At 32.4% G+C, this 115,343-nt stretch carries 100 protein-coding genes and 2 pseudogenes (2 of these 102 only partly in view); 53 read left to right on the forward strand and 49 right to left on the reverse strand.

Annotated elements, in window-relative coordinates:
* From MHM83_RS03815 to MHM83_RS03845, 7 genes are all read right to left on the reverse strand, one after another.
* Positions 1-880: the 5' portion of a BatD family protein gene (locus tag MHM83_RS03815; protein WP_073182500.1), read on the reverse strand. 884 nt of this gene lie to the left of the window's left edge; only the first 880 of its 1,764 coding nucleotides appear in the window; it begins with the start codon at positions 878-880; its stop codon lies beyond the left edge, outside the window.
* A gap of 51 nt (positions 881-931) precedes the next feature.
* Entirely contained in the window at positions 932-1,756 is an 825-nt protein-coding gene (locus MHM83_RS03820) for a tetratricopeptide repeat protein (RefSeq protein WP_239178449.1), read from the reverse strand.
* 8 nt (positions 1,757-1,764) lie between these two features.
* Entirely contained in the window at positions 1,765-2,802 is a 1,038-nt protein-coding gene (locus MHM83_RS03825; RefSeq protein ID WP_239178451.1) for a VWA domain-containing protein, read from the reverse strand.
* Positions 2,803-2,807: 5 nt separating this feature from the next.
* Complete coding sequence (locus tag MHM83_RS03830; RefSeq protein ID WP_239178801.1) at positions 2,808-3,815, reverse strand: vWA domain-containing protein; 1,008 nt, start codon at positions 3,813-3,815, stop codon at positions 2,808-2,810.
* Complete coding sequence (locus MHM83_RS03835) at positions 3,802-4,719, reverse strand: hypothetical protein (protein ID WP_239178452.1); 918 nt, start codon at positions 4,717-4,719, stop codon at positions 3,802-3,804. The genes MHM83_RS03830 and MHM83_RS03835 overlap by 14 nt, the downstream gene beginning before the upstream one ends.
* A gap of 9 nt (positions 4,720-4,728) precedes the next feature.
* Entirely contained in the window at positions 4,729-5,595 is an 867-nt protein-coding gene (locus MHM83_RS03840; protein WP_159509327.1) for a DUF58 domain-containing protein, read from the reverse strand.
* A gap of 75 nt (positions 5,596-5,670) precedes the next feature.
* Complete coding sequence (locus tag MHM83_RS03845) at positions 5,671-6,660, reverse strand: AAA family ATPase (RefSeq protein ID WP_047788275.1); 990 nt, start codon at positions 6,658-6,660, stop codon at positions 5,671-5,673.
* A 227-nt stretch (positions 6,661-6,887) separates the two neighbouring features.
* On the opposite strand from MHM83_RS03845, the gene MHM83_RS03850 reads away from it, so the two are divergent.
* The 3 genes from MHM83_RS03850 to MHM83_RS03860 all read left to right on the forward strand — a co-directional run bounded on the left by MHM83_RS03850 (position 6,888) and on the right by MHM83_RS03860 (position 14,516).
* A complete protein-coding gene (locus MHM83_RS03850; protein WP_239178453.1) occupies positions 6,888-9,851 on the forward strand; it encodes a SusC/RagA family TonB-linked outer membrane protein in 2,964 nt (987 codons plus the stop codon).
* 19 nt (positions 9,852-9,870) lie between these two features.
* Positions 9,871-11,220, forward strand: coding sequence for a RagB/SusD family nutrient uptake outer membrane protein (locus MHM83_RS03855; protein WP_159610837.1), 1,350 nt, complete (start codon positions 9,871-9,873; stop codon positions 11,218-11,220).
* A 431-nt stretch (positions 11,221-11,651) separates the two neighbouring features.
* Entirely contained in the window at positions 11,652-14,516 is a 2,865-nt protein-coding gene (locus MHM83_RS03860) for a TonB-dependent receptor (protein ID WP_239178454.1), read from the forward strand.
* Positions 14,517-14,560: 44 nt separating this feature from the next.
* On the opposite strand, the gene MHM83_RS03865 is transcribed toward MHM83_RS03860, so the two are convergent.
* The gene (locus MHM83_RS03865; protein ID WP_239178455.1) at positions 14,561-15,328 is read right to left on the reverse strand and encodes a UDP-2,3-diacylglucosamine diphosphatase; all 768 of its coding nucleotides are present in this window, start codon (positions 15,326-15,328) and stop codon (positions 14,561-14,563) included.
* 94 nt (positions 15,329-15,422) lie between these two features.
* Between MHM83_RS03865 and MHM83_RS03870 the strand changes: the two genes are divergently transcribed.
* On the forward strand, positions 15,423-15,869 hold the full coding sequence (locus tag MHM83_RS03870; RefSeq protein ID WP_125344123.1) for a nucleoside deaminase: 447 nt from the start codon (positions 15,423-15,425) through the stop codon (positions 15,867-15,869).
* A gap of 68 nt (positions 15,870-15,937) precedes the next feature.
* On the opposite strand, the gene MHM83_RS03875 is transcribed toward MHM83_RS03870, so the two are convergent.
* Positions 15,938-16,432 (reverse strand): methylated-DNA--[protein]-cysteine S-methyltransferase, encoded by a 495-nt coding sequence (locus tag MHM83_RS03875; RefSeq protein ID WP_239178456.1) that lies wholly within the window; start codon positions 16,430-16,432, stop codon positions 15,938-15,940.
* Positions 16,425-17,189 (reverse strand): TatD family hydrolase, encoded by a 765-nt coding sequence (locus tag MHM83_RS03880; protein WP_073182507.1) that lies wholly within the window; start codon positions 17,187-17,189, stop codon positions 16,425-16,427. The genes MHM83_RS03875 and MHM83_RS03880 overlap by 8 nt, the downstream gene beginning before the upstream one ends.
* Before the next feature lie 36 nt (positions 17,190-17,225).
* Between MHM83_RS03880 and MHM83_RS03885 the strand changes: the two genes are divergently transcribed.
* On the forward strand, positions 17,226-17,705 hold the full coding sequence (locus MHM83_RS03885; RefSeq protein ID WP_073182508.1) for a retropepsin-like aspartic protease: 480 nt from the start codon (positions 17,226-17,228) through the stop codon (positions 17,703-17,705).
* A 392-nt stretch (positions 17,706-18,097) separates the two neighbouring features.
* On the opposite strand, the gene MHM83_RS03890 is transcribed toward MHM83_RS03885, so the two are convergent.
* Both MHM83_RS03890 and MHM83_RS03895 read right to left on the reverse strand, forming a co-directional pair.
* Positions 18,098-19,285, reverse strand: a complete 1,188-nt coding sequence (locus tag MHM83_RS03890; RefSeq protein WP_239178457.1) for a pyridoxal phosphate-dependent aminotransferase — start codon at positions 19,283-19,285, stop codon at positions 18,098-18,100.
* A 24-nt stretch (positions 19,286-19,309) separates the two neighbouring features.
* Positions 19,310-20,401 (reverse strand): fatty acid desaturase family protein, encoded by a 1,092-nt coding sequence (locus MHM83_RS03895; RefSeq protein WP_047788307.1) that lies wholly within the window; start codon positions 20,399-20,401, stop codon positions 19,310-19,312.
* A gap of 299 nt (positions 20,402-20,700) precedes the next feature.
* Between MHM83_RS03895 and rsmG the strand changes: the two genes are divergently transcribed.
* Positions 20,701-21,330: a 16S rRNA (guanine(527)-N(7))-methyltransferase RsmG gene (rsmG, locus tag MHM83_RS03900; RefSeq protein WP_239178458.1), complete on the forward strand. Its 630-nt coding sequence runs from the start codon at positions 20,701-20,703 to the stop codon at positions 21,328-21,330.
* On the opposite strand, the gene MHM83_RS03905 is transcribed toward rsmG, so the two are convergent.
* From MHM83_RS03905 to pruA, 7 genes are all read right to left on the reverse strand, one after another.
* Positions 21,327-21,953 (reverse strand): protein-tyrosine-phosphatase, encoded by a 627-nt coding sequence (locus tag MHM83_RS03905; RefSeq protein ID WP_255724790.1) that lies wholly within the window; start codon positions 21,951-21,953, stop codon positions 21,327-21,329. The genes rsmG and MHM83_RS03905 overlap by 4 nt on opposite strands.
* A gap of 1 nt (position 21,954) precedes the next feature.
* Positions 21,955-22,425, reverse strand: a complete 471-nt coding sequence (locus tag MHM83_RS03910; RefSeq protein ID WP_047788310.1) for a DUF6428 family protein — start codon at positions 22,423-22,425, stop codon at positions 21,955-21,957.
* A 50-nt stretch (positions 22,426-22,475) separates the two neighbouring features.
* A complete protein-coding gene (locus MHM83_RS03915; protein ID WP_047788311.1) occupies positions 22,476-22,805 on the reverse strand; it encodes an ArsR/SmtB family transcription factor in 330 nt (109 codons plus the stop codon).
* Between the two features lie 80 nt (positions 22,806-22,885).
* Positions 22,886-24,118, reverse strand: a complete 1,233-nt coding sequence (locus MHM83_RS03920) for a DEAD/DEAH box helicase (protein ID WP_239178461.1) — start codon at positions 24,116-24,118, stop codon at positions 22,886-22,888.
* A 195-nt stretch (positions 24,119-24,313) separates the two neighbouring features.
* Positions 24,314-24,883, reverse strand: a complete 570-nt coding sequence (locus tag MHM83_RS03925) for a hypothetical protein (protein WP_239178463.1) — start codon at positions 24,881-24,883, stop codon at positions 24,314-24,316.
* 58 nt (positions 24,884-24,941) lie between these two features.
* A complete protein-coding gene (locus MHM83_RS03930; RefSeq protein ID WP_167712478.1) occupies positions 24,942-25,853 on the reverse strand; it encodes a glutaminase in 912 nt (303 codons plus the stop codon).
* Positions 25,854-25,973: 120 nt separating this feature from the next.
* Positions 25,974-27,599, reverse strand: a complete 1,626-nt coding sequence (gene pruA, locus MHM83_RS03935; RefSeq protein ID WP_159509044.1) for an L-glutamate gamma-semialdehyde dehydrogenase — start codon at positions 27,597-27,599, stop codon at positions 25,974-25,976.
* A 139-nt stretch (positions 27,600-27,738) separates the two neighbouring features.
* On the opposite strand from pruA, the gene MHM83_RS03940 reads away from it, so the two are divergent.
* Genes MHM83_RS03940 through MHM83_RS03955 form a run of 4 tightly spaced genes read left to right on the forward strand, consistent with a single transcriptional unit; the run spans position 27,739 to position 32,286 of the window.
* The gene (locus tag MHM83_RS03940; protein WP_047788316.1) at positions 27,739-28,455 is read left to right on the forward strand and encodes an NRDE family protein; all 717 of its coding nucleotides are present in this window, start codon (positions 27,739-27,741) and stop codon (positions 28,453-28,455) included.
* A 36-nt stretch (positions 28,456-28,491) separates the two neighbouring features.
* Complete coding sequence (locus MHM83_RS03945; RefSeq protein WP_239178465.1) at positions 28,492-29,163, forward strand: hypothetical protein; 672 nt, start codon at positions 28,492-28,494, stop codon at positions 29,161-29,163.
* Between the two features lie 7 nt (positions 29,164-29,170).
* A complete protein-coding gene (locus tag MHM83_RS03950; protein ID WP_239178467.1) occupies positions 29,171-30,952 on the forward strand; it encodes a hypothetical protein in 1,782 nt (593 codons plus the stop codon).
* Between the two features lie 5 nt (positions 30,953-30,957).
* Positions 30,958-32,286 carry a hypothetical protein gene (locus MHM83_RS03955; RefSeq protein ID WP_239178469.1) on the forward strand — a complete coding sequence of 443 codons (1,329 nt, stop codon included), beginning with the start codon at positions 30,958-30,960 and terminating at the stop codon, positions 32,284-32,286.
* Here MHM83_RS03955 and MHM83_RS03960 read toward each other — a convergent pair.
* The 3 genes from MHM83_RS03960 to MHM83_RS03970 are packed head-to-tail and all read right to left on the reverse strand — an operon-like array spanning position 32,283 to position 35,050.
* Positions 32,283-33,377: a DUF3667 domain-containing protein gene (locus tag MHM83_RS03960; protein ID WP_047788320.1), complete on the reverse strand. Its 1,095-nt coding sequence runs from the start codon at positions 33,375-33,377 to the stop codon at positions 32,283-32,285. The two genes, MHM83_RS03955 and MHM83_RS03960, sit on opposite strands and share 4 nt — an antisense overlap.
* Complete coding sequence (apaG, locus tag MHM83_RS03965; protein WP_047788321.1) at positions 33,377-33,763, reverse strand: Co2+/Mg2+ efflux protein ApaG; 387 nt, start codon at positions 33,761-33,763, stop codon at positions 33,377-33,379. Before apaG ends, MHM83_RS03960 begins: the two co-directional genes overlap by 1 nt.
* 51 nt (positions 33,764-33,814) lie before the next feature.
* Positions 33,815-35,050, reverse strand: a complete 1,236-nt coding sequence (locus MHM83_RS03970; protein ID WP_239178471.1) for a DUF5103 domain-containing protein — start codon at positions 35,048-35,050, stop codon at positions 33,815-33,817.
* Between the two features lie 137 nt (positions 35,051-35,187).
* On the opposite strand from MHM83_RS03970, the gene MHM83_RS03975 reads away from it, so the two are divergent.
* The 10 genes from MHM83_RS03975 to nqrF all read left to right on the forward strand — a co-directional run bounded on the left by MHM83_RS03975 (position 35,188) and on the right by nqrF (position 48,067).
* Positions 35,188-37,926 carry a TonB-dependent receptor plug domain-containing protein gene (locus tag MHM83_RS03975; RefSeq protein ID WP_239178473.1) on the forward strand — a complete coding sequence of 913 codons (2,739 nt, stop codon included), beginning with the start codon at positions 35,188-35,190 and terminating at the stop codon, positions 37,924-37,926.
* 18 nt (positions 37,927-37,944) lie between these two features.
* Positions 37,945-39,144, forward strand: coding sequence for a DUF4876 domain-containing protein (locus MHM83_RS03980; protein WP_239178475.1), 1,200 nt, complete (start codon positions 37,945-37,947; stop codon positions 39,142-39,144).
* A gap of 36 nt (positions 39,145-39,180) precedes the next feature.
* Complete coding sequence (locus MHM83_RS03985) at positions 39,181-40,689, forward strand: DUF6850 family outer membrane beta-barrel protein (protein ID WP_239178477.1); 1,509 nt, start codon at positions 39,181-39,183, stop codon at positions 40,687-40,689.
* Between the two features lie 31 nt (positions 40,690-40,720).
* Positions 40,721-41,851: a cytochrome-c peroxidase gene (locus tag MHM83_RS03990; protein ID WP_073182543.1), complete on the forward strand. Its 1,131-nt coding sequence runs from the start codon at positions 40,721-40,723 to the stop codon at positions 41,849-41,851.
* A 158-nt stretch (positions 41,852-42,009) separates the two neighbouring features.
* Complete coding sequence (locus MHM83_RS03995; protein WP_239178479.1) at positions 42,010-43,362, forward strand: Na(+)-translocating NADH-quinone reductase subunit A; 1,353 nt, start codon at positions 42,010-42,012, stop codon at positions 43,360-43,362.
* 3 nt (positions 43,363-43,365) lie between these two features.
* Positions 43,366-44,571: an NADH:ubiquinone reductase (Na(+)-transporting) subunit B gene (locus tag MHM83_RS04000; RefSeq protein ID WP_047788327.1), complete on the forward strand. Its 1,206-nt coding sequence runs from the start codon at positions 43,366-43,368 to the stop codon at positions 44,569-44,571.
* Between the two features lie 2 nt (positions 44,572-44,573).
* On the forward strand, positions 44,574-45,314 hold the full coding sequence (locus MHM83_RS04005; RefSeq protein WP_239178481.1) for a Na(+)-translocating NADH-quinone reductase subunit C: 741 nt from the start codon (positions 44,574-44,576) through the stop codon (positions 45,312-45,314).
* A 2-nt stretch (positions 45,315-45,316) separates the two neighbouring features.
* Positions 45,317-45,961, forward strand: a complete 645-nt coding sequence (locus tag MHM83_RS04010) for an NADH:ubiquinone reductase (Na(+)-transporting) subunit D (protein WP_047788329.1) — start codon at positions 45,317-45,319, stop codon at positions 45,959-45,961.
* A gap of 31 nt (positions 45,962-45,992) precedes the next feature.
* Positions 45,993-46,751, forward strand: a complete 759-nt coding sequence (gene nqrE / locus MHM83_RS04015) for an NADH:ubiquinone reductase (Na(+)-transporting) subunit E (RefSeq protein ID WP_239178484.1) — start codon at positions 45,993-45,995, stop codon at positions 46,749-46,751.
* Positions 46,751-48,067 (forward strand): NADH:ubiquinone reductase (Na(+)-transporting) subunit F, encoded by a 1,317-nt coding sequence (nqrF, locus tag MHM83_RS04020; RefSeq protein WP_047788331.1) that lies wholly within the window; start codon positions 46,751-46,753, stop codon positions 48,065-48,067. Before nqrE ends, nqrF begins: the two co-directional genes overlap by 1 nt.
* Before the next feature lie 137 nt (positions 48,068-48,204).
* Here the strand turns inward: nqrF and MHM83_RS04025 are convergent, their stop codons facing one another.
* Entirely contained in the window at positions 48,205-48,666 is a 462-nt protein-coding gene (locus tag MHM83_RS04025; protein WP_047788284.1) for a hypothetical protein, read from the reverse strand.
* 68 nt (positions 48,667-48,734) lie between these two features.
* Between MHM83_RS04025 and MHM83_RS04030 the strand changes: the two genes are divergently transcribed.
* The 7 genes from MHM83_RS04030 to MHM83_RS04060 all read left to right on the forward strand — a co-directional run bounded on the left by MHM83_RS04030 (position 48,735) and on the right by MHM83_RS04060 (position 57,310).
* Positions 48,735-50,093 (forward strand): DEAD/DEAH box helicase, encoded by a 1,359-nt coding sequence (locus MHM83_RS04030; protein WP_159610867.1) that lies wholly within the window; start codon positions 48,735-48,737, stop codon positions 50,091-50,093.
* The gene (locus MHM83_RS04035; RefSeq protein WP_239178486.1) at positions 50,093-50,455 is read left to right on the forward strand and encodes a Na(+)-translocating NADH-quinone reductase subunit F; all 363 of its coding nucleotides are present in this window, start codon (positions 50,093-50,095) and stop codon (positions 50,453-50,455) included. Before MHM83_RS04030 ends, MHM83_RS04035 begins: the two co-directional genes overlap by 1 nt.
* A gap of 338 nt (positions 50,456-50,793) precedes the next feature.
* Positions 50,794-51,357 (forward strand): uracil-DNA glycosylase family protein, encoded by a 564-nt coding sequence (locus tag MHM83_RS04040; RefSeq protein ID WP_370641887.1) that lies wholly within the window; start codon positions 50,794-50,796, stop codon positions 51,355-51,357.
* 61 nt (positions 51,358-51,418) lie between these two features.
* Entirely contained in the window at positions 51,419-52,618 is a 1,200-nt protein-coding gene (gene hflX / locus MHM83_RS04045) for a GTPase HflX (RefSeq protein WP_047788288.1), read from the forward strand.
* Between the two features lie 356 nt (positions 52,619-52,974).
* Complete coding sequence (locus MHM83_RS04050) at positions 52,975-53,682, forward strand: energy transducer TonB (protein WP_159610871.1); 708 nt, start codon at positions 52,975-52,977, stop codon at positions 53,680-53,682.
* Between the two features lie 109 nt (positions 53,683-53,791).
* On the forward strand, positions 53,792-54,526 hold the full coding sequence (locus tag MHM83_RS04055) for an energy transducer TonB (RefSeq protein ID WP_053056633.1): 735 nt from the start codon (positions 53,792-53,794) through the stop codon (positions 54,524-54,526).
* Positions 54,527-54,565: 39 nt separating this feature from the next.
* A complete protein-coding gene (locus MHM83_RS04060; RefSeq protein WP_239178488.1) occupies positions 54,566-57,310 on the forward strand; it encodes a TonB-dependent receptor in 2,745 nt (914 codons plus the stop codon).
* Positions 57,311-57,386: 76 nt separating this feature from the next.
* Here MHM83_RS04060 and MHM83_RS04065 read toward each other — a convergent pair whose 3' ends face one another.
* The 6 genes from MHM83_RS04065 to MHM83_RS04090 all read right to left on the reverse strand — a co-directional run bounded on the left by MHM83_RS04065 (position 57,387) and on the right by MHM83_RS04090 (position 61,745).
* A complete protein-coding gene (locus MHM83_RS04065) occupies positions 57,387-58,460 on the reverse strand; it encodes a CNNM domain-containing protein (RefSeq protein WP_159610875.1) in 1,074 nt (357 codons plus the stop codon).
* Positions 58,461-58,543: 83 nt separating this feature from the next.
* The gene (locus MHM83_RS04070) at positions 58,544-59,383 is read right to left on the reverse strand and encodes a DUF3078 domain-containing protein (protein ID WP_159610877.1); all 840 of its coding nucleotides are present in this window, start codon (positions 59,381-59,383) and stop codon (positions 58,544-58,546) included.
* A gap of 69 nt (positions 59,384-59,452) precedes the next feature.
* On the reverse strand, positions 59,453-60,403 hold the full coding sequence (locus tag MHM83_RS04075) for a DUF3078 domain-containing protein (RefSeq protein WP_082118601.1): 951 nt from the start codon (positions 60,401-60,403) through the stop codon (positions 59,453-59,455).
* A gap of 29 nt (positions 60,404-60,432) precedes the next feature.
* The gene (locus tag MHM83_RS04080; RefSeq protein WP_239178490.1) at positions 60,433-60,945 is read right to left on the reverse strand and encodes a DUF2480 family protein; all 513 of its coding nucleotides are present in this window, start codon (positions 60,943-60,945) and stop codon (positions 60,433-60,435) included.
* 38 nt (positions 60,946-60,983) lie between these two features.
* Positions 60,984-61,304 (reverse strand): DUF59 domain-containing protein, encoded by a 321-nt coding sequence (locus tag MHM83_RS04085; protein ID WP_047788293.1) that lies wholly within the window; start codon positions 61,302-61,304, stop codon positions 60,984-60,986.
* Positions 61,305-61,319: 15 nt separating this feature from the next.
* A complete protein-coding gene (locus MHM83_RS04090; protein ID WP_047788294.1) occupies positions 61,320-61,745 on the reverse strand; it encodes a SufE family protein in 426 nt (141 codons plus the stop codon).
* A 192-nt stretch (positions 61,746-61,937) separates the two neighbouring features.
* Between MHM83_RS04090 and MHM83_RS04095 the strand changes: the two genes are divergently transcribed.
* Together MHM83_RS04095 and MHM83_RS04100 are read left to right on the forward strand one after the other, a co-directional pair.
* The gene (locus MHM83_RS04095; protein ID WP_159610881.1) at positions 61,938-62,864 is read left to right on the forward strand and encodes a PfkB family carbohydrate kinase; all 927 of its coding nucleotides are present in this window, start codon (positions 61,938-61,940) and stop codon (positions 62,862-62,864) included.
* A 79-nt stretch (positions 62,865-62,943) separates the two neighbouring features.
* Entirely contained in the window at positions 62,944-64,842 is a 1,899-nt protein-coding gene (locus MHM83_RS04100) for an amidophosphoribosyltransferase (protein ID WP_239178492.1), read from the forward strand.
* 77 nt (positions 64,843-64,919) lie between these two features.
* On the opposite strand, the gene MHM83_RS04105 is transcribed toward MHM83_RS04100, so the two are convergent.
* Positions 64,920-65,282: an SPOR domain-containing protein gene (locus tag MHM83_RS04105; RefSeq protein ID WP_073182519.1), complete on the reverse strand. Its 363-nt coding sequence runs from the start codon at positions 65,280-65,282 to the stop codon at positions 64,920-64,922.
* 217 nt (positions 65,283-65,499) lie between these two features.
* Here MHM83_RS04105 and MHM83_RS04110 point away from each other — a divergent pair, with 217 nt between their 5' ends.
* The 12 genes from MHM83_RS04110 (at position 65,500) to MHM83_RS04165 (ending at position 81,658) form a co-directional block, all read left to right on the forward strand.
* On the forward strand, positions 65,500-66,795 hold the full coding sequence (locus MHM83_RS04110) for a c-type cytochrome (protein ID WP_239178494.1): 1,296 nt from the start codon (positions 65,500-65,502) through the stop codon (positions 66,793-66,795).
* 32 nt (positions 66,796-66,827) lie between these two features.
* Positions 66,828-69,974, forward strand: a complete 3,147-nt coding sequence (locus MHM83_RS04115) for a TAT-variant-translocated molybdopterin oxidoreductase (RefSeq protein WP_239178496.1) — start codon at positions 66,828-66,830, stop codon at positions 69,972-69,974.
* A gap of 27 nt (positions 69,975-70,001) precedes the next feature.
* Positions 70,002-71,402 (forward strand): NrfD/PsrC family molybdoenzyme membrane anchor subunit, encoded by a 1,401-nt coding sequence (nrfD, locus tag MHM83_RS04120; protein WP_028891351.1) that lies wholly within the window; start codon positions 70,002-70,004, stop codon positions 71,400-71,402.
* A complete protein-coding gene (locus MHM83_RS04125) occupies positions 71,392-71,919 on the forward strand; it encodes a DUF3341 domain-containing protein (protein ID WP_047788300.1) in 528 nt (175 codons plus the stop codon). Before nrfD ends, MHM83_RS04125 begins: the two co-directional genes overlap by 11 nt.
* Positions 71,920-71,928: 9 nt before the next feature.
* Positions 71,929-72,477, forward strand: a complete 549-nt coding sequence (locus MHM83_RS04130) for a c-type cytochrome (protein WP_172644827.1) — start codon at positions 71,929-71,931, stop codon at positions 72,475-72,477.
* 22 nt (positions 72,478-72,499) lie between these two features.
* Positions 72,500-74,104, forward strand: a complete 1,605-nt coding sequence (locus tag MHM83_RS04135) for a quinol:cytochrome C oxidoreductase (RefSeq protein ID WP_239178498.1) — start codon at positions 72,500-72,502, stop codon at positions 74,102-74,104.
* Positions 74,105-74,138: 34 nt separating this feature from the next.
* Positions 74,139-75,146, forward strand: a complete 1,008-nt coding sequence (locus MHM83_RS04140) for a cytochrome c oxidase subunit II (RefSeq protein ID WP_073182523.1) — start codon at positions 74,139-74,141, stop codon at positions 75,144-75,146.
* A 27-nt stretch (positions 75,147-75,173) separates the two neighbouring features.
* A complete protein-coding gene (locus tag MHM83_RS04145) occupies positions 75,174-76,943 on the forward strand; it encodes a cytochrome c oxidase subunit I (RefSeq protein WP_073182524.1) in 1,770 nt (589 codons plus the stop codon).
* 150 nt (positions 76,944-77,093) lie between these two features.
* Positions 77,094-78,116, forward strand: a complete 1,023-nt coding sequence (gene ruvB / locus MHM83_RS04150; RefSeq protein WP_239178500.1) for a Holliday junction branch migration DNA helicase RuvB — start codon at positions 77,094-77,096, stop codon at positions 78,114-78,116.
* Between the two features lie 4 nt (positions 78,117-78,120).
* Positions 78,121-79,851 carry a SulP family inorganic anion transporter gene (locus tag MHM83_RS04155; RefSeq protein WP_239178502.1) on the forward strand — a complete coding sequence of 577 codons (1,731 nt, stop codon included), beginning with the start codon at positions 78,121-78,123 and terminating at the stop codon, positions 79,849-79,851.
* Positions 79,852-79,862: 11 nt separating this feature from the next.
* Positions 79,863-81,272, forward strand: a complete 1,410-nt coding sequence (locus MHM83_RS04160) for an MBL fold metallo-hydrolase (protein WP_239178504.1) — start codon at positions 79,863-79,865, stop codon at positions 81,270-81,272.
* Between the two features lie 5 nt (positions 81,273-81,277).
* Complete coding sequence (locus tag MHM83_RS04165) at positions 81,278-81,658, forward strand: rhodanese-like domain-containing protein (RefSeq protein ID WP_159610895.1); 381 nt, start codon at positions 81,278-81,280, stop codon at positions 81,656-81,658.
* A 107-nt stretch (positions 81,659-81,765) separates the two neighbouring features.
* Here MHM83_RS04165 and MHM83_RS04170 read toward each other — a convergent pair whose 3' ends face one another.
* Positions 81,766-82,218, reverse strand: coding sequence for a hypothetical protein (locus MHM83_RS04170; RefSeq protein ID WP_239178506.1), 453 nt, complete (start codon positions 82,216-82,218; stop codon positions 81,766-81,768).
* Between the two features lie 104 nt (positions 82,219-82,322).
* Positions 82,323-84,665 carry a TonB-dependent receptor gene (locus MHM83_RS04175; RefSeq protein ID WP_239178507.1) on the reverse strand — a complete coding sequence of 781 codons (2,343 nt, stop codon included), beginning with the start codon at positions 84,663-84,665 and terminating at the stop codon, positions 82,323-82,325.
* Between the two features lie 478 nt (positions 84,666-85,143).
* Between MHM83_RS04175 and MHM83_RS04180 the strand changes: the two genes are divergently transcribed.
* From MHM83_RS04180 to MHM83_RS04205, 6 genes are all read left to right on the forward strand, one after another.
* Positions 85,144-85,629 (forward strand): acetyl-CoA carboxylase biotin carboxyl carrier protein subunit, encoded by a 486-nt coding sequence (locus tag MHM83_RS04180; RefSeq protein WP_173359330.1) that lies wholly within the window; start codon positions 85,144-85,146, stop codon positions 85,627-85,629.
* Between the two features lies 1 nt (position 85,630).
* Positions 85,631-87,067: an acetyl-CoA carboxylase biotin carboxylase subunit gene (accC, locus tag MHM83_RS04185; RefSeq protein WP_239178508.1), complete on the forward strand. Its 1,437-nt coding sequence runs from the start codon at positions 85,631-85,633 to the stop codon at positions 87,065-87,067.
* Positions 87,068-87,199: 132 nt separating this feature from the next.
* Positions 87,200-88,741 (forward strand): acyl-CoA carboxylase subunit beta, encoded by a 1,542-nt coding sequence (locus MHM83_RS04190; RefSeq protein WP_239178509.1) that lies wholly within the window; start codon positions 87,200-87,202, stop codon positions 88,739-88,741.
* 206 nt (positions 88,742-88,947) lie between these two features.
* Positions 88,948-89,343 carry a hypothetical protein gene (locus MHM83_RS04195; protein WP_239178510.1) on the forward strand — a complete coding sequence of 132 codons (396 nt, stop codon included), beginning with the start codon at positions 88,948-88,950 and terminating at the stop codon, positions 89,341-89,343.
* Between the two features lie 600 nt (positions 89,344-89,943).
* On the forward strand, positions 89,944-90,609 hold the full coding sequence (locus MHM83_RS04200) for a hypothetical protein (RefSeq protein WP_239178511.1): 666 nt from the start codon (positions 89,944-89,946) through the stop codon (positions 90,607-90,609).
* 144 nt (positions 90,610-90,753) lie between these two features.
* Positions 90,754-91,260: a hypothetical protein gene (locus MHM83_RS04205; protein ID WP_239178512.1), complete on the forward strand. Its 507-nt coding sequence runs from the start codon at positions 90,754-90,756 to the stop codon at positions 91,258-91,260.
* Positions 91,261-91,386: 126 nt separating this feature from the next.
* Here MHM83_RS04205 and MHM83_RS04210 read toward each other — a convergent pair whose 3' ends face one another.
* Positions 91,387-92,358: a hypothetical protein gene (locus MHM83_RS04210; protein WP_239178513.1), complete on the reverse strand. Its 972-nt coding sequence runs from the start codon at positions 92,356-92,358 to the stop codon at positions 91,387-91,389.
* Between the two features lie 1,352 nt (positions 92,359-93,710).
* Between MHM83_RS04210 and MHM83_RS04215 the strand changes: the two genes are divergently transcribed.
* Positions 93,711-95,621 carry an AAA family ATPase gene (locus tag MHM83_RS04215; RefSeq protein ID WP_239178515.1) on the forward strand — a complete coding sequence of 637 codons (1,911 nt, stop codon included), beginning with the start codon at positions 93,711-93,713 and terminating at the stop codon, positions 95,619-95,621.
* Between the two features lie 38 nt (positions 95,622-95,659).
* Here the strand turns inward: MHM83_RS04215 and arfB are convergent, their stop codons facing one another.
* The 5 genes from arfB to MHM83_RS04240 form a co-directional block, all read right to left on the reverse strand.
* Positions 95,660-96,061, reverse strand: a complete 402-nt coding sequence (gene arfB, locus MHM83_RS04220; RefSeq protein WP_239178517.1) for an alternative ribosome rescue aminoacyl-tRNA hydrolase ArfB — start codon at positions 96,059-96,061, stop codon at positions 95,660-95,662.
* A gap of 979 nt (positions 96,062-97,040) precedes the next feature.
* Positions 97,041-97,694, reverse strand: coding sequence for an AAA family ATPase (locus MHM83_RS04225; RefSeq protein WP_167712454.1), 654 nt, complete (start codon positions 97,692-97,694; stop codon positions 97,041-97,043).
* Positions 97,655-98,287 carry a nicotinamide riboside transporter PnuC gene (gene pnuC, locus MHM83_RS04230; protein ID WP_239178520.1) on the reverse strand — a complete coding sequence of 211 codons (633 nt, stop codon included), beginning with the start codon at positions 98,285-98,287 and terminating at the stop codon, positions 97,655-97,657. Before pnuC ends, MHM83_RS04225 begins: the two co-directional genes overlap by 40 nt.
* A complete protein-coding gene (locus MHM83_RS04235) occupies positions 98,271-98,531 on the reverse strand; it encodes a hypothetical protein (RefSeq protein WP_125345427.1) in 261 nt (86 codons plus the stop codon). The genes pnuC and MHM83_RS04235 overlap by 17 nt, the downstream gene beginning before the upstream one ends.
* Positions 98,532-98,707: 176 nt before the next feature.
* Positions 98,708-99,334: a 4'-phosphopantetheinyl transferase family protein gene (locus tag MHM83_RS04240; protein WP_239178522.1), complete on the reverse strand. Its 627-nt coding sequence runs from the start codon at positions 99,332-99,334 to the stop codon at positions 98,708-98,710.
* Positions 99,335-99,396: 62 nt separating this feature from the next.
* On the opposite strand from MHM83_RS04240, the gene ahcY reads away from it, so the two are divergent.
* Complete coding sequence (gene ahcY, locus MHM83_RS04245; RefSeq protein ID WP_159616960.1) at positions 99,397-100,713, forward strand: adenosylhomocysteinase; 1,317 nt, start codon at positions 99,397-99,399, stop codon at positions 100,711-100,713.
* 112 nt (positions 100,714-100,825) lie between these two features.
* On the opposite strand, the gene MHM83_RS04250 is transcribed toward ahcY, so the two are convergent.
* The 4 genes and pseudogenes from MHM83_RS04250 to MHM83_RS04265 form a co-directional block, all read right to left on the reverse strand.
* Positions 100,826-101,332 carry a ferritin gene (locus tag MHM83_RS04250; RefSeq protein WP_073182560.1) on the reverse strand — a complete coding sequence of 169 codons (507 nt, stop codon included), beginning with the start codon at positions 101,330-101,332 and terminating at the stop codon, positions 100,826-100,828.
* Positions 101,333-101,414: 82 nt separating this feature from the next.
* A complete protein-coding gene (locus MHM83_RS04255; RefSeq protein WP_073182561.1) occupies positions 101,415-101,708 on the reverse strand; it encodes a hypothetical protein in 294 nt (97 codons plus the stop codon).
* Between the two features lie 102 nt (positions 101,709-101,810).
* Positions 101,811-102,818, reverse strand: a complete 1,008-nt coding sequence (locus MHM83_RS04260; RefSeq protein ID WP_047790334.1) for a TlpA family protein disulfide reductase — start codon at positions 102,816-102,818, stop codon at positions 101,811-101,813.
* 136 nt (positions 102,819-102,954) lie between these two features.
* Positions 102,955-103,638, reverse strand: a pseudogene (locus MHM83_RS04265) (YifB family Mg chelatase-like AAA ATPase); the annotation flags it as partial.
* Positions 103,639-103,656: 18 nt separating this feature from the next.
* On the opposite strand from MHM83_RS04265, the gene MHM83_RS04270 reads away from it, so the two are divergent.
* Genes MHM83_RS04270 through MHM83_RS04285 form a run of 4 tightly spaced genes read left to right on the forward strand, consistent with a single transcriptional unit; the run spans position 103,657 to position 108,071 of the window.
* Positions 103,657-104,409: a TnsA endonuclease N-terminal domain-containing protein gene (locus MHM83_RS04270; RefSeq protein ID WP_239178524.1), complete on the forward strand. Its 753-nt coding sequence runs from the start codon at positions 103,657-103,659 to the stop codon at positions 104,407-104,409.
* 2 nt (positions 104,410-104,411) lie between these two features.
* Positions 104,412-106,232, forward strand: coding sequence for a Mu transposase C-terminal domain-containing protein (locus tag MHM83_RS04275; RefSeq protein ID WP_239178526.1), 1,821 nt, complete (start codon positions 104,412-104,414; stop codon positions 106,230-106,232).
* Between the two features lie 8 nt (positions 106,233-106,240).
* Positions 106,241-107,086, forward strand: a complete 846-nt coding sequence (locus MHM83_RS04280; RefSeq protein WP_239178528.1) for a TniB family NTP-binding protein — start codon at positions 106,241-106,243, stop codon at positions 107,084-107,086.
* Positions 107,087-107,090: 4 nt separating this feature from the next.
* The gene (locus tag MHM83_RS04285) at positions 107,091-108,071 is read left to right on the forward strand and encodes a TniQ family protein (protein ID WP_255724769.1); all 981 of its coding nucleotides are present in this window, start codon (positions 107,091-107,093) and stop codon (positions 108,069-108,071) included.
* Here the strand turns inward: MHM83_RS04285 and MHM83_RS04290 are convergent.
* The 7 genes and pseudogenes from MHM83_RS04290 to MHM83_RS04320 form a co-directional block, all read right to left on the reverse strand.
* A complete protein-coding gene (locus tag MHM83_RS04290; protein ID WP_239178532.1) occupies positions 108,054-109,775 on the reverse strand; it encodes a hypothetical protein in 1,722 nt (573 codons plus the stop codon). The genes MHM83_RS04285 and MHM83_RS04290 overlap by 18 nt on opposite strands.
* A gap of 76 nt (positions 109,776-109,851) precedes the next feature.
* Positions 109,852-112,158, reverse strand: coding sequence for a S8 family peptidase (locus tag MHM83_RS04295; RefSeq protein ID WP_239178534.1), 2,307 nt, complete (start codon positions 112,156-112,158; stop codon positions 109,852-109,854).
* Positions 112,159-112,222: 64 nt separating this feature from the next.
* A complete protein-coding gene (locus tag MHM83_RS04300; RefSeq protein ID WP_239178536.1) occupies positions 112,223-113,311 on the reverse strand; it encodes an AAA family ATPase in 1,089 nt (362 codons plus the stop codon).
* A gap of 174 nt (positions 113,312-113,485) precedes the next feature.
* On the reverse strand, positions 113,486-113,830 hold the full coding sequence (locus tag MHM83_RS04305) for a hypothetical protein (RefSeq protein WP_239178538.1): 345 nt from the start codon (positions 113,828-113,830) through the stop codon (positions 113,486-113,488).
* Positions 113,831-113,922: 92 nt separating this feature from the next.
* Positions 113,923-114,549 (reverse strand): annotated as a pseudogene (locus MHM83_RS04310) (magnesium chelatase domain-containing protein); the annotation flags it as partial.
* 39 nt (positions 114,550-114,588) lie between these two features.
* Positions 114,589-114,951 (reverse strand): hypothetical protein, encoded by a 363-nt coding sequence (locus MHM83_RS04315; RefSeq protein ID WP_239178540.1) that lies wholly within the window; start codon positions 114,949-114,951, stop codon positions 114,589-114,591.
* Between the two features lie 32 nt (positions 114,952-114,983).
* A protein-coding gene (locus MHM83_RS04320; RefSeq protein ID WP_239178542.1) for a DUF4126 domain-containing protein crosses the window boundary here: on the reverse strand, positions 114,984-115,343 show its 3' portion. Its footprint extends 213 nt past the window's final position; 360 of the gene's 573 nt are visible here — the last part of the coding sequence; its start codon lies off the right edge, out of view — the gene reads right to left on this strand; its stop codon occupies positions 114,984-114,986.

The following is a 115,343-nucleotide window of genomic DNA, read 5'->3' on the forward strand; positions in this document are numbered from 1 at the left end:
AAACATCGAATGAAAACTGACCAACAGCACCAGTAAAGTCTTTTGGTTTGTTATTCATAGGTAAGGCCTGAGCATTAACTATTTTCTTCGCAGAAGAGAATTCTTTACGGACTTGACGTGTAATTACGTTTCCAAAAAAGTCAGCTCTTCCAGTAGGAACTGCTACAACAATATCCATCTTCATAGGGTCTATTGTTAGCTTACCAGATGTTGTTGGAATTAATAAAGCTTTGTGTAATACAGCATAACGATATTGCTCTCCATTGTATGTTCCAGTTTTAACAGGCATTCCGTTACGTTTAATTTCTTGGTTCCAGAAACCATTGTATTGTGGAGCTTCTGTTATGGCATTATCGTAAATTCCAACATTATCGCTAAAATATAATCGATATTCTACATAAATACCTTCACCAACATAAGGTTGAGATTTGGAAACTTCAGCAACTAAATGAATGTTCTGTTCTGCAATGTAATTAGGATCGTTCGGGTTTTTAGGGATGTCTACAGCATCTAGAACGATAACTTTTATAGGGTTAGAGGTGAGTGTCTTTCCATCAATTTCAATACTCGCAGAAGGAATGTTAAATTCTCCTTTTCTCTTAGGTTGTAAAATGTAAGTGTATGATTGATTAAAGGAAACCTTACCGTTAATCCAAGATTGACTTACTGATTGACTAGGACCACCAACTATTTTAAAGTTTGTGAAGCTTGGTGCTTTGAAATTATCGGCTCCTTGTTTGTTTATTGAAAACTCAATACGTAATCGTTGGTTTACACCTAACTTATTTTTACTAACGGTGGCCGTTAATGCAGCATCTTGTGCATGAATGGTAAATGTTATAAAACTAACTAATAACGATATGTATATTTTTAACTTCATGTTAATTTTCAAAATTGTCTAAAAATAAATAAGATTTTAAAAACTGTAAAATTACCAGTCTTTTTCTTGTTTTACTTTTCTTCCTTTTGATTTTTTCGCATTCATTTTTTTCTGCGTCTTGTTTTCCTCATTGTTTAAACTCTCTAACAATTGTTTCATTTGTTCAGGAGTCATCTTACCTTGTTGAGGTTTAGGTTTTTGATTTTGTTTGTCTTTTTGGTCTTGATTAGGTTTTTGTTGATCTTTTTGATCGTCATTTTTCTGATCTTTTTGATCATCTTTTTTATCCTTATCGTCTCCTTTTTGATCTTTATTTTTATCGTTTTGTTTGTCTTTGTCGTTTTTTTTCTGCTGATCTTTCTGATCTTTATTTTTTTCGTCTTTATTTTTATCCTTGTTATCCTTTTGATTTTGTTGTTGCTTTTTAGCTTCTTTTTGAGCAACAGCTAAATTATAACGTGTTTCATCGTCATTTGGGTTTCTACGTAAGGAATTTTTAAAAGCTTCAACTGCTTGTTCATACTGTTTTTGCTCCATCATTGCGTTACCAATGTTATGATATGCTTCAGCCTGAGCCATCTTGTCTTTTGAAGTTTCAGTGGTTACTTTAAACTGTTCTACAGCTTCTTTGTATTTCTTTTCTTGGTATAAAGTATTACCAAAATTATAACTTGCTTTTTCATACTTACTATTCTTACCTAAAGCTTTTCGGTAGGCAATAGCAGCATCACTATATTTTTCTTTGTTATATAATTTGTTGCCTTCTCTTAATAAAGCACGTGCTTCACGTTGTAATTTCAACGTGTCTTGTTGTGCGTTTACCACTGCGGAAGTGATAAAAGCTAGAATAAATATAAATTGCTGTAAACTTTTCATACTACATATTAAGATTCTTCGTTAAATAAATCTACTTTCTTCAACCATTTGGTTTTCTTATCAAACAAAAACATATCTAGAATCAAAAACAATAGTCCAATACCTACAAACCATTGAAATTGGTCTTTATAATCAGAAAACTGTTTTGTTTCAAATTCATTTTTTTGTGCGTTTCCAATAATCTTTTCAATGGCTTCTACTGGATTTTCAGTTTTATTACCATCAAAATATTGTCCATCAGAAGCATCAGCAATTCCTTGTAAAACATCAGGTTTTCTTTGGGTAATTACTGTTTCTCCCATTCTGTCTTTTTTATAACCAATAAGCGCGCCATTTAATTTAATAGGAATTGGACCTCCTTTTTCGGTTCCTACACCTACGGTATATACTTTAACACCTTCGTTAGCGATGTTTTGGGCAACTTGTTTAGTTTCATCTTGATGATCTTCACCATCTGAAATAATTATTAAAAAACGATTTGTTTGTTCGTCGTTATCATAATAAGTATTTGCCAAATTTAAAGCTTCATTAATGGCTGTACCTTGACTCGAAACCATGTCTGGGTTTGCGTTTTGCAAAAACATTTTTGCAGCAGCATGGTCGGTAGTAATAGGAAGTAGAGGGTAAGCATTACCGGCATAGATAATAATACCAACTCTATCACTGCCTAACTTATCAATAGTTTTAGATATAATTTGTTTTGCTTTTTCTAATCTATTAGGTGCAATATCTTCTGCTAACATACTCTTAGAAACGTCTAAAGCAAACACCACATCAACACCTTCTCTTTTCACAGTTTTTAGTTTTGTTCCCATTTTAGGATTAACTAATGATAGAATTAAAAATGATAATCCTACCAAAAAGAAAACAAGTTTTAGTACCGATTTAAAGGTTGATGTATTTGGTGCTATTTTAGATAAAAGCAACGGGTTAGCAAACTTTTTTTGAGTTCGTTTTTTCCACCATAAAACTAATAGGAAAACCACAATTATTACAGGAATAATTGCAAAAAGATAAAAATATATTGGTTCTTCTAGTTTGTACATCTTGCTTAAATAAAACTTTTAAATAACGTGTTTTTTAGGGTGAATTCTAAGAGTAAAAATATCCCTGCTAAGAAAACTAAAAAACGATATTTTTCAGAGTAATTATAATACTTGAACTCTTCGATTTTAGTTTTTTCTAACTTGTCAATCTCGTCATAAATTTCTTTTAACTTAGTGTTATTAGTTGCTCTAAAATATTTACCACTAGTTTCGCTGGCAATGTGCTTTAGCAAATCTTCGTCAATTTCAACAGGTTGATTTTTAAATGAAATTTTTCCTGTTCTTGGGTCTTTAGCCCATGGAAAAGGAGCCATCCCGTTAGTTCCAATTCCGATAGTATAAACCTTAATTCCGTTTCCTTTTGCTAAATCAGTAGCTGTTTTAGGATCAACAAAACCAGCATTGTTTACACCGTCTGTCAATAAGATAATAACTTTACTTTTGGCTTTACTATCTTTTAGTCTATTAACAGCAGAACCTAAGCCCATTCCAATAGCAGTTCCACCCTCTAACTGTCCCCATTTAATTTCTGAAATGGTTCTTTTTACAATAGATTTATCACTGGTAATTGGAGTTTGTGTAAAACTTTCTCCTGCATATACTACGATACCAATACGATCATTAGGGCGTCGGTTTATAAAATCGGTAGCTACTCTTTTTAAGGCCTCTAATCGGTTTGGTTTAAGGTCTTTTGCTAGCATACTAGCCGAAACATCAACAGCCATTACGATATCAATACCTCTATTTGTTTTTGTTTTCTTACTAACAGCTACATTTCTAGGGCGTGCTAAAGCAACTATTAAGCAGGTTAATGCCAGTAGTCTTAAGAGTGGCAGTATGGGTTTGAGTTTGGGTAAAATAGAGCCTTGTATTTTAAAACCTTTAGTACTTGGCATTTTAAGTTGAGCACCATTTTTTTTTCGAGTATAAAAACTCCAAAAAGCTAATAAAGGAATTAATACTAGCAACCATAAAAACTCGGGACTATGAAACTCGAAATTATTCCACTTCATCATCTTCTTCTTGTTTTTTAGGTTTTAAATTATCTATAATAAGCTTTGCGTCTTTTCGGTCTTCCTCTATTTCGTGAGATAAAGGTTTTGATTTCGCAAATTTTACTAAGTCAGATTCTTGTAAAAGACCTTTTAATTTATCAATAATTTCTCTCGAAGTTTCTATTGACTTTGTGTCATTGAAGTCTTTTAAAACGTCAATTAATTCATCAGTAGTGCTTTCTAGGGCTGGAATATGTAGCTCTCGTTCAATATAACCTCTTACAATGTCTGTTAATTCACTATAATATTTTTTAATCTGATTATTTTGCCATAATAGTTTTTTGTCCAGTTCCTCCAGTTTTTGCATAGCTTCTTCATAAGGAGGTAATAAAGGGATAATAACTTTTTCTTCTTGTTCTTTTTTCTTTTTGAAAACAAAGAAATAAAGTAATAACACTATGACAAGAATAGCTATTATGATCCACCAAATGTATTGTTTGAAATCATCAAGCTGATAAGGTTCTCCTTTAATTCCCTTAATTGGAAATTTTTTAACCTTTGTAGTGTCGATAGGAACAGTAGCTACATTAACCAATAAACTATCGGTTAAATAAGCTTGATTTCTAATAAATATTTGTTGTTGAGGAATGTAAAATGCACCACTATCAAACCCTGTTAAAATGTATTTTCGAATGAGCTTGTTTTCAATAGTGTCAATTTTTAATGTATCAATAACTTCCAATCCTTTTAAGTTTTCTAGTTTTGGAATGATAACATTCTCAGTTTCGTCAACAGATATTTTATATTGAAACTGCTCACCAATTCTAATATTTGTGGTGTCAATTTCTGCTTTTACCTGAGGTTGTTGTGCAAAGGCAAAAGAAGTTAAAAACAAGCATATGTAAAGTAGTTTGTGTTTCATTGTTTGTTCTTATCCTTTTCGTTTAAAATAACCTAATAGCTTTCGTACATAACTTTCGTCAACTCTAGTGTTGATAGTTCCTGCACCACTCTTGGTAAAAGTGGTTTCAAAATAATTAGACAAACGTAAAGCATTTGCCTTGTAATGAGTTCTAACAGATTTAGAACTAGTGTTAACTAGCTGTGTTTTTCCTGTTTCAGCATCTATCATAGGAACCATTCCTAAATTAGGAATTTCTTCATCATGTTTGTCATATACACGAATACCAGTAACATCATGTTTATTACCAACAATTTTTAGTGTACGCTCGTAATTATCATCCATAAAGTCAGAAAGCATAAAAACAATTGCTTTCTTTTTCATGATGTTGGATAAAAATTTGAGAGCTTCACTAATATTGGTTTGTCTACTTTTTGGTTGAAATTCAATAAGCTCACGAATAATTCGTAATACGTGACTTTTTCCTTTTTTAGGAGGAATGTATAGTTCAACTTGATCAGAGAACAGGATTAAACCAACTTTATCGTTGTTTTGAATTGCAGAAAAGGCTAGTGTTGCGGCAATTTCTGTTACGGTATCTTTTTTAAATTGTTCAGAAGTACCAAAAAATTCAGAGCCAGAAATATCGACTACCAACATCATGGTAAGCTCACGCTCTTCCTCAAAAACTTTTACATAGGGTTCGTTATAGCGAGCAGTTACATTCCAGTCAATTGCTCTAATATCATCTCCGTATTGATATTGACGTACTTCAGAGAAAGTCATACCTCTACCTTTAAAGGTTGAGTGGTATTCTCCTCCAAAAATATGATTAGACAACCTACGTGTCTTTATTTCTATTTTTCGAACTTTTTTTAGTAACTCTTTTGTATCCATGTTTTCAATTGTCAGTTAACAGTTATCAATAATCAGTAAAGTATTTTTGGCTGATAATTGCTCATTGATAATTGATTAAGGCACTTGTACTTCGTTAATAATAGAGTTAATAATATCTATTGAAGTAATATTTTCAGCTTCAGCTTCGTAAGTAATACCAATTCTATGACGTAACACATCGTTTACGACTGCTCGAACATCTTCAGGAATCACATATCCTCTTCGTTTAATAAAGGCGTAGCATTTTGCAGCTTTAGCCAATGCAATACTACCACGTGGAGAAGATCCAAAGCTAATAAGAGGTTTTAATTTTTCTAAATTATATTTTTCAGGGTAACGAGTTGCGAAAATAATATCCAAGATGTATTTTTCTATTTTTTCATCCATATAAACTTCGTTAACTACATTACGAGCTTTAATGATTTGTTCTATTGAAATTACAGGATTTACTTTTTGAAAGCCACCGTTTAAGTTTTGACGCATAATAAGTTGTTCGTCTTGTAATTTTGGATAATCAATTACAGTTTTTAGCATAAAACGGTCTACTTGTGCCTCAGGAAGTGGGTATGTTCCTTCTTGTTCTACCGGGTTTTGAGTAGCCATTACCAAGAATGGTTCATCCAATTTAAAAGTTTCATCTCCAATGGTAATTTGACGCTCTTGCATAGCTTCTAGTAAGGCAGACTGTACTTTAGCAGGAGCACGGTTAATCTCATCGGCTAGTACAAAATTGGCAAAAATTGGTCCTTTTTTAATAGAAAAATCGTTTTCTTTTACATTGTATATCATAGTACCTACTACATCGGCAGGTAATAAATCTGGAGTAAATTGAACGCGACTAAAACTTCCGTCAACAGCTTTAGAAAGTGTGTTAATAGCTAAGGTTTTTGCTAAACCAGGTACACCTTCTAATAAAATATGTCCATTTCCTAAAAGACCGATGAGTAATCGTTCAATCATGTATTTCTGACCTACAATTACTTTGTTCATTTCTGTAGTTAACAAGTCTACAAAAGCACTTTCTCTTTCTATTTTTTCATTGATGGCTCTTACGTCTATATCCATAGTAATTGAAATAAATTAGAATTTTTATGAAACAAAGCTACAATAATAGTGTTTTTTTAGTTGTTAAAAGTTGGTTAAACCTTGTATTTACAAGCTAAAAGGTGTGGTTCTTTAAAGTTAAGTTTTTGACTATGTGTTTTATGTGTTTGAAAATAAGTTGTTTATAATTTGTTTTTATGAATAAAAAAAATGAAATTTAACTTCTACTAACTTTAAACTTAAATTTTATGAAGAAAATGTCTTTTAGCAAAACGTTGCTAATTAACGCACTTATTTTTCTGTTTTCTGGTTTTGTTTACGGGCAAACAATAAAAGGAAAAATTGTGGATGTAAATGGAGAAAGTATTCCTTTTGCAAATATTATAGAGAAAGGAACAACAAATGGTACCACTTCTAATGAGAATGGTGAATTTAGTTTAAATATAAAAAAACTACCAGCAGTAGTAACAATATCTTCCTTAGGGTTTGTTACAGTAGAAAGAAATATTGCAGATACGAATACTTTTTTACAGGTAACACTACGAGAAGATTCTGATGTTTTAGAAGAAGTAGTGATTTCGGGGTTAGCAACTACAACGAAAAGATCTAATTTAGCGAACACAGTTTCGACAATTTCAGCTGCTGAATTAACACAAGTCACATCACAATCGGGTTTTGATAGTGCATTATCAGGAAAGTTCACTGGAGCAGAGATAAAAGCGAATTCAGGGGCTCCAGGGGGAGGAATTTCTATGAGATTAAGAGGTGTTACTTCTATTTTTGGAGATCAACAACCGTTATTTGTGGTAGATGGTGTGTATGTTGATAACTCATCAATTTCTTCTGGAAATAACATTGTAAGTGAAGCTGCTGGAGGTGGTAATCCTTCATCAAATCAGGATGACGCTTCTAATAGGATTGCAGATATTGACCCTGAAGATATAGAGACTGTAGAAATACTGAAAGGTGCCTCAGCGGCAGCTCTCTACGGATCAAGAGCGGCAGGAGGTGTTGTTATTATTACAACAAAAAGAGGTAAAGAAGGTAAACCTAGAGTATCCTTTTCACAAACTGTAGGTTTGAGAAGTCCAACAAGGTTATTAGGTTTAAGAGACTGGGATGATTCAGAGATTGTTGCTTTAGGAGGGCCAGCGAATGCAAAACTAAGAGACTATGAAGCAGAGCTATTTGATCATACTAGAATTTCTACAACAACAAGGTTTACAACATCAGGAGGTTCAGAAAGAAGCGATTACTTTTTTGGAGTAACTTATAAAGATGAACCTGGATTAGTTGAAAATACAGGCTATGAAAAAGCAGCGGCTCGTTTAAATATAGGTCAAAAATTTACAGATTGGTTAGATTTATATGTCACGTCAAATTATATAAGCTCTCAAGCAGATAGAGGTTTTTTTAATAACGGTAATGCCAATAGAACTATAGGGTACGCCCTAGCTTTTACTTATCCATGGGAAAACTTATCTCCTACAGATGGAGTCTATCCTTTTGGAGGTGCTGGTTCAAATGTATTAGAAACAATAGCACTAACTACTAATAGAGAAAACGTAAATAGGTTTATTGGTAGTGCTAAGTCTAATATCAAAATTCTTAACGGAGAAAAAAATAGACTTAAGTTGGTGCTTGAAGCGGGGTTTGATCAATACACACTTCGTACAACAAGTATTTTCCCTAGAGAGTTAACTTATTTTAGAGATAGATCTACTTTAAAAGGAGCTTCAATATCTGGAACGACGAGAAATACTAATTATAACCTGTCTGCCTTTTTAGTTCATAATTTAAGTTTAGATAATGGGTTACAGTTCACAACTCAAACAGGAACCTTTTTTCAAGATTTTGACCGTAACACTGTTATTAGTGTAGGAACAGGTTTCAATACCTCATTAACAAGTTTATCGTTGGCAGAAAATTTATCGTCTCAGCAAGTTGTTAGGCTTCAGAGAGATACAGGTTTTTTTGTGCAGGAAGAAATAAATTATGACGATAAAATAATTGGTACTATTGGTATTAGAGGAGATAAGTCAACCAATAATGGTATTTCAGATAAGATGTATTATTACCCTAAAGCAAACTTAGCAATTAATTTACATAAGTTTAGTTTTTGGAATATAAAAGAAATTACTAGCTTAAAACCTAGGATTGCCTATGGAGAAGCTGGAAGATTCCCTAACTTTAATGATCAATTTACTTTGGCTGCACCACAATTTATAGGAGGTGTCTCTGGTTTTGCTCCTGGAACTTTTAAAGGAGACCCTACCATAGGGCCAGAACGTCAAAAAGAATTAGAATATGGATTAGATTTAGGTTTGTTTGATAATAGGTTTACATTAGAAGCTACGGTATACAACAAAAAAATAAGCGATCTACTTATTCAGGAAAATTTTCCAACATCATCTGGTTTTACTAGAAAAATTAAAAATGGAGGAGAGCTTGAGAATACAGGTATAGAATTAGGTTTAAATGCGAACTTTATTGAAAAAGAAGATTTTTCTTGGAATGCAAACTTTAAATGGTGGAAAAACAAATCTAAAATTAATAAGTTAGACGTTCCTGCCTTTACAGAAGGAGGTTTTGCAGCTTTCTTAGGAACTTTTTTAATACAAGAGGGTAAGAGTGCTACGCAAATTGTAGGGACTTATCCTAGCGGACTTACTCCAGAAGAAATAGCTGTAATTGATCCTGATGGAGATGGATTTGCTGTTTATGGTAATGCAGAACCAGATTTTCAAATGTCATGGCAAAACAACATACGTTATAAAAACTTCGATTTATCATTTTTATGGCACTGGAAAAAAGGAGGAGACGGTATTAATTTAACAACTTTTTTATATGATAATGCTGGAACTACATGGGATTTTGATGATACTGATTTAGACCCAACAGGTACGCTTACCAATGGGCCTTATAGACTGGGGCAGATAGGAATAGGAAATACAGCACCATTAGTAGAAGATGCGGGTTATCTTCGGTTAAGAGAAGTAGGTCTTTTTTATACATTTGATGAAGGAGTGTTTAAAGGAGTAGAAAAAGTTAAAGTAGGGATATCTGGTAGAAACTTAATCAATATTTTTGATTATAATAGTTATGATCCTGAAGCATCGAACTTTGGAAATAATGTATTAGCTAATAATGTTGAGGTTACTCCATATCCTGCATCTAAATTTGTTAATTTTCATCTAAAAGTTAACTTTTAATCTCCTAAAATAAATTATCATGAAAAATATATTCTATAAATTAATATTAATCGTTTTTATTCCTTTTATTCAAAGTTGTGAATTAGAGGAGTTGCCTAATCAAAATGCTCCTACATTAGACTCTTATGTAGATGGAGCATCTGCGGCCGATGTAGAAGCTTTGGCTGTAGGTTTGGAAGCTGTAATGAGAAATGATTTAGACTTTCATTATGAAACGGTAGCTTATTTAGCAAGAGAGTACTATGATTTGTCTAAAGCAGACCCAAGATATACAGGAGAGATTTTAAAAGGACCTTTAGATAATAACGGATTTTTAACAACCCGTTCTTTTGCGGCTTGGTATAGAATTGTTAAAGCAGCAAATGTTTTAATTACCGCTGTAGAAAACTCAAATGCAGGGTTTTCTGAGGAAGAAAAAAACTCTTATTATGGATATGCTAAGACAATAAAGGCATACGCTCTTTTAATGGTAGCAAACAGGCAATATACAAATGGAATTAGATTAGATGTAGAAGATCCAGATAACCTAGGCCCTTTTGTAGGTTATGATGAAGCTTTAGTTGCAATAAAAAATTTATTAAATGAAGCTAAAAGCGATTTAGAAGCGTCATCTAGTAATTTTCTATTTCTTTTTAGCTCAGGGTATAATGATTTAAAGCCTATGGATCCATCAGATTCAAGTAAGAAGCTACCTCTCTTACCAAGCGGTTTTTTAAAGTTTAATAGGGCAATTGCTGCACGAGTTGCACTGTATCAAAATAATATGTCAGAAGTATTATCAATGTTGAATGATTCTTTTTTAGATTTAAATGGCACTATGTCATTTGGGGTATCTCATATTTTTGGATTGACAGGCAATGATATTAAGAATGACTTATTTTATGTATTACAAACAGGGAATAATTTTGTAATTCATAATTCGTGGATTACAGATGCAGAATCTGGAGATAATCGTGTTTCTAGTAAGTCTATACAGTTAAGTGAACCTGCCTCTTTTGATGGGCTTACAGGGACGCATCAAATCTCTGTGTATAAAAGCAATACAGATCCTGTGTATCTTGTCAGGAATGAAGAACTGATTTTGATGTATGCTGAAGCTAATATAGGTACAAACAATGCAGAGGCTATTACTGCTATCAATATTGTTAGAAATGCTGCTGGTTTGCTAGATTACTCTGGAGGTACTTCAGATAGCGAGTTAGTAGAAGAAGTTTTAAAACAAAGAAGATACTCTTTACTAGGGGAGGGACATCGATGGATTGATTTAAGGCGTTTAAATAGATTGAATTCGACCTATATCCCACTAGATAGATCAGGAGATAATATTATTGATGCCTTTCCAACACCATTTAGTGAGAATGCTAATTAACAATATAGTTTGTTTTTAATTGTGATATTTGATAATGAAAAGGCACCTTATTAAGGTGTCTTTTTTTATGAGCTATTTCTTCATTTATAAAAAATAATAAATAGGATGTAAATTCAATTACCAAAAAAGTTATGTGTTTATATCCAACTATTTTATAAAAAGTGTTCGTGTGATGGATTAAAATAGTAGTAAAAGATAACAAATGTTTTTAAAAGAAATTAGGGTGAAGAAATTCTAAATATATGATAGTTTTAAGAAGGTTGAATTTTTATTGAAATACATAGGTTTCTTATTGGTTTTAATGAATATTCTTTTTTTCTTAATGTGTTGTGAATGATTTATTTATATATATTCTTGTTACGAGTTGTAAATATTAGTATGTTTATAGTAAATTAACTTTTTTAACATAAAAAAATAAAATAAATACAGTTATGAAGCAAAAAATAAAACTACTTGTTTGTGTTTTATTGATGTCGGTTACATCAATAATTGGTCAAACGATAAAAGGAAAAATTACAGATACTAATGGAATAGGTTTGCCTTTTGTAAACGTAATAGAAAAAGGAACTACTAATGGTATAACTACTGATGATAATGGAGAATATTTTTTAAAAGTAAGTAAATTACCTGCTACTGTTATAGTTTCTTCAGTGGGCTTTAGAACGAAAGAATTAATAGTTACAGATGATTCTTATCTTACAATTGTAATTGAAGAATCAAGTGAGTCTTTAGAAGAGGTAGTAATTGTAGGTTCTCGTAATAAAGGAAGGGTCGCAATAGATTCTCCCGTGGCTATTGATGTGTTAGATGTTTCCAAACTAACAGAGTCAGCACCACAAGTTACAGTGACAGAAATTTTAAATTATGCAGCTCCCTCTTTTAACTCTAATCCTCAATCAATTTCAGATGGTACAGATCATATTGCGCCAGCAGCATTAAGAGGATTAGGTCCAGATCAAGTGTTAGTGTTAATTAATGGGAAGAGGCGTCACAAAACAGCTTTAGTAAATGTAAATGGTACTTTTGGTAGAGGTTCAGTGGGTACAGATATGACAACAATTCCTTCAATGGCTATTGAAAGAATAGAAATTCTTAGAGATGGTGCTGCCGCTCAATACGGTTCTGATGCTATTGCAGGAATCATAAATATTGTCCTAAAAAAATCTACAAATAAGTTAGAAGTTAACCTAACAACAGGTGCTAATTTTACAAGTGAAAGTAGTCCAGAAAGAGAGGTAGACGGAGAAAAATTAAACTTGGGATTAAATTATGGGGTGCCAATTGGTAAAGATGGTGGGTTTATAAATTTTACTGGAAACTTTGATTTTAGAGGATGGACTAATAGAATGCAAGAATGGGAAGGTTCAATATTTAATGCATATAACTCTATTGAAAGAGTTGCAGCTGCAGATGGGTATAATGTTTCAAATCTATTAGATGATGATTTAGATGATATTTTTAATTATGCTGGTGATGCGGGTATTACATTAAGTGGTACTGAAACAAAAGAAGAGTTGCGAACAATTCTAGGAGCTGATGTTACTGAAGCAGAATTGTTAGCTCGTGGCTTAAAAAGAAGTGATTTTAATATGAGAGTTGGGCAATCTAAGGTAAGAGGAGCGCAATTTTTTGCGAACATGGAAATCCCGTTAGGAAATGAAACGTTTATTTATGGTAATGCTGGCTTAAGTTATAAAAATGGTAATGCGGCAGGTTTTTATAGGTTGCCAAATCAATCTAGAGCATACACTCCAGCATATATGAATGGATTCTTACCAGAAATAAATTCTAACATTCAAGACAAATCGTATGCGGTTGGAATAAAAGGAAAGTTAGGTGATTGGAATGTAGATTTTTCAAATACATTTGGTAGAAATGAATTTAGCTATTTGATAAGCAATTCAAGTAATGCATCTTTAGGTAATTCAACGCCTTTTGAAGCGAATTCAGGTGGGTTTTATTCAAGTGAAAACACAACAAATATTGATCTTAGTAAGTTTTACGAAGACGTAATGTCTGGTTTAAATATAGCTTTTGGTGCTGAATATCGTTTAGAAAATTATGGTATCGTAGCAGGAGAGGAAGCATCCTACGCGCAATACAATACATTAGGTAATGTACATGATCCGACAGACCCTAACTCAATGGTTCCTGAAGATTTTTTTGGTAACTCAAGACCAGGGGGTATTCAAGTGTTTCCCGGATTTAAACCAGAAAATGAAGTAAACTCATTTAGAAATTCTATAGCTGGTTACATAGATGTAGAAGCAGATGTTACAGAGTCTTTTTTATTAAGTGGAGCTGTACGTTATGAGAATTTCTCAGATTTTGGAGGTACTTTAAATGTAAAAGTAGCATCTAGGGTAAAAGCTTCTAAAAACTTTAATTTAAGAGCTAGTTTACAAACAGGGTTTAGAGCACCATCATTACATCAAATATCTTACAGTTCAACCAGTACCTTGTTTGTAGATGGTATACCAAATGAAGTTGGGGTGTTTTCAAACACTTCGAGAGTTGCAAGGATTTTAGGAATAGGTAAATTAAAAGAAGAAACTTCTTTTGGGTTTTCGGCAGGATTTACAGCAAAAGTGCCAAGTGCAAACTTAAAGTTTACAGTTGATGGATATATAATAAATATTGATGACAGAGTAATATTAACAGGAAGTTTTGATGATAATGGAGACGCTGAGTTAGAAAGATTGTTCCAACAAGCAAATGCTACACAAGCAGCATTTTTTGCAAATGCTGTAGATACTCAAACAAAAGGAGTAGATATTGTTGTAGATCACAAAGCAGATCTTTCTGATAATATGAAGTTAACTAATACTTTAGCATTTACATTTTCGAAAACGAATGTAGAAGGAGTGAATATTCCAACTGCTATAGAAAACGCTGGATTGTCTGATGTTTATTTTGACCCAACAAGTAGAATTTATTTAGAGTCCGCAGTTCCTACAACAAAAGGGAATTTATCACATAATTTAAGTGTTAATGATAAATGGAATATCTTTTTAAGAAACAGTTATTTTGGAGAAGTTGAAGAAGCAACTAATAATGACAGTCCTAATGTAGATACAACATTTGGAGGAAAAGTATTAACAGACCTTTCTTTTGGGTATAATTTTAATAAGACTCTAAGTTTAACATTAGGAGCAAATAATTTATTTGATGTTTATCCAGATGAGAACGATCCTGCTTTTAGGTCTAGTGGACGTTTTATCTACTCAAGACGTTCTGTACAGTTCGGAACTAATGGTAGGCATTTGTTTGCTAGATTACGTTTTGTATTAGATTAATACTAGGATAAACCATAAAAAAAGCACCTTTTCGAGGTGTTTTTTTATGAGTTATATTTTTTTAAAACTAACTTATCATTCTCAAAAACAGCATAGGTATAATACTGAATCCAATCACCAGTGTTAAGGTAAACACTGTTGTCTTTAAGTTGAATTTCTAGAGGAAGATGCCTATGTCCAAAAACAAAATAATCGTGGTGTTTAGTTTCTAGTTTGCGCTTACAATACTGTACTAACCACTCATTATCTTCACCTAAAAATTTAGCATCTTCATCACCAGAAATCAGTTTGTTTTTTACGGACATATATTGTCCTAATTGCACACCTAAATCTGGATGCAACCAACGAAACATCCATTGAAATAGCGGAAATGTAAACACTTTTTTCATGCGTTTATATCCTTTATCCCCAGGTCCTAATCCATCACCATGACCAATTAAAAACAATTTATCGTTGATTTTAAATTCTTGAGGAGAATGATACACAGGAATATTTAATTCTTTTTCAAAATAATCACGCATCCATAAGTCGTGGTTCCCAACAAAAAAGTAAATCGGGATACCACTATCTTTTAGTTCAGCAAGTTTACCTAAAACGCGAACAAAGCCTTTAGGAACGACAGTTTTATATTCAAACCAAAAATCGAATAAATCACCTAAAATAAAGATAGCCTCAGCATCTTTTTTAACTTCGTTTAACCATGCAACAAATTTTTGTTCACGAGGAAAACTAGCCTCAGAAGTTGGAGCTCCTAAATGTTGATCGGAAGCAAAATAGACTTTTTTATTCTCAGAAGTGTTGATTGAAATCAAATCGTAAATTTTGGTAAAAATAAGTATTTTACTTAGAGTTAGCACAAACAAATTTTGGCTACATTTGTTTAAGAACTTACATGAATCCACGTATATGAATCCGTTTGATGATACTTACTTTATGAAAAAAGCCTTACAAGAAGCAGAGTTAGCTTTTGATAAAGGAGAAGTTCCTGTAGGTGCAGTAATCGTTTTTAATAATCAAATTATTGCTAGAGCGCATAATTTAACTGAGCTGTTAAACGATGTTACAGCGCATGCCGAAATGCAAGCTTTTACTGCAGCAGCAGATTTTTTAGGTGGGAAATATTTAAAAGATTGCACGTTGTATGTTACGTTAGAACCTTGCCAGATGTGTGCTGGAGCGAGTTACTGGACGCAAATAGGCAAAATAGTATACGGAGCAAGTGAACCAAAACTTGGTTTTAGTGTATTGAAAACAAAACTACATCCAAAAACAAAGGTAATATCAGGGGTTTTAGAAGAGGAATGCGGTTTTTTGTTGAAGAAGTTTTTTATTGAAAAACGGAACTTAAATTGACGATAATCATTCCGAACTTGTTTCGGAATTTCATTATGAGAAGTTGAAATTAAGTTTAACTAAAGAACTTAAAATAATGTTTGTTGTTTTGCTCCGCTTTCGTGCTCCAATAGCCATTTTTTACGCCAAACACCGCCTGCATACCCTGTTAACGAGCCATCAGAACCTACAACTCTGTGACACGGAATAACGATCCAAATAGGGTTTTTACCGTTAGCAGAAGCTACAGCACGAATTGCTTTTACATCACCTAATTGTTTGGTTTGTTCTAAGTAGGTTCTAGTTCTTCCAAAAGGAATGTTTAATAATTCATTCCAAACCGATTGTTGAAAGCTTGTTCCTTGTGGATTCAATTGTAGATCAAAATCTGTTCTTTTTCCAGCAAAATACTCATCCAATTGCATAACACAATTTTGTAAACATGATGGAGTCTTTTTATGAAAGCTAATTGTAGGCAAAGCATTTTCATCCAATACTGAAATCGACTGGACTCCGTTTTCATTACCTTCAATTTTGGCGATCCCGATAGGAGTTTTATAATATGTGGTTTGTAAGTTAGACACCAAAAACGTCTTTAGAGTTCTGTGTGGTAATTTCCGAAATTTCATCGAAAGTCAATCCATAAATATCTACTAACTTATCCACAACATTAGTAATGTAGCTGCTTTCATTACGTTTTCCTCGGTATGGAGTAGGTGCTAAGTATGGCGAATCGGTTTCTAAGACAATGTGTTTAATGTCTATTTGGTTTAAAAACTTGTCAATTTTTCCATTTTTAAATGTCGCTACACCACCAATTCCTAATTTCATATTGTAGGAAATTGCTTTTTCAGCTTGCTCTAAAGTTCCTGTAAAACAGTGAAAAATTCCATATAAATCATCTCCTTTTTCAGTTTCTAGTACTTCAAAAATCTCATCAAAAGCATCACGACAATGGATAACAATCGGTAGTTTTTTCTCTTTTGCCCACTGAATTTGAGTACGAAAAGCTTCTTGTTGTTGTGGTAAAAATGATTTATCCCAATACAAATCGATACCAATTTCACCAATCGCATAAAAATCACGTTGGTCTAACCATTCTTTTACATGAACTAATTCTTCTTGATAGTTTTCTTTTACTGAAGTTGGATGTAACCCCATCATTAAAAACACATCTTTCGGATAGTTTTTTTCCAAGTCAAACATACGTTCAGTATAAGAACTATCAATCGCAGGAATAAAGAAACGAGAAACTCCAGCTTCTTTAGCACGTTGTATCATTTCATTTCTGTCTTCGTCAAACTGACTTGAATATAAGTGGGTATGTGTATCTGTAATCATTTATTGCTGTATCTTTACGAGACAAAAGTACAAGAAATGGCAAGTTTGAAAAAAGTATTACGAAAAAAGAAATACATTAAAATAAAACTCAAAAAAATGATTACAAATCATTTAGAGTTAGATGCGGAGATAAATGGTGTTAAAGGAAGGTTTATTTTAGATACAGGCGCTTCTAATTCGTGTGTTGGATTAGATTTAATAGAGCGTTTCAAGCTTATTTCTGAAGAAAGTGAAGTAAAAGCTGCAGGAGCAGGAGCGACGGATATGGAAACACATAAGTCAGGAAATAATTCTCTTAAAATAGGAAAGTGGAAAGCGAATGAGTGTGATTTAGTATTGTTTGACTTAACACATGTAAATACAGCTTTAAAACAACACGATGCTGATGAGGTAGACGGAATTATAGGGGCAGATATTTTAGAGGAAGGAAAAGCCTTTATTGATTATAACAAGAAGGCATTGTATTTAAAGAAGCTTAAAAAGAAAAAAGTAAGGAAATTAAAAGTTCCTTTCTAATATTGTGGCTCTATGTATAAATTTTTATAATGTAAATAGATTCAATACTAGAATGAAAACTATAAAGATATTTTGAATATTTTTATAATAAAATACTGTGATAGCTATGAAAAGAAATAAATTGTTTTTTAACTATTTTGTTTTAGTTTGGGTAATATTTGGTTTGCTTATTTATGTGTGGGAGCTTTCTTCCCTTATCTATAATAAGCAGTATGATGAGTTTTTTACTTATCAGAGATTAAAAACAACATTTTTGCCTTTGTCAATTATTGTTTTATATATTTTTACTTTCTTTAAAAAAAATAAAAACGAAGAATCTAATTAAAAAATAACATAAAAAAATCCGTAAGAAACATCTTACGGATTTTTTTATGTTTAATTGTTTAAATTAATTAGCTTAAAACTTCTTTTATTCTTTTAATTGCTTCACGTAATTGTAATTCAGAAGCAGCATATGATAAACGAACACAGTTTGGTGCACCAAAAGCTTCACCAGTTACAGTAGCTACATTTGCTTTTTCTAATAATAGCATAGAAAAATCATTTGCATTTTTAATTTCTTTTCCTTGGATAGTTTTTCCGAAGAAATAAGAAATGTCTGGAAATACGTAAAAAGCACCTTCAGGTACGTTTAATTTAAATCCATCAATTTCTCCTAATAACTGTAACACTAAATCTCTACGATTTTTAAACTCATCTACCATGTACTGTACTTTTTCTGGCGATGCTTTTACAGCTGTAATTGCAGCACGTTGAGCGATACAGTTGGTTCCTGAAGTAATTTGACCTTGCATTTTAGTACAAGCCTTAGCAATCCACTCAGGAGCACCAATGTAACCAATTCTCCATCCTGTCATTGCAAAAGCTTTCGCTAAACCGTTCACGGTAATGGTACGATCGTACATACTTTCAATAGCAGCAAAACTAAAAGGTTTTGTTCCGTAGTTAATGTGCTCATATATTTCGTCAGATAAAATATAAATATCCGGATGCTTTTCTAATACTTTAGCCAATGCTCTGTATTCTTCCTCGCTATAAATTGTTCCACTTGGGTTGTTTGGCGAGTTAAAGAAAATCATTTTTGTTTTTGGTGAAATAGCGGCTTCTAATTGTTCTGGAGTGATTTTGAAATCGTTTTCAATAGAAGAAGGAATTTCGGTAAACTTAGCCTCACACAAAGTTGCAATTGCAGAATAACTTACCCAATATGGAGCTGGTAATAATACTTCATCACCAGGGTTTAACAATACCTGAGCTACGTTGGCAATAGATTGTTTTGCTCCTGTAGAAACAACTACTTGGTTTGGAGCATAAGTTAAGTTATTATCACGTTTAAACTTCTTGCAAATAGCTTCTTTTAACTCTACATATCCGTCAACTGGAGTGTATGAGTTGTAGTCTTGATTAATAGCTTCAATTGCAGCATCTTTAATAAAATCAGGAGTGTTAAAATCTGGTTCTCCTAAACTTAAACTAATGATGTCTTTACCTTCAGCTTTTAATTCTCTCGCTTTAGCAGCCATTGCTAAAGTTTGCGATACTGGTAAACTTTGAATTCTGTTTGATAATGCGTTTGACATTGTGTTGTTATGTTGTATGTTGATTTATGCTAATTGCGGTTTTTTTCCTAATTCAGCTAAGTGTCTAAAATGCTCTATAACTGCTTTACGTGTAGTTTTATACTCATTATAAGGAAGGTTAAATTCCTTAGCAGTTTCTTTTACAATTTGAGCTAACTTATTATAGTGAATATGAGAAATATTTGGGAAAATGTGATGCTCTACTTGATGATTTAATCCACCTGTATAAAAGTTAATAAACCAATTTTTAGGAGCAAAATTTGCTGTAGTATATAATTGGTGAATAGCCCAAGTGTTTTTCATATTACCATCTTCATCTGGTAAAGGAGTTTCTGTTTTAGGAACAATGTGTGCTAATTGGAAAACCACACTTAAAATGATTCCTGCAGTGTAGTGCATTACAAAAAATCCGATTAATACTTTCCACCAAGCAACATTCATTACTGCAATTGGTAATACAATCCAAAGTGAATAATAAATAACTTTAGAAACTACTAGTTTGGTCCATTCCTTAGCTGGATTTGGAAATTCTCCATACGATAACTTTCGCTTTAAGTAACTGTGCATTTGTTTAAAATCAGTAGTAATTGCCCAGTTAATCGTTAACAATCCGTATAAAAAGATTGAATAATATTTTTGGAATTTATGAATCCATAACCATTGTGTGTGTTTTGAAAAACGGATAATTCTACCAGCATCCATATCTTCATCATGATCTTGAATGTTAGTATAAGTATGGTGTAATACATTGTGTTGTACTTTCCAGTTATACACGTTACCTGCTAAAATATAAATACTGCTTCCAAAAAGCTTATTTACCCATTTTTTACTAGAAAAAGATTCGTGATTGGCATCGTGCATCACATTCATTCCTACCCCAGCCATTCCAACGCCCATTACAATAGCAAGAGCTAATTTTATCCATTGCGACATATCAACAGTTAAAATTAATATGAATGGAACGATAAAAGTAGCTAACATAATGATAGCTTTTGAATATAGTTTCCAGTTACCTGTACGCTTAATGTTGTTTTCTTTAAAGTAAGTGTTAACTCTTTTATTCAGAGTTCTAAAAAACTTGGCTTTGTCTATTCTTGAGAAGTTTACTGTCTTCATTTATTGTTTGTTTGTACCGCAAAAATAAACGTTTTTGGTTCACGGTTATTGCTAAAGCTTAACTTTTTAACTAGATTAATATCTTTTGCAGAAAAATTAACAATACCAATTAGTTTTTTATTTTTGCAACGGAAAAAATCACTTCATGGAATCCTCCTATAGAGGAATTATTGAATAGACAGAGTCTGTTGTAATACCCAAAGAGAAGAAATTTTATAGTAGGTAGTATTTTGTACTGATTAATATGTCCTAATAGGTTACCTAAAAAAAGTAAGTGCTTAATTTAAATACACATTGGTTTGAAACTTGTAAAAAAATACTTTGACAATTTATCGGAAACACAATTAGAGCAATTTTCTAAGTTGCAAGAATTGTATGAAGACTGGAACTTAAAAATTAATGTAGTTTCTCGTAAAGATATTGATGAGTTGTATTTACGTCACGTATTACATTCGTTAGGAATTGCAAAGGTGATGGAGTTTAAAGCTGGAGCCAAAGTGATGGATGTAGGTACAGGAGGGGGGTTTCCAGGAATTCCGTTAGCTATTTTATTTCCTGAAACCCAATTTCATTTGGTAGATTCTATCGGAAAGAAAATTAAAGTAGTAAATGAAGTTGCTGAAGGTTTAGGTTTACAGAATGTAAAAACGACTCACGGACGTGTTGAAGAAGTTGATGATACGTACGATTTTATTGTAAGTAGAGCGGTAGCGCAAATGGAAACATTTCACCGTTGGGTGAAAAATAAAGTGCATAAAAAACAAAATCATGCACTTAAAAACGGAATTTTATATTTAAAAGGTGGTGACCTTACGGAAGAACTTGCGAACTTTCCTAAAGTCACCATTTATGATTTACCAGACTTTTTTGAAGAAGATTTCTTCGAAACTAAAAAAGTGGTGCATTTACCTATGAAATATAAAGGTTAAGCTTTTACAGAAGAAAAAACATAGTGCATTTCAGCAGCAATTTGTAGGCTACGCTCTAAGTATTTCTCTTTTTCTAAAGGTGTACCATCATATAGTTTAGGGTCTTCATAAGTAACAGGTACTCTTTTATCAGCACCAGCAATGAATGGACAACCTTCATCGGCTTGTGAACAAGTCATGATAGCGCAAAAAGCTGAACTTGGATTAAAGTCATTATCATACTTTTTAGAAAAACCTATAATAGGAGAGGTGTTATTAGTATACTTTACCGCGTATATAGGATTTGTTCCATCAGATAATTGTTGAATTTGAAATCCGTTATCAACCAAAGTGCTTACTACTATTTTGTTCATCTCTGTAGCTTCTGTACCGCCAGAATATGCGTTTACATTTGGTATTTGATAATAAAAAGTCATCGTTTGTGCCCATACTTGTGACAAATGACTTCTTCTTGAATTATGAGTACAAATAAAATTCAGGTTTATAAGTCCTTTATTATCCAGTTTTTCTTGAATGTAACTTATAAGCGGTTGTAAAACTTGTTTTCGCTCTTCCGAAACAGTTGGTAAACTTGAAAGAATTTGTTGTATTTCAGTAAATAGTGTTGAGGTTTGTGTTTTCATATTAGCAGCATCCAGAGTTAGGTTCACAAGTAGTTTGTTTTTGTAAGTCAGATAGTTTTACTCTTGGTTTTTCTTGTGGAATTCCGCAGTTATCTTTCGCCAAACAATCTGTTTGTTTTGTAGTAAGTAAGAAGTTAGTTCCGTCAAAATCCAATCCGTATTTACCAATCGTACTTCCTTGATATTCCACTTCAATTTCTAAGTTAGGTGAAATGTTTAATGTCTTTTCAGATAATTCTATAATAGATATTAGTTTCTCAGGGTGTAATCGATGATCATAATCATTTGCGTTCCAAAGCTGAAAGTTAACCACTTCTTCATTTCTTACCACTCCACCACAATCGATAAAGTTTTTAGTAACTCTACCAACTTCCGTTACATGAAAATGGTTAGGGACCAAACTACCATCAGGAAGTTGAAAGGCAATAGTTTTTAAGTTTTCTAGATGTTTTTTTATTTCAGATAAATTCATTTTAATATATTTTTATATTGCAATATTACGATTAATAAGTTTAAATTTTTTTAGCAGCACGACATGTCTTTTATGTCAAGATTTAAAAAAGAAGATAATAAAGTTTTTGTCTCTTGCCATTTAGCTGGATTTATGCAATAACAAACACTTGTGCCTTCAATAGTTCCTTTAATAATTCCTATTTTTTTTAATTCTTTTAAATGTTGCGAAATAGTAGGTTGCGCTAAACCTATTTCATTTACTAAATCACCACAAACACAAGAATTTAGTTTGAATAAATGTTGTAAAATGGCAATACGAGCAGGGTGTCCTAATACTTTCGCAATAGAGGCCAATTGGTTTTGCTCTTCAGAAAAAATTTCAGATTTAGTTAATCCCATTTATTAAATATTTAATTGCAATATTACGATTAAGTAATGGTTTTTACAAAACTTTAAAAGTTAAATTTTTTATAAAAAGTTTAATACCAGCGTTTTTTCTTCTTTTTAGAAGCTTCTGATTTTCTTCCTTTTTTATGTTTGCTAATGGTATTGGGTTGTTTTTTCTTCTTTGGTTTAGCTAGAGGGAATGGATGGTCTTCTATAATTTTTATAGTTCTATCCATAAACTTTTGAATAGCTTTAATGTACGAAGTTTCATCGGCACTACATAGCGAAAAGGCGATTCCAGATTTACCTGCTCTACCAGTTCTACCAATTCGGTGTACGTAGGTTTCAGGAATGTTAGGTAAGTCAACATTAATAACCGCATCTACTTTACTAACGTCAATTCCACGAGCAGCAACATCGGTAGCAATTAAAATGTTGGCTTTGTTGTTTTTGAAATCCTCAATAGCTTGGTTTCGTAAGTTTTGTGACTTATCACCATGTACACTGGTAGCTTTGTATCCGTTTTTTTGAAGAGTTTTCTCCAATTTGTCAACTCCAAATTTGGTACGACGAAATATAATAATACGACCTTTTATGGTATTGCGTAATAAGTGCAAACACAAATCGACCTTATGCTTTTTAGGGGTGTAATATAGTAACTGACCAATATTTGTTGAAGTGGTTTCTGCAGGTGAAATGTCTATCTTCTCTGGCTTGTATAACATTGATTGAGCCAAGTCACTTACTTTGTCAGGCATTGTTGCAGAAAATAGTAAGGTTTGTTTTTTACGTGGACATAATTCTTCAATCTTTCTTACATCGTCGATAAAGCCCATATCTAACATTAAATCAGCTTCATCTAAAACAAAAGTTTTCAGTTGGCGAACATCAATACTACCTTGTTTATGCAAGTCGATAAAACGACCTGGTGTAGCGATTAAAATATCTACCCCTTTTTCTAACACATCTTTTTGAGGTTGTGTAGAAATACCACCGTATATAACAGTACTTCTTAAGTTGGTGTACTTACTATATGCTTTAAAATTTTCTTCAATTTGAATAGCTAGTTCTCGAGTAGGACTTACAATTAAAGCTTTGATTTTTTTTGCTCTTTTTTCAACATCACCTTCCTTAGAAAGCTCATGAATGATAGGTAACGCAAAAGCAGCAGTTTTACCAGTACCTGTTTGTGCAGCTACAATCACATCTTTTTTATTGAGTACTAACGGAATTACTTTTTGTTGTACTAAAGTTGGTTTGTGATGCCTTTCTTCCGTAAGAGCTTTTAAGATAGATTTATTGAGTTGTAAGTCTGTAAACTGCATTCAAATATTTTTTTGCAAAGGTAGGCTAAAACAGAGAATGAAAAATTTATTTTATACTGTTGTGTGTTTTGGTAAGTTTTGTCAATGGATTAGTTAAACTTAGATTGATTATTATAAATTGGTAAACGGACAATCATCAAACGTTCCAACAAAATGGATGTACTTAAATATGAAAATTGAGTTGAGTTAGTTAGATTAAAGAGTTGCGTTCAAATTGTTGGTTGTAGCTCTTTCTCTTTTTAACTCTTCTATTTTCATATTGTTAACTAATTCTTCTGTTTTTTCTTGTGTTAGACCCATTTTTTTCGTGTATTTTGAGTAATAAAAATTTAATTCAGAATCGATTTTTTGTGCTTCGTCTATGAAGTTTCCAAAATATTCTAGCATTTCTTTTCTTCCTAAATCAGAATAACACTTTTGAATCTCTAATTTAAAATATTTATGAACTAAGTAATTTCGTTTCTCAAGAATTGATTTTAAGTCTCTAGTTATATCTTCAGTTAAAGTATAAGTTTGTTTAACTTCATTTATGAAAACCCCCATAGTTTTTCTTGAGTTTTCAATGGTATCTATAATATCATTTACTTCTTTGTTGGTTTTAGCTTTATCTTTGAAAATTCTATTAGTCCACAACATTATAGAAAATGTTTCTTCTAAAACTTGACTGAAATAAATAGCAAGTCCGAAATAAGTATAAATCAAACGATATTTTCCGTCATTATCTTCATTTCTGTACTCTTCTAAAGCGCCTTGATATGTACTCATTTAAGTTCATTAATATTTAACGTCAACCAAGTTAGTTTAAATCTGATAAAAATCAAAACTAAAAAATAGACTGTTCAGAAAGTGTGGTAAATTCTTCTAAAAAGCGCATGCCTCTATAGGAATTTCCTTTTTTGTTCAATTTAGGGCTCCATACTGCAATCGCATATTGATTAGGGTGTATGGCAATAATGCCTCCTCCAACACCACTTTTACCTGCCAATCCAACTTTAAAAGCAAACTCCCCAGATTCGTCATAAAAACCACAGGTTTGCATTAATGCGTTGATTCTTTTGGATTGACTTTTAGTTAATATTTGTTCTCCCTGTCTGGTTTGTCCGTTATTGGCTAAAAAGAAAAACAATTCAGAAAGCTGTTCGCAAGTCAATTCCAGCGAACATAAATCGAAATAAAAATCTAGCACCACTTCAGGATCATTATAAATGTTTCCGTAAGACTTGATAAAATTACACAAGGCCACATTTCTGTATCCTACCGATTTTTCTGAAGCCGCAATTTTTGCAGAGTAGTCAATGTCTTTATTTTTAGAAAGACTTTTAATGAAATTCAATAAATCTTCTTTCGGATTTACTAAGCTGCTAATTAAAATATCGGCAATTACAATAGCACCTGCGTTGATAAACGGATTTCTAGGAATACCATTGTCCGTTTCTAATTGAACAAGTGAATTAAAACTGTTACCAGAGGGTTCTACACCCAATCTGTCCCAAATAGATTCACCAAGATGTTTATATGCCAAACAAAGTGATAATACTTTAGCAATACTTTGAATAGAGAATTTTTCTTGAAAGTTTCCTAAACCAAAATTGGTGTTAGTAACTGTTGAAATATATACGCCAAATTTTTCAGTATCAATGGTAGCTAATTCAGGAATATAGGTAGCCAACTCACCTATATTTTCAATAGGAGCTATTTTTTGATATACAGCTTCAAGTATTTCTTTATAATTCATTGTTTATAAACGCTAATATGTGTTAAACGAAATTAGTTGAATTCTGTTTGAAAACAAATAAAAAAGCAACCTCATTGAGGTTGCTTTTAACTTATAGTAAATTTCCGTAATCGGAATATTTTATCCTAAGAAAGGGTAACGATAATCAGTTGGAGAAACAAATGTTTCTTTGATTAAACGAGGAGATACCCAACGTAATAAGTTTTGAGCAGATCCTGCTTTATCGTTCGTTCCTGAAGCTCTTGCTCCACCAAATGGTTGTTGCCCTACAACAGCTCCTGTTGGCTTATCGTTTACATAGAAGTTACCAGCACAGTTTTCTAATGCTTTCGTAGCTTCAGCAACTGCATAACGATCTGTTGAGAATACAGCACCTGTTAAAGCGTACTCAGAAGTTCCGTCAACTAACTTTAACGTATCAGCCCAATCTGCATCTTCATACACATAAATAGTTACTACAGGACCAAATAACTCAGTTTCCATAGTCGTATATTTAGGGTTTGTAGTTAAGATAACAGTTGGCTCAATAAAATATCCTTTTGATTTATCGTAGTTACCACCAGCAATAATTTCTGCATCAGCATCAGCTTTAGCTTGGTCAATATACTTTGCTAACTTATCAAAAGAACCTTCGTGAATTACCGCAGTAATAAAGTTACTCATATCTTCTGGAGAACCCATTTTAAAAGAAGCGATATCTTCTTTTACATAGTTTAAGGTTTCTTCAGCTAACGATTTTGGTAAGTATACTCTTGAAGCCGCAGAACATTTTTGACCTTGGAATTCAAAAGCACCACGAGAAATACCTGTAGCTACTTGTTTTGGGTTTGCAGAAGGGTGAGCAATGATAAAATCTTTACCACCAGTTTCTCCTACAATTCTTGGGTATGTTTTGTAAGTGTGAATGTTTTCACCAATCTTTTTCCATAATTCCTTAAATACATAAGTAGAACCTGTAAAGTGGATTCCAGCGAAATCAGGAGAAGATAAAACTACATCAGTAATTTCAACAGGATCACCATAAATTACGTTGATAACACCGTCTGGTACACCAGCTTCTTTAAATACATCTACAATTACTTTTGCAGAGAAAATTTGGCTATCAGATGGTTTCCATACTACAACATTCCCCATCATTGCAGCTGATGCAGGCAAGTTTGCAGCAATTGCAGTAAAGTTAAATGGAGTAATTGCATATACAAACCCTTCTAACGGACGGTATTCAACACGGTTCCAAATTCCGTCGTCAGAGTTTGGTTGTTCGTTGTAAATTTCAGACATATATTCTACGTTAAAACGTAAAAAGTCAATTAATTCACAAGCAGCATCAATCTCAGCTTGGTGAACAGTTTTAGATTGCGCAATCATAGTTGCAGCGTTAATCTTTGCACGGTAAGGACCCGCAATTAACTCAGCAGCACGTAAAAAGATAGCAGCTCTTTGTTCCCATGGCATTTGCGCCCATTCCGTACGAGCTTCTAAAGCATTAGCAATTGCTTTTTCTGCATGTGTTTTGTCTCCAATATGATATTGTCCTACCACATGTTGGTGGTCGTGTGGAGGTGTCATATTACGAGTATTTCCTGTTCTAACCTCTTCGTTACCGATGTACATTGGTACATCTACAGATCCGTTAAAATATTCTTTGTATTGTTTTGAAACGGCTTCGCGCTCTGAAGATCCTGGAGCATATCCTTTTACCGGTTCGTTAATGGCAGTTGGTACGTGAAAAAATCCTTTTCCCATTTGTATGTTGTTTGTTGAATTAAATTTCTTTCTTTGTTATTGAAAAGTCTATCTCAGACTTTCCTAAATGACAAAGTTACGGTTATTTTAGGAATATTTAAATGGACATAAGGCTGGAATTATATAAAAGTAAAACAATATGTGTACGGTAACTTATTTACCTTTAGGGAATAATAATTTTATATTAACATCAAATAGAGATGAAGACCCGAAACGAAAAACGATTGCACCAAAAACGTATGTTGAAGAAGGAGTGAAGTTAACATACCCTAAAGATGAATTAGCTGGAGGTACATGGATAGGGTTAAGTGAAAAAAATAGATTGATTTGTTTGCTAAATGGAGGGTTTACAAAACACCAAAGAGCAGAATCGTACCGAATGAGTAGGGGAGTGATTGTAAAGCAGTTATTAAAAGTTGATGATCCTGTTGAAATTATCAATCACTTTGACTTTGAAGGAATTGAGCCTTTTACCATTGTGTTAGTTGATTGGAATAATGGGTTGCAAGCGTATGAATTGGTTTGGGATGGAGTTAAAAAACATTTTCAAGAGCTAGGTAAAACTCCTAAAATATGGTCATCATCTACACTATATACTGATGAAATGAAACAGCTAAGAAAAGAGTGGTTTGCAGATTGGTTATCCAACAACAAAGAGTTTCATCAATCAGGTATAATTAATTTTCATCAAGATGAAACTAGAGGTAATAAAGAAGTGTCATTAAAGATGAAGCGTCAAAGTGTAGAAACTGTTAGTGTAACTTCAGTAATAAAAAAAGAAAAGCAACTTACCATGAGCTACTACGACCTGCATTCAAATATTAACAAAATAGGAGTCGAAATCATTAGTTTGTAATAAAAGCGATTTAATATCTTTGCAAAAAAAGTTTTTATGAATAAAAAAATATTATTGCTATTTTCTACAATTTCTATCCTTTTATTTACTAGCTGTTTTGAGTTTGTTGAAGAAGTGAGTTTTAATAAAGATGGCTCAGGAAGTGCTGTACTTACCATTAACTTAAGTAAAAGTAAAACAAAGCTAGCTTCTATAATGCTACTTGACAGTATTAATGGCTATAAAGTACCTTCAAAAGTAACTATAAGAAAAAAAGTACAAGAAATAGTTTCTAAAATTAAAGGAACAAAAGGAGTTCATAACGTAAAAAACACGTTAGATTTTAATGAGTTTATTGTTACAGTTTCGTGTGATTTTGATAATGTAGAAGCTTTAAATGAAGTAATAGCTAATTTTAGCTCAAAGAAACATATAGAAGCTATTAAAAAGAATAAACATTTTACCTTTAATGAAAAAAGTAAAACATTTACACGCAGTCATCATTTTGATCTAGGAAAAGAGTTTAGAAAAACAAAAAATCAAGACCGTAAAGTATTTGAAACTGCAACTTACACCAGTGTGTATAGGTTTCAAACACCTATAAAATATACAGAAAACAACAAAGCAAGAATATCAAAAAGTAAAAAAGCTATTATGTTGCATTTACAGGCACAAGACATCATAGCAAACAAACAAACAATCAAAAATAAAATACAATTAGAGAATTAAATTTAGGATGAAAAAAATTATTGCTACACTACTGTTTTTAAATATACTTACAGTTATACAGGCTCAACGACTAGAGTCTAAGATACCTAACAACATAGATGTGTTAGTTTCTGCAAACGCAGAAAATTTATTTAAATTGATAGAAGTATCAGATATTGACAAAAATGCTATTGGAAAAGAAATTTTAAAGGATTTAAATAGAGATAATAATATTTACAGAGTAGAATCTGTAGTTGAGTCAGAGTCAGATGAAAAGAAAGAAGACTCAAAAGATATAGAAGAGAGAAAAAAAGTTTCTTCAGTAGCTAATGCAGGGATAGATATTAAGTCAAATGCCTATTATTTCTTTAGTAAAACAGATAGTATTTCATACCATAACTTTTATGTGGAGTTGAAAGATAGAGAGCTCTTTGAGTCTATGTTAAGTAAACGAAATAAGAAGAAAATAAGGAGAATGGAGGGTTATAATATTATTGAAGGACGAAGTGATATTAGAATATGGAACGATGATTACCTTTTATTGGTAAACGGTGATGCGTCAAGAGGATATTTCTCAACTCATAAAGAACGTCTAGATAAGCTTAAAGAAGAAGGAGAGTTTGGTTACAACTTCAGAAAAAGAATAGGTAAAGATTGGACAAAAAAATATGTGCTAGACCTATTTAATAAGAATGTTATAATGTCTATTGCTACTAATAAAAAGTTTCAAAAGAGTAAAAAGAAAAATGCATCGGCAACACTTTGGATTCGTAACTATGGAATGTTAATGACAGACTTATTTAAGTCTTTTGGAGGTTATCTATATCCTATGTATGCTGAAGGAGGAAATCAAAATATTTATGGAGTTGAAGAAGTAACTGCTAATTTGTTTTTTGATAAAAGTGATGCAAGAATTTTATTAGATATGTCGGTTAGTTCTGATATGAAGAAATCTTTTAAGAAGATTTATAATAAAAAAATGAGTAGCAATTTAGTTAATAGCTTTGATCATGATAAAGCATTAGCTTTTTGGAGTATTTCTATAGATACTGAAGAAACATTAAAGGAATATCCAGAATTATTACATAAGATGTACGGAGGTATTTTACCTAAATTTCAAGAAGAAATGGAACTTGTAGGTGATTTATTTTCTTTAGTTATAGATGAAAAAGCAGTAGGTAGATTAGTTACTGGAGATGCTCTTTTAGTATTGAACGATTTTTCTAAACAAGAAGTAGAGTACACTACTTACGAATATGATAAAGATTATAAGCGTAAAGAAGTAACAAAAACAAAAGAAGAGTTCATTCCTGATTTTACGTTGATGATTGGTTCAGAAGAAGAAGATTTATTGAATAAGTTTTTCAAATTAGGGGAAAAGCATAAAGCAGTTGAGATTGAAAATAACGTAGTAAAGTTTAAAACTAAAAAGTCTGATATACCATTTGATTTATATTCAGTAGTTAAAAATGATGTATTGTACTTAACTACATCAAAAACGAATGCGTTAAGTATTGCTAGTGGTAATAATAATTTTAACACAAAAAAACATAGTAAGTTGGTTAGAGACAACTCAACAGTGCTTTTTGTAGATGTAAATGCGGTTTTAAATAAAATTCCTAATAAATGGATGAGTAAATCGGAAAAAGAGGCAATGCGCTTTTCAACAGATAACTTAAATGATGGAGTATTTAGAGTGTCTAGAATGAAAGGAAACACAATTTCTTCTGAATTAAAAATATCTACACAAGGAACAGAAGAGAACACGTTAAAATTATTGTTAGAATTTATCAATACAGTAGCGAAATAAGCTAAATGATAAAAAGAATAGCATATATACTTGTAACAGTATGCTGTATTATAGTTACGGTTGGATTTTTTAGATATAATCCAACCGTAATTTATGAAAAAAAAGTACCAACTTCAGCTGAAACTATAGTTTACCTCAATCTTAGAGAAATAGAGTATAGTATACTTAGTAGTTTTTTAAAACATCCACTTTCTCAGTTAGACTTCAAGAAATCTACAAGCAAAAAAGCAAAAAATAAAACAACATGGTTAGATGAGGTAGAAGTGCCTCCTAGTTTGTTTTTTTATACTAATGAACAAGAGTTTAAAAACTTTTTTATTAGTAGCCCAATAGTTGTAAAACAAAATTTTGAAGAAGCTTTAAAAGAAGAAGGATTTGCAGTCAAAAATATAAATAAGACAACTGTTTATAGTAAAGGGGTAATAAGTTGTGTAGTGAAAGGTAATTCTTTGCAAGTACTATTAAAAAAATATAAAGGAGCACAAATACTCCCTCAGTTATTATCTAAACTAAGTCATGAAAACTATTTTTCTGAAAACGACTTAATCTTAAGGCGGATAAAGGATAGTAAACAGCCAATAGTTATAAGTACTTTGCAAGGAGACTTTTTTGAATTTTCTGCAGATGGAGGTGGTTTAAAGATTCAAGGAGAGTTAAGTGAAGAGAATAACTTGTTTAAGCCATTTAAAGCGTCTTCAGTGGGTAGTTCGATAGTAACTGTGTCAGGGAAATTAAACACCGAAGTATTAACAGGTAGGTTAGGTGTAGATTTTAAGAAAAAGTTTAAAAAGCTAACAACATTGTCATTAGATTCTGTTACTAATAAATGGGATGGAGTGATAGATTTTAATCTTAGTTCTTTCGTAGAAAAATTAGATACGATTGTAACTTATGAGTACGATGATGATTTTAATAAGGTTGAAAAGAAGGAAATTCAAAAAATAATAACACCCAAAGTGATTTTAGAAGTTGATGGAGATGATTTGTGCAGGTATTTAGAAGAAAAAAGAGCAATTCAAAAACTAGATAATGAAGACATTCTAACATTAATGCCTTTTTTTACTACCTATAGCTTTTGCGAAGAAGAAGGTTTAAGGTTTGTGTCAATAAAAGGAGATAAGCCAATTAAAGAGGTTAATAAACAGAATAAATTTTACTTCTTATTTAACGTGGCTGATTATCAGAATAGGGATAGAGGTATTTATTCTATTAAAAATAAATATTTAAGTAAAGTGAAAACAATGCAGTTATTAGTAGCTAATAACAACGAGTTAAAGGCGACTGTAGAGTTAAAAAACACTTCAAAAAACTTTTTTTTACAAGCCTTGAATTAATACAGGGCAAATGCAGCAAATGATATAGCGGCTGATCCAAGCATGGCTAGAATAAAAAACATCGTATTTGCAAGCATATATTTAGTAAATGTTTTAAAATATCCTTGATTGTAAAACCTTTTCATGGCAATGTATAGGTAAACCATAAAAAGTAATAAGAAAATAGAAAGAAAGTTATTAGAGTGTTTAAAAAAGTCTATAATATAAAAAATTGAAAAAAGAAGAAATAGCACAGTTTGTACATGAAATACAAAAACTAGATGCTCTACGTAAGTATATTTTTTTCTAATATAAATAAGTTTTAAAAATAAAGTAAATAAAGGCAGTAGAACAAAAAGTGCTATAGAAGCATATGATAGTACCTGACGGAAAAACTTCTTTGCTTCATCTCTATCTAAAAAAATTGAATTAAAAACTTTAGCGCGAGAATACCAAAAACGATTGCTAAAATTTTTGGTAACTTGTAAACTGTCCAAAGCAGCATCAATAGAGGTTTTTGGATGCGTCTTTTGAAATTTCATAAACTCTATAATATCAAAAGAATTACTAAGGTTTGATTTAACTGTTTTTGGTTTTATATTATACGAAACTTTAGTAGAATCAGTTTCAGTTTGTTTAGTGTTAATAGAGTCTTGTTCTTCAAGTTGTTTAAAAACGATACTTTGGATAGAGTCCAAATCTACTTGAATATCCTCTGAATCATCATTATTTATTTTGATATTAGATGAACGTCCAATCCTTAATTCTTCAAACTTTTTGTAACTGTCTGTTAAGCTTATGATTAAGAAAAAAATAATAGATGTAGCTAAATAGAACCGAAAAGGATTTGTGTATTTAATTCTTTTTCCTTCTATATAGTCTTTTGAAACTTTTCCAGGGCTTATTAGTAAAGGGATTAGTGTTCGCCAAAACTTAGTATCTAAAGAGAAAAAACCAGCAAAAAGTTCACGAAGAAAAACACTTAGTGTAATTTTCTTACCTCTATTCTTTTGTCCGCATTCAGGACAAAACTTTTCGTTATTAGTAAAAGGACATCCGCAATTTAAACAGTTAGCATCTTTAATAACCGGAACTTTATTTTTCTTAATCATTAATTTAAAATAGAAGATGTGGTTAATTGAAAAGTAGGAATAATTACAAGAAATTCCTCAAAAGTTTCTACGTTAATCATCTTGTAATTGCCGCCCATAGCACCTGTAGTAGATAGTAAAAAGCAATTTGATCTGTAATTATAAATATCGTTAGGTCTTAAGATTGGAGTTTCACCAACGACACCTTCACCTTCTACATATTCAGTATTGTTAAGAGCATCAAAAATAACCCAAAAACGTTCCAATAGCTTTACAGTTTCTTTCGAACTATTTTCTATGGAAACATAATAACTAAAAGCGTAGTATTGCCGATGCTCTCTGTAAACTGAGCCTCTAAAAGACGTTTTTACAGAAACCTTAATACCTTTTGTAATTTGCTGAAACATATGATAAAGATAGTTCTTTTTCAGTTTTTAGTCAACGTTTACATAAATACCTTACCTATTTTGGTTAAAAAAACCGTAACCAACACCAATTACTCTATCGTAAATTTCACCAAAAGGTCTGTAATAAACAATTACGGTATATTCATTCTCAGTTTGATAAAAAGAACCGTTAACCTCGTGTAAGTCAATGTTTTTTTTCTTGTTTAAAGTAGCGTAGCTATAGTTGTAGAAGCCTTGTTTAATAGGTAAAATTGCCTTGTAAATTTTCTGAGAAGGGTCATAGGTCATTTTATTTTCTTCAGACAATTCGTAGTTGTTAAAAGCTCCATAAACATAAACTTCCTTGTTTTCGTAAGGCTCAAAAGCATCTAAAGAAAAATGAACTAAAGAATAATCAGCCTCAGTGTTATCTCTGTTGTCAACAACATCACGTTCAGTGGTTCTTATAACAAACTGTCCGTTAATATCAGGGTTGTAGGTATATGTTTTATCAGCCCTAGGCTCGTCTGTGTAGAGGTAGCTGTGGTATACGTTTTTGCGTTCTACTTTAGCAACATTTAAACTAGAGTTTCGTATCAGTTTAGTGTCAAAATTTAAAAACTCATTCCCTCCCCAGAAATTAGTTTTTACAGTGTGATTATATAAAAGTTGTTGAGGTTTTATAAAAATAGGTTGAAGATTAGTAATAGCTGTATTCCAATTATGGTTTTGAAACAATGTAACATTAATTTCTTGAGAAGGATTATTGATTTGTAAACCTGAGTGATTAACTGAAAATTGAACGGTTTGTTGTTGGTTGGTTGTTGTTGTATTTCTGCTTCTAAAAGCAGCAACACCAACGGTGGTAATATCTTCGTGAAAGACACAGCGTCTTGTAAAAACAACTTTATAATCCTCATCTAAAACAGAAATTAAATAATTACCACTTTTTGTGATAATTGTGTTCTCATTAGGGATTTCTACAGAATAATGAGTATAAGGTTGGAGTGTATTAAAGGAATTGGTAAAGTTGAAGATTTCGTTTTGTTCAAAACCCTGAATGTATTGATTACTTGTTATTGAACTGGGTCTCCAATCATGAGTCATATGTTCAATTTTGTATAAATACTGTTTGCTATCAGCATCTAAATCATCAAAAGATAATTTTAAAACATCACCCAAGCGAACAATAGGGGCATAAAAGTTTGGGTTATTTTTAGGTCGTAGTTGTACTGTTTTTACATTTTGAGCTTGAATATTCAAAAATAACAATGCAAAGAATAATAAAAAATAATTTGATAATCGCATTTATAAAGCCTTAATACGTTAAAAAACGTGAAGATTCAGTTTGTAAAACTACGAATATATAAAACATTAATTTACTTACTTTTTATTTAGACTGAATAAAGATAATTTATACTTTTGCATTTCAAATTAAGAGGGGTATGAAGTTTGGTTTCTTTATGTTGTTGTTTGTGGCAGCAATTTCAAAGGCGCAAGTAAAGATTGGTTTTAAGGTTAGTAACACATTAGGTAGCCCAATAGAAGATGCATATGTTTTTATAAATTCCAAAGCAAAGGTAACTGATAAAAAAGGAGAAGTTTTTTTTAATGTAGAAAAAGACAACTATACGATTAAGGTTAATCACATTGCTTATTTAGATTTTTCTAAAGTAATTTTAGCGTCAAAAGATAGTATAGTTACTATAGTTTTAAGAGAAAATAAAGAGTTATTACAAGAAGTGGTAATAACAGCTAAAGAATCTGAAGGAATGACCTCCTCGTCTCTAGTAGATAGAAAGGCGATGAGTCATTTACAGCCCAGTAGTTTTACAGATTTGGTTAGTTTGCTTCCAGGTAAAAACATAACTAATAGTAATTTAAATGCATCTACTCATTTACGTTTAAGAGAGGTAGGTTCTTCTGATAGAGATTACGATACTTCTTTATTAGGTGTTTCTTTTTTGGTAGATGGTGTACCAATAAACACTAATGCAAACTTGCAACAGGTGGTAGAGGCAGCACCAGTAAATAAATCTACGAAAGATTATAATAGAAATACAGTAAGAAGAGGAGTGGATATGCGATCAATATCTACTGATGAGATAGAGAAGGTAGAAATTGTAAGAGGAGTAGCTTCTGCAAAATACGGAGATTTAAGTAGTGGTTTAGTAAAGATAAAGCGTAAAAATGGATATACACGCTGGAAATCTAGAATAAAATCAGATGGTTTTAGTAAGTTGTATTCTTTAGGAAAAGGATACAATTTTAACGAAGAAAACTTAAAGCTTAATTTTGATGTAGCGTATTTAGATGCAAAAGCAGACCCTAGAGATAACTACGAAAATTATAAAAGATACACTACATCTTTACGGTTAGAAAAGTTGTTTGAAAAAAGAAATCCTGTTAGTTGGAATTTAAATGTAGATTATACAGGTACTGTAGATGGTGAAAAATCGGATCCAGATGTTCCTTTTGATAAATATGAGTCTTTTAAATCCTCATATAATAGTATTCGTGTGTCTAACGAGTTTAACATTGATTTTTCTGAAGGTATATTAAAAAACATAAACTTTAAAACAAGCTTTAACCAGTCTTTTGATAAAATAAAGCAGACCAGATGGGTTCAATTATGGGATGCAACAGCACTTCCATTGGCTACAGAAGCAGGAGAGAGCTATGGTTTTTATCTTTTACCTAGTTACGTGTCTAACCAAGTAATTGATGGGAAGCCTTTAGATATTTTTGCAGATTTTTCTGGAATTTTAAATTTTTCAGCATACAAAATTAAAAACAATATTACGTTAGGTGTCAATTATTTATATGCCAAAAATAATGGGTTAGGACAAGTATACGATCGTAAATTACCACCTTCTCCGTCGATTAAAACACGACCGAGAACATACAAAGAAATACCAGCAATGCAATCATTGGCTTTTTATGTAGAAGATGAAATAAAGTGGGATGTAAACACTACAAATTTTACTTTAAGAGCGGGTGTTAGAGGAACATCGTTTTTAGGGCTCAATAAAAAATACGCTATACATAATGAGCTGTTTTTAGATCCTAGACTTAATCTTAAGATAGCCTTTCCTGCAATAAAATTCAATAATAACGAAGCTTTAAATATAGAGGTAACAAGTGGTTATGGTAAACATCATAAATTACCAACACTAAATATGTTATATCCGCAAGAGTTGTATGAAGACTATGAGCAATTAAACTATTATCATAATATTAAAGAGTATAGACAAGTTCATTATAAGACATACAAGTTTTCACAAGTAAACTACAAAATTCAGCCTGCTTTAAATGTAAAAAAAGAAGTAAGATTAGGGTTAAACTATGATCATCACTCATTATACATAACTTATTTTGATGAAAAAATGTCTTCTGGATTTAGAACAATTAGTAATTTTCATCAGGTAAATTATAAAAAATATGATGTATCAGGGTTAAACCATGAAACGATAACAAGTGCGCCGCTCGTAGAAAATTTACCCTACAAAACAGTAAATAGTTTAGCGTTATCATCACAAGAAAGTAATGGAAGCTCAATATTTAAAAAGGGAGTAGAATTTCAATATGCTACTAAAAGAATTGAGGCATTAAAAACACGCTTTACAATTAATGGTGCTTGGTTACAAAGTGAATATTTTAATTCATTACCAAGATATAAATCGGAAACAGCAACTATAGGAGGTGTAAACTACACCAATATTGGTTTGTATAAAATGGCTAATAACAACTCTTTTAAAGAGTCGTTACAAACAAGTTTTACAGCAGATACCTATTTGCAGAATTTAGGTTTAACTACTTCTTTTAGAATGGATGTACAATGGTATACTAAGTCGTTTTATTTGCCTGAAAGTAGTGTGCCTACACATTATGTAAAAAATGATGGTACTGTTGTGCCGTATACCATAGTAGAGGCTAACGACCCTGTTTTAAAATCTTTAATCTTAGATGTAAGAGGGGATGGAGAGGTTGCATACAGAGAGAGTCCCCTGGGCTTAAATACACACATTAAAATTTCAAAAAAGTTTTACAAAAATTTTGTGGTTTCTATGTATGTAAACAATTTGTTTAACTATTATGACAGAAATACAACAGCAAACCAACAAGTAACACAGCGAAATTTTATCGACCCCTATTTTGGAATGGAACTCAATTTTAATTTTTAATTATACAAATACTTTTACATGAAAAACATAGCATATTTTTTAACAGTAATTACACTACTAGTTTTTACGTCTTGTAGTGACGACCCTGAGGTGTTAATAAGAAAAAGTGATGCGACTTTTAATTTATTAAACCCATCGGACTTGGTAAAAATAACACAATATACAGATGTTACTATATCGTTTACAGAGCTTAATACTAAAGAAAAACAAGAGCAAAAAGTAACAGCAAACCTTGTTAACATAGAATTAAATCAAGGAAGTTACGAAGTGTCTGTTTCTGGTAAGGTGCAATATGATTTAAATGGTGAAACAAGAGAAGGGGTTGTTGTGGCGTTTGTACCAGAGTTAAACTTTGTAAGTGATGTACAAGCACAAGATATTCAATTAGCGTTAAAAGCTTTTAGTAAAGATTTTATTATTGAAGAAGTATTCTTTACAGGAACGTTAACGCCAGAAGGAGAGCAATACTACGGTGATCAATATTTTAAAATATATAACAATACAGACGAAGTTTTATATGCAGACGGATTAATATTAGCGCAATCTAAATTCTTAACTGTAGATAAGCAAGAATATACACCAGATGTTATGAAAACTGACTTTACAACCGGTTCAATGATTCAGATTCCAGGGTCTGGTAAAGAATATGCTGTCGAGCCAGGGGAATCATTAATTATAGCATTAGGAGGTATTAATCATAAAGAAAATAATGCAAAATCTATCGATTTAAGTTCAGCAGATTTTGAAATGTTTTATGAAGGAACAGATGATGTGGATAACCCTGCTGTAACTAATGTAATCAATTTTTACGATAGAATAGTGCCTCATAACAGAGGGTTTAATAGTTACGTATTAGTAAGGTTGCCAGAGGGCGTAAATCAAACCAATTATATAAGTGATTATAAGTACAACTATGAGTGGTTATTTGTTTTTGGTGAATATGAGATACCGCAAAATGAATCTGATTATAAGATTCCTAACGAATGGATTGTAGATGCGGTTAATATGAGTGTAGAGTCAGAGTTTGAATGGGTAGTAACAGACGCTTCATTAGATAGCGGTTATACTTACTGTGGAAAAGTTGATAGAGATGCTTCACGTTACGGAAAATCTGTGAAGAGAAAAGTATTACAAGAAATAGATGGAGTACGTTTATTGCAAGATACTAACAATTCAGCAAATGATTTTATTCCAGAAGCAAGTCTTTCTGTACAATAAGTTTTTACATAAAGTTGTTTTTTAATATAACAAAAAATGAAAATTAAAATAATATTTTTTTGTCTTGTGTTGCTTTTTAGTGGTAAGTTTTTTGCACAAGAAAATATAAAACTGCTACAAAAAATAAAACAACACAATAATCAAAAACAATTTTATAAAAATATTTTTCAAAACCCTGCATTAATGCAGGGTTTTGGTACTAGACAATTTTCAAGATTAAAAGCAACATACTCTAATGTTGCTAATGAAATGTATACTATTCAAAAACCAAGAAAAGAAAGTGGCTTTAAAATATCCGCTTCATCTTTTTATCCGATAGATAGTACAAAAACAGTTTGGGGTAAAGCCAGTTATAGTAATGTTGAAGAAAAAAACAAAGTATGGAATGAAGCTATCGATTATGATTTGATTTATCCATACATTACAGCAGATTCGGTAGGAGGAAGCTTAAGTAACGAGCGTTATCACTTTTTAGGAGGGTATGCAAAAACAACTAAAAAAATAGATTTTGGAACACAGTTACAATACAAAGCAAACTTAGCTAGTAGAAGTAGAGATCCAAGAGTAAAAGATGTAAGTTCAAATTTTCAAATTAAATCAGGAGTATATTTTAAAGATCTTTTTGGGGTTGACTTAGGGCTTCATGCAGGTTTTCAGAAATATACACAATCCAATGATATTCGTTTTTTTAATCAAATTTCAGTACCCGAGATTTATCATTTAAATGGCTTAGGATATTTTAATGATATTGTAAGAGGAACTTATAAAAGTGTTTTTTATGATGGTAGTGGATTTAATTTAGGAATGCAGTTACAGCCAATAAAAAATAATGATTTATGGCTGTATGTAAACACAAAACAATTGAAAATAAGTAAATTTTTAAGTGAAGCAGTATCTACAGAGTTGTCTAGCTTAAAAAGTAACGATATAAACGCTTCTTTGGTAAAATTGTTTACGAAAAAAGGGCAAACTTTTGGGGTTAAACTAATGTATCAGGTTCAAGAAAAAAAAGGATTAGAGTCTATTCTTTCTTCAAGAACTGGATCAACACTCAAAATTATAGGTCAAAACGAAAATTACAAACTAAATAACACTACTTATCAATTAAGTACACTTTACTATAAAGACGCTGAAAAGTATTTTATGTACTTCTCTCCATATATTAACTATCAAAAATACAAAGAAGACTATTTTTTAATTAGAAGTTACCAGTATGTTGATAATCTTAATGTCGGATTTGTCTCTAGATATACAACAAGTGTTAATGAGAAAATATTGTTTTCTGCAGTAGTAAACTTTAATTATAAAGCTGTTTTAAAAGGGAAATCTTTGTTAAGAAACGATAATCAAGTTTCCATATCAAACATGCTTCATCAAAATAATGAATTGCTAAACTCTAATTATATTAATTCAGGAGTAAAACTTAAGCTAGATTATAGTGTAGTGGAAAAAATTAATATTTTCGTTGGAATTAATACAGAAACAGCTCTAGTTAACACTGCAATAAATAATTTATATACAATATCAACAGGAGTAAGTTTTTAAATGCTACTCTTATTTTCTTTCGCAACAAAAAATGACACGATTTTTACAATACCTTATTCTTATCCTTGTGTTGTATTCATGCAAGCAACATAATTCACAAGAAGAAAAATTAAACCAAGGTTATTCCATAGTTGACTTATATAAAAAACCAATTTCAAAATGGCCAAAACCAATCATTGACGAGGGGGTTGAGTGGCAAGAAATGAAACCCATAGAAATAAATTACAATTATTTCGAAGACATAAAAAAGCCAGAAGTTACGCTAGGTAAACTACTTTTTTTTGATCCCAAATTATCGTCCTCAAATCAAATATCATGTAGTTCTTGTCATCATCCAGAAATGGGATGGGCAACTCATACCGAAAAATCTACGGGTCATAATCATTTACAAAGCTCTAGAAATGCACCTACAATTTTAAATGTAGCATCAAAAAAAATCTTTTTTTGGGATGGTAGAGTAGCTTCTTTAGAAAATCAAGCACTGGGGCCTATAACAGCTCATAATGAAATGAATATGAATATTGATGAACTACCTGGTAAGCTTCAAAAAGTAAAAAGATATGAAGAGCTTTTTAAAAAGGTTTATAAAAAAGAAAATATAACAATAGAGCAGGTTTTAAGTGCAATTGCAGCTTTTGAGAGAACTATAAAAAGTCAACCTAGTAAGGTAGATAGATTTATGAAAGGAAGTTACAAAGCATTAACAGATTCTGAAATTAAAGGGTTACATCTTTTTAGAACAAAAGCAAGATGTATGAATTGTCATCATGGGCAATTTTTTACAGATCAAAAATTTCATAATATAGGATTAACATATTACAAGAGAGAACAAGAAGATCTAGGACGTTATAATGTTACGAAGAATAGTGAAGATGTTGGAAAATTTTTAACCCCTTCTTTAAGAGATCTACTTAATACAAGACCATGGATGCACAATGGTTTTTTTGATAACTTAACAGGAGTGGTAAACATGTATAACAGTGGTATGCAGATGTTAAACCCATCTTTTGAAGAAAAAAAGAAAGACTCATTGTTTCCAGTGGTAGACCCGTTAATGAAACCTTTAAACTTAACCGATGAAGAAATTAATGACTTAGTAGCTTTTCTAAAAGCTTTAAATGGAACAAAGTACAAAATGGAGATTCCAGAAGTACCACGATGACTGTTTGTTCTACGATAAGAAGCTTAAAAAAGCAAAAGCTAATTTAGAATAAGTATAAATAATGTTGTTTTTTAAAGATAAGAAAGGTTTTGTTCTGCAAAGGGATGCAAAATTTTTAAATTTGCGTGTTTTTAAGAAAATCAAATTAATCAGTTCCTATGTCAAAAGACATCCGTATTAAGAAGGGCTTGGATATCAAGCTAGTTGGCGAGGCAGAACAGATAACTACTGAACTTCAATTAGGTAGTTTGTTTGCAGTAAAGCCAGATGATTTTCACGGCGTTATTCCTAAAATTTTAGCAAAAGAAGGTACAGAAGTAAAAGCAGGAGAAGCACTTTTTTATTCAAAAAGTGACGAGCGTGTTTTATTTTCTAGTCCTGTTAGCGGTAAAGTTACAGAAATCGTTCGTGGAGCACGAAGAAAAGTTTTAGCAATTAAAATCACTGCTGATGCACAGCAGGAATACAAAGATTTTGGTAAAAAAGATGTAGACACAATGTCTGGAGAAGAGGTGAAAAACCACTTGTTTGCTTCAGGTTGTTGGCCGTTTATAAAACAACGTCCGTATGACGTAGTTGCAAATCCTAATCAAGCACCAAAAGCAATTTTTGTATCTGCCTATGCAAGTGCGCCTTTAGCAGCTGATTATGATTATGCGTTAAAAGGCAAAGAAGCAGAATTACAAGCAGCTTTAACAGCGTTAACAAAGTTAACAGCAGGTAAAGTACATGTTTCTGTAGGTAAAAACTCAACACTATCACCATTTAAAGATGTGAAAGGAGTTGAACTACATAAAGTTTCAGGTCCACACCCGGTAGGAAATGTAAGTACACAAATAGCACAAATTGATCCTATTAATAAAGGAGAAGTTGTGTGGGTAGTTACGCCTCAAGACTTAGTAGTAATAGGTGAGCTATTATTAACAGGGAAGTTAAATATTACTCGTACTGTTGCCTTAGCAGGTTCTAAATTTAACAAACCACAGTATGTAACTGCAAAAGCAGGGGCACAAATATCTGATGTTGTTAAAGGAAATTTAGAGGCTGATAATGCTCGTGTAATTAGTGGAAATGTTTTAAGTGGTTTAGAAGTTAAAGAAGATGGTTTCTTAGGATACTACGATAACTTAATTACAGCTATCCCAGAAGGAGATGATTATGAGTTTTTTGGATGGAATAAACCAGTTTTTAACAAAATATCTACTTCTAGAGCATTAACTTTTTCTTGGTTAAACCCAAAGAAAAAATATGACTTAAATACAAATACTAACGGAGAACACAGAGCATTTGTAGTAACAGGCTCTTATGAAGAAATTTTTCCGTTAGACATCTATCCGATGCAATTATTAAAAGCTTGTATGTATAAAGATCTAGACGAAATGGAAGGATTAGGGGCTTACGAAATTGCACCAGAAGATTTTGCATTAACAGAATTTATTTGTGTATCGAAACAACCTCACCAAAAAATAATTCGAGAAGGATTAGATTTAATGAGAGAAGAATTAGGATAAGATATGGGCTTAAAACAAAAATTAGATAATTTTAGAGAAGAACATAAAGAAAAAAAGTGGTTTCCCTTATTTAGTGGATTTCATACTTTTCTTTATATGCCAAAAGAGGTAACGCACGGCGGAACTCATATTAAGGCAGCAGATGACTTAAAACGTACCATGAATACGGTAATTATGGCATTAATACCATGTTTGCTTTTTGGTATGTTCAATGCAGGGTATCAGCATAATCTTCAAATAGAAGCCGTTTCAAATGCAACAGGTTTCTTTTCTGGAGAGTTTTGGAATATGAGTAACTTTCTAATAGGTTTGGTTAAAATATTACCATTAGTAATTGTTTCATATGCGGTTGGTTTAGCAATAGAGTTTGTTTTTTGTATAATCAAAGGGCATGAGATAGAAGAGGGGTACTTGGTAACAGGAATGTTAGTTCCATTAATTGTACCAGTAGATTTACCATTATGGATGCTAGCAGTAGCAGTAGCATTTGGAGTTATAATTGGTAAAGAAGTATTTGGAGGTACAGGAATGAACATCTTAAACCCTGCCTTAACTATTCGTGCATTCTTATTTTTCGCATACCCAACATGGATGTCTGGAGATAAAGTATGGGTTCAAGGAGCAGTAGAAGCTGCCGGAACAGCTGATGCCATTTCAGGAGAAACAATCTTAGGAAGTTTAGCACAGTCGCAACCATTAAATTATTCAGTTTCTGATATGTTCTTTGGGTTCATTCCAGGTTCAGTAGGAGAAACATCAACATTATTAATCTTATTAGGGGCTTTATTCTTAATCTTTACAAAGATTGGAAGCTGGAGAATTATGTTATCTGCAGTTATTGGAGCTTTAGTAATGGGATTCATCTTCAATCAAGTAGTTGATATGGGATGGATTGGTGAAACAAGCAAGTTTTACGGATTAATGAGTTTAGATTTTTGGAAGCATTTATTAATTGGAGGTTTTGCGTTTGGTGCAGTATACATGGCAACTGACCCAGTAACAGCATCACAAACTAACAAAGGAAAATGGATTTATGGATTCTTAATTGGTTTTATTTCAATTATGATTCGTGTATTCAACCCTGCATATCCAGAAGGAGTAATGTTAGCAATCTTATTAATGAATGTATTTGCTCCAACAATTGATCATTACGTAGTTCAAGGTAATGTAAAAAGAAGATTAAAACGTTTAAAAGCTAAAACTGCCTAATTATGAGTAAGAAGACAGATAGTAATGTATATACGGTAGCGTTCGCAATAGGAATGGTACTAGTAGTGGGTGCGTTGTTAGCTTTTACAGCGTCATCACTTCGCCCAACAATCGATGCTAACAAACGTATCGAGAAGCAGCAAAACATTTTGTATGCAATGGGTGTAAACGAAAACGATGAAACAAGTGTAGAGTTTGTTTCAAAAGATAAAGTAGCAGACGAGTTTGCTAAATACATAAAAAAACAATTAGTAATTGAAGGAGATAATGCTTCTGAAGATGCTAAAGCGTATTTAATTGATGTAAAAAAGCAACAAACAGCAGCTAAAGAAGGAAAAACAAGAAAATTACCATTATTTGTAGGTGAAAAGGAAGGAAAAACTTTCTATATCGCTCCAATTAGAGGTAAAGGTCTTTGGGATGCTATTTGGGGATATGTTGCAATGGATAAAAATATGGTAGTTCAAGGAGTTTTCTTCGATCATAAAGGAGAAACACCAGGTTTAGGGGCTAACATTAAGCAACGTTACTTTATGGACGATTTTATTGGAGAAGATTTAATGAGCAATGGTTCTTTTAAAGGAATTGCAGTTTCTAAATCGAACAATGATCCAAAGAATGAAGATAAAAATGATAACGAGGTAGATGCAATTGCAGGAGCAACTATTACTGGAGACGGAGTAGCTGCAATGATTAAATCTGAATTAGGTTTATACGTACCTTACTTTAAAACATTAAAATAAATATGGGACTTTTATCAAAAAAAGACGCAGCGTTAATTACTGATCCATTAGCAGATAATAACCCAATTACAATTCAGGTATTAGGAATTTGTTCTGCATTAGCAATTACAGCAGAGTTAAAAGCTTCTATTGTAATGTCTATATCGGTATTATTTGTATTAGGAGTAGGGAATGTAGTAATCTCGTTAATGAGAAATATTATTCCATCAAAAATTAGAATTATTGTACAGTTAATCGTAGTAGCTACATTAGTAATTATTGTAGACCAAGTGCTAAAAGCGTTTGCGTACGATTTAAGTAAAACCTTATCGGTTTTTATTGGGTTAATTATTACCAACTGTATTATTATGGGACGTTTTGAGGCTTTTGCTTTAGGAAACGGACCTTGGAGATCATTTTTAGATGGAATAGGAAATGCCTTAGGATATGCAGTAATCTTAATTATTGTAGGTTTCTTTAGAGAGTTATTAGGTTCAGGTACTTTATTAGGATTTAAAGTATTAGGTGATCCTATCGAAAAAACAGGATTGTATGCTTTAGGATACGAAAACAACGGATTTATGTTATTATCACCAATGGCATTAATTGTTGTGGGTATTATTATTTGGGTACAACGTACAAGAAATAAAGCATTAGTAGAAGACTAACTTAAGTTAGTGTTCATTAAAAATATAGAAAATGGAACATATAGAATTATTTTTCAAATCGATATTTATAGATAACATGGTATTTGCTACATTCTTAGGAATGTGCTCATACCTTGCAGTATCTAAAAAAGTATCAACAGCCGTAGGTTTAGGTGCCGCTGTAATCTTTGTATTAGCAGTAACAGTACCAGTAAACTGGTTGTTAGATCAATACCTATTACAACCTGGAGCTTTAAAGTGGTTAGGAGAGGAATATGTAGATTATGACTTAAGTTTCTTGTCATTTATCATGTTTATTGCAACAATTGCAACCATGGTACAATTAGTAGAAATTATAGTTGAAAAATTTGCGCCAGCATTATATAACTCTTTAGGTATTTTCTTACCATTAATTGCAGTAAACTGTGCAATTTTAGGAGGGTCATTATTTATGCAATCTCGTGAAATTCCAACATTAGGTTTATCATTTACGTATGGTATTGGTTCAGGAATCGGGTGGTTTTTAGCAATTTTAGCAATTGCTGCTATTCGTGAAAAAATCAGATACTCTTCTGTGCCACCAGCATTAAGAGGATTAGGAATTACATTCATTATTACAGGTTTAATGGCTATCGGGTTTATGAGCTTCGGTGGAATGTTAACTGGAGGTGATGATGCAGGTAAAAAAGAAGAAACTGCTGAAGTTAAGGTTGAAAAGAAAGAAGTTGAAGAAAAGATAGTAGAGGAAACTGAAAAGACTGAAGAGAAGGCAGGAGAATTAGCTAATAACACTAAAGAAATTACAGAATAATGGTATTTTTAGAAGTAAGCACAGGAGGAACAGTTGCTATTACAGTATTAGCGTTTTTAGCGGTAATCTTAGTTTTGGTAGCTTTATTATTATTTGTTAAGCAAAAATTGGCACCATCTGGACCTGTAAAAATTACAATCAATGGTGAAAAAACAATAGAAGTAGCATCAGGAGGAACTTTATTATCTACCTTAGGTAATGAAAAAATATTTTTACCATCAGCTTGTGGTGGTGGTGGTTCTTGTGTACAATGTGAGTGTCATGTAAATTCAGGTGGAGGAGAAGCTTTACCTACAGAAACACCACACTTTACACGAAAAGAATTACAACATGGTATCCGTTTAGCATGTCAGGTAAAAGTAAAGCAAGATATGGATATCTCTATTCCAGAAGAAATTTTTGGAATTAAGAAATGGGAAGCAACTGTTGTAAGAAATTATAACGTAGCAACCTTTATTAAGGAGTTTGTAGTTGAGATTCCTGAAGAAATGGATTATAAAGCAGGCGGGTATATTCAAATTGAAATACCACCATGTGAAGTAAAATATGCTGATATGGATATTTCTGCGCATCCACAAGATCATCCAGGTGAACCAGATAAATTTGAGGCTGATTGGGATAAATTTAACCTAAGACCATTAGTAATGAAGAATGAAGAAACTGTAGAGAGAGCATACTCTATGGCTTCTTATCCAGCAGAAGGAAGAGAAATCATGTTAAATGTTCGTGTAGCAACACCTCCTTTCGATCGTGCTAAAGGCGGATGGATGGATGTAAATCCAGGGGTGGCATCTTCGTATATTTTTAATCAAAAGCCAGGAGATAAAGTAACTATTTCTGGACCTTATGGTGAATTCTTCATCAATGACTCTGATGCAGAGATGTTATATGTAGGTGGTGGAGCTGGTATGGCACCAATGCGTTCACATATTTATCATTTATTTAGAACTTTAAAGACTGGTAGGAAAGTAACATACTGGTATGGAGGTCGTTCTAAAGCAGAATTATTCTACATTCACTACTTTAGAGCGTTAGAAAAAGACTTTCCAAACTTTAAATTCTACTTGGCATTATCTGAGCCATTAGAAGAAGATAACTGGAAAGTTAAAAAAGATATTAACGATGAAAGCGGAGATGGTTTTGTTGGGTTTATTCACCAAGTTGTAATAGACCAATATTTATCTAAGCATGAAAGTCCTGAGGATTTAGAATTATATTTCTGTGGACCACCATTAATGAACAAAGCAGTACAAAAAATGGGTGAAGATTTTGGTCTAGATGACGAAAACATTCGTTTTGATGACTTTGGAGGATAGAAACATAATACTCCATTTATATTATAAAACCGATACAAATTTGTATCGGTTTTTTTTGTGTTTAAAAAGATAGTATTCTTTAATAAGAGAAGATTTAAATATCATGAAAGCAAAACAACATTTTTAGTAAAATAATGTTATTCATAAATTATATCAAACTTATATACAGGGTTGTCGCTATCATATTCAAAAACTCTAGCATAATCCATAACGTTAGCTATTCCTTCGAGTTTACATAGTTGTGAAACTACAGCGCATAAACCATTAAATAACCTCTCTTTATCGGTCGGATTTTGAGGTTTTGGGTTATAATGACACAAAGGAACAGTAAAACCGCATGCTTCTAAAAATACCCTTTCAATCTGTAGTAATTCAAGCGGAGTGTAACCATTAAATTTTCTACCTAAATTTTGATGAACCCTACCCACATAGCTTAGTTGCAATGAGCCATGATCATTCGTGAGATGTTTCCAACTATCTCGATTGTCTAATATATTTCCAACCGCACATGCTGAGCAACATTCAGGGTTCAATTCATCGTTGTGAAAAGCATTATAAAGCTTTATAAGTGCTTGTTCTAATCGTTTAGGTATTTCCATAATCAAAAAGGATTTACTCCCTTAAATATACAAAATATTGGTTGTACCTTTGCATCAAATTATTATTAATGACGACCTTTCAAGATTTAGACTTATCAAATCCACTAAGAAATTCAATTGAAGAATTAGGCTTCGTAAACCCAACACCTATTCAAGAACAAGCCTTTCCTGTAATTCGCTCAGGAAAAGATGTAGTGGGGATTGCACAAACAGGTACAGGTAAAACCTTTGGATATTTGCTCCCAATATTACGTGATTTAAAGTTTTCAAAACAACAACACCCAAGGGTGATGATATTAGTACCTACACGAGAATTAGTGGTTCAGGTGGTAGAAGAGATAGAAAAGCTAGCTAAATACATCACTTTACGAACTGTAGGTGTATATGGTGGAGTTAATTTAAATCGCCATAAAGAAGCAGTAATGCAAGGAGCTGACATTATTGTTGCCACACCAGGACGTTTGTACGATTTAGCGTTAAGTAACGTATTAAAATTAAAGTCCATTCAAAAATTAGTCATTGATGAAGTAGATGTAATGCTTGATTTGGGTTTTCGTTTTCAGTTGTTAAACATTTTTGATTTGTTACCACAACGACGTCAAAATATCATGTTTTCAGCAACGATGACGGAGGATGTTGAAACATTAATTGATGATTTTTTTATTGCTCCACATAAAATAGCAATTGCAGTAAGTGGAACACCATTAGATAACATTCAGCAAATAAGCTATGATGTTCCTAATTTTTATACAAAAGTCAACTTATTAAACTATTTATTATTTGATAAATCAGAGTTTAGTAAAGTATTGGTGTTTGCACCTAATAAAAGAAATGCAGACAGACTATTTGATTGTGTAGCCGAAGAATATCCATCACAAGCCTGTGTAATTCATTCAAATAAAACACAAAACTACCGTTTGCGCTCTATAGAACAATTCAACAAAGGAGAAAAACGAATCTTAATAGCTACCGATGTAATTGCACGTGGATTAGATTTAGAAGAAGTAACACATGTAATCAATTTTGATGTGCCACACTTCCCCGAAAACTATATGCACAGAATTGGTCGTACAGGTCGTGCAGAAAGAGAGGGAAAAGCAATTTTATTTGCTACGGAAAAAGAGCAGGAAGCAAAACAACGAATTGAGGAATTGATGGATTACACAATTCCAAAGCAAGAAATTCCAGAACAAGTTGAAATAACCAAGCAATTAACGGAAGAAGAACGTCCGAAAGAAGAAAGAGAAGTAAATAAAAACAGAACTTCTCAAGAATATATTCCAGGTCCCGCTTTTCACGAGAAAAAGGAAAAGAATAAAAAAACAAACCAAGGAGGTTCTTATAGAAGAGAGCTTGCCAAGAAGTACAAAAAGCCAAAAACAAGAGGAGATAAAAATTATAACAAACGCAATAAGAAACGTAAATAATGCAAGAACTTACTAAGCAAGAACTTCACAATTTAGGAATGAATATTGTGGGTAAAAAACTGCAAGAAATGGGGTATGAATTTGTTGCAGTAAATAGCGAGTTGAAAAAGCATCCACAATTTGTGTTGTTTAAAAAAGGAGAGCCTACCATTTTTGTATTAGTAAAAACTACGAACAATATTCAGTCTCCACAAGAATATGATGTATTGTGGATGGAAACTTTTAAAAAACACGCAGAAAAACAAAATGCAAAGGTTTGGTATGCTGGCATAGTTATAGCAAATGCAGAAAGTGTAGATTTACCTGTGTTTAAAGACAAGCCCTATTATGTTGCTTTTGATGATTTTGTAAAAATCTTATAAAACTTTTTTACTAATTTTTGGTGCTAATCTCCTTTTTTAACTGAAGGAAAAAGAGTGGTTTTGTAGGTTGGAAAGGGTATAAATCCTATTAAATATCAGGTAGTTGTATATTAATTTTACCTCAGGGAAATTAATAAAATATCTAAAAAAATGAAAAGACAACTACTAACCAAAAAAGGAAAAAAATTAATAAAAACTATTATGGCATTTTTATCAGATTTAGGTAATGGTGCTAGTTATGCAATTAATAATTAAGGTTTAAATAGTTAGAATTTAAAAAACACTCGTTTTATGATGTAAACGAGTGTTTTTTTATACATAAATAGTAAATTTACAGTGTGGAGAATCTGTTAAATGAAATAAAAAACTGTAAGATTTGTGAGAAACATATAGAGCCTAATCCTGTAGTTCTTGCTAGTAAAAAATCCAAAATCATTATTGTAGGTCAAGCCCCTGGAGCCAAAGTACATCAATCTGGGATTCCTTGGGATGATGCTAGTGGAAAACAGCTTAGGAAATGGTTGGATGTTACTGATGAGGAGTTTTATGATACCAATAACTTTGGAATAATACCTATGGGTTTTTGTTATCCAGGAAAAGGAAAATCAGGAGATTTACCACCAAGAAAAGAATGCGCTCCACAGTGGCATCAACCTTTATTAAAAGAAATATCAGAGGTAAAATTGATTATTTTAATAGGAATGTACGCTCAAAACTATTACTTAAAAGGAAAAGCTAAAAGAACACTCACTGAAACAGTGAATACTTTTGAGGAATACTTGCCTAACTATTTTGTATTACCACATCCATCCCCAAGAAATCGATTTTGGTTAACCAAAAACTCATGGTTTGAAAAAGATGTTTTACCCATATTGAAAATCACAGTAAAAAAGCTGATATAGTGATTTTAATACTAAAAGAAAGTTAAATACATGCATTGATAAATTTGTATTTTTGCAATGTATGATAGAAACAAGAGAAGCCATATCAGAAAAAGCGGTTTTAATAGGTATTATAACCCAGCATCAAGATGAAAAACAATCAGAAGAATATTTAGATGAGCTAGAGTTTTTAACACTTACAGCAGGAGGAGTAGCTGTAAAAAGGTTTGTTCAAAAATTAGATAAACCCCATCCAAAAACTTTTATTGGAACAGGTAAACTAGAAGATGTAAAAGCGTATATAGATTCCAATGATATTGGAACAGCTATTTTTGATGATGAGTTATCGCCTGCGCAACTTAGAAATGTTGAACGTTTTTTAGATTGTAAAATTTTAGATAGAACCAACTTAATACTTGATATTTTTGCAAGTAGAGCACAAACAAGCTCAGCAAAAGCTCAAGTAGAATTAGCACAATACCAATATTTATTACCTCGATTAACCAGAATGTGGACACACCTTGATAAACAAAAAGGGGGTATTGGTATGCGTGGTCCAGGAGAAACAGAAATAGAAACTGACCGACGTATTATTCGAGATAAAATTTCGTTGCTAAAAAAGAAATTAGTAACTATTGACAAGCAAATGTCCATACAACGAAAAAATCGTGGAAAAATGGTGCGTGTTGCTTTGGTAGGATATACCAATGTTGGTAAATCTACCTTGATGAATGTTGTTAGTAAAAGTGAGGTTTTTGCAGAGAATAAACTGTTTGCAACATTAGATACTACAGTTAGAAAGGTGGTAATAAAAAATATTCCTTTTTTAATGACAGACACCGTTGGGTTCATTAGAAAATTACCAACACAATTAGTAGAGTCGTTCAAGTCTACTTTAGATGAAGTTCGTGAAGCAGATTTATTATTACATGTCGTAGATATTTCACATCCAAACTTTGAAGATCATATAGCTTCTGTAAATAAAATTTTAGATGAAATAGATAGTAAAGATAAGCCGACAGTTATGGTATTTAATAAAATAGACGCTTATACTCATGAAACTATTGATGAAGATGATTTGATAACAGAAAAAACAAAAGAACATTATACATTAGAGGACTGGAAAAAAACCTGGATGAATGACTTAGAAACGGAAAGTATTTTTATTTCAGCTTTAAATAAAGATAATTTAGAAAATTTTAAAGAGAAAGTATATGAGGAGGTAAAGAAAATACATATTCAACGTTTTCCATATAATGATTTTCTATATCAAGAATATTAGTTTACAGTAAAAAAACGCAAACATAACTTAAAAAGGACTTAAATAATTAAAACTTTAAGTTCTTTTTTGTTATATTTATAATCCCTAATGTTGCTTTTTATATGTTTTATAAAGCATTGTAAATTATATTTTTAACCATTTTATCCCCCTGAAAATGAAAAATAATAAAACTTCACAAACAATATTTAGACGATTCTATTCATATTTATTAACTAACAATAAATTAAAAGCCTTAACGTAATTAATTTTATTAGTATAATGCCATGCCTAGTAATTATAATCTTTACTTACAAAGTATGTATAGTTAAATGAAGTGTTTACTCTTTTGAGTTATCATGTATTAACCTGAATAGATCATGATGAAAAAAATAATCCCCCTCTTATTATTGTATTTCAGTATGCAAGCTGTTAGTGCGCAAGAGAAATGTACATCTGAAAGTATTCATTCAGTAGATGTAAATATAGTTCACAAGTGTTTAGCAGAAAAGAAAGTAGAAAGCAATAATACAGAAGCTTCAGTTATAGTAACTACTGTTCCTAGTAGAAGGCACGTAAGAAAACGTATTTATTTTGAGAAAGTAATTAGTTTTGCAGAAGGTATTGAAGCAAAAAGTTTAAAGAAAATAAATACATTAAATGAGCTAGCTGAATGTAGTTTAGGAAATGTTTATCCTATTATAAAAGAAACAACAAAAAAATCAATTTCTTTTGATGTAGTTGAAGAAATTCCTGCATTCTTGTCATGCAAAGAATCATTAAAAGAAAAAGAAGATTGCTTTAATTATAAAATGCAAGACCATATAATGACCACCTTAGTTTATCCAGAAGAAGCTATAGAAAAAGGGTTAGAAGGAGAAGTTTTAGTGAGTTTTGTTATAAATGAAATGGGTAAGGTGACTGAGGTTAAGACAGAAGGAATTAATGTGCCTGAAATATTAAAAAAAGAAGCAAAAAGAATTGTATTACTATTGCCTGATTTTATTCCAGGAAAACAACAAAGCAAAAATACTAGAGTGTTATATCGCTTTCCTATGATTTTTAGTTTAAACAGTTCTGATTATTAGAGTGTTAAAATAGTTTATTTTATGTAAAAAAAAGAATACCTTTGCATGCCAAATTTTCATGAGTAACAAGTGTAATTGTTTGATTGGAAAAATGTTAAACCTTTAAGGCATGAGAAAAATTATTTTATTAATTACGTTAGTTTGCTTTTATGTAACCAATGTAATGTCGCAACGAGAAGTATGTGAGACGCCAGAAGAGTCTTTAGTAGATTTAAATAGTATAACAAAATGTACTATTGCTCCAAAAGACAAAAAAAATAAAGGAACAAGACAAATCTCTGTAAAAGTATCTGCCAATAGAAGGTATTTAAAAAAGAGAGAAATTTCGAAAAAGAAAGTAGTTTCAAATGCTACAAATTTGTCAGGAGCAGGAACGGCAGCAATAAAAAGTACAACTTCGCAAACAGAGTTAAGTAAACCTTTAACTTTTAAAAGCAACCTTGAAAACTTAACAAGTAAATTATCAGCAGAAGAAGTACGAAAAGCAGAAAAGTTCTCTACTGTAGACAAAATACCTCTGTTTACTGCATGTAAAAAAGCAAAAAAGAACGAAAGGTTAGATTGCTTTAATATGGAAATGGTAAAACACATTCAAAAACATTTTAGATATCCTAGTCAAGCAGTAAAAGAATCTATACAAGGAGAAGTTTGGGTGCGTTTTATTATTGATAAAAATGGTCAGGTTAAGAATATTAAAACTTTAGGACCTAAAAATGGAGAATTATTAAATAATGAAGCTGTTCGAGTGGTATCTCAATTGCCACAATTTATTCCAGCAAAAAAATCAGGAGGAGAAACATCTGTAAAATATGGTTTCCCAATCATGTTCGCTCTTGATGAATAACATAAGTAACTCAATATAAAAATAATTAAAATAAACAATATGTTTAAAAAACTACTAACCATGTTTTTGGTAATTTGTGGTGTGTCAATATATGCGCAAACTACAATAAACGGAAAGGTTTACGATGAATATTTAGAGCCGTTTTCCAATGCAGTAGTGCTAATAGGAAGTGATAGAACTACTTCGAGTTCTGATGGAACTTTCATATTAGCTACAAAATCAAATTACCCTTTTATAATTCAAGTTTCAGCTTTCGGTTACAAAACAGAATTAATTGAAGTAACTTCTAAAGAGCAAGAAATAAATATAATTTTAAAAGAAAATACAGCATTAGATGAAGTTGTAATCTCTGCATCTCGATCTCCAGAACGAGTTATTGAATCGCCAGTAACTATTGAAAGAATAGGTATAAATGATATAAAAAAGAATACTTCTGTAACCTATTATGATGGAATGGCAAACTTAAAAGGAATAGACCTTAGAGAAAGTGGTTATGGTTTCAAGTCAATTAATACAAGAGGTTTTTCTTCATTTGAAAATACACGTTTTGTACAGTTGGTTGATGGAATGGATACTGCGGTTCCTGCATTAACTTTCTCTATGGGGAATTTAGCAGGTACGTCTGATTTAGATGTAGAAAGCGTTGAAGTCTTACCAGGTGCAGCATCTGCTTTATATGGAGCAAATGCATTTAATGGAATTATGTTTCTTAAAAGCAAGAACCCGTTTAAACATTCAGGAATTAGCACTTATTTTAAAACAGGATTCACATCACAAGATGCGGCAGGAAATAATCCTTTTTATGATTTTGGTATTCGTATGGCCTATAAATTTAATGAGAAGATAGCAGGTAAGGTTAATTTAACCTATTATAAGTCAGAAGAATGGCATGCGAATAATACAGGGAACTCTACAGGAATAGGTGGAGTTGCTATTGGAGGAGATAGAACTTTACCTGGATATGACGGTATAAACGTGTATGGAGACGAAGTAGGAGCTACTTTAAAACAAATTGCAACTGAGGCAAGTAAAACAAACCCTTTAATTACCCCGGCAATCATAAACAGTTTACCTGATGAAAAAATAACAAGAACAGGTTATGATGAATCAAGTTTAGTAGATTATGACTCAAATGGTTTAAAGTTTGATGCTTCTTTGCATTACCGTCCTTGGGAGAAAGAAAATTTAGAAATTATTTGGAATTCAAGATTTGCAAGAGGAAAAAATATTTATCAAGGAGCTAATAGATATGTTCAAGACGGATTTTCGTTTGAGCAACATAGATTAGAGTTCTTAGGAAAGAACTTTTTCTTAAGAGGATACTATTCAGCAAATGATTCAGGAGACTATTTTGATTCTCGTTTTAAAGCAATTAATATTAACAGGGCTTGGAAGAGTGATAAAGATTGGTTTGGAGATTACCTAAATGCTTATCTAACACAAGGAAGGAGCCATGGAAAAGCTAGAGACTTTGCTAATATAGGACGTTTTGAACCTGGTTCAGTAGAGTTTAATGCAGCGGCTAATGATGTAGCTTCTAAAACAGTTCCTGAAGGAGGAGCGAAATTAACAGACCAAACGTCATATTACCATGCAGATGGTAACTATAATTTCCGTGATATAATTAAGTTTGGTGAAATCCAAATTGGTGGTTCATATAGAAAAATTAATTTAAATTCTCAAGGTTCTGTTTTTACAGACGCAAATTCTAAAATTTCTTTTGATGAATTTGGTGTTTATACTCAGTTGCAGAAGAAGTTTTTAGAAGAAAGACTGAAGTTTACAGGTTCGATTCGTTATGATAAATCGACAAACTTTAAAGGTAATTATTCTCCAAGGGTGTCTTTAAATTATGCCTTAGGTGAAAATAAAGATCATGTAATTAGAGCCTCTTATCAAACAGGATTTAGAAACCCAACATTACAAGAGCAGTACTTTGGACTTCCAATTGGTACAGGTCATTTAATAGGAGGAGTTGATGAAAACTTAGATCGTTACATTGTTAATATTGGAGGAGGTAATACCTTAACAGGTAGAGATGCTTTTGAAAATTCATTCTCAAGAGCTGAATTAGACAGAGGAAACCTTGTAAAATCTCAGTTAAGCACAATCAAACCCGAGAAGGTAATTTCATATGAATTAGGGTATAGAAGTATTGTTAATTTAAGCTCCAATAAAATTTTAGAATTAGATGTAAATGGGTATTATAACAATTATGAATCTTTTACAGCAATTAAAGATGTTCTTGTTCCTCATTATGGAGGGTTTAATGCAGATGGAACTCCAAATGCTCAAGCTTTATTAGCGCTTCAAAATAATGATGTAACAGCTTTCTCAGTAAACACAAACTCTAAGGCAGATGTTACCTCGTATGGTGTAGGTGTAGGAATGTCAACTAAGGTTTTTAAAGGCTTTGATTTAGGTTTGAGCTATAACTATGCAAAATTTGATTTTGAAGAAACTTCTGATCCAGATTTTGAGCCGGCATTTAACACACCGGAACATAAGGTTAAAGTTCAATTTGGTCATCCAAATTTATTCAAAAACTTTGGGTTTAATATAAATGCCCGTTGGCAAGATGAATACTATTGGCAATCTTCTTTTTTACAGGGATTAGTAGATGCTAGAACAGTAATAGATGCTCAAATAAATTATACAGTACCAGCAATTAAATCAAGATTTAAAATAGGTGGTACGAACCTTACTGGTAAGGAGTATTTTATAGCTCCTGGGGCTGGAGCAATAGGTTCTCTATATTATATTTCTTGGACAATTAATGACTAGAAATAGTTTAAATTATAAAATAAAAAAGAGGCGTGAATTTGTTCACGCCTCTTTTTTATTTTATAGACTAAAGTTATTATTCATTTTCATAATCATTAATAATTCCTAGTCGTTTAGCGCGTTGTTCCCAGCTTTTTCTAGCTAAGCTTTGTAAATTAGCAACGTTATCACTCTCATCCATTATTTCATAACCTAAAAGAGTCTCTATAACATCTTCTTGGGTTACTAAACCGCTAACAGCTCCATATTCATCTACAACTAAAGCTAAATGTTCTCTTTGTTCAATTAGTTTTTCAAATAAATTAGGAATAGATAACTCTCTACTGGCTATTATAATTTCCCTTTTAATTGTTTTTAAAGGTTCATTTCCTTTATTATCAACCAAAGAAAGTAATAATTGGTCCTTTAGAACATATCCAGTTATGTTATCTGGATTTTCAGCATATACAGGTATTCTAGAAAAGCGTAAAGGCCTGTTTTCATTAAAAAAAGCTTCAATACTTTGGTTTTCATCAGCAGTAGTAAGTACTGTACGAGGTGTCATAATATGTTTAGCTTGAACTTCTTTAAAGTTAAGCATGTTTCTAATTACTTTACCTTCACTTTCATGAAAAACACCTTCTTGCTCAGCAATATCTGTCATTGCAGAAAAGTCTTCTCTACTTAAAACACTTTCTCCATGTGCTCCTTTACCAAATAGTTTAGTAAATAATTGAAGTATCCATATAATACCGGTGTATTTACAAAAGAAAATCAGCACATTTAAAGCTTTAGTTGTAAAGCCAGCTAATGACTTCCAGTAAGTAGCACCAATGGTTTTAGGAATAATTTCAGAGGCAACTAAAATCAAAATTGTCATTATAGCAGAAACGATAAAAACACCGTTTCCTTCATCACTAAATATTTTTTTTGCTTGAGCACCAACAAGTATAGCACCTACGGTATGAGCAATTGTGTTTACAGTTAAAATAGCAATAAGAGGTTTGTCTACATCTTTCTTTAATGTTTCAAGATCGTTTGCATAAGCTTTCTCTTCTTTCTTTTTAACATTTACAAAGGTAGGAGTTACACTTAATAGTACAGCTTCTAGTATGGAGCATAAAAAAGAGAAAAATATAGATAAGGTGGCGTAAACAATTAATAAAGTCATTTGTTAAAATTTTTAGGCTAAAATACGTAAAAAAGAAAACCTCAAGAACACGTTCTTGAGGTTTTACCTTGATGTTTTATTTTTTAGAAACCGTAATTTACTCCTAGACCAAACACTTCTCTAGTTTGGAACCCTTTGAAAGCATTGTCGTCATAAATAGCTTGCATAGAAAGGTTTGCAGAAAGATATTTATTAACTTTCATTACCACATTAACAGTGTAATCTATATCAACATTTTGAAAATCTTCTAAGTAGTTACTGTATAAGTTTAGTATATTTTCAACAGACACATTTTTCATAACGTCTAATTTATAGTAAGCATTAACCGCAGCACCTAGTTCATAACGAGTAGTCTCGTTTTGTTCTACTCCAAAAGCAGGTCCTAAGTCTGTTAGGTGTTTGTGTACATAAATTAGTTTAGAAGTTGCAGGAGCGATGTTTACTTTTAAATTGTCGTGTTTTTTCCATAACATACCTGGTCCAAATTGGAAGTAGGCAGGAGAAAAGAAATGAGATGTTTGCTCGCCAGAAACATATGTAGAAGACATTTGAGTCTTAAAGTTAAAAAAAGCAGAATAATACCAATACCCACTAGCTTTTTTACCTAATAAAGAGTTTAACTCTAAACGGTCATCTGTTTTTTGCATTGCTTCTCCTTTTAACTTTGTTAAACCATAAGAAGCAATTAGTTTATTATCCCAAGTCCAGTCACCTTTGGTGTAATTAAAATCATAATTTAACCCAATGGTACCAGAAATATTATTTGTTCCACCAGCTAACCAGTTATTAAAAGCGGACTGATTGAATAGAAAAGAGATGTTACCACTCCTTTTCCATCCTTCTTTAGGCTCTTCTTTTTTTTCTTCTTGAGCATTAGCTGTTAAAGCTCCAAATATAACAGCAATAGCTAATAATTTTTTCATTTTAATAGTTTTAAATTAAAGTGTATAAATGTTTAACATAGAAGTTAGACAATAATATTGTATTAAAAGTCACGTTTTATGAAAAATATAGTTTAAACCAAGTCCAAAAACTTCTTTAAACTGTACTCTGCTAGAGGCATCGTCATCAATAATAGCATGCAAACTGAGATTGGTAGATAGGTTTTTATTAATTTTAACAAAGAAGTTTAACTGATAATCAATATCTATATTTTGAGGTTTGTTTAAATAATCTGAATACACAGCAACTATGCTTTCCATAGTAACATCCTCCATTATTTCGCTTTTAAAATAGGCAGATAAGTTAAAACCTAAACTAAAGCTAGTATTTTTACCTTCATCTACACCATATTTTCCCGAAAATTCGTCAGAAACAAAAGTATAACGAGCAGTTGCGGGAGCTATGTTTATTCTAGCGTCATCATTCCGTTTCCATAACATACCAGGTCCAAAACTCCAATATGCTGGAGAAAAGAAGTCTGAAACCGCTACTTTAGGTTCTTGTTTATAATCATAACCTTTGGTATACTGTGTTTTAAAATTACTAAAAAAAGATAAAAACCATAATTTTGAAGTTTTAAATCCTAAAAGAGAATTGTATTCAAACTGATCTTCTGTTTTTCTTATACCTTGACCATCTATATAACTTAATCCATAGGCTGATATTATTTTATTATCCCAGTTCCATTTTTTCTTTTTGTAGTTAAAGTCATAACCAAGTGTCATATTTCCAGCAACGGTATTGTTACCACCTGCTGCCCAATTTGAAAAAGATGATTGATTAAAAAGAAAAGTGTATTTTCCAGTTACAGTCCATTTTTTTGGTGGATTTTTCTTAACTAAAGGCTCTGCAAACACTCGCTTGTTAAATATGTAGAAAGCAAAACTAGTGTCTAAAGGGGAGTTTTGTAAACCTAAAGTTGAGATACTATCTTTTTTAGTTTCTTGTGAAACTAAAGAAAAGGAGTAACAAGAAATTAAGATTAAGAACAGCTTTTTCATTTGTGATTAAGTTGAGGAATTATACGAGTCTAATTATTTTTTCTCTTATAAAGTGGTACTGTTGAACAAGCTTCACCAAACATAATGGTTTTAGCTATAGGTTTAATTTTTTCAATTAATAGGGTATATGCTGATGGTGGTATAGGCTTATTTGCACATCCTTTTATTATTACAGGCTTATCTTTATATTCAGAAGTGTCTAACTGTTGAATTATTTCTTGATATACTACAGTTTCTAATAATGTTAAGTCGCCAACAACAATCTTTTTAGCAAAAGGGGTAAGTTCAGTGGTCAGTAAAAGATAAGCCCATGAAGGAATAATAGCATCAGTAGAACAAGTTAAAGAAACATAACTATCTAGATATTGAGACCAGTCATGGTTTTTTACAGTCTCTCTAAAATCTTTTTCACGAAGAATTAATTCTTCAAATAACCAATCCTTAATATCAAATATTACACGTTTACCCTCAGGGTAAAAATCTTCAAGGTCTATTGTAGTAAGCTTACTATTAGCAACTCTATTTATAATTTCTTCTGACATATTTTTTAGTTGAAAAGGTTAAAGTTGTATTAACTGCTCTATAACATTCCTAATTCTAATTTAGCTTCTTCACTCATCATATCTTGAGTCCAAGTAGGATCGAAGGTGATTTCTACCTCACAATTGTTAATCTCTTTTAAAGTTTTTACTTTTTCTTCTACTTCAACAGGTAAAGTTTCAGCAACAGGACAGTTAGGAGAAGTTAATGTCATTAATATTTTGGCATCATTTTCTTCTGATATAAAAACATCATAAATTAAACCTAACTCATATATGTCAACAGGTATTTCTGGGTCATATATGGTTTTTAATACACGTACAATTTTATCTCCTAATTCTTCTAATTTGTCTTCAGTCATAATTCTAAACTTCTTTTAATTCGCTAATTTGCTTTGCTGTGCAATTGCGTACATTTTAATTTGTTTTACCATGGATACTAAACCATTAGCACGTGTAGGGCTTAAATGTTCTTTCAGGCCAATCTCATCAATAAAATCAGTATCGGCGTCTAAAATAGCCTTAGGTGTTTGGTTAGAAAATACCCTCAATAATAAAGCCACAATTCCTTTTGTTAAAATAGCATCACTATCGGCAGTAAACTCAATAGTATCACCTTTTAATTCAGAATGTAACCATACTTTCGATTGGCATCCTTTAATTAGGTTTTCATCCAACTTGTAAGTTTCACTTATTAAAGGTAGCGATTTTCCTAGCTCTATAATGTACTCATAACGCTCCATCCAGTCTTCAAACATAGAAAACTCGTCAATAATTTCTTCTTGTATTTCTTTGATAGTCATTTTTTAAAACTATTTTTGCAAAGTCAAAAAGACCGTTTTTAATTAAAGACGCAAAATTACGACAAAAAAGGCAGTTGACATGAGAGTTTAAGCCTTAATGAGTATAATTAGTAAAAATTTAAGTCTTAGTAATTTATAAAGACTTAATGAAACAAATACATTTCTTCAGTTGAAGAAATATTAAGTAGAGTTATGAGTAAATTATTAGCAGTAGGAACAGTAGCATTTGACGCTATAGAAACACCATTTGGAAAAACTGATAAAATCTTAGGAGGATCAGGAACATTTGTAGGATTAGCAGCTTCACAATTTGGAGTGCAAACAGGAGTTGTTTCTGTAGTTGGAGGAGATTTTCCACAATCATACTTAGATATGATGAACGATAAAGGAATTAATACTGATGGAGTGGAAATCGTAAAAGAAGGAAAAACTTTCTTTTGGAGTGGAAAGTATCATAATGATATGAATTCTCGTGATACTTTAATAACTGAACTAAATGTATTAGAACATTTTCAACCAGTGGTTCCAGAATCGTTTAAAGATGCACCAATTGTAATGTTAGGTAATTTACACCCATTAACACAAGCATCGGTATTAGATCAAATGAATGAAAGACCTAAGTTAGTAGTGTTAGATACTATGAACTTTTGGATGGATATAGCATTAAACGATTTGCATGAAGTATTAAAGCGTGTAGATGTTATTACAATTAACGACGAGGAAGCACGTCAGTTAAGTGGAGAATATTCTTTGGTAAATGCAGCAAAGAAAATTCATGAAATGGGGCCAAAATACGTGGTAATTAAAAAAGGGGAACATGGAGCTTTATTATTCAATGAAGGAAATATGTTCTTTGCACCAGCATTGCCATTAGCAGAGGTATTCGACCCAACCGGAGCTGGAGATACTTTTGCAGGAGGCTTCTGCGGATATTTAGCTAAAACCGAAGATATTTCATTCGAAAATATGAAGAATGCAATTATATATGGATCTAACTTAGCATCGTTCTGTGTTGAAAAATTCGGAACACAGCGTATGGAGGCATTAACTAGCGAAGAGGTACAAGCGCGTTTAAAAGCGTTTAAAGAATTAACACAATTTGATATAGCATTATCATAAACTATAAATCCGCGCTTTTTGCTGCGGATTTTTTTATACAACACACAAAACTACAACACAACTAAATACTTGAAATTAAATGAGTGACGCTATTAAACACGAATGCGGAATTGCAATGGTTCGTTTAAAGAAGCCATTACAATACTATAAAGACAAATACGGTACCGCGTTTTATGGTGTAAATAAAATGTACCTGTTAATGGAGAAACAGCACAACCGGGGGCAAGACGGTGCTGGATTAGCAAGTATAAAATTTAATGTAGAGCCTGGAACAAGATATATAAGCAGAATCCGTTCCAACCAATCACAACCAATCCAGGATATCTTTGGGAAAATTAATCATAGAATCAATGGAGTTTTTGAAGAGAATCCAGATAAGGTTGATGATGTGAAATGGCAAGAAGAAAATGTGCCTTACATTGGAAACTTATTTTTAGGGCACGTTCGCTACGGTACTTTTGGTAAAAACTCTATAGAGAGTGTACATCCTTTTTTACGCCAAAGCAACTGGAAACATCAAAGCTTAATTGTTGCTGGTAATTTTAATATGACTAATTCTAAACATTTGTTAAATGATTTAATTGAATTAGGTCAACACCCTAAAGAGTCTACTGATACTGTAACAATTTTAGAAAAAATAGGACACTTTCTACAGTCGGAAGTTTCAGATTTATATTTGAAAGCTAAAGAAGAAGGATTTAATAAAAAGGATGCTTCTCCATACATAGAAGATAACCTAGATATTCAACGAATTTTAAAACGTTCGGCTAAAAACTGGGATGGTGGATATGCTATGGCAGGTATGCTGGGGCATGGAGATGCGTTTGTGTTGAGAGACCCGTCAGCTATTCGCCCAGCTTTTTTTTATGAAGACGATGAAGTAGTTGTGGTTGCTTCTGAACGTCCAGTTATTCAAACAGTTTTTAACGTTGATATAGAGTCAATAAAAGAGGTTGAAAGAGGACATGCGTTAATAATCAAAAAGAATGGAGAGACAACAATGTCGCCAATTTTAGAGCAGCGCCCCAAAAAAGCATGTTCATTTGAGCGTATTTATTTTTCAAGAGGAAGTGATGCATCAATTTATGAAGAACGTAAAAACTTAGGGAAATATGTGTTTCCTGAAGTTTTAAAATCTATTGATAGTGATATAGAAAATTCAGTGTTTTCTTACATACCAAATACGGCAGAAACATCATTTTTTGGAATGATGGAAGCTGCTGAAGATGTATTAAATCAGCAAAAGACTGATGCAATTTTAGCGGGTGAAGGAAAGCTTTCAAAAGAAAGAGTAATTGAAATTCTTTCTAAAAGACCACGTTTTGAAAAAATAGCGATTAAAGATGCTAAACTACGTACTTTTATTACAGATGATAGTAGTCGTGATGATTTAGTTGCGCATGTTTATGATGTTACTTACGGAGTTGTAAAACCAACAGATAATTTAGTAATTATTGATGATAGTATTGTAAGAGGTACTACCTTGAAGAAAAGTATTATTAAAATCTTGAACCGATTGAATCCTAAGAAAATAGTAGTAGTTTCTTCTGCGCCTCAAATACGTTATCCAGATTGTTATGGTATTGATATGGCTAAGATTAACGATTTTATTGCTTTTAAAGCTGCGTTGGAATTGTTAAAAGAAACAAATCAGTATCATATTGTTGATGAAGTGTATCAAAAATGTAAGCAACAAGAAAACAGTGAAGATAAAGATGTGATAAACTACGTTAAGGAAATTTATGCACCTTTTACAGATGAAGAAGTTTCTGCAAAGATTGCACAAATGTTAAAAACTACAGAGATAAAAGCTGATGTCGAGGTGATTTTTCAGCCAGTAAGTGGTTTACATAAAGCTTGTCCAGACAATTTAGGAGATTGGTATTTTACTGGAGATTATCCTACTGATGGAGGTCATAGGGTGGTAAATCAAGCATTTATCAATTTTTATGAAGGAAATGATAAGAGGGCTTATTAATAATTAATTAGCCAGTAAATAAAAAAGAGTAATCGTTTTTTCGATTACTCTTTTTTTATGTGATAAAATATGTTTAATTACATAGGTACTACAATGGCACCAGAGAATTTTTCTCGGATTTCATTTAAAGCCCTATCAGCATGTAAGCGTGTTTTATAATTCCCTACTTGTATTTTCCATTCAGGTTGTTTATAAATTAGTTTTGTGTAAACATCAGGGTATTCAACTTTAAACCTATTACGGAGGCTTCTAGCGCGTCTTTCAAGTCCATTGTATAGTTGGATTCTGTACCCGTTTCCATTGCTCTTGTTGTAGGTTCTTTTCTTTTCTATAAGTGAAATAATGTGCTTGTTGTCAGTAAGTTTTTCTTGAGCATTAGCTTTGAGTGCAAAAGCAGTAACAAGAAAAATAAAAGTAATAATTAAGCTATGTTTTTTCATTTTGATGAATCTTTTTACAAAAGTAATGACTTGTGAGTTAATACATTGTTAACGCTAGTTATTTAGAATTGTTATAAATTATAGATTAGGATTCTCTTAACATTTCACAATTTAGACAGAAGTAGTACTTTTGTGCAACTTTCTGTGTGCTAATTTTAAAATTAGTGTAACAGAAAAAATTGTACCAAAATAGATACAAAACTTATATTTTTATAGTATGAAAAGTGTGAATCATCACAGTAGATTAACTAAAACTCTAGCAAAGAGTTTAGCTTTCTTTTTAGTTTTCTTAGTAAGTTTTTCGGCGTTTTCACAAGATATTGATGAGGCGCGTCAAAAAGAAGGGAAAAAATTGTTTAAATCTCTTTGTGCATCTTGTCATAAGTTAGATAAGAAGCTGGTTGGTCCTGCTTTGGCTGGGATTGAAGAGAGAAGAACCAATGAATGGTTGAAAGCATGGATAAAAGATAATGCTGCTTTAAGAGCTTCAGGAGATAAAGAAGCAATTGCGATTTTTGAAGAGTATAATGGTTCTAATATGACTGCTTTTCCGCAGTTATCGGATCAAAATATTGATGATATCCTTTACTATACCACGGTTGGTGAGTTAAAGAGGACTCCAGTAGCAGGGGCTGATATTGAGGGAGTTGGGTCTCAAGGTGATCAGGCACCAAAATGGTTGATATATATATTGGCTGCGGCTATTGTTGTGGCATTCTTAATTATTGGTAGTTTGTTAAAAACTATTAGTGAATTAAAAGGCGCTCCAAAAACTCCAGGTTTAATGGGGCAAACTGCTGAGTTGTGGCAAGGAATTAAACAGAATACTTTCTTAAAAGTGTTAACCGTTATTTTTGGAGCTTTAATTGCTGCTTATTTCTTGTTTGGAACTTTGTTTAAAGTTGGTGTTGATGAGGGGTATCAGCCAATTCAACCAATAGCTTTTTCACATAAAATTCACGCAGGAGATAATAAGATAGATTGTCAATACTGTCACTCTGCAGCAAAACATAGTAAGCATTCGGGTATACCATCTGTAAATGTTTGTATGAATTGTCATAAGAATATTTCTGAAGTAGCAGACGATACAAAAGTTGTGATGGATGATCATACATTAGTAAAAACTGATTTAGATAAAGAAATCGCTAAGATTTATGAAGCAGCTGGTTGGGATGCAGAAAAATTAGAATATACTGGAAATACTAAGCCGGTTAAATGGGTGAGAGTTCATAACTTGCCAGATTTCGCATATTTTAACCATTCACAACACGTAACTGTAGGAGGAATTGCATGTCAAAAATGTCATGGTCCAGTAGAGGAAATGGAAGAAGTATATCAATATTCGCCATTAACAATGGGTTGGTGTATTGACTGTCATAAGGAAACTAAGGTTGACTTAAAAGGTAATGAGTACTATGCTAAAATTCATGAAGAACTAGCTAAGAAGTACGGTGTTGAGCAAGTAACTATTGCTCAATTAGGAGGAAAAGAGTGTGGTAAATGCCACTATTAATCAATTTAGAAAGTAGAAAAACACATATATAAATGGCTTCAAACAAAAAATACTGGCAAAGTGTTGAAGAACTAAAGGGTAGTTCTATTGTTGAAACGCTACGTAATAATGAGTTTGTACAAGATATTCCTACAGATGAATTTTTAGGCGACAAAGATACCTTAGAAACATCATCAACTTCACGTAGAGACTTCTTGAAATATGTTGGATTTACCACTGCAGCAGCTTCTTTAGCAGCTTGTGAAGGTCCAGTAAGAAAATCAATTCCTTATGTAGTGCAACCTAATGATATCGTAGTAGGCGTTGCTGATTGGTACGCAACTACAATTGCAGACGGTTTTGATTTCGCAAACGTATTAGTAAAAACACGCGAAGGACGTCCAATTCAAATCATGCCAAATAAAGAGGCAGGAGGTGTAACTAGCGCACGTACTCAAGCGTCAGTTTTATCATTATACGATGAAAAATTACGTTTAAAAGAACCAAGAAAAGGAAAAACTCAAATATCTTGGGCAGATGCAGATAAAGAAATTATCGCAAAATTAAACGAATTAAAGAATGCTAATGAACCAGTAGTATTATTAACAGGAACTTTAGCGAGTCCTTCTACTGAAAAAATAATAGCTGATTTTATTACAGCTTACCCAAATGTTAAGCATGTAGTATATGACGCAATCTCTGAAAGTGCAACTGCTGATGCTTTTGAAGCTATGTATGGTAAAAGAGCATTGCCAGATTACGATTTTAGTAAGGCGGAAGTTATAGCGTCCATAGGGGCAGATTTTATTGGTGATTGGCAAGGCGGATACGAAAAGTCTTATGCAGAAGGTCGTAGAGTAGAAACTGGTAAAATGTCATACCATGTTCAAATAGAAGCTAACATGTCTTTAGCGGGAGCAAATGCCGATAAAAGAATTGTAGCCAAACCATCTGAGCAAGTTTTCGCTTTAATAAACTTATACAACCAAATAACAGGAAATAGCCTTCCTTCAAAAGCAACAACTTTTGATGTAGAGGTAAAGCAATTAGCTAAAGACCTTAAAAAAGCAGGTTCAAAAGGGGTTGTTGTTACAGGTTTAAATGATAAAAACGCACAATTAATTGCATTAGCAATCAATAAAGCGTTAAATAGTGAGGTAATAGATACTGAGGCGGTGAATTTAAAGCGTCAAGGTAACGATACCCAAGTAGCTCAATTGATAGCAGACGTTAAAGGAGGTAAAGTAAAAGGTTTAATTACTTATAATGTAAATCCTTTATACACTTTAGCAAATGCAGTTGATTTAGCAGAAGGAATTAAAAATTTAAAATTATCTATAGCTCTATCTACTCAAGATGATGCTACAGCTAATGCTACACAATATACATTGCCAGCACCTCATAACTTAGAAAGTTGGGGAGATGTTATGGCGAAGCAAGGTGTTTATAGTTTAATGCAACCAACTATACAGCCACTATTTAACACACGTCAAGTACAAGACGTTTTATTAAAATGGTCTGGAAGTACAGTGAACTATTACGACACTTTAAAAGAATTTTGGAGTACAAATGTATTAGGAGGGGCTTCATGGAATCAAGCATTACATGATGGGTTCTTTAAAGCTGAAAAAGTTGCTGTTGAAGAAGAAACAGCCTTTGAAACTACTGTAGATATAAATGTAGTAGCAGCGCAATTAGTGAAAAAAGCTAATAATGCTTCAGGATTCGAATTAAACTTATACTCATCAACAGCGTTAGGAGACGGTAAACAAGCAAATAACCCTTGGTTACAAGAATTACCTGACCCTATTACAAGAGCTTCTTGGGATAACTACTTGACTATTTCGATTTCAGATGCAAAAGAATTAGGTTTTGAAAACCCAGTAAAAGATAATGGTGCTATTGATGGTAATTATGCTAACGTAACAGTAAATGGCATAACAATAAATAAAGTACCAGTACTTATACAACCAGGTCAAGCAAAAGGATCAGTAGGTTTAGCATTAGGATACGGTAGAACTCAAGGATTAAAATCAGAAATGCAAGTAGGTGTCAATGCCTATCCATTCTACCAAAATGGAAACAATGTTCAGTATAATGTTTCTATTGAAAGAACTTCAGGATGGCACAAGTTTGCTTGTATGCAAGTACAAAGTACTTTAGCAGGTCGTCACGATATATTAAAAGAAGCTTCATTAAAAGAAGTAAACGATAAAAAATTAGATCCTAAGCATACTTGGAATAAGCCATTCATGGTCTCTTATGATCATCAAGAAGTTGAAGGAAGTAAAATTGACTTATGGGAAGAGCATGACAGAAGTTTAGGACACCACTTTAACTTATCTATCGACTTAACTTCTTGTACAGGTTGTGGAGCATGTGTTATTGCATGTCACGCAGAAAACAACGTACCAGTTGTTGGTAAAGATGAAATGAGAGTTGGTAGAGATATGGCTTGGTTACGTATTGATCGTTATTATTCTTCTACTGTGGAAGATAAGCAACATAAGGCTAAAATGACATTGGAGGAGTTCAAAGCTCAAAATCCAAACATAGCTAACCAAGAAATTGAAAGACGTTATACTGAAAAAGTATTAGAGCTAAGCAAAGGAGATTTATTTGATGCTTTAGAAAACCCAGCAGAAAATCCACAGGTTGCTTTCCAACCAATGATGTGTCAGCACTGTAACCACGCACCATGTGAAACAGTATGTCCGGTAGCAGCAACATCTCACGGTCGTCAAGGTCAAAACCAAATGGCATATAACCGTTGTGTAGGTACTCGTTACTGTGCAAATAACTGTCCATATAGAGTTCGTCGTTTCAACTGGTTTAATTATGCTGAAAACAACGAGTTTGATTTTAACATGAATAACGAGTACGGTAAAATGGTGTTAAACCCAGACGTAGTAGTTCGTTCTCGTGGTGTAATGGAAAAGTGTTCTATGTGTATTCAAATGACACAAGCTACTATCTTAAAGGCTAAGAAAGAAGGTAGAGCTGTTAAAAAAGACGAGTTTGAAACAGCATGTTCAGCAGCATGTTCTACTGGTTCTATGGTGTTTGGAGATATAAACAACACTGAAGATACAGTTACAGCATTAAAAGAAGATAAAAGAGCTTTTCACGTTTTAGATTATATTGGTACAAAACCAAACGTAGTGTATCAAGTGAAAGTAAGAAATACAAACGAAGCTTAATAGTAAAATTAATAAGTATATAGATTTATGTCGTCTCATTACGAATCATCTTATAGAGAACCTTTAATACTTGGTGACAAGAGTTACCATGATATTACTGAAGATATTGCTAGACCTATTGAAGGGAAAGCAAACAAAAATTGGTATATAGCATTCTATATCTCTTTAGCAGCAATGTTATGGGGATTTGGATGTATCTTTTACACCGTAGGAACAGGTATTGGTGTATGGGGATTAAGTAAAAACATCGGTTGGGCATGGGATATTACCAACTTCGTATGGTGGGTAGGTATTGGTCACGCAGGAACACTTATTTCTGCAGTACTTTTATTATTCCGTCAAAAATGGAGAATGGCAATTAACCGTTCTGCAGAAGCGATGACAATCTTTGCGGTATTCCAAGCAGGATTGTTCCCGATCATTCACATGGGACGTCCATGGAACGGATACTGGGTATTACCAATTCCTAACCAATTTGGATCATTATGGGTTAACTTTAACTCGCCATTATTATGGGATGTATTTGCAATTTCTACGTATTTATCGGTATCATTAGTTTTCTGGTGGACTGGTTTATTACCTGATTTTGCAACGATTCGTGATAGAGCTGTAAAACCTTTCCAAAAGAAAATTTATGCATTATTATCTTTCGGGTGGTCAGGTAGAGCAAAAGACTGGCAACGTTTTGAAGAAGTGTCGTTAGTATTAGCAGGTTTAGCAACTCCATTAGTGCTTTCTGTACATACAATCGTATCGATGGACTTCGCAACTTCTATTAACCCAGGATGGCACTCAACAATTTTCCCTCCTTATTTCGTAGCAGGGGCGATCTTCTCTGGATTTGCAATGGTACAAACCTTATTAGGTATTATGCGTAAGGTTACAAATATGGAAGCATATATTACACGTTTACACGTAGAGTATATGAACATCGTAATCATTTTAACAGGAGGTATCGTAGCAGTAGCTTATGCAACAGAGTTCTTTATTGCATGGTATACAGGTTCTCCTTACGAAAACTACACATACTTATCATTTGGAGCAGAAGCAGGAGCTTACGGATGGGCATTTTGGTCGTTATTAATTTGTAACATTTTCACACCACAGTTATTATGGATCAAAAAGATTAGAAGAAGTTTTATTTGGTCTTTTATTATCTCGATAGTAATTAACATCGGTATGTGGTTTGAGCGTTTTGATATTATTGCAATTGTATTAAGTAAAGGACAGTTACCATCTACATGGTGGCGTTTTGAACCAACGTTCGTAGACGTAGGTATCTTTATAGGAACTATCGGATTCTTCTTTGTATTATTCTTATTATATGCAAGAACTTTCCCAGTAATCCCTACAGCAGAGATTAAGACTATTTTGAAATCATCAGGTGAGAATTTTAAAAAATCAAGAGAAGAGAACAATGAGCACTAATAAAGTAATTCACGCATTATATAATGATGATGATATCTTAATGGATGCCGTTAAGAAAGTAAAAGCAGAAAATCATCATATTGAAGAAGTATTTTGTCCTTTTCCAGTTCATGGATTAGACAAAGCAATGGGATTAGCACCAACACGTTTAGCAATTACCGCTTTTTTATATGGTATTACAGGCTTATCAGTAGCAGTTTGGTTAACATGGTATACTATGATTGCTGATTGGCCTCAAGATATTGGGGGAAAACCAAACTTTTCATGGGCTACCAATATGCCAGCTTTTGTTCCAATATTATTTGAATTAACAGTGTTTTTTGCAGCACACTTAATGGTAATTACTTTTTATATGAGAAGTAAGATATGGCCATTTAAAGAAGCTGAAAACCCTGACCCAAGAACTACAGATGATCACTTTTTAATGGAGATTCCTGTTAAAGGGAGTGAAGAAGAGTTGGTGTCATTATTAGAGAAAACTGGAGCTGTAGAAATTAACGTAGTAGAAACGCACTAATAAAGAGATATGAAGAATTTAAAAATAATTATCGCTTTAGCTGTAGCAGCAACAAGCTTAAGTTCTTGTAACGATAAACGAAAACCACAAGTTCAGTTCATGCCAGATATGTATGTATCTGTACCCTACGATGCAAATGGAGCCGAAGGTATTAATAATGAAGAGGTAAATAAATTACCAGTAGCAGGTACTGTAAGCAGAAACGGAGTTGTAGCTTATGATATTCCTGACACTAATGAAGGATATGAAAAAGCAAAAGCTGAATTAAAAAACCCATTACCAACTACTGAGGCTAACTTAGAAAAAGGTAAAGAGTTATATGACATATACTGTGCTTCTTGTCACGGAACAAAAGGGGATGGTAACGGAGTGTTATCGCAAAGAGATAAATTCAATGGTATCCCAAATTACGCAGACAGAGAGTTAACCCCAGGGAATATTTATCATGTAATTATGTATGGTAAGAACTTAATGGGATCTCATGCATCACAGTTAAGATACAATGAGCGTTGGCAAGTTGTACAATACGTAGAAAAATTAAGAAGCGAATTAAAATAAGTCTATAATAGATAGTTAAGATATGTACCAGTTTTCAGGAAAATTAAAAATGCTAGCTATTGTTTTAATGGCTGTAGGACTTTTAGGAACAGGTTATAGTTTCTTTTCAGCGCCTAAAACATTAGAAGAAGCAAAAGAAATTTTAGCAAAACAAGATGCACATCATGGAGGTCATGAAGCGAAAGCAGATCATGCTGATGTAGAGCATAAAGAAGAAGCTAAAGTTGAAAATCACGAAGAAGATACAACAACTGAAGAGCATGTTGCAGATAGTACTGCTACACACACTGAAGAAGTAGCACACAACGGTGAACAAAATCATTCGGAAGAAGCTATTGAAAATACACAAGCAAAAGATAGTTCGGCAGTACATGTAGCTGAAGATGATCATAAAGAAACTGCAATTGATGAAGCGAATGAAACAACTGAAGCACATACTGAAGTAGCTGCTCATGGTGAAGATCACGGAGATGCTCATGCAGAACACGCTTTACACCAAATGCAAAATAGACCTTGGTCTGCTTTGTATGTTGCTTTATTATTCTCTTTAGGTATTACATTGTTAGTGCTTGCTTTTTATGGTTCACAAATTGTTGCACAAGCAGGATGGTCTGTAGTATTGCACAGAGTAATGGAAGCTATTTCATCAAATTTACATTATGTGAGTTTAATAATGTTAGTATTCTTAATACTTACAGCAATGCATATGAATCACCTGTTTACTTGGATGGGAGAAGGAGTAACTGACCCAACAAGTCCAAATTATGATGCTATAGTAGATGGAAAAAAATGGTGGTTAAATACTCCAGGTTGGCTAATAAGAAGTATTGTTTACTTAGCAGGTTGGAATGTTTATCGTTTTCTAATAAGAAAGTGGTCGTTAGCTCAAGATAACGGAGATTTAAAGCAGCATAAGAAAAATTATAATGCAACAGTTATATTTCTTATATTCTTCATGATTACTGAAAGTATGGCTTCTTGGGACTGGATTATGGCAATAGATCCGCACTGGTTCTCAACATTGTTTGGATGGTATGTATTAGCTACTTTCTTAGTGTCTGCTTTAACAGTCATAGCAATGGTAACTATTTACTTACGTTCAAAAGGAGTATTGCCATTGGTAAATGATAGTCATATTCACGACTTAGCTAAATTTATGTTTGGTTTCTCAGTATTCTGGACATATTTATGGTTCGCACAGTTTATGTTAATTTGGTATGCAGATATGCCAGAAGAAACAACTTATTTCTTATTACGTTTTAACGAATATAAAGTGCCATTTTTAGCAATGGTTGTAATGAACTTTATTTTCCCAGTATTATTATTAATCAACAGTGATTTTAAGAGTAGACCTTGGTTTGTAATTTTAGGAGGAGTTGTAATCTTAGCAGGTCATTATATTGACTTATTTGTAATGGTTATGCCAGGAACAGTAGGTGGTCAATGGGCATTTGGAATTGGAGAGATAAGTGGGGTACTATTCTTCACAGGATTGTTTATTTTTGCTACGTTTAATGCGTTTGCAAAAGCTAATCCAGTGCCAAAAGGTAACCCTTATTTACACGAAAGTGAAACCTATCATTACTACAACATCGAACACACAGGAGAAGATAGTAATCATCATTAATAAAAAGAATTAATAAACAAATAGTTTAGATAATATGCTCGCTTTATTTTATATTTTCATAGCAGTTGCAATCGGAGTAAGTTTTTGGCAAATTACTCGTATAATGAATTTCCGTTCTGTAATTGCTACAGATGAAGACAACGAAAAACAAGCTAAATATTCATTAGCTTTCCTAGCATTCCTTTATGCAATGATGATTTACTGCTTAATTGCCATGAATGTAATTATGTTACCAGAAGCTGCTTCTTTTGAAGGAGAGCATGATGACAACCTTTTTAATATCACTTTTTGGTTAATTGGAATAGTTCAGTTTGGAATGCAGTTTTTAATTTTCTTCTTTACTTACAAGTACAGAGGAAATAAAAACAATAAGGCATTATTTTATGCAGATAGTCATAAGTTAGAATTAATTTGGACAACTATTCCTGCAGTAACAATTGTGTTATTAATTGGATATGGTTTATGGGCTTGGAATAACATTATGTATGTTGGAGACGATGAAAACCCTATTGTAATTGAAGTATACTCTCAACAATTCCGCTGGGATGCACGTTATGCAGGTGAAGACAACCAATTAGGTTTAGGTAATGTAAACTTTATCAAAGGAATTAACACTATGGGGGTTGATATGTCAGACCCAAGTGCACAAGATGATAAGCAAGTAACAGAATTATACTTACCTAAAGGGAAGAAAGTATTATTCAAGTTCCGTTCGCAAGATGTATTGCACTCTGCTTATATGCCACACTTTAGAGCACAAATGAACTGTGTTCCAGGTATGGTTACTCAATTCGCATTTACGCCAAAATATACCACAGCAGAAATGCGTCAAAATTCTGAGGTAATTGCAAAAACAGAAGGAATTAACAAAATTAGAAGAGCTAAAGGAGAAGACCCATATGAGTTTGATTACTTATTATTGTGTAACAAAATTTGTGGAGCATCTCACTACAATATGCAAATGAAAATTACTGTTGTTGAAGAAGAAGAGTACAACAAGTGGTTATCAGAACAAAAAACATTAGCTCAAGTTATTAAATAAGATATTTTTTTAAAGTATATATAGATTATGTCAGATCATCATCACAAAGAAACATTTGTAACTAAATACATCTTTAGTCAAGATCATAAAATGATCTCGAAACAATTCCTTGTTACAGGTATATTTATGGGTATCATAGGAGGTTTCATGTCTATGTTATTTCGTTTACAAATTGCATGGCCAGATACATCGTTTTCAATTGTTGAAGCATTCTTAGGAAACCATCAAACAGATGGAATTATGAACCCAGATATGTACTTAGCGTTAGTTACGATTCATGGTACAATCATGGTATTCTTTGTCCTAACGGCAGGTTTAAGTGGTACATTCTCCAACCTATTAATTCCGTTACAAATTGGAGCTCGTGATATGGCTTCTGGATTCTTAAATATGGTATCTTATTGGTTGTTTTTCTTATCATCAGTAATAATGATTATTTCACTATTCGTAGAAGCAGGACCAGCATCAGCAGGATGGACAATTTATCCTCCATTATCTGCATTACCACAAGCAATTCCAGGTTCAGGTACAGGAATGACGTTATGGTTAGTGTCTATGGCAATTTTCATTGCATCGTCATTAATCGGATCGTTAAACTATATCGTAACAGTTTTAAACTTACGTACAAAAGGATTGAAAATGACAAGATTGCCATTAACAATGTGGGCATTCTTTATTACAGCGATTATTGGTGTAATTTCATTCCCGGTATTATTATCAGCAGCCTTATTATTAATCTTTGATAGAAGCTTCGGTACTTCATTCTACTTATCAGACATCTTTATTTCTGGAGAAGTATTACATTACCAAGGAGGGTCACCAGTATTATTCGAACATTTATTCTGGTTCTTAGGTCACCCAGAGGTATATATTATCTTATTACCAGCGTTAGGTATTAGTTCAGAAGTAATTTCAACAAACGCACGTAAACCAATTTTTGGTTACCGCGCAATGGTTGGTTCTATTATGGCAATTGCATTCTTATCTACGATTGTATGGGGTCACCACATGTTCGTTTCTGGAATGAATCCATTCTTAGGTTCTGTATTTACTTTTACAACAGTATTAATTGCAATTCCATCAGCAGTAAAAGCATTTAACTATGTTACTACACTATGGAAGGGTAACTTACAATTAAATCCTGCAATGATGTTTTCTATCGGATTAGTTTCTACGTTCGTAACAGGAGGATTAACAGGACTAGTATTAGGAGATTCAGCTTTAGATATTAACGTTCACGATACATATTTCGTTGTGGCACACTTCCACTTGGTAATGGGGGTATCTGCTTTATTAGGGATGTTTGCTGGTGTTTATCACTGGTTTCCTAAGATGTATGGTAGAATGATGAACAAAACATTAGGATACTGGCACTTTTGGTTAACAATAATCAGTGCTTACGGAGTATTTTTCCCAATGCACTTTATAGGGTTAGCTGGTTTACCACGTCGTTATTATACAAATACAAACTTTCCAATGTTTGATGATTTGGCAGATATAAACGTGTTTATGACTATCATGGCTATTCTTGGAGGTTTAGCACAGTTAATCTTCATAGCAAACTTCTTTATTTCTATGTATAGAGGTCAAAAAGCAACACAAAACCCTTGGAATGCAAATACACTTGAGTGGACTACTCCAGTTGAACATATTCATGGAAACTGGCCAGGAGCAATTCCTGAAGTTCACAGATGGGCTTACGATTACAGTAAAACAGATGAAAATGGTGAGTATGTACACGGAAAAGACTTTGTACCACAAAACGTACCACTATTAGATGGCGAAGAGCCTTCTTAAAAAAGATAAATTATAAAGCCTCCCAAAACTGGGAGGCTTTTGTTTTCTATAAGTATTAGTAGATCTTGTAATAATTTTTTAGCATAAAATATTAGTTAAGTAACTTATATTACAATGTGAACATTTTATTTCAAGTATATTTGCAACAATATGAATGAAAACTTAAACCCTGAAAACACAAATTATTCAAATGAAGAATTAGATGTAGAAAAAAAACTGCGTCCGCTTTCATTTGATGATTTTACTGGCCAAGATCAGGCAATAGATAATTTAAAGGTTTTTGTAGAGGCAGCGAATCAACGAGATGAAGCGTTAGATCATGCCTTATTTCACGGCCCTCCAGGATTAGGAAAAACAACATTGGCTCATATTTTAGCTAATGAATTAGGAGTTGGAATCAAAGTAACTTCAGGGCCTGTACTAGATAAACCTGGAGATTTGGCGGGTTTACTAACCAATTTAGATGAACGAGATGTTTTATTTATAGATGAAATACATCGATTAAGTCCAATAGTTGAAGAATACTTGTATTCAGCAATGGAAGATTATAAAATCGATATCATGATTGAATCTGGTCCAAATGCACGTACAGTTCAAATTAACTTAGAGCCATTTACTTTAGTAGGAGCAACTACTCGTTCAGGATTGCTCACAGCGCCTATGCGAGCTCGTTTTGGTATCAGTAGCCGATTACATTATTACTCAACAGAATTATTAACAACCATCATACAACGAAGTGCATTTATTTTAAAAGTGCCTATTTCTATGGAAGCCGCAATTGAAATTTCAGGAAGAAGTAGAGGGACTCCTCGTATTGCTAATGCATTACTACGTAGAGTGCGTGATTTTGCTCAAATTAAAGGAAATGGTACAATTACCATAGAAATAGCCAAATATGCCTTAAAAGCTTTAAATGTAGACGCACATGGTTTAGATGAAATGGATAATAAAATTTTATCTACTATTATTGATAAGTTTAAGGGTGGCCCAGTAGGAATTACTACGTTAGCTACTGCTGTAGCAGAAAATTCAGAAACAATAGAAGAAGTTTATGAACCTTTTTTAATTCAGCAAGGGTTTATTATGCGTACGCCAAGAGGAAGAGAAGTAACTGATTTGGCATATAAACATTTAGGAAGAATTAAAGGAACTAGTCAAGGAGAGCTCTTTTAAATAAATGAAACTATTAAAAAAACTCATACCTATATTAGAATGGATACCTAACTATAAAAAGTCACAGTTAAAAGGTGATGTAGTTGCAGGTATAACTGTTGCTATTGTACTAATTCCTCAAGGTATAGCGTATGCACTTATTGCAGGTTTACCACCAATTTATGGGTTGTATGCTGCGTTAGTGCCTCAATTACTATATGCTATTTTTGGTACGTCACGTCAAGTAGCAATTGGTCCTGTAGCAATGGACTCATTAATTGTAGCAACAGGAGTATCTACCTTAGCATTAACAGGTTCTGAAAGTTATATAGCTATAGCAATATTACTCGCGCTAGTAGTAGGGACTATTCAGTTTTTAATGGGAATTTTCCGTTTAGGATTTATTGTTAACTTTTTATCAAGACCTGTAATAACTGGGTTTACCTCTGCAGTAGCTTTAATTATTGGATTGAATCAATTTAGGAATTTATTCGGAGTAGATTTTGTACAAAGTGATCAAATCCATGTATTATTAGAAGATATTCTCTTCAGACTTAAATATTTTAAAACAAATACAACAATAATAGGTTTAATAGCATGTGCTATTATTATAATTTTTAGAAGAATTAATAGAAAAATACCCAATGCATTAATCGTTGTTATATTGGGTATAATAAGTATCCGTTTTTTTGGAACAGAATTTTCAGATGTAGCCATTGTAAAAGATATTCCATCAGGCTTACCTAAACTTTCAATGCCAGTAATTGATGTAGCTTTAATACGTGAATTAATGCCGATAGCGGCTACTTTGGTTATGGTAGGATATTTAGAAACTATTTCTATCGGAAAAACTTTGGAAGCTAAGCAAGATGAGTATAGAGTAAGACCCAATCAAGAATTAGTAGCTTTGGGTTTAAGTAATATGGTTGGATCGTTATTTCAATCATATCCGTCAGCATCAAGTTTTTCTCGTTCGGCAATTAATGCAGAATCGGGAGGAACTACAGGAGTTTCCGCAATAGTTTCCGCAATTTTAGTAGTGTTTACCTTACTTTTTTTAACACCTGTTTTTTATCACTTACCAAAAACTATTTTATCAGCAATTATTATAGTTGCAGTTTTTAACTTAATAAATTTAAAAGAAGCAAGAAGGCTATGGAAAGCAAATAATTTAGATTTCTGGCTACTCTTAGCTACTTTCTTAGCTACTATTTTCTTCGGAATTGAATATGGAATTTTAATCGGGGTAGTTTTATCATTAATTGTTTTAATTTTTAGAACTTCAAGACCCTATGTAGCGGAGTTAGGAAAAGTACCAAATTCAGATTTCTATCGTAATAAAAGCAGGTTTAAGGAAGTCATTCTAGATGATGAAATTTTAGTATTTCGCTTTGATGCACAACTTTTTTATGCTAATTCAAATTACTTTAGAGATAAGTTAGATGAAATGGCATCAGAAAAAGGAAAAGCATTAAAGTTGATTGTTTTAGATGCTGAAAGCATAAACAGAGTTGATAGTACAGGAATTGATATGTTAAAAGAACGTATTATTTATTTTAACAAGCATAACATTCAATTTTACTTTGCAGGAGTAAAAGGACCTGTAAGAGATGCCTTTTTTAGAGGAGGCTTATTAGACGTTGTGAGTTTAGACCACTTTTTTATGCGTGCCAATGGTGCCGTAAATTTTTATAAAACAGGAGATAATCAAAATCAGAAAAAATACGCACAGTATATACATCAAGCGTATAAATAATATATAATATCATGAAAATAGAGCAAATTTATACAGGTTGTTTAGCACAAGGAGCCTATTATATTGAAAGTAATGGAGAAGTAGCAATTATAGATCCATTACGTGAAGTTGATCCTTATATAAACAGAGCTGAAAAAGATGGCGCTAAAATCAAATATATTTTTGAAACTCACTTCCATGCAGATTTTGTAAGTGGTCATGTTACACTAGCTGAAAAAACAGGAGCAACAATTGTATACGGACCAACAGCAAAAACAAATTATGAAGCTCATATAGCAACAGATGGAGAAGTATTTAGATTAGGAGAAATTACAATTACTGTATTACATACTCCAGGACATACAATGGAAAGTACTTCTTATTTGTTAAAAGATAAAGACGGAAAAAATCATGCAGTTTTCAGTGGAGATACTTTGTTTTTAGGTGATGTTGGACGTCCAGATTTAGCACAAAAAGCAGCAAACTTAACGCAAGATGAATTAGCAGGATTATTGTACGATAGTTTACGTACAAAAATTATGACATTGGAAGATGAAGTAATTGTATATCCGGCACACGGAGCAGGATCGGCTTGTGGTAAAAACTTAAGCAAAGAAACAGTAGGCACAATTGGCGATCAAAAGAAAACCAATTACGCATTGCGTGCAGACATGACCAAAGAGGAGTTTGTAAAAGAAGTAACAGACGGGTTACTACCTCCACCTGAATATTTTCCTTTAAATGTAAAAATGAATAAGGAAGGATACCAATCTATCGATGAAGTTATCAAAAATGGAGCAAGAGCTTTATCAGTAATAGATTTTGAAAAAATAGCAAACGAAACAGATGCGTTGATTTTAGATGTACGTCATCAATCAGAATTTATTAAAGGATTTATTCCTCAATCAATTTTTATTGGTTTAGGAGGAACATTTGCTCCATGGGTGGGAGCATTGATTAAAGATGTTACTCAACCAATTTTATTAGTTACCCCTAAAGGAGAAGAAGAAACTACGATTACACGTTTATCTCGTGTTGGTTTTGATAATGTGTTAGGGTATTTAGATGGAAGCTTTGCAGCTTGGAAAGAAGCAGGAAAAGAAGTAGATACGTTACGTTCTGTTTCTGCAAATGTTTTAGCAGAAGCAATTACGGAAAAAGCACCTGTTTTTGATGTTAGAAAACCAGGAGAATATGCAAATGAACATATTGTAGATGTACCAAGTACACCGTTAGATTTCTTAAACGAGCATGTTGAAGAGTTTCCAACAAAAGAAGACTTTTATGTACATTGTGCTGGAGGATACCGTTCAGTAATTGCAGCGTCTATTTTAAAAGCCAGAGGATTTCATAACATCATTGATGTTGCTGGAGGATATAAGGCTATTAAAGAAACTGATATTCCAAGGACAGCAACGGTATGTCCATCAACTTTAAAATAAGCAAGATGAACAAAGGTATTTTTTTAATAGGTTTATTTTTAACAGTGATATTGTCGTGTAAACAACAAAAGACAGAGGTAAATAACATTACTATAGATAACTTACAAGTAGTTTTACAGAATGAAAATAATGCACAGTTATTAGACGTTAGAACCCCAGAAGAGTGGTCAAGAGGAGTTATTGAAAATCCAATTAAAATAGATGTTACAGGTAATGATTTTGAAGGAAAAGCTCTGGAGAAATTAGATAAAACAAAACCGGTATACCTTTATTGCCGTTCAGGCGGAAGAAGTTTAAAAGCAAGTGAGTTACTTGCTCAAAAAGGTTTTAAAGTATACAATGTTTTAGGAGGTTATCTAGAATGGACAGAGAAAAATAAAGAATAAAGAATAAAGAAAATCCCGAGTATACTACTCGGGATTTTCTTTATTCATCTTAGCTTACTCTTCAAACATTGTTTTAGTTAATAATTCAGTTTCAGTGCTATTATTAATTATAATGATTTTTCAAATTTACCATCAAAATTACTGTCAATAAACTTTAATTCTTTTTTTGAATCGTAAATTAAAACGAATTCTTCTGGAACTCCATCTTCATCATTATCGAGAGAATAACCAACCTTATTTCCAGCCGAATTATAACAGTCAGTTTTTTCATAAACGCCATTTTCATCCCTGTCAAAACAAGTTTGATATACTTTTCCATAAGTAGTATAAACTCTAGCAATCTCATAATTGGAGTCAAAGTTTACATCAAAAAATTGATTAGCTATTTTATTATTTTCTTTCCAATAACTAGTCAAGATTTCATGATTGTTTATCCATTTGAAAGTGAAGTTTTTAGCATCCATTAATAGAGAAATTTCTTTATTTAATTTAAAAGAATAAATCCCAAGTCCGATGCTTGTTATAGAAAGTAATATTATTAAGGTTTCTTTCAATTTCATAGTTAAATAATCTTTTGGCGAATTTAGTCTTTTAAGTCAAGCTTTAAAAAATAAAAAAACCGAGACAATTGTCTCAGTTTTTTGTTTTTCTAGCATTTTCCCAATTAAAACTTTAACGTTGCACCTACTAAAAAGTTTCTAGTAGCTTGCGGAAAGTATCCTTGGACCTCAAAAGAAGTTCCAGGAGTATCCCAAGTATTTAAATAGGTATATCCTCTATCAACATATTCTTTATCAAAAAGGTTGTTTACCAATCCTGTAAAAACAATAGATTTAAAAACTTTGTTCATTTTTAATTCATAACTAACATTAAAATCACTAACGTAATAGCTATCTAGTTTAGAGGCTTCTGTGTTTGTGTTACTTAGATATTGTTCACCAACAAATTTAGATAATAAAGAAAGCTGTAACCCTTTTGTAGGCTTATAAATCAAAGCATTTCCAGCAATAATATCAGGGGAAAAAGCAATGTTTGTAGTTCCAATATTGCGTTGAACACCATCACGATCTAACATAAAATTGTTGATTTTATTACTACTTACGGTAAGATTTTGATTAATGCTAAATTTGTCTGTAACGTTAATATTAGCATCAATTTCTACTCCTAAACGATAGCTGTCTTTCACATTTTCACGTAAATATTCTCCAACATCATTCAGTCCACCAGTTTGAATTAATTGATTGTCGTACGACATGTAATAGATGTTGGTACTCAATTGAACCGTTTTATTATGCAAACGCCACCCTAATTCAAAATCATCTAAGGTTTCATGTTGTACATTCGAGCCATTTTGAAAATCATCACGGTTCGGTTCTCTGTTCGCACGAGCATACGATGCATAAATGCTATTTTCTTTATTAATACTGTAAGTAAAACCTAACTTAGGATTAAAGAAGCTAAATGAAGTGTCAATATTTAAAGGATTTAAATCAGAAGTAAAGCCTCCGGTTGTATAATCAATAAACCTACCTTGTACATCAACAAAAGCTTTTAAATTATCAAAAACATTAAAAGTAGCTTTAGAAAAAACGCTAATATCATTTTTCTTAGCATCACTAAAATAGTAACGATCTCTAATGCTAGCACCATCTGCAAATTGTGTAGCCCAAATAACTTCACCAAAATGATCTCCTTTATAATTACTATAAGAAGCACCAGAAATTAACTCGAATTTTTCAGTTTTATAAGTAGCGTTAGCATTAGCTACGTAAAAATCATTATCTAACCAACGACGAACGATAACATCGCTTCCGTCAACAATTACATTACCATAATCAACAGCATCTTTATCCTCTTTAAACTGTTCAAAATACCCTTCTCCTTTGGTATAATTTAATCCAATATTGGTAGACCAGTTATCAGAGAGTTTCTCATTCCAATGTAATTGGTAATGATCTTGCCAATAATTATCGGTTTCATTATCGTAGGTATACGGATTCTGACGACGGTTTTCTTGTAATTCCCCAGCACTTAAGCCATACCAAGCTTGATAGGTTTGTTGCTTTCCTCCAAAAGCTAAGGCTTTAATCAACGTATTGTCATCAGTATAACTACCTTGTAAGAAATACGATTTTAAATCGGTAAAAGCTCGGTCAACATATCCATCAGAGTAAATGTTAGACAAACGTCCTGCAAACTCAAATCCATTATTTAATTTTCCAGTGGTAAACTTTACGGTGTGTTTTCTAGTTCCATAAGAACCAAAAGCATTTGAAATTTCTCCACTAGCTTCATCCGAAACAGCATCGGTTAAAATATTTAAACTAGCTCCAAATGCTCCAGAACCGTTCGTAGACGTTCCCACACCACGTTGTAACTGTAAACTTTGTGTAGACGAAGCAAAATCTCCCATATTTACCCAAAAAGTTCCATGACTTTCAGAGTCGTTGTATGGAATTCCGTTAATCGTAACATTCACACGAGAAGCATCCGAACCACGTACACGAATATAAGTATAACCAACACCAGCCCCAGCATCTGACGAGGATGTTACAGAAGGTAAATAGTTTAGTAACACAGGAATATCCTGTCCTAAATTCCGTTTTTCAATTTCTTGTTTGCCAAGGTTAGAGTGTGTTACAGGTGCATCTGCTTTTACACGAACAGCAGATACCAACACTTCATCTAACACAGTTTCATTAGAAATTAATTGAAACGTAATCTGTTGGTTATTGGTAATTTTAACTTCTTGTGAAAGGCTTTTAAACCCCACATAAGAAACCTCAATAACATGTGTCCCTTTTGGTAAGTTTAATTTGAATTTACCTTCAAAGTCGGTAGAAGTTCCTTTGTTTTGAGCTTTAACTGCTATGGTAGCACCCACTAAAGGCTCTTGGTTTGCATCAACTATTTTACCAGATAGAATAAACGTTTGTGCGGTTGTTGTTAATGTTGTGAATACAACGAGTAAAAAAGCTACTATCTTCACTTTTTTACGAAAAGACATCGGTCTCATTTTATAAAAAACAAAATCGAATAAAAAGAGGTAATTATTCTTTAGTTAAACATTGAATAATTAAAACTTGTCATTACGAGGAGTTTACGACGAAGTAGTCTTTTCATCAATAAACAAATTTCTCGTAATAATTGGTTTCCAAATGGCGATTATCGCCTCCCTAAACAGCATTACCTGTTCCAGGTTCGTTGGGTATGATCTCAGCCTGAATTTAATTATAAATGATTAATTACAAATTATTTTAATAATCAAAATTCGTAATTCAAATAAGGCACCCCTTTATGAGAACGGTGCAAAGGTAAATATGAAATATGAATTAAGAGTGATAAATAGCGGGTTTTTCTAGGCTTATTTATAAAAGAATAAGGAGTTATTAAGTAAGTAAAAAAACATTCTAGCCAATTTATAGATTTAACTCATGTATTCCATCGTAATTTTAATATTTTAGTGGTGAAAATATCAGATATTTATGAGTAAATCTTTTAAAACGAGCGTGAATAAAACGCATGATTTTGATTTTACTGAAGCGCAAATAGAGGCGTTAGATATAGTAGAAAAATCAAAAAATAACTACCACGTACTTGAAGGGAACCAATCGTATCAAGCTACCATACTTCAAACAAATTTCAACAAAAAAACATACACCATTCAAATCAATGGAAATACCTACGAAGTGAATATTTCTAACGAATTAGATATGTTAATTGATGAATTAGGTTTAGAAGTAGCAACAGAGAAAAAAGAAAACGATATCAAGGCACCAATGCCTGGGTTAATTGTTTCTGTTGATGTTGAAATTGGTCAAGAGGTAAAAGAAGGTGATGGAATTTTAGTGTTAGAAGCCATGAAAATGGAGAATACCTTACAAGCACCAAGAGACGGAGTGGTAAAATCGGTAGCTATACAGGCAGGTGATAAAGTAGAAAAGAATACGGTTTTAATAGAAATGGAATAATATGAAAAAGATATTAGTAGCAAATAGAGGAGAAATTGCGTTGCGTGTAATGCGTACAGCAAAAAAGATGGGAATTAAAACGGTAGCTGTTTTTTCTGAAGCAGACAGAAATTCACCACACGTAACTTTTGCAGACGAAGCAGTATGTATTGGTCCTGCACCTTCTAACCAATCGTATTTATTAGGAGATAAAATTATTGAAGTAGCGAAGGAGCTAGGTGTAGATGGAATTCATCCAGGATACGGATTTTTAAGTGAAAACGCAGCCTTTGGAGAAGCCGTAGCAAAATCAGGAATTGTATTTATAGGACCAAAAACCCATGCTATTGAAGTGATGGGGAGCAAATTGGCTGCAAAAGAGGCCGTGAAAGCTTATAATATTCCAATGGTTCCGGGTATTGACGAAGCGGTAACCGATGTAGAGTATGCCTCGAAAGTAGCAAATGAAATAGGCTATCCAATTTTAATCAAAGCCTCAGCAGGAGGTGGAGGAAAAGGAATGCGTGTTGTTGAAAAAGAAGCCGATATTAAAGAACAAATGCAGCGTGCAATTTCAGAAGCAGAATCAGCTTTTGGAGATGGTTCTGTATTTATAGAAAAATATGTAGGGTCACCACGCCATATCGAAATCCAAGTATTGGCAGATGCTCATGGAAACGTAGTACACTTATTTGAACGCGAATGTTCGGTACAACGTCGCCACCAAAAAGTAGTAGAAGAAGCACCATCGAGTGTGTTGACTCCAGAAATTAGAGAAGCCATGGGAGCAGCAGCTGTAAGAGTTGCGAAAGCCTGTGATTATTTAGGAGCTGGAACGGTTGAGTTCTTACTAGACGAAAACAAAAACTTCTACTTCCTAGAAATGAATACACGTTTACAAGTAGAGCACCCAGTTACGGAGCTTATTACGGGAGTAGACTTAGTAGAGCAACAAATAAAAATAGCAAGAGGAGAGGAGCTATCATTCACCCAAGACGATTTACAAATTAACGGACATGCACTAGAGTTACGTGTATATGCAGAAGATCCGTTAGACAATTTTGCACCGAGTATTGGAGTGTTGGAAACCTACCAACATCCGAAAGGAGAAAATATTCGTGTAGATGATGGTTTTGAAGAAGGAATGGAAATTCCTATTTATTACGATCCGATGATTTCTAAACTAATAACGTATGGAAATACGCGCGAAGAAGCTATTGAGTTAATGAAACAAGCGATTAGTAATTATAAGGTAAAAGGAATAGAAACTACGTTGCCGTTCGGAAAGTTCGTATGCGAACACGAAGCGTTTACTTCAGGAAATTTCGATACTCATTTTGTAAAGAAGTATTACACACCTGAGTTGTTAGAAGCAGGATACGAAAAAGAAGCGAAGATTGCTGCACAAGTTGCTTTACAGCAGTATTTAAAAGAGCAACGTATTTTAAAAACTTGTTAAAAACAATTTGCGTTAGGGATTGCAGCGGCATCCTTTTGTTGTCAGTTCGAGTTTGCGGAGCAAGTATCGAAAACCAACAAAAGATATAGCGGAAAGCCCGACCCTTGGGGAACGCCCAAAAAAAGAATATAGATGAAATCTAAAATAGAAGAATTACAACATAAACTTACCGAAGCAAAGTTAGGAGGCGGACAACAACGCATCGACCGTCATCATCAAAAAGGAAAATTAACCGCTCGTGAGCGTATCGATTATTTCTTAGATGAAGGTTCTTTTGAAGAAGTAGGTATTTTGGTAACGCATAGAACGACCGATTTTGGAATGGAAAATCAGAAGTTTTATGGTGACGGAGTGGTAACAGGATACGGAACGGTAAACGGACGCTTAGTATATGTGTTTGCACAAGACTTTACGGTATTTGGAGGTTCGTTATCGGAAACACATGCTGAAAAAATCTGTAAGATTATGGATTTAGCTGTAAAAGTAGGAGCACCATTAATCGGATTGAACGATTCTGGGGGAGCGCGTATTCAAGAAGGAGTACGTTCGTTAGGTGGTTATGCCGATATTTTTTACAGAAACGTACAAGCATCAGGAGTAATTCCGCAAATCTCAGCGATTATGGGACCATGTGCAGGTGGAGCAGTATATTCACCAGCGATGACTGATTTTACCGTTATGGTAGAAAATTCAAGTTATATGTTTGTTACGGGACCTAACGTAGTAAAAACAGTAACCAATGAAGAAGTAACTTCAGAAGAATTAGGAGGAGCAAGTACACATGCAACCAAATCGGGAGTTACACATTTAACAGCAGCGAACGATGTACAATGTTTGGAAGATATCAAAACATTGTTGAGCTATATGCCACAGAACAATCAAGAAACTACAGCAAAATTACCGTTTGAATTAGGCGATGAAACTAGAGAAGAGCTAGCCAACATCGTTCCAGATAATGCCAACAAGCCGTATGATATGCGTGCTGTAATTGACGGTATTGCTGATGCTGATTCGTTTTTTGAAATTCATAAAGATTATGCCGATAATATCGTGGTCGGATTTGCACGTTTAGGAGGAAGAAGTGTTGGGATTGTAGCCAACCAACCGATGAGTTTAGCAGGATGTTTGGATGTAAACAGTTCTAAAAAAGCAGCACGATTCACCCGTTTTTGTGATTGTTTTAATATTCCGTTATTGGTGTTGGTAGATGTACCAGGATTCTTACCAGGAACCGATCAAGAATGGAATGCGATTATTACCAACGGAGCAAAATTATTATATGCGTTGAGTGAAGCTACCGTGCCAAGAGTAAGTGTAATTACTCGTAAAGCTTATGGTGGAGCGTATGACGTAATGAACTCAAAACATATTGGTGCCGATATGAACTTTGCATGGCCTAGTGCAGAAATTGCAGTAATGGGAGCAAAAGGAGCGAGTGAAATTATCTTTAAAAAGGAAATTGCAGAAGCAGATGATCACGAAGCAAAACTAGCTGAAAAGGAAGCGGAGTATGCTGATAAATTTGCGAATCCGTACCGAGCAGCAGAACGTGGATTTGTAGATGAGGTAATTTTACCACAAGACACCCGTAGAAAACTAATCAAAGCTTTTGCCATGTTAGAAGGTAAAAAGGTAGAAAGACCGAATAGAAAACACGGGAACATACCGTTGTAAGAAAATACATATCAATATTTTTAAGAGGCGCTTCTTTTTAGAAGCGTCTTTTTTGTTTTATAAGGCCTTGGATGTACTTGATTTAATGCTATATTGATGAGGTTTTTAGAAAAGAGTAAGGATGTATAAATCATTACTAGTCCCATATTTATTAAATTGGGTGTTCAAACTATATAGCTAAGCTTATATAAGATGTTAGTATAACTATGAATTGGAAAATAATTACTGAAAATAAAAGAAGGTATGCTGATACATCCTACTATTTAAAAGCTGAAAGAGACTGTATAGAAGGAACTATTGTATTAGAGATATGTTGGATTGAGAATTTTATGTATGGCTTAACGGTTTATTTATATAGAAAAGAACCAAAACGAAAATTCTTGTTTTTTAAAAGTACAAAGCCTGAAACACTTTATAATTGTTTAGTTTTTTATAATGGGCGTATTGAAAAATATGGGCATCAAATAATGAGAATGACAGAAGATGCTCCATTAGAAAAATTAAAGAGATTAGATTTCTTTCAAAAGGATGGAGTTCTTAACTATAGAATAGGAGAAAAATATGGTTTAGATTTTACAACTACTTTGCCAGAGAAAAACTGAGCTACTACACATCCTAAAAAGTAACCACTTAAAAAACGTCATTACGAGTCTTTCGACTTAAGTTTATCTTGAGTGACAGTCGAAAGGCTCAAGACAGGCTAAAACGAAGTGATCTTTAAGTTTATAGTTCAAAATAAACAGATTACTTCAGTCGTACCTCCTTCGTAATGACGTTAGCTAATAAAAGTTCGATTTTAAAAAGAAGTTTTCTAAACCCTTTTACACAGAATAGTCTGAAAAAGCGATGAGATTCAGAGGCTTTGCCTCGCATCGTTTTTCAGACGTTTTTAAACAAGGTTTAAAAATTCCTCGTAAAAGTGTCCTTTCTTTTGGTTCGTTTTCTTTGGACAAGCAAAGAAAATGAAGGCAGTAGTTTATTGAGCAATACAATTAAGTATAAATCTACCCTATACTCAGCTTAATACTACATTAATGATAAAAAAAACAACTTTTATGACTTAAATAATTGGTTTTGAGGGTTTCCGTAATTTTTTACAAATATGTTTTTTTAGGTTTATAGGAAATTATCAAAGTAATTAAAATGAATAACTACTTGGATTTAAGGCACTGTAATTGAATTAACCAAAAAACTACCATATTATGAAAGTCAAAAAAAAAATAGAAATAGTAATGTTTTTATTGATTACAACTATTGTCAACGCTCAAGATTTTTCACTTACAGAAAAAGTAGATAAATCAATTAGATTTGGGTTTTCTGCTGGAGTTGAACATAAATTTTCAAAACCTAATGAAGCTTATTTGGATCCAAGTACTTTGACATTAGAGTTTGATGATTTAAGTAGAGACTCATTTGTGATTTCTACTAGTTTAATTTATATGCCAAATTATTTTTATAGAACAGTGTCACTTACAACAAAAGCAGACGGTACAAAACAATATACTTATGGGGATTGGGAGTATAAAAGTAGTAGATGGGGAGGAGTAGTTTCTTTAAATATAGCAGAATTTTCTCCTGATACTGGTTTTAATACTAGAATTGATGGAGGGTTGGGGGTAGCTTATGCTCCTGGAAGCGTAAAGAAAAATGAAAAAGGAGAATATAATCCTCATCCTTTTTATCTTACTTTAACCCTAGATTTTTCGACCATTCGACAGGTGAAAGATGGAATCAAAGAAAAATATGAAGGAAAACAAATTTTAATAAATGGAGAACCATTAAATGCTTTAGATCAAACAGATAATAGTATATTTAGAAATAAAGTGTTTACAGGCGTTTCATTCAAATTAGTTTATTTATTAAATTAAAAGCACCTAAAACTAAACACATGTTATCTTATACCTCTGAGGATGCACTTGAATTTTCTATTCAGTTAGTATTTACTATATTGAACTTGCTTAAAAAGTAAGTGTCAATTGATTGATTTTAAGTTAATTAAACCATATGAAATTATGAGAACTCTTTATGCTTTTACAATAATTCTCGGATTAATAAGCTTTTCATGCACAAGTTATAAAAAGACAGTAGCTAAGGATACTTCAAGTCAAAGAACTAATGTATCAACTATTGAAACAAATCCTGACCAAACATCTATTTGGACAAATCAACCGAATTCAAATTCAACAAAAATTAAAGTACTAAATGCTGCAATTGCATTTGGGTCTTTGCCTAATGGACTTAGTGAAATGGATTATACGGTTGTTGAAAATACAGGTACTTATTTAGTAACTAATGCAATTAGAGCTTTGTCTGACGATGTTAGAGTAAAGGCTTGGGTAGAGGGACAAGATATTATACTTACTTCAGAAGTTCAGCAATATAAAGAAACCGAATTTGGACTTCCAGAACCTTCTGGTTTTGTAAAATGTGTAAGAGGAAATTCTACATCACTTCCTGATTGCTGGCGGACAATTTTAGTAATAGCAAACCATCTTGGAGGAGATAAACAATACCAATAATTTTAATTAAAAACTTCATTAAGAGTGATAACGTAGTAATCTTTATGTTTATAGTTCAAAATAAACAGATTATTTCAGTCGTACCTCCTTCGTAATGACGTTATTATTTTTTATAAAAAATTATTCTTACACATCCGTACTAACCCAATAACTTCCCGTTGAGGTAGTAGACGGGTTATATGCCAAAATATTCACTTTAGTACCGTTGGTAACATCCGCTAGTAACCATTCCATTGGCTGATTATTAATTGCGCCACTTTCCAATTCAACCATATTGCCGTTTAAGGTCACCTCGTCGGTACTAATGTCGAACTGTAGCGTGGTTTCCCCTTTGTTTTCAAAACCAATAAAACTCTCCTTGTCATACGATACCTGAGTAATCACCTTGGTTTCATTAGGCGCTACCTGTCCCACAAAATCAGTAATAGAGCTGCTTCCTGTAGTTGGACGATAGCTATACTGTGCTCTTTTTGCAGGCTCATTGGCAAATACTAACTGAGCCGTGTTTATAATTTGAACAAGCGTTGTATAACAATCGTTCAATGCCGAAATACGATCTTGAGTAATTACCAAACGCTGTTTTTTATATACCTCTTGCTGAGTGTTCGCACTCTTTAATTCGTCTTTAATTGTAGCCAACTCTTCCACAATAGATGCAGGCATTCCGCCTTTCGTTACATCGGTCAAATCATCTAAATAGTTGGTAACCACCTTTTCTAAGGTTTCTAAAAACACCAACATTTTAGGCTGATTCTTGCTCGCATCTCTATAGCCAGTTGTAAATTCCTTTAATACCGCAGGATTATCAGGAAAAGCCCACATAGCATGACTTTTAATACGATTATATACACGACTTGCATTTTGCATTTCTATCAACACCTTTTGTGTTTCCACTCCTTGTTTTGCCAAGGTACTTACATCGGTAACTACCGTATCTGCCGCATCAATCTGATGTAAAAAAGCCGTCGCATACTCACTCGTAAATCGGGCATTGAAAGCGGTAAAACGCTCCAAATCTTGAGTAAATAGGTTGTAAATTGTACGTGCGCTTTCAGCTAAAAAAGCATCTGAACCTTTGAATTTTCTTCTTGTTTCCATATTAATATTTAATTTAAGTTACACGAGAGTTTTTAGGGATATGTAATACACGCTACCCTAAGGTAATTCTTAGAAACAACAAGATTATAATAGCAGGAGAGCCCCTTGCCACTAGTTAAAAACCCATAAAATATTAGATGGTTTTAGCAATACAATCATAGCATTTTGTTCGTTTCTTTTTCTTAACCACTTCTAAATTATAGTGTTGGGGTATAAAAAACAAATGCGATGGTCAATTTTTGCTTTTTTTTAACAAGCAGACAATCAGAAGTATATCTTTTATACTAGTTGCGAATACTTTTTTTTTGTGTTATCTATCATTGACATCTTTTCTTAACGACTTAGATTTTACATAGAATAATCTTTTTCTAGGCTATTTTTCTTTTTCCATTGATGAAAAAGAAACCGACTTTGGAGGTTCATGAATTCCTTTGAAAGCCAATAAAAATTAATGAGCTAAGCAAAAAATCTAGTCTTAACCTGCCTACACTCAAAAATAATGATCCTCGACCCTAAATTAAAATAACTCGCTATCGCTCAAACAGATTTTAATTTTAACGGCTCTTGCGGTGTTATTTTTGGTTTGCCTGCTTATGACAGGGTACTTTTTTTAGTATTCTCATTAATCAAAGCAATTTGTCTTTCAAAAATAATTCTATAGCTGTCGTTACATTTGTTTGACATTTTTTTGTGTGTTGTATCGAAGTGATAATCCGTTAATACGTAGACCGAGAGTGTTGGATTGAATCCATACAGATTTAAGAGTGGGAGGATAGCCGTAGTATTAGCGATCCATGCCGTGGTGTTAATGGAGCATGCCGTAGTATCAGTGACCCATGCCGTGATGTCAACGGAGCATGCCGTGATATCAGCGACCCGTGCCGTGGAGTTAACGGAGCATGCCGTAGTATCAGCGATCCATGCCGTGGTGTCAACGGAGCATGCCGTAGTATCAGCGACCCATGCCGTGGTGTTAACGGAGCGTGCCGTAGTATCAGCGACCCGTGCCGTGGTGTCAACGGAGCGTGCCGTGATATCAGCGACCCGTGCCGTGGTGTTAACGGAGCATGCCGTAATATCAGCGACCCATGCCGTGGTATTAACGGAGCGTGCCGTAGTATCAGCGACCCATGCCGTGGTGTTAACGGAGCGTGCCGTAGTATCAGCGACCCATGCCGTGGTGTTAACGGAGCGTGCCGTAGTATCAGCGACCCAAACAGCGATATAAAGAACCGTTGCTACTCTAAAAAATAACTTTTATAACTTAAATAGGGGAGGTTATGGGATTCCGTAAGAATGTATGATGGAGTTTTTTTATTTTTACTAGGTTGAATATTTTTAATAAATTAAACATGAGTAAAGAGTTAGATGTTTTCCTGTCTTTTATATTAAGTACTAAGGAGAAACTAAATAAAGAAAGACAAGGAGCATTTGAATTAGGCTGTTCTCAGTTTATACTTGACATTTTTGACAAAGTCACCGCTATAACAAATACGCTGGAGGAAAAAGTAAAAAATGGAGATTTAAAAGTAAATTACCGAAATCAGTTTCAATCTAGCTTAAATATTATATTATCTAATTTATCTTTAAAACATTATGATAATATGAATTTCCTTGGTCATGGAAATGATAATTTGAAAAGTAGTATTAAAAAACAGATAGAAAGCAGCTCTTCGATTATTTCTGACCAATACAATCAAATGAAGTTCAATGTTGATTTTTTTGATAAAATTGGTTATTTCGATAGTAATGTAGTTGCTATTGGAGCGAATGGTAGTGGAAAAACTACATTGTCAAATAAATTTAAAAATTATTTACAAAACAATGGTGTTGTAATTTCTGCTCAAAGGATATTACTAGTTCCAAGTTTTGAAGCAATTTCTAATCCATCAAAAACAGCATCTGAATTAAAACAAGCTCAGATTAGAGATAAATCAAATAAAAATATACAACTGTTTAGCTACTTACAAGCAGAATTTGGAGTTGTTTTAAGAAATTTACTTGCTGATAATATTTCAGCCGGGAATAGTTATAGAAAAGACTCTTTAGAATTATTATCAAAAGGAGAGCAAATAAAAAGCCCTGAAAAAACAAATTTAGATATTACTCTTGAGATATGGAACTCACTTATTGAGCATAGAAGCATACATTGTGATGATGGTATAAACATTACAGCTAAGTCTAATGATGGACGTTCTTATCCTGTTATGCAAATGAGTGATGGAGAAAAAGTTATGCTGTACTTAATAGGTCAGGTTTTACAAGCACCGTTAGATGGTTTTATTGTAGTAGATGAACCAGAAATGTATTTGCATAAAACAATTCTCAAAAAATTATGGGACATTTTAGAAGCCCAAAGAAGTGATTGTTTATTTATTTATTTAACACATGATTTAGACTTTGCAACTAGTAGAACTACTGCAAAAAAAATATGGATAAAGTCATTTACTCACCCAGACAATTGGGAAATTGAAGATATTCCAACGGATGAAATACATGAGACTTTACTTTTTGAATTGTTGGGAAGTAGAAAAAACATTCTTTTTTGTGAGGGAGTAAAAGGTAGTATAGATGAAAGAGTTTATTCAATACTTTTTCCTAAATTAACAATAATGCCTGTTGGTAGTTGTTTTGATGTTATTAACCATACAAAAGCGTTTAATAAATTACAAAAAGTAAGCACCAAATCATATGGTTTAATTGATTCTGATCATCATGATTCAGAAAGACTTGATAAGTTAAAAGAAAACGATATATACTCATTTAAAGTAGCTGAAATTGAAAACTTATTTTTTGATTTAGGCTTTTTAAAATTACTGGCAAAAAAGATCTTAATAAATGAAGAGAATGTAAAATCAATTGAGACAGATGTTATAAATGAATTGGATAGGATAAAAGAAATCCAAGCTTCAAATTATGTTAGTGCCAAAGTAAACTATTATTTTACAGATAGTGATGTTTCCAAAGGAAATGCTTTGGAGCAATTAGAGAAAAATTATCGTTCTTTTTTAGATAGTATATCAATAAATGATTGGTATAACGAACGTTTAGCTGAACTAAATAAAATGATTGAGAATTTAGATTATGATAATGTCTTAATTGCTATTAATAATAAAGGAATGAAAAGGATTGCAAGTAAACATTTGAAGATTTCAGATTTTACAGATAGAAGTATAAAATTATTACAAAGTGATAATGATGCTAGAATGGCCTTGAGTAAATATTTTCCTGAAGAAATAAAAATGGCTAACAAAAATGCATAGAAATAATAGTTGTTTAAGTAGTAAAAAGAAGAATTAACCTAAAACCGAAACTTTTTTCGGTTTTCTTTTTTTTCAGCCTGTTGTTTTTTAGCATCTAATCGTTTGGCAATCGCTGCTTTTTGGGGTTTGGTAGCTTTACGTACTTTAGGTACTACCAAGGCTTGTGCTAAAAGGTTAAAAAAGCGTTCGGTAACCAATTCTTTGTTACGGTGTTGTGAGCGACTTTCTTGTGAGCTTAGTATGAGTGTGTTTTCTTTAGAGAGTCTGTTGGCTAAGTTTTTAAGGAGTAGCGCTTTTTCTTTGTCCGAGAGTCCTAACGAGTCTTCAATAGTAAAACTTAATTCTACTTTAGAGGATACTTTGTTTACATGCTGTCCGCCCGCACCAGAGCTTCGTACGGCTTTAAAGTTGAGTTCTTTTAAAAGTTGTTCTTTGTTCATAGTGTTTGTGAATGCATTAACGGAATTAACTTCCAATGTCAGTTCGAGTGGTTTTTATCAAGTGCTAACGAGATAAAAATTTTATCGAGAACTATTCCAGCGTCTAAGTCCTAAATTCTCGATACAAATTATGCTCTTTTCAATCGCAAAATTCACTCGAATTGACAGCTTTAAAATTTTAGTCAACCTACTTTAATAGGTGTTACTATATTCCTGTAAAAACAGGAGTTTCAAATATAAATAATCTATTGTTGTTTGTAAAGGGGGCTTAATAATCGAAGTAACTCTTATTGGTGAGAGTTGGGAACTTTAAAGGGTATTCGTAACTAGAATTAAGCAGATTTCTCGCTATCGCTCGAAATGACAAAACGTGCGTTATTTCGAAGGAGTGTGTGACTGAGAAACCGCAAGGTTCAGCGGAGCTAAATCTTATGGTTGAGTGTTGGGAACTATAAAGGGTAGTAGTTACTCTTATTGATGAGATTCCTCCTCCTTCGTCGTTCGGAATGACGTTCAGATTGTTTATTTCATGTTATAAATTAATAGTTGTCATTTCGAACTGTAGTGGAACGGAAGTGAGAAATCTTTTAGTTGGGTGTTGTGAGTTTTAAAGGGTAGTAGTTACTCTTATTAGTGAGATTCCTCCTCCTTCGTCGTTCGGAATGACGTTTAGGTTGTTTATATCATATCATAACAATTAATAACTGTCATTTCGAAGGAGTTTGCGACTGAGAAATCGCAAGGTTCAGCGGAGCTAAATCTCAAAGTTGGGTGCTGGGAGTTTTAAAGGGTATTCGTAACTAAAATTAAGCAGATTTCTCGCTATCGCTCGAAATGAAAAAACGTACGTCATTTCGAACTGTAGTGGAACGGAAGTGAGAAATCTTTTAGTTGAGTGTTGGGAACTATAAAGGATAGTAGTTACTCTTATTGATGAGATTCCTCCTCCTTCGTCGTTCGGAATGACGTTTAGCGATACTTACATATCATAATTAGGCGTGTCGGGTGATTGGTGCATGAAGTGCATGTCTAAATCGGTAAGGGTGTCGGAAAAAGAGTATAAGTTTTCTTTTTTTGTCAGTAATTCATCAATAATTTCGACTGCTTTTTTCAATCGAGTTTCTTTGTCTCCTTTTAACAACACATACGGACGGTTATATTTTTTCAACGCATTTTCAAAGGCTTTAAACATTTCCAAGCGTTGTTCGGGTCTGTCGCGTAAATCATCGGCCTCCCAAGGCGTATCGATATAGGTTAAAAAATAAATATCGTAAGTGTTTGCAATGGCAGCCTCGTCTAATTTCGGATCTACGAATCCGCCATAATACTCTTCAGAATATACTTTGGTTTCTAACAAATCGGTATCGCAGATCAGTACTTTATCCGCCTTTTTAGCCAATTCATTTTCCAAGTCCATTTGTCCTTCAGCAATGGGAATTAAATCGTGTTGCTCACAAGTTTTACGTTCGTTGTTCCACTTGTCTTGCAAGTATTCACGCGCAAATTCGGGAGCCCAAACGGTATTGTAATGACGTGCTAACTGACCAGAAAGTGTTGTTTTTCCTGTGCTTTCAGGTCCAAATAATACCACCTTTACAAGGTTGATGGGTTGTTGTGTAAGTGCTTTTTCCATGCTAAATATCCTGCAATTGCTATAAAGGTAAATAATAAATATTGAAAACTGGTAAAGGTAAATCCTTTGTAAAAGTAGAGAGGAACGGAGATAATATCACCAATAATCCAATAAATCCAGTTTTCTATTTTTCGTTTTGCCATGAGCCACATTCCTACAAAGAAAATGGCAGTGGTAACGGTGTCTACATAAGCTGTCCAGCTTGTCCATTTATCAAAAACGGTATACACAGCATAGACAAAAACCAAGGTGACTACAAATATGGCGACGCTTTGTTTTTTTTCTTTAGATGTTGTTCTAGAGATAGGAGTTACATGAGTGGCGTCTACTTTTCGTGTCCAGATATACCAACCGTATACACTCATAATAAAATAGTACCCGTTAATCATCATATCACCTAACAGTTCCCATTTTAATAGGAGGTACACAAAAATAGCAGTGCTTATCATCCCCGTAGGGAATACCCAAATTTTATTCTGTTTTGAATACCAAACGGATAAAAAACCAAAGATAACGGCGATAATTTCTAGCCAAACATCAATAGGGTTGTAATCAGCATACTGCCCAAAAAGGAAATCAAAAAGTTGGCTCATAATCGCTACGATCTGTTTTTACGATTTTCATGAACAGCAATCCGTTGTCAATCAATTCAAAAGCATTTTTTAATTCAGAAGTCACCAAATGCATCACAGTATCATAATCTCCATACACTTGTGTGCTTAAAGGGTTTTCTAATACGGTTAATCCCGAGGCTCTTAGTTTTTTGATGAAATTGATAATTGGTTCTTCAAATTCGTTCTGAAGCGGACTTAAGGTCAATTCTACGGATATTTTCATGGTTGTTCCTAATTAGAAAGATGCAAAGTTACTAAAGTTAAGTTGTTGTTGTGTGGGAAAGGTTTTTGGGAGGTTTTTGAGTGGCAAAGTTTTTTAGTTGCAGAGTTTCAAAGATGCAGAGCTTCAAAATCTCATAGTAGCAAAGTTACGAGGTTTTGGAGTTTCAGACTGGGTGTTTAACAAGCGCATACGCAGGTAAAGCCTTCCATTTCTAAAAAGTGGATGTCGTACTCAGAGGTTTGTCCTTCGTACAAGATTTTTCCTGTGGTTTGATTGGTGTCAAAAGAGAAATCTTCAATATAAATGTTCTCTAAGAAGAGCAATTTTTTCTTTCCATAGATTTTATACAAGCTTTCTTTGGCTCCCCAAACAATGGTTAATTTGCTTACCAAAGCATCGTGGTTGGCTATGGATTTGTATTCTTCTATAGGAGTGAATTTGTGTGCGATTTTTACAATTTTGTCGCGCTGCATTTCAATATCTATCCCCACAGGTTGTGTATCGGAAATAATAATTGCCGAAAAGGTAAATGAATGGGTGATTGAAATAAATTTGCCGTCTTTTAAGTGTGGTTTACCGTAGCCATCGTACAGTAAATCTTCATCGGTATAGCCAACTTCTTTTAGTAAATGGCGTACGCTCATAAAGCCTCTTTGGTGTAAATCGGACTTCATGCCGTTTACTCTTTGTTGATTTCCTTTTGTTAAAGAAACGCCGTTAGAAAGTTGTTCAAAAGATTCTTCAATCTTCCAAATCAATGCTTTAGCATGGTTGTTTACCGTTAATGTTTTGTAAAGAGGCATATTTTAGAAAGTTATTTCGTAATTTTGCGACTCAAATTTAAGATACATAAATATACAAAAATATGAGCACAAAAACCGCGACATATGTTCCTTACAAAGTTAAAGATATTTCTTTAGCTGATTGGGGAAGAAAAGAGATTGAATTGGCAGAAGCTGAAATGCCAGGGTTAATGAGTTTACGCGAAGAGTACAAAGATGAGCAACCTTTAAAGGGAGCAAGAATTGCAGGATGTTTACACATGACGATTCAAACTGCGGTTTTAATTGAAACATTACAGGCTTTAGGTGCTGAGGTTACTTGGAGTTCTTGTAATATTTTCTCTACGCAAGATCAAGCTGCTGCTGCTATTGCTGCTGCTGGAACTCCTGTGTATGCTTGGAAAGGTATGAACGAGGAAGAGTTTGATTGGTGTATTGAACAAACATTATTCTTTGGTGAAGATAAGAAGCCATTAAACATGATTTTAGATGATGGTGGTGATTTAACCAATATGGTTTTAGATAAATATCCTGAGTTAGCTCCTGGAATTAAAGGTTTATCTGAAGAAACTACTACAGGGGTACACCGTTTATACGAGCGTATGAAAAACGGAACGTTACCAATGCCTGCTATTAATGTAAATGACTCGGTTACGAAATCGAAGTTTGACAATAAGTACGGATGTAAAGAATCTGCTGTAGATGCAATTCGTCGTGCTACTGATGTAATGTTAGCTGGTAAAAGAGTAGTGGTTTGTGGTTATGGTGATGTTGGTAAAGGTACTGCGGCTTCTTTCCGTGGAGCTGGTTCTATCGTTACTGTTACTGAAATTGATCCTATTTGTGCGTTACAAGCTGCTATGGACGGTTTTGAAGTAAAGAAATTAGAAACTGTTGTAGGTAAGGCTGATATCGTAATTACTACTACTGGTAACAAAGATATCGTACGTTCTGAGCACTTCGAAGCAATGAAAGATAAGACTATCGTTTGTAACATCGGTCACTTTGATAACGAAATCCAAATGGCTTGGTTAAATGAAACATACGGTGATACTAAGGTTGAAATTAAGCCTCAGGTTGATAAGTACACAGTAAAAGGAAACGATATTATCGTATTAGCAGAAGGACGTTTAGTAAACTTAGGTTGTGCTACTGGTCACCCAAGTTTTGTAATGTCTAACTCATTTACAAATCAAACTTTAGCGCAAATCGAGTTATGGAATAATTCTGATGCGTATAAAAACGAGGTGTACATGTTACCAAAACACTTAGATGAAAAAGTAGCAAAATTACACTTAGCTAAGATTGGTGTAGAGTTAACTGAGTTACGTGAAGATCAAGCTAAATATATTGGAGTAACTGTAGAAGGTCCATACAAACCAGAACATTATAGATACTAGATTTAGATTATTATAGATTTGAGATTTGAGAATCAAGAATCAAGAATCAAGACACAAAAAATCCCGCAACATTGTTGCGGGATTTTTTTATGCTTTTTATAAACGTTTTGTTTTATTCAGTAGGAATGCGCTCATCAATCATTTTTAAAGGCATACCTTCCATTAAATCGATTAAGTCTAAAATGTCTCTTACTTTTTCTTCTTCTTCGGCTTGTTCTGTTACAAACCATTGTAAAAAGATTTCAGAAGTGAAATCGCCTACTTTTCTTGCAGTTTTAAATACGTGGTGAATAGATTTGGTAACTTCTATTTCTGCATCTAAAGAAGCTTCAAAAATAGCTCGTAAGCTTTCAAATTCGTGAGAAACTTCAGTAGCTACAGGTGACATTGCACTACCGCCATTATCGTTAACGAATTTAAAAATTTTCATCATGTGCTCTCTTTCTTCTTCCGCTTGCTTATAAAAGTATGCTGCACTATTTCTAAGTTCTCTTTGGTCGCACCAAGAGGCCATCGCTAAATACTTAGAAGAGGCTTGTTGCTCCATTGTTATTTGGTGGTTTAGCAAATCAACTACTTCCACGTCTAAAATCATGTCTCTTCTTATTGCTGTTTCCATAATATTTTGTTTAGTTTTAATACTATAAAGATACAGATTATAAGGCTTTAAAAAGAATGGAGTGCCTAATTTAAAGCTAGTCTTAGTAAAGGGTTTTCTGCTTAAAAACAGCTAAAAGAAGTTCTCGTAATTCTATAAGTTGAGGTACATCTAAGAATAATAAGTGTTTGTTGTCTGCTGCAAAAAGGAGTACGAAGTTATCACCGTCGATAATCGTTTCTAATGATTCGTACGAAGCGCGTTCTAATACTTTTTTCCTGAAGGCTAATAGTTGGCAGAAAGTAAAATCTATTACTTTATAGCCTAAATCTAGCTGGTAGCAGTTTCTGCCACCACAAGATACTTTAAACGATACATCTTCTGTTAAAAAATTCATTCCGCAAATATAATTATTTTTAATCAATCTAAAGAAGAATAATGTAAGGAATAAAAAAGCCCGCAAATTTGCAGGCTTTTTATTATAAAATGTCTTTTAAGACTAGATATTTAATGATTCAAATAACTCAACTAATTTAGGATTAGAAGGTCTTGGAGCATTAGAGTCTATAATCTTTCCTTCTGGATCTAATAAAATAAATCTTGGAATTCCTGATACTCTATACGCATCCATGAAAGCTTTATCTTCTTTAGCATATAATTGTACTCCTGATAATTCTTTATCAACAATCATTTTTTTCCAAGTTTCATAGTCTTTTTGTCTGTCAACAGAAATACTTACGAACTCGATGTTTTTATTGTGATATTTTTCTTCAACTTTCTTTAAGAAAGGAATTTCATTTTTACATGGTTGACACCAAGTAGCCCATAAATCGATATAAACATACTTACCTTTTAAATCATCTAAAGAAGTAGTACCACCAGCATTGTTTTCGTAATTAACAAACTTAGGAGATTCAGCGCCTTTAGCTAATTTTTTAGTAATGTATTGCTTGTCGTTATACATTTTAGTTAAGTAATTTTCTAAACCAGCAATACTTTGTTTTTGACTTGCTACAAAAGTAGAATCTAATGAGGCTCCTTCAAATCTTTTGTTAAAATCATCAACAAAATTAGAAACTTTAGATCTGAAGTCTAACTCTGGTAAATTCATTAATTCTTTATCTTCAAATAATTTCTTTTGCTCTAATGAAGCTTTAGCTAAAAAAGCACTTTCTTCAAAACCAACTCCTGTATAAGTTATAGTTTCGTCAAATTTTTTAGCATCAATCGTCATATTAATATCGGCTCCGTTTTTTAAGTATAAAGCAGTATATTCTTTACCATCAAAAAATCTGTAGAAACCATCTTTTACATTCATAGTATCTTTAAAAGTTCCATCCTCACCAACTTTAATTACTTTGTTGAATTTAAATTGAGGGTTAGAAATAGTAACTGTTTCAGAGTTTTTGTTGGTAATTTTTCCAGAAAAAGTCACATAATCTTTTTGTTTCTCTTTACATGAAACTAAGGCAATAGAAAATGCCAATAAGTAAACTAATTTTTTCATTAGGGTGTATGTTTAATTTTGCTGTTTAGCTTTTTAAATAAACGCCTAAATTAGTGATTTTATATGAAAGCACAATTTTTTAACATTTCACTAACTGTCTTAAAGTTGTATACTTTATTGAATTTTAACTTTATAATTATCCTAACCAACCTTCACGATCTAGACTTCTATACTGAATTGCTTCGGTAATATGTTCGGATAGTATATTTTCGGAAGAAGCTAAATCGGCAATGGTACGAGATACTTTTAAAATTCTGTCATAAGCCCTAGCTGATAGGTTTAACTTTTCCATGGCCACTTTTAATAAGCTTTTACTTTCTTCTGATAATTTACAAAATTCACGAATTTGCTTTACATTCATTTGTGCGTTGTAATGAATGTTTTCAAGGTTTTTAAATCTAGTTGTTTGTATTTCACGAGCAAGGGTAACTCTTTTTCTAATATCTACACTACTTTCTCCTTTTCGTTCATCAGAAAGCTTATCAAAAGGTACTGGTGTTACTTCAATGTGGATATCGATTCTGTCTAACAAGGGACCAGAAATTTTGCTTAAATAACGTTGCATTTCGGCAGGAGAGGAGGTAACCGGTGAGTCGGGATTGTTGAAATATCCAGAAGGACTCGGATTCATACTAGCAACTAACATAAAACTACTAGGGTAGTTTACGGTAAAACGCGCACGTGATATAGTAACTTCTCTATCTTCTAAAGGTTGACGCATTACCTCTAAAACGGTACGCTTAAATTCGGGAAGTTCATCTAAAAATAAAACACCATTATGTGCCAAAGATATTTCTCCAGGTTGTGGATATTGTCCTCCTGTAAAAAACAGGACTAGATGATAAAAAACACTACAAAAACCAGAGAAATATTACATAAGAAAATGATAAATTCTTATCTTGACGATGAGTTTTATTCATTTTTTACAGAAGAAGCGATAATTAGTTTGAAAAAAGCAAGGAGAATTGGACTAAAAAATTTTAGCCTATCTGGAAATATTGTGAGTCTCAAGATGAATGATTTAATTTCATTTGAGTCTTCTTTAGAAAGAGATTATATTCATTTACTTGAATTTAATTCTTCTGTGGTTACTTATAGTGAGCAACCGTTAAAAATATTTTTTTCTGTCGGAACTAAAAAGTATTACTATGTTCCTGATTTCTATGTAAAATTTAATGACGGAAGAAAGGATGAGATAATTGAAGTAAAGTATAAGGATGATTTAGAAAAGAATAAAAGTAAATATCAAAATAAGTTTAAGGCTGCAAAATTATTTTGTGAATCAAATAATATGAAATTTAGAGTTATTGATGAGACACAAATTAGAACAACACAATTAATTAATTGTAAGTTCTTGTTACCGTATAGAAGAATAAAGAACGGTATAGATTATTTAGATGTAGTTATTTTAGAGGAGAGAATTAAACATTTTGAATTTGCGACACCCAAAAATATTATTAATGACTCTTTTTTTTCTGAAGATAGAAAGGCAGAGTTGCTTTACACATTATGGTATATGATTGCAAATGACATGGTGAGTGTTAATTTAGATAAAAAGATAACGATGAATTCTCAAATTAAAGTTTTATAGAAATGGCTAACTTTTTTATATCTAAAGGAGAAAAGGTGGTTTATAATGATGTTGAATCTGTGATTGTTAGAATAGTTGATTTGGATACAGTCATGATTGAAGAGGTTCACTCTAATATTATTAGAACAGTAAAGATATATGAATTAAAACCTTTTCAAAATTTTTTACCAGACAAGCCAGTATATGAAATCAAAACTTTGTCTGAAGAAAAATGGGATATTGCTCAAAGAAGATATGAGATAATTGAACCTATATTAAAAGTAAAAAAAAAGAGGGGGTTAATACAATTAGCGTCAAGAGAAAATGGTGTTAGTGTACCTACAATTTATAGGTGGATAAAGTTGTATAATGATACAGGGCTTGTATCCTCTTTATTGGGTAAAGAGAAGTCGGGCGGTAAAGGAAAAAGTAGATTAGTACCAGAAGTAAACGATATTATTAATAAAACGATTGATGAAGTTTATTTAAATTCTTCAAAAAAATCAATAAATAAAACTATAAGAATCATACATCAAAGATGTATGGATAAGGGAGTAAAGAGACCTCACTCAAATACAATAAGAATGAGGATTAAAAACCTTTCAGAAGAACTGAAATTAAGAAAAAGGTACGGAAATAAAGAAGCTAAATATAAGTATGAACCACATAAAGGACATTTTCCTGGAGCAGACTATCCTCTTTCTGTTGTACAAATAGATCACACGGTCGTTGATATTATTTTAGTTGATGAACAAAATAGAAATCCTTATAAAAGACCTAGTATAACTGTGGCAATAGATGTGTATAGTAGAATGGTTTTGGGTTTTTATCTTTCTTTTGAAACACCAGGAGCTCATGGAACAGGTTTATGCATTGCTCATTCCATTTTACCAAAGGATTTATGGATGAAAAGAATAGGAGTAGAGGAGGAGTGGCCTTGTTGGGGGGTAATGAATACCATACATGTTGATAATGCAAAAGAGTTCAGAGGAGAGATGCTGAAAAAAGCGTGTTTTAATTACGGTATTAATCTTGAATTTAGACCACCAGCTACTCCTCATTGGGGAGGGCATGTAGAAAGATTGTTAGGAACTTTCTCAAAAGAGATTCATAATCTCCCAGGAACTACTTTTTCTGATATAAAGAAAAGAAAGAATTATAACTCTAAGGAAAAGGCGTCTTTCACATTAAAAGAGTTTGAAAAATGGTTAACGATATATATTACTAAAATTTATCATAATAAAATACATTCGTCTATTAATATGTCTCCACTTCAAAAGTTTAAAGAAGGGGTTTTTGGTAATGAAAATCAATTAGGAAGAGGTTTACCTAAGAAAATAGTAGATGAAAGAAGGTTAAGGTTAGACTTTATGCCTTATTATGAAAGAAGTATACAGGAGTATGGCATTGTTATAAATCATATTTATTATTATGATGAAGTTTTAAGAAGGTATATTCATAGTGTTAAAGGAAAAGAAAAGAGGAAGTTTTTGTTTAGGAGAGATCCGAGAGATATAAGTGTTGTTTATTTTTATGATCCAGAACTAAAAGAATACTTTGAAATCCCTTATAGAAACACTTCTTTACCTCCAATTTCTATTTGGGAGTATAAAGATATACTAAGGGTTTTGAGGAAAAATAAAATAGAATTAAATGAAGAAAAGATATTTGAGTCTTATAGAGAGTTAGATAAACTAGAACAATTAGCTGTTAGGGAAACAAAAAAGGTTAAAAAGTTACCTAATAAAAAAAAGAGGTCAATTTTTGTAGAAAATAAAAATTTGAATGAATTTAAAATTGAAAATATAAAGCCATTTGATGATTCTGATGATATTTTTAATTAATAAATTATATGGATAAAGAAGATAAAATTAGAATTATAAGGGAGCAGAAGTGGATAAATTATAGTGATGCAGTAGATATAATTAAAGAACTCAATGATTTAAAGAGCTATCCCAAGTCTTCAAGAATGCCAAATATTCTTTTAGTAGGAGATTCAAATAATGGAAAGACAGCATTAATAGAAAAATTCATCTCATTAAATCCAGCCACGTTTTCTGAAGAGAATAGTGAAATGGAATGTTCTGTTGTTGCTGTACAAGCACCACCAGAACCAGATGAAAGAAGGTTTTATAATTCAATATTAGAAAAATTATTGGCACCATATAAGATTTCTGAAAAGCTAGATGCAAGACAGATGAGAGTGAAAAATTTATTAAAGAAGTTAGATGTAAAGATTTTAATAATAGATGAAATACATCATGTATTAGCAGGTGCTCCAACTAAACAGAGGAAATTCTTAAATGTGCTTAAGTTTTTGTCTAATGAGTTAAAGATATCTCTGATTTGTGCTGGAACTAAAGATGCATTCAATGCTATACAAACTGACCCTCAGTTATCTAATCGTTTTAGTCCAAGGGTTCTTAAAAGATGGGGGTTTAATAATGAATATAAAAGACTTCTTTTAAGCTTTGAATCCAAACTTCCTTTAAAAGAACCTTCTCATTTTATTGAGGATGGTTTTGCTCAGAAAATATTAGCTTTAAGTGAAGGGTTGATTGGGGAAATATCAAAAGTTATAGAGTTAAGTGCGATTTATGCTATAGAAAACAATTTTGAAAAAGTAACTCCAGATATGTTAGATAAAATTAGATATGTACCTCCTTCAGACAGAAAGAAGGTGATTTACAAGCTTTGATGTTTTGGTCTATATTGAATCTTTAAATAAAAGTATATGGCCATTTTTTTTAAAGCCATTTGAAGAGGAACTATTTTCAAGTTGGGTATATAGAATGTCTTTAGAGTGTGGCATAAAACCAATTCCATTTACTAATTTTTGTTTTGGCAGGCAACGACCTTTTTGGAATAGAGATATAGATTTAATTATTCCTGAAGACATTATCAATAGGATATTAAACTGTACTCCTCTTTCTAGAAAAGAGATTCTGAAGATGTCTCTTGAAAGCTATTCAGGATATGCATTTGAAAAGTTAAAATTAAATAGTTACAATCAAAACATTGGTTTGTTGGGGATTACACATAGGAAAAGAAAGAGGTTTGGTCTAGCGTACTGTCCCAGCTGTATTGAAAATAATTATTATAAAACGTCATGGCGCCTTTTAACATCTTTAGTTTGTTTGGAGTGTGAGCAATGTTTAATTGACAGATGTCCAAGTTGTTATAGTTCGATATCGTTTCATAGAATTAATGTAGGCATAAGGAAAAAAATTACAAAGGCATTATATTATTGCTCTGTATGTAATTATGATTTGAGAAAAGCAAAGAGAAATAACAAGCCGACGAATGAAGAATTGAATTATCAATTGTTTATAAATGATACTATTTCAAAAGGATATAATAATATATCAAGTTATTCTTTTACATATATAAAAGTACTCTTGATGTTAGGTAGTAAGCTTAAAACATCTAATAATTTGAATCAGTTTAAAATAAACTTTCAAGATTTTTATAATATAACAATACCAAGTAAAAAAAAGATGTTTAATCTTTTACCTATTGATACAAGAAGATTAATTCTTGTCAAGGTTAATAAAATGCTTATGGATTGGCCTAAGACTTTTATAGAAGTGTATAATCTTAAAAAGTTTAATAATTCTCACTTGGTAGATAATTTAGAAAAAATGCCATATTGGGTATATTATCGATTAAAGTTTAAGCGCTAACAAGATCCTTTTGAGTAATCTTTCTTTTAGTTTATTAGTGATATGTTCGATAGGCTGGTAGACGACAAAACCATAGGGTTTGAAAGTTTCTTCTTTGCTAACTGGAGACCATCTTAAATTTTGATCAGTTATCATTTTCTTAATAAAAAAGTTTAATCTGTTATGTTCAATCTTTGCAAAGTTTATATCAGAGAAAAAAGCAGAATAAGACCCTGTTCCTTTGTCGAAATAGTAAAAATTTCTCCCCTCATCAATTATTCTAAAAAGAAGGAATTTAAAAAGTTTATTTGTGCCTGGGGGGCTAATTGATAAAACACTATAGTTGATCTTATCATCATAGTTTTCATAACTAATTTCGGTATTTCCAGAGTTTAACTTTATGAAATAACCTTTGTATCCTTTTTCATTACATATTTCACCTAAAGTTTTGATTATGAATTTATTCCAGTCTATTAAATTGTATAAGGTTAACTCTGTGTCAGTTTTCGTTATACCAGATTCTTTAGTGTGACCAAACATATTAGAAGTTCCTCCTGAGTAATCTTTTCCTTTAATTATTTTTCCTAAAAGGTATTTGTTTTTATTAGAGTCTTTTGGTTGGACTTCATTTTCAGGGATAGTATAAAAACTATAATCTTTTTTCTCTTCTTCAATTATGTCATATGTTTCAGACGATTGATCAGAGTAATCATTATCGTTGTTTGTTTCTATAGATTGATAACTATTTAAAACCTTATCTTTGGTATATGTGGTGGAGTTATCTTCATATTTATTAGCTGTTCTTGTGTCGTTTAGTACAGAGACTATTATTTTATCTGTATTAAAAAATGATTGATTTTCCAATGGTTCAGCTCCAATAATTCTATAACCTAGAAAAATATTATTGCTTATAAATTGACCTGCAACTTTAAAATTAATATCAAAAGAGAAAGGAATTTTTGATTTGAAGTATACTCTATTTTCTCCATTTTTAATCTTAATTAGATGGTTTGTTCTTAATTCATTAAGAGCACTTAAACCTGAGTTGTTATTTGTGAAAAAATATCGGCCATAGTATAGTGCTTGTTGTTTCTTGATTTCTAATCTATTTTGTGAAATCATTCCGATTTTTTTGCCATCGATCATTTCATTTCCGATATACTTTACGTTTTCAGATATAATATTGGATATGATATGATTATTTAGTTTCGTTGAGTGGGAGAAGAAAAAGAAATCATTAATCAATTGTAATGGTATAATTATATCGATTAAGTTACCATTTATATTTTGAGTTTTCTTATAATAGTAGGCAGATTTCAGTTCTCCAAAAATTGGAGGAATAGGGTATTTTGCTTTTGAAAAAATATTAAAAATTCCACTATCTTTAAAATTATTATTATTTAGAATAACATTGATATTGTTTAAGCCTAAAGAATCATCTTTTGGGATATTTAATAGTTTTCCTTCGTTGTTAAATATACTTCCTAGAACAAATTTACTAGAGCTAGCAGATAGGGATTTTACTTTTAATATAGTGCCAAAATTTCCGTAGCTATAATTTATTGGGTATTCTTCATTAGGAACATTTCTTAGCCATAGATGAGAGAAAAATGTGTCCTCTTTGAGGAAGTTTTTCCCTTTCCAGAAAAGACTCCATTTTGTAAAACTATATTCTTTTTTTAAATTTTCTTTTGCTTTTCTAAAATGCGTTTTTGGTAAGTTCAAATCTGTAAATTTTACATACAATAGATAAAGAAAAGTGCCTTCTATTTGCTAAAGACACTTTTCCAAATTATAAGTTTTATTCTTTTCCTTGAACATTAATTCTAATATTCTCTCTTAATTTTATATTTGAATGAATAAAGTTTCTGTTAGCTAGAAGTCTAGAAACTTCGTTGTAAACTTGATGCTCAGATTTGGTATCTCTAATTGTTACTATCAAAGTAAAATCTTGGTTTAATACTTCTCCATCTTCATCAGCTAAAGTTTCAGCAAAGTTTCTGTATTCACCTTTAATTCTTGCAAACCATTTTCTATTACCCTCTAAACTATCTCTTTTTCTTGCGGGAGTCATTTCATCCAGATTTACTGAATATTTTTTTATGGGTTGGTATTTCTTACCGTAATTAAGTAAAACTCTTTCTCTTGCATAATCACTAGTCGTGTCTTTTTTGAAAGCAGCACCATAATTTGAATCTAGCATTACATTTTTAGGATCATTTGGTCCTATAGGGTTTAATATATTAGATTTTGTAGTATCTCTGTTTTTTATATCATCATATGTTCCGAATTGGAGTTTTAGATTAGACTGGCAATATTCAGCTCCTTGTGTTTCTCTTAAAACAGGCTGAGAAACCAAGGTAACTTTTATTTCCCCATAAAAATAACCATCATCGTCAACTAAGCTTTCAGGGAAAGGAAAATCTAAAATTTCAATGAACTCTCCTTTATTAATATTTTCTTGTAGAATTAAAGTTATTTCATGAGGGTCGTTATAGATTATTTCGTCGGCGGAGTCAGGTATGCCAAACCCCATTTGTTTAACTTTATCATTCATTTGTAGTTTAATTCCTTGAGGGTATTTTGCTGAATGAATTGCTAATGCTTTTAATAGTGTTGGGTTAAATTCCTCTTGTATTTTAAAATTAAGTTCAGAAAGTAAAGAAGTGATTCTTGGTGTTGAAAAACTAGTTCCTATCATTTTAACTAGACTTCCATCAGGTGCTATTGTATTAACCCCATTTTGAATAACTCTTCCATTCATAACTCCTGCATTACCTCCATAAGACATTAAATCTGGCTTAATGCTATTTGAAGGACCTGGTCCAATTCGAGAAAAAGGTGAGGGATGGTAAGTTTCAGATAGGTCAATTTCGTTTTTAGTATGAGCTACAGAACCAACAACTAAAGATCTCATAGAATCCCCAGATTTAGCTACTCTTGCTTTAGGGAATCCATATTTAAAATTGTTACAATTACCTATAGATTTACAAATTAATATATCATTAACTAATTGGATATCATCTAAAGCTTTACCAAAATCAGAAAAATCATTAATGTCAGCTTCAGAAGAAGTTCCTAAGGATAAATTCCAAATTTTAATTTCTCTATTATTAGAAATAGCATCTCTAATGTTTTCTATTAATTCATCTTCATGAATAGTCTCTTTTTTGTCGTCTGGGAACACTGCAGCATCAAATAGCATACACCCTGAATTGCCTGTCCATTTTTTGTTTTCTAATTGATCTCCATAGACTATTAAACTAGATACGCAAGTGCCATGAAATGTGTCTTTGAATTCTTCAGGGTAAGAAGAGTGACTCTTGTTTAATAACCATGGCTTTAGATACTTGTTTTTAGATATTCCAGAATCCAAAACTCCAATAATAGGGTAGCTGATGCCTTCTTTAGGGGTTTTTATGTCTAGGTCTTGATTAGCTTCTATAAAATCTAGTCCAACTGAATACTTAGGCATAAGTGTTATTGATTCAAGAGCTTCAAAATCACTTAAACTATCTAAGTCAACTTTTGTGGCGTTTTGAATTTTAAAAATTATTAATCCAGTGCAATAATTTGTTTCTTTAACTATTAACCCTTTTTCTTTACAGAACTTTTTAAAAGATAATTTTATAGCTTCATTAAGTTCATAATCTAAATAATCAATTAATGAAACTTTAATTGTTTTTTCGTCTTCAATATCAACTATAAATGGCTTGAAAACTTCTATTGATTCTACTGCAGAAATCCCCAGAGTATTTTTATCATAGTTCTTTATATTCTTTTGTATCGAAATAATATCCTCTCTATTATTGACTTTTACAATGGCGCTATTAGATTCAATAAAACCAATTATATTGTTTTTTGAACTTTGATTGTCAAAAAGCTTTTGAATATCTACTCTGTATGATTTTGCTATTGCTTCATCATTAATATCAACGCGAATCGTTGCGGGGATAAAGCTTCTAGTATGTTCTCTGTTTTCAAAGTAATCTTGTAAATTTTCTATGGAGTTAGCTAAGTCTAAGGATCTTGCTGCTAATTCTTCTCCAAAAAGTTGCCATTTAGGTGTGTTTTTGCCTCCTCCCCCTTCAACTCTTCGATCATCCATTTTTTGTCTTTTTTGAAAGAGTTTAACGGGTAAATTTTTCTTTGCCATTTTTTTTAAGATTTATTTATTCTACATTAATTGCGTTTCTAACTTGTCTAATAGAAATATCTAAAAAGCCTGCTATATGTTTTTGAGAGATATTACTCTCACTTAAAAAGCGAATCAATTCTTCTGTTGTATATCTATTATTGTTATTGTATTTGAAATATTCGGTAAGGATATCATAATGCTCTAAAGTTCTATTCTTTATAATTGAATTGTAATAAGAGCTATTTATTATTTTTATAATTTCAGAGTGAGATAATCCTAGAAAATTAGCTAATAAAGCATCATATTTCTTGTCATTTACATCGATATCTGATTCTATTCTTTTTAAGTAGGTTTCTACCAATGTTTTTATCTCTAAAGAATCGGGTTTATTGACATTGATTATTTTCTCAAACCTTCTCCAAATAGCACTATCAAGTAGTTGCTCGTGATTTGTTGCAGCAATCAAAATACCTGTTTCTAAAAAATCATCTATATTTTGAAGTAAGCTATTAATTACTCTTTTAAGCTCTCCTGTTTCATGATTGTCGTCCCTAGCTTTTGCAATAGCATCGAATTCGTCTAAAAAAAGAATACAGGGCTTATTTTTAGCGTAGTCAAAAAGCTTTCTTATGTTTTTTGCTGTATTACCTAATAGGGAAGAAATTAAGGAGTCAAAACGAGCAATAACGATTGGTATTTCTAGTTCTTTGGCAATATGTTTAGCTAGGGTTGTTTTACCACAACCCGGAGGCCCATACAATAACATCGACAAATTAATATGAATTCCCTTGTTGTTTATTTCATTTTTAGAGTTCACTAATGAAATAAAATTGTCAATTGGATCCTTTACGCTGTCAGATATATTAATTTCTAGTTTTATATCTTGGGGTAGAATTATGTCGGCTATATTTAGCCTTGTGTCATTGTCTACAGGAGCGTCGAAAAGCTGATCTTTATAGACGGGGAAGCTAGTCGAAGCTTCTAAGGTGGAAGTTATTTTGTTAGCTAGTTTATCTGCTCCATCATCCTTTAATTTTTTTGCTAAATGCTTAGAGTAACTAATAACTTTATTTTTGTCATTATTTAATCCCCCTTCGATTATTTTTATTAATTCTGTATACATGATTGTCTTTAGTGTTGTTTTCTTGATATCAAATATACTAAAAACGTAATTAAAAATACATAAATCGTTATAAAAATACGAAAAAACGTATTTTTTTACATATGAGTGTTGTTGTTTTGTCTTTTTTTGTTAGAAATCAATGGCTTATCTTGATGTGCTTAAATAAGAAAAAGATTATAATCTTGAGAAGTCATAATGAAGAAGGTTTTTAGTTTCCTTACAGTTAGTTTCAATAACTTCAAATTCAATAGTTTTACCGATGTATATTTTTGAAACTATTTGATACCAACCTGAAGACCATTTTTCAAGTAGTTCTTCAGTTATATTCAAAATATATGGATAGTCATTTATCCAGAGTTCTTCATTGTCTAGCCATATAACTTCCCCTAGACTTAAATTCATGGCAAATTCAATGTCTAACTCTAGGGGGAAATCATCTAAGTTATTGAAATCTTTATGGTTAGGTAGTAGATGGTGTGATGTCTTATCAATAATCTTAGCATTTTCTATATACTTCATAATAATTGTTTGTGTTTATGGTTGTGTTTTTTCTCAAATACTTTTGTATTTTTATTATATACTTCTGTAATTTATTATTTGCTTTAAGAATTGACATCCATGCAACGTTTTATAGATTCTTGTCCTTTTACATCAGCAAAATCAAACTCAGGAAAGTCAATGTGCTTGTAAAATTCAGCGCGGGTGTCAACGGTTGTAGGTTCAATTAGTTTGTTACCATCAAAATGGTTTATAACTTCCATAATATTGTCTACCCCAAGAACATTTAAGTCATTAACTATAGCAGCCTCTTTGGCATTTTCTTTTGGAAGGATAAAGTGTTTAAATCCTTCTTTACGAGCCTTAATAGCAATAGGTAGAGCTCCTTTTATAGGTTGTAAACTTCCATCAAGAGAAAGTTCTCCCATAATAATATATTCATCAATCTGTTCTGATTTTATTTGATTGGAGGCAGCCAAAATACCAATAGCTAAAGTTAAATCGTAGGCAGCACCTTCTTTACGAATATCGGCTGGTGCCATGTTAATAATGATTTTCTTTCCAGGGAGTTTGTAACTGTTATTAGCTAAAGCGGCAGAGATTCGATACGAACTTTCACTTACAGCTTTATCGGGTAATCCAACTAAATGATATCCTATACCTTTATCAATATTAACTTCAACAGTAATTGTGGTTGCTTCAATACCAAAAACAGCACTTCCATAGACTTTTACTAGCATATTTTTCTCTTTTCGCTAAAGATAGAGAAAAAATAAAACTTATTGTAATTGCATTTGCTGTGGACTCCAATGAGTTGGATCATTCTTTTTTAAGAACCCTTTTAAAAGGTTGTTATTTTGATAATCTATATAGTCATCATAAATAAAAGAAGTAGGTTTTTTATTTAGTTTATCAAATGGAATAGAGAAAGAATTGTTATCAATGTCTTGTTGATATACAATAAAAAAAGATAATCCATTTAAATCTAAATTTTTATTAACTGTTGATGAATCATAAAAAGTAGAATAGGTATTGGAGAAAGTATAAATACTTCCAGGGGTCTTCTCTTTTTTCTTAATTTCTTGCGCTGAAGTAGAAAGTATGACGGTAATTAAAAAGATGGTAGTAATATTATTTTTCAAAAAAGTTAGATTTATAAAAATAACACCAATAATTATACCTTTTTTGATTTAGAAAAAATGTATTTAAACATTTTACGTATACTAATAAAAATCAAAATAACTAGAATAATAGCCAGTATAGGAAAAAAAATAGAAAATGCAGACATAACTAACGAGGTGCCTGTTTCTACGGTTGAAATAATTGGATTGGCAACTCCTCCAGTTGTTGCTGTAGAAGTAAGTCGAGTAGAAGCAGCAGTGCCCTTTATAGCTGATGCTGTTCCGCCACCAGCAATAATTGCTAAAGCCCAAGTAATAACTGGTGATAAATCTGCCACAGTTGAAACCATTACTGCAGTACCTGCAATTGCGGCTAACGGAACAGCTATGGTATCGAGTAAGTTGTCAAACCA

Source organism: Tenacibaculum sp. Mcav3-52 (assembly GCF_022347665.1).
Lineage (GTDB): Bacteria > Bacteroidota > Bacteroidia > Flavobacteriales > Flavobacteriaceae > Polaribacter > Polaribacter mesophilus.

What these genes read in the sequence shown, in the direction of transcription:
- MHM83_RS04115 (WP_239178496.1), top strand. Translation starts at nt 66,828, where the DNA reads ATGGCTTCAAACAAAAAATACTGGCAAAGTGTTGAAGAACTAAAGGGT.
- MHM83_RS04170 (WP_239178506.1), bottom strand. Translation starts at nt 82,218, where the DNA reads ATGAAATTGAAAGAAACCTTAATAATATTACTTTCTATAACAAGCATC.
- MHM83_RS03910 (WP_047788310.1), bottom strand. Translation starts at nt 22,425, where the DNA reads ATGAATTTATCTGAAATAAAAAAACATCTAGAAAACTTAAAAACTATT.
- MHM83_RS03980 (WP_239178475.1), top strand. Translation starts at nt 37,945, where the DNA reads ATGAAAAACATAGCATATTTTTTAACAGTAATTACACTACTAGTTTTT.
- MHM83_RS03845 (WP_047788275.1), bottom strand. Translation starts at nt 6,660, where the DNA reads ATGGATATAGACGTAAGAGCCATCAATGAAAAAATAGAAAGAGAAAGT.
- MHM83_RS04010 (WP_047788329.1), top strand. Translation starts at nt 45,317, where the DNA reads ATGGGACTTTTATCAAAAAAAGACGCAGCGTTAATTACTGATCCATTA.
- MHM83_RS04065 (WP_159610875.1), bottom strand. Translation starts at nt 58,460, where the DNA reads ATGACTTTATTAATTGTTTACGCCACCTTATCTATATTTTTCTCTTTT.
- MHM83_RS04210 (WP_239178513.1), bottom strand. Translation starts at nt 92,358, where the DNA reads ATGGAAACAAGAAGAAAATTCAAAGGTTCAGATGCTTTTTTAGCTGAA.
- MHM83_RS04095 (WP_159610881.1), top strand. Translation starts at nt 61,938, where the DNA reads ATGAGTAAATTATTAGCAGTAGGAACAGTAGCATTTGACGCTATAGAA.
- MHM83_RS03950 (WP_239178467.1), top strand. Translation starts at nt 29,171, where the DNA reads ATGAAAAAAATTATTGCTACACTACTGTTTTTAAATATACTTACAGTT.
- MHM83_RS04025 (WP_047788284.1), bottom strand. Translation starts at nt 48,666, where the DNA reads ATGGAAATACCTAAACGATTAGAACAAGCACTTATAAAGCTTTATAAT.
- MHM83_RS03975 (WP_239178473.1), top strand. Translation starts at nt 35,188, where the DNA reads ATGAAGTTTGGTTTCTTTATGTTGTTGTTTGTGGCAGCAATTTCAAAG.
- MHM83_RS03920 (WP_239178461.1), bottom strand. Translation starts at nt 24,118, where the DNA reads ATGCAGTTTACAGACTTACAACTCAATAAATCTATCTTAAAAGCTCTT.
- ahcY (WP_159616960.1), top strand. Translation starts at nt 99,397, where the DNA reads ATGAGCACAAAAACCGCGACATATGTTCCTTACAAAGTTAAAGATATT.
- ruvB (WP_239178500.1), top strand. Translation starts at nt 77,094, where the DNA reads ATGAATGAAAACTTAAACCCTGAAAACACAAATTATTCAAATGAAGAA.
- nqrE (WP_239178484.1), top strand. Translation starts at nt 45,993, where the DNA reads ATGGAACATATAGAATTATTTTTCAAATCGATATTTATAGATAACATG.
- MHM83_RS04085 (WP_047788293.1), bottom strand. Translation starts at nt 61,304, where the DNA reads ATGACTGAAGACAAATTAGAAGAATTAGGAGATAAAATTGTACGTGTA.
- MHM83_RS03895 (WP_047788307.1), bottom strand. Translation starts at nt 20,401, where the DNA reads ATGAAGACAGTAAACTTCTCAAGAATAGACAAAGCCAAGTTTTTTAGA.
- MHM83_RS04225 (WP_167712454.1), bottom strand. Translation starts at nt 97,694, where the DNA reads ATGGAAAAAGCACTTACACAACAACCCATCAACCTTGTAAAGGTGGTA.
- MHM83_RS04160 (WP_239178504.1), top strand. Translation starts at nt 79,863, where the DNA reads ATGAAAATAGAGCAAATTTATACAGGTTGTTTAGCACAAGGAGCCTAT.
- MHM83_RS04000 (WP_047788327.1), top strand. Translation starts at nt 43,366, where the DNA reads ATGGGCTTAAAACAAAAATTAGATAATTTTAGAGAAGAACATAAAGAA.
- MHM83_RS04275 (WP_239178526.1), top strand. Translation starts at nt 104,412, where the DNA reads ATGGCTAACTTTTTTATATCTAAAGGAGAAAAGGTGGTTTATAATGAT.
- MHM83_RS03825 (WP_239178451.1), bottom strand. Translation starts at nt 2,802, where the DNA reads ATGTACAAACTAGAAGAACCAATATATTTTTATCTTTTTGCAATTATT.
- MHM83_RS04050 (WP_159610871.1), top strand. Translation starts at nt 52,975, where the DNA reads ATGATGAAAAAAATAATCCCCCTCTTATTATTGTATTTCAGTATGCAA.
- MHM83_RS03925 (WP_239178463.1), bottom strand. Translation starts at nt 24,883, where the DNA reads ATGAGTACATATCAAGGCGCTTTAGAAGAGTACAGAAATGAAGATAAT.
- MHM83_RS03885 (WP_073182508.1), top strand. Translation starts at nt 17,226, where the DNA reads ATGGCAAGTTTGAAAAAAGTATTACGAAAAAAGAAATACATTAAAATA.
- MHM83_RS04110 (WP_239178494.1), top strand. Translation starts at nt 65,500, where the DNA reads ATGAAAAGTGTGAATCATCACAGTAGATTAACTAAAACTCTAGCAAAG.
- MHM83_RS04135 (WP_239178498.1), top strand. Translation starts at nt 72,500, where the DNA reads ATGTACCAGTTTTCAGGAAAATTAAAAATGCTAGCTATTGTTTTAATG.
- MHM83_RS04280 (WP_239178528.1), top strand. Translation starts at nt 106,241, where the DNA reads ATGGATAAAGAAGATAAAATTAGAATTATAAGGGAGCAGAAGTGGATA.
- MHM83_RS04100 (WP_239178492.1), top strand. Translation starts at nt 62,944, where the DNA reads ATGAGTGACGCTATTAAACACGAATGCGGAATTGCAATGGTTCGTTTA.
- MHM83_RS04140 (WP_073182523.1), top strand. Translation starts at nt 74,139, where the DNA reads ATGCTCGCTTTATTTTATATTTTCATAGCAGTTGCAATCGGAGTAAGT.
- pruA (WP_159509044.1), bottom strand. Translation starts at nt 27,599, where the DNA reads ATGGGAAAAGGATTTTTTCACGTACCAACTGCCATTAACGAACCGGTA.
- MHM83_RS03905 (WP_255724790.1), bottom strand. Translation starts at nt 21,953, where the DNA reads ATGAAAACACAAACCTCAACACTATTTACTGAAATACAACAAATTCTT.
- MHM83_RS03890 (WP_239178457.1), bottom strand. Translation starts at nt 19,285, where the DNA reads ATGTCAAACGCATTATCAAACAGAATTCAAAGTTTACCAGTATCGCAA.
- MHM83_RS04190 (WP_239178509.1), top strand. Translation starts at nt 87,200, where the DNA reads ATGAAATCTAAAATAGAAGAATTACAACATAAACTTACCGAAGCAAAG.
- MHM83_RS03995 (WP_239178479.1), top strand. Translation starts at nt 42,010, where the DNA reads ATGTCAAAAGACATCCGTATTAAGAAGGGCTTGGATATCAAGCTAGTT.
- MHM83_RS04240 (WP_239178522.1), bottom strand. Translation starts at nt 99,334, where the DNA reads ATGCCTCTTTACAAAACATTAACGGTAAACAACCATGCTAAAGCATTG.
- nqrF (WP_047788331.1), top strand. Translation starts at nt 46,751, where the DNA reads ATGGTATTTTTAGAAGTAAGCACAGGAGGAACAGTTGCTATTACAGTA.
- MHM83_RS04125 (WP_047788300.1), top strand. Translation starts at nt 71,392, where the DNA reads ATGAGCACTAATAAAGTAATTCACGCATTATATAATGATGATGATATC.
- MHM83_RS04175 (WP_239178507.1), bottom strand. Translation starts at nt 84,665, where the DNA reads ATGTCTTTTCGTAAAAAAGTGAAGATAGTAGCTTTTTTACTCGTTGTA.
- MHM83_RS04055 (WP_053056633.1), top strand. Translation starts at nt 53,792, where the DNA reads ATGAGAAAAATTATTTTATTAATTACGTTAGTTTGCTTTTATGTAACC.
- MHM83_RS04145 (WP_073182524.1), top strand. Translation starts at nt 75,174, where the DNA reads ATGTCAGATCATCATCACAAAGAAACATTTGTAACTAAATACATCTTT.
- MHM83_RS03830 (WP_239178801.1), bottom strand. Translation starts at nt 3,815, where the DNA reads ATGAAGTGGAATAATTTCGAGTTTCATAGTCCCGAGTTTTTATGGTTG.
- MHM83_RS04250 (WP_073182560.1), bottom strand. Translation starts at nt 101,332, where the DNA reads ATGGAAACAGCAATAAGAAGAGACATGATTTTAGACGTGGAAGTAGTT.
- MHM83_RS04305 (WP_239178538.1), bottom strand. Translation starts at nt 113,830, where the DNA reads ATGAAGTATATAGAAAATGCTAAGATTATTGATAAGACATCACACCAT.
- MHM83_RS04130 (WP_172644827.1), top strand. Translation starts at nt 71,929, where the DNA reads ATGAAGAATTTAAAAATAATTATCGCTTTAGCTGTAGCAGCAACAAGC.
- MHM83_RS03945 (WP_239178465.1), top strand. Translation starts at nt 28,492, where the DNA reads ATGAATAAAAAAATATTATTGCTATTTTCTACAATTTCTATCCTTTTA.
- MHM83_RS03855 (WP_159610837.1), top strand. Translation starts at nt 9,871, where the DNA reads ATGAAAAATATATTCTATAAATTAATATTAATCGTTTTTATTCCTTTT.
- MHM83_RS04260 (WP_047790334.1), bottom strand. Translation starts at nt 102,818, where the DNA reads ATGAAAAAATTAGTTTACTTATTGGCATTTTCTATTGCCTTAGTTTCA.
- pnuC (WP_239178520.1), bottom strand. Translation starts at nt 98,287, where the DNA reads ATGAGCCAACTTTTTGATTTCCTTTTTGGGCAGTATGCTGATTACAAC.
- MHM83_RS04075 (WP_082118601.1), bottom strand. Translation starts at nt 60,403, where the DNA reads ATGAAAAAGCTGTTCTTAATCTTAATTTCTTGTTACTCCTTTTCTTTA.
- MHM83_RS03820 (WP_239178449.1), bottom strand. Translation starts at nt 1,756, where the DNA reads ATGAAAAGTTTACAGCAATTTATATTTATTCTAGCTTTTATCACTTCC.
- MHM83_RS04255 (WP_073182561.1), bottom strand. Translation starts at nt 101,708, where the DNA reads ATGAATTTTTTAACAGAAGATGTATCGTTTAAAGTATCTTGTGGTGGC.
- MHM83_RS03840 (WP_159509327.1), bottom strand. Translation starts at nt 5,595, where the DNA reads ATGGATACAAAAGAGTTACTAAAAAAAGTTCGAAAAATAGAAATAAAG.
- MHM83_RS04030 (WP_159610867.1), top strand. Translation starts at nt 48,735, where the DNA reads ATGACGACCTTTCAAGATTTAGACTTATCAAATCCACTAAGAAATTCA.
- MHM83_RS04205 (WP_239178512.1), top strand. Translation starts at nt 90,754, where the DNA reads ATGAGAACTCTTTATGCTTTTACAATAATTCTCGGATTAATAAGCTTT.
- accC (WP_239178508.1), top strand. Translation starts at nt 85,631, where the DNA reads ATGAAAAAGATATTAGTAGCAAATAGAGGAGAAATTGCGTTGCGTGTA.
- MHM83_RS04215 (WP_239178515.1), top strand. Translation starts at nt 93,711, where the DNA reads ATGAGTAAAGAGTTAGATGTTTTCCTGTCTTTTATATTAAGTACTAAG.
- MHM83_RS03960 (WP_047788320.1), bottom strand. Translation starts at nt 33,377, where the DNA reads ATGATTAAGAAAAATAAAGTTCCGGTTATTAAAGATGCTAACTGTTTA.
- MHM83_RS03850 (WP_239178453.1), top strand. Translation starts at nt 6,888, where the DNA reads ATGAAGAAAATGTCTTTTAGCAAAACGTTGCTAATTAACGCACTTATT.
- arfB (WP_239178517.1), bottom strand. Translation starts at nt 96,061, where the DNA reads ATGAACAAAGAACAACTTTTAAAAGAACTCAACTTTAAAGCCGTACGA.
- MHM83_RS04155 (WP_239178502.1), top strand. Translation starts at nt 78,121, where the DNA reads ATGAAACTATTAAAAAAACTCATACCTATATTAGAATGGATACCTAAC.
- MHM83_RS04005 (WP_239178481.1), top strand. Translation starts at nt 44,574, where the DNA reads ATGAGTAAGAAGACAGATAGTAATGTATATACGGTAGCGTTCGCAATA.
- MHM83_RS04295 (WP_239178534.1), bottom strand. Translation starts at nt 112,158, where the DNA reads ATGGATGATCGAAGAGTTGAAGGGGGAGGAGGCAAAAACACACCTAAA.
- apaG (WP_047788321.1), bottom strand. Translation starts at nt 33,763, where the DNA reads ATGTTTCAGCAAATTACAAAAGGTATTAAGGTTTCTGTAAAAACGTCT.
- MHM83_RS03985 (WP_239178477.1), top strand. Translation starts at nt 39,181, where the DNA reads ATGAAAATTAAAATAATATTTTTTTGTCTTGTGTTGCTTTTTAGTGGT.
- MHM83_RS04070 (WP_159610877.1), bottom strand. Translation starts at nt 59,383, where the DNA reads ATGAAAAAATTATTAGCTATTGCTGTTATATTTGGAGCTTTAACAGCT.
- nrfD (WP_028891351.1), top strand. Translation starts at nt 70,002, where the DNA reads ATGTCGTCTCATTACGAATCATCTTATAGAGAACCTTTAATACTTGGT.
- MHM83_RS04080 (WP_239178490.1), bottom strand. Translation starts at nt 60,945, where the DNA reads ATGTCAGAAGAAATTATAAATAGAGTTGCTAATAGTAAGCTTACTACA.
- MHM83_RS04195 (WP_239178510.1), top strand. Translation starts at nt 88,948, where the DNA reads ATGAATTGGAAAATAATTACTGAAAATAAAAGAAGGTATGCTGATACA.
- MHM83_RS03870 (WP_125344123.1), top strand. Translation starts at nt 15,423, where the DNA reads ATGAATCCGTTTGATGATACTTACTTTATGAAAAAAGCCTTACAAGAA.
- MHM83_RS04235 (WP_125345427.1), bottom strand. Translation starts at nt 98,531, where the DNA reads ATGAAAATATCCGTAGAATTGACCTTAAGTCCGCTTCAGAACGAATTT.
- MHM83_RS03955 (WP_239178469.1), top strand. Translation starts at nt 30,958, where the DNA reads ATGATAAAAAGAATAGCATATATACTTGTAACAGTATGCTGTATTATA.
- MHM83_RS04270 (WP_239178524.1), top strand. Translation starts at nt 103,657, where the DNA reads ATGATAAAAAACACTACAAAAACCAGAGAAATATTACATAAGAAAATG.
- MHM83_RS04180 (WP_173359330.1), top strand. Translation starts at nt 85,144, where the DNA reads ATGAGTAAATCTTTTAAAACGAGCGTGAATAAAACGCATGATTTTGAT.
- MHM83_RS04035 (WP_239178486.1), top strand. Translation starts at nt 50,093, where the DNA reads ATGCAAGAACTTACTAAGCAAGAACTTCACAATTTAGGAATGAATATT.
- MHM83_RS03860 (WP_239178454.1), top strand. Translation starts at nt 11,652, where the DNA reads ATGAAGCAAAAAATAAAACTACTTGTTTGTGTTTTATTGATGTCGGTT.
- MHM83_RS03880 (WP_073182507.1), bottom strand. Translation starts at nt 17,189, where the DNA reads ATGATTACAGATACACATACCCACTTATATTCAAGTCAGTTTGACGAA.
- MHM83_RS03835 (WP_239178452.1), bottom strand. Translation starts at nt 4,719, where the DNA reads ATGAAACACAAACTACTTTACATATGCTTGTTTTTAACTTCTTTTGCC.
- hflX (WP_047788288.1), top strand. Translation starts at nt 51,419, where the DNA reads ATGATAGAAACAAGAGAAGCCATATCAGAAAAAGCGGTTTTAATAGGT.
- MHM83_RS04300 (WP_239178536.1), bottom strand. Translation starts at nt 113,311, where the DNA reads ATGTATACAGAATTAATAAAAATAATCGAAGGGGGATTAAATAATGAC.
- MHM83_RS03940 (WP_047788316.1), top strand. Translation starts at nt 27,739, where the DNA reads ATGTGTACGGTAACTTATTTACCTTTAGGGAATAATAATTTTATATTA.
- MHM83_RS04105 (WP_073182519.1), bottom strand. Translation starts at nt 65,282, where the DNA reads ATGAAAAAACATAGCTTAATTATTACTTTTATTTTTCTTGTTACTGCT.
- MHM83_RS03930 (WP_167712478.1), bottom strand. Translation starts at nt 25,853, where the DNA reads ATGAATTATAAAGAAATACTTGAAGCTGTATATCAAAAAATAGCTCCT.
- MHM83_RS03915 (WP_047788311.1), bottom strand. Translation starts at nt 22,805, where the DNA reads ATGGGATTAACTAAATCTGAAATTTTTTCTGAAGAGCAAAACCAATTG.
- MHM83_RS04165 (WP_159610895.1), top strand. Translation starts at nt 81,278, where the DNA reads ATGAACAAAGGTATTTTTTTAATAGGTTTATTTTTAACAGTGATATTG.
- MHM83_RS03970 (WP_239178471.1), bottom strand. Translation starts at nt 35,050, where the DNA reads ATGCGATTATCAAATTATTTTTTATTATTCTTTGCATTGTTATTTTTG.
- MHM83_RS03990 (WP_073182543.1), top strand. Translation starts at nt 40,721, where the DNA reads ATGACACGATTTTTACAATACCTTATTCTTATCCTTGTGTTGTATTCA.
- MHM83_RS04200 (WP_239178511.1), top strand. Translation starts at nt 89,944, where the DNA reads ATGAAAGTCAAAAAAAAAATAGAAATAGTAATGTTTTTATTGATTACA.
- MHM83_RS04090 (WP_047788294.1), bottom strand. Translation starts at nt 61,745, where the DNA reads ATGACTATCAAAGAAATACAAGAAGAAATTATTGACGAGTTTTCTATG.
- MHM83_RS04060 (WP_239178488.1), top strand. Translation starts at nt 54,566, where the DNA reads ATGTTTAAAAAACTACTAACCATGTTTTTGGTAATTTGTGGTGTGTCA.